Below are 112,326 nucleotides of genomic sequence, written 5' to 3' on the forward strand. Positions count from 1 at the left end.
TCGGCTTCCTTACTGTCGGGATGTACGCCTATGGTGCAATAGATGTGTTCGTGCGCTTCGGCGACGGCAAAGACTTCGGAGAAGCTTTCCCTACTGACGCTGATGGCGAGTGCCTGCCCCACGCCGTTTGCTTCCATGTTGGACAAAACTTCGGGCAGGCGTTCTTTCAAACCTTCAAAATTGAGGTGGCAGTGCGAATCGATGATATGCATGGCGTTACATGGTAAACGTAGGTCTGCTGCCGCTGATTGTGCTGCCCAGTTCGACTTCGATCTGGTCTTTGACTTTCAGGCAGTTTTCGTGTTTTGTGAATGCCAGCCCCACCCCTTTGGGTTTGGAGGAAGTACGCGCAGGATTAATCCAGGCGACCTTGGTCGGCAGGAACAGTTTGGGGAAGTTGAGGATTTCTACGGCAAGCAGAATATCGTCCCCGATGGAAAATACGTCGTCGGTCTGCACAAACAGACCGCCGTGTTCCAAAAACGGCATATAGGAGCTGTACAGCAGATTCATGTCTTTCAGCTGCAACGACATCATTTTTGCCGGAATATTTTGTCCGTCTGACATAATTCACCCATTCTCTTTCTTCAATTCCAAATAATTGATGAGCAGATGCTCGATCTGCATTTTGACATTTAAAGTATGAAACCCGTAAGGGGCGAGCTGTTTGAGCATATCCTCCGCCGCAAATACATTGCGCGGGCGGAAACCGGATGCCGTCTGAAGCAGCCTGTCTTCATAAACAGGATAATAGACGGGTTTCATGTGTTGCAGGCACAATCCCAAATCGACCAGCCACTTCTGCATCCACCCGACAAATACGGCGAGCGGAAGTTTTTCCTTATCGAAAAGCGCGGCGTAATCCAAAATCTTCAACAACCTCGGCTCTGCCAAAATGTCCAACAGTTTAATCCGCAACGCACGGACACCGTCCGCCTCATCAAACAGCGGCGCGCCCGAATGGAAAGCCAGACGTTCCTCAGGTTCCGCCACACCCCTTTCACGCAAATATGCCAATGCCTCCTCATAGGAAGGAGCGGGCAAAACCATCTTCCGGCAGCGACTTTTAATGGTCGGTAAAACCTTGTCCGCCGCATGGCTGACCAGCAAAAAGACCACTTGTGGCGGCGGTTCTTCCAACACTTTCAACAAACTGTTGGCGGCTTGGACATTCATACTTTCCGCAGGATGAATCAGAACCACGCGCAAACCGCCCCGTACCGAAGTCAGGTACACATTATCGATGATTTCCCTGACGGCATCGATTTTGATCTGCAACAGTTTGCGCCCGTTTTCGGGTTCGTCCGCCAGGGGCGTGATTTCGTAAAAATCGGGATGGCTTCCCTGTCCAAACAGATGGCAGGACATACATTCGCCACAGGGTTTGCAGCCCGGTGCAGGGGTTTCGCACAACAACGCCTTCGCCGCAAAACGGGCAAACGCGGTCTTCCCCGTCCCCTTTTTGCCGGCAAACAGCCAAGCATTGGGACGGCTCGTCCAATGCTCCGCAATCTGCCGCCATTGTTCATTATGCCACGGATAAATCATGTCAAACTGCCCGTCCGGAAATCCATACCGCCATCAGAGCAGTTCCAAATCGGGGCCGGAACTTTGCGCCCGGCGGCTGCGCAACTGTACCGCCAAACGCAAATCGTGTGCGGAGTCGGCATTTTTCAAGGCATCCTGCAAGGAAATCTCGCCTTTCTCATACAATTGGTAAAGGTGTTGGTCGAAGGTCTGCATACCCAAGGTGGTGGATTTCTTCATCACTTCTTTGATTTCATGGATGTTGCCGTTGTGAATCAACTCCGAAATCAGGGGCGAATTGAGCAGCACCTCGACTGCCGCCACCCTGCCCTTGCCGCCGTCTCGCGGAACGAGGCGTTGCGAAATAAACGCCTGAAGGTTGAGCGACAAATCCGTCAGCAATTGTTCGCGCCGCTCCTCGGGGAAAAAGTTGATGATGCGGTCGAGTGCCTGATTGGTGCTGTTGGCGTGCAGCGTCGCCATACACAAATGCCCCGTTTCGGCAAAGGCGATGGCGTAGTCCATTGTTTCGCGGTCGCGGATTTCACCGATCAGAATCACATCCGGCGCCTGACGCAGTGTGTTTTTCAACGCCGCCATCCAGTTTTCCGTATCCACGCCGACCTCGCGCTGGGTGATGATGCAGTTTTTGTGTTCGTGGACAAACTCGATCGGGTCTTCGATGGTGATAATGTGTCCGAACGAATTTTCATTGCGGTAATCGATAAGCGAGGCAAGCGAAGTCGATTTGCCCGAGCCGGTGCCGCCGACAAAAATCACCAGCCCGCGTTTTTTCAGCGCGACATCCTTCAAGACCGGCGGCAGGTTGAGGCTTTCAAACTTGGGAATCTTGCTGGTAATCGCGCGGAATACCAACGCCGTCGCGCCGCGCTGTATCATCGCATTGACGCGGAAACGGCTGGTGTCCGGCAGGCTGATGGCGAAGTTGCACTCGTTGGTCGATGAAAATTCTTCCGCCTGCTTCGCACTCATAATCGAAAAGGCGATTTCCATACATTTTTCCGCCGTCAGCGGCGTATCCGTGATGCGGGTGATTTTGCCGTCCAGCTTCATTGCGGGCGGGAAATGGGTCGTCACAAACAGGTCGGAACCTTTGTTTTTGTTCATATGGCGCAGCCAGGCGAACAGTTCTTCCTTTGCAGTCATATTTTCATCGGTAAACATCTTCATCCCCCAATCTTCAAACAATCTGTATCTTCCCATTCTACCAAAAACCCGCCGTGCCGTCTGAACCGGTTTCAGACGGCATTGACGTTCTGCCCCGCCCAACCCCGCCCCTTTAACGTGTATAATCCGGCACTTATCCGAAACTCACAACAGGCTGTCAATATGTCTTTGAAAACAGTAGCCGTTATCGGCGCAATGGAACAGGAAATCGAGCTTTTGCGCGAGATGATGGAAAATGTCAAAGCCGTCTCTTTCGGCAGATTTTCCGCCTATGAAGGCGAATTGGTGGGAAAACGCATGGTGCTTGCATTGAGCGGCATCGGCAAGGTCAACGCGGCGGTTGCAACGGCTTGGCTTATCCATCAATTCGCACCGGACTGCGTCATCAACACCGGCAGCGCGGGCGGCTTGGGCAAGGGTTTGAAAGTCGGCGACATAGTGGTCGGCACGGAAACCGCACACCACGATGTCGATGTAACCGCATTCGGCTATGCCTGGGGGCAAGTGCCGCAACTGCCGGCAAGGTTCGCTTCAGACGGCATATTGATTGAAACGGCAAAACGGGCGGCGCGGACGTTTGAAGGCGCGGCGGTAGAACAAGGCCTGATTGTCAGCGGCGACCGCTTCGTCCACAGCAGCGAAGGCGTGGCGGAAATCCGCAAGCACTTCCCTGAAGTTAAGGCGGTAGAAATGGAAGCGGCGGCAATCGCCCAAACCTGTCATCAGTTGGAAACGCCTTTCGTCATCATCCGCGCCGTTTCCGATTCGGCGGACGAAAAGGCAGACATCAGCTTTGACGAATTTTTGAAAACGGCAGCGGTAAGTTCTGCAAAAATGGTGGCGGAAATCGTCAAATCTTTATAAAACCTTTATCAAATCATGCCAAAACAGCGGTTTTCCGTTAGAATATCGGGCTATTTCCACGTTGCGCCCGATATTTGGACGTACCGCTGTTTGTTCAGACGGCATTTCTAAAACCTACCGTTCAGCATTAAAAACAACTCAATGAAAAATATCCGAAATTTCTCCATCATTGCCCACATCGACCACGGCAAATCGACGCTTGCCGACCGCTTCATCCAATATTGCGGCGGTTTGGATTTGCGCGAAATGAGTACGCAGGTACTCGATTCCATGGACATCGAAAAAGAGCGCGGCATTACCATCAAAGCGCAAACCGCCGCGCTCAACTATAAAGCACGCGACGGGCAGGTGTATCAACTCAACCTGATTGACACGCCGGGACACGTCGACTTCTCTTACGAAGTTTCCCGTTCGCTGTCCGCCTGCGAAGGCGCGCTTTTGGTCGTTGACGCGTCGCAGGGCGTGGAAGCGCAAACCGTGGCGAACTGTTACACCGCGATTGATTTAGGCGTTGAAGTCGTGCCTGTTTTGAACAAAATCGACCTGCCTGCCGCCGACCCCGAGCGCGTTGAACAGGAAATCGAAGACATCATCGGCATTGATGCCGTTGGTGCGGTGCAATGTTCCGCCAAAAGTGGCATTGGTGTGGAAGATGTTTTGGAAGAAATCGTTGCCAAAATCCCCGCACCGACCGGCGATGAAAACGCGCCGCTGCAAGCCGTTATCGTCGATTCGTGGTTTGACAATTACGTCGGCGTGGTCATGCTGATTCGTGTGAAAAACGGCACCATCAAGCTGAAAGACAAAGTGCGCTTTATGAGCACCAAGGCGGAAACGCAGGTCGAGCAGCTGGGCGTATTCACGCCAAAATCGGTTCAAAAACAAGAACTCAAAGCCGGCGAAGTGGGCTTTTTGATTACCGGCGTAAAAGAATTGGGTCAGGCGAAAGTCGGCGATACGGTTACACTGGTTGCCAACCCTGCCACTGAGCCGCTGCCCGGCTTCCAAGAAGTACAAAGTCAAGTATTTGCGGGTCTCTATCCTGTGGAAAGCCACGATTACGAAGCCTTGCGCGACGCTTTGGAAAAATTACAGCTTAACGACGCTTCGCTAAAATTCGAGCCTGAAGTTTCCCAGGCATTGGGCTTCGGCTTCCGTTGCGGCTTCTTGGGTCTGTTGCACTTGGAAATCGTACAGGAACGTTTGGAACGCGAGTTCGACATGGATTTGATTACCACCGCGCCGACGGTGGTTTATGAAGTCGTGTTGAAAAGCGGCGAAAAAATCGAAGTCGAAAACCCGTCCAAATTGCCCGACATCGGCAGCATCGAAACCATTCTCGAGCCGATTATTACCGCGACCATCCTTGTGCCGCAGGAATACGTCGGCAACGTCATGACTTTGTGTAACCAAAAGCGCGGCGTGCAGGTCAATATGCAGTACATGGGCCGCCAAGTCATGCTGACTTATGATTTGCCGATGAACGAAGTCGTCATGGACTTTTTCGACAAACTCAAATCCACTTCGCGCGGTTATGCTTCGTTGGACTACCATTTCAAAGAGTTCCAACCGTCTGATTTGATTAAGCTGGATATTATGGTCAACGGCGAAAAAGTCGATGCGCTGAGCCTGATTGTGCACCGTCAAAGCTCGGTTCACCGAGGCCGCGAACTGGCATCGAAAATGCGCGAACTGATTCCGCGCCAAATGTTCGACATTGCCGTCCAAGCCGCCATCGGCAGCCAGATTATCGCCCGCGAAAACGTTAAAGCACTGCGTAAAAACGTCTTGGCGAAATGTTACGGCGGCGATATTACGCGTAAGAAAAAACTGCTTGAAAAACAAAAGGCAGGCAAACGCCGTATGAAACAAGTGGGCAATGTGGAAATCCCGCAAAGCGCGTTCTTGGCGATTTTGCAGGTAAGCGACAAATAATATTTCGGCACACAGGGCGGCGCGTCGGGAACACCCCTCAAACCGTCCTGATTTCAGGGGCACGCGCCCGCAAACAAATTTTGCAATTTGCCGCCTTAAAACGGTTGCACGGACAGGCGGGTTTTTAAGCATTAAGGAACAACAATGAACACAATGCTAATGTCGGGCGCGGCTGCCGCGCTGCTTGCCGGCATCATCCTTTATTTCAAAAGCGACAAAAAGCGGCAGGAAAACGGTGAATGGAGTTCCAGCCTTGAATACGCCTATATCCTGACGGCGGTCGGCGTGTTTGCCGCTTTGTCCCTGTTTATGAGCTTTACCGCCGTTTTCCTGATTTTCGTTGTATTGTGCGGTACGGCTTGGGGGGTATACAAATACCGCCTGAAGACTCATCCCGAAATCTCGGAAAGCAGCCACTTCGGCGATTATTTCGGCAGTTTCTTCCCTACCGTTTTGGTATTGTTTCTCATCCGGTCGTTTATTGCCGAACCGTTCCAAATTCCATCCAGCTCCATGCGCCCAGGCCTAATCAAGGGCGATTTCATTTTGGTCAGCAAATTTTCCTACGGCCTGCGCGTACCCGTTTTAAACAATGTATTTATCCCCACAGGCAAAATCGAACGTGGCGATGTCGTCGTTTTTAATTATCCTTTGCAGCCGGACATGACCTACATCAAGCGTATTGTCGGCATTCCGGGCGATGTGGTCGAATATCGGGATAAGATTTTGACGGTAAACGGCAAACCCACTTCCGACATTCCTGACGGCACATACCGTTATCCCGACGACACCGACCCTTCCGAAATCCACAACACGGATATGTTCCGCAGCGGTTTGGACGGCAAATCCTTCAATATTCTGAAAAAAGAAGGACAGCCGGCTGTTTCCCTGCCCGTATTGGGCAAATATACCTCCGATATTATGTCTGAAAACGGATATTCCATAGAGCAAAGCGGTTTGGAACACTGCCAATATGCCGACGACGGCAGCGGTTTCGTGTGCAAAGTTCCCGAAGGACGCTATTTCGCTATGGGCGACAACCGCGACAACAGTGCCGATTCTCGCTACTGGGGCTTTGTAGATGACAAGCTGGTTGTCGGCAAGGCAATGTTCATTTTGATGAACTTCGGCGATTTCGGCAGGACCGGCACGGCAATCCGTTAATCAGGTAAGCCAAGAATGCCGTCTGAAAATAGTTTCAGACGGCATTTGCTATTCCTCGCTTTTGCAGGCGGATCTGGCGTTGTCAGATTTTCCTACCTATAGTGAATTAAATTTAAATCAGGACAAGGCGGCGAGCCGCAGACAGTACAAATAGTACGAAACCGATTCACTTGGTGCTTCAGCACCTTAGAGAATCGTTCTCTTTGAGCTAAGGCGAGCCAACGCTGTACCGGTTTAAATTTAATTCACTATATCAGTTCGGTAACGCAGGTTTTGCACGGCGAACTGCCAATATTGCCATGATGAAATCAATGTGAAGACTGCTGTTTCAACGAACCGAGGTAAATTGCCGAAAGCGTCAGCGCCACCCCTGCCCACTGCACACCGTCAATCGGTTTGCCCAATCCGAAATAATCGATGAACAGGGCGGCAACCGGTTCGGACAAAAGCAGCAGCCCCGTCAACGACAACGAAAGCAGCGGAATCGCATAGGCAACCATCGCCCACGCGAAGCACTGCATCACCACGCCGTACACAAGCACCAAACCGGCATCTTTCCAAGTCGTCGGATAAAGCACGCCGCCATCCATCAGCAATGCCGGAACAACCAGCGATACCGCACCGCCCAAACTCAAAATCATCATTGAAGGGAAAAGTGCCACCTGTTCGACTTCATGAGTCTTGCGGACGAACACCATCGACAGGGCGAGCATCAGCCCGGACACCAAACCGCTGACGAATCCCCAAACCGCATTACCGTTGTAGCCGAATTCCGCACCGGCAATCATCGCCACGCCAGCAACTGCCGATATTAAGCCCGCCTTTTTCAGCCCGCTCAAACGTTCGTTAAAAAAGAAAACACCGATTGCGGACAAGAAAAAGATTTGCAGGCTGTTGAGCAGGGTGGAAATACCGGGACCGACTGCATGTATGCTTTCATGCCACAGCGCCAAATCAAAAGCAAGAAACACGCCCGCCGTCAGGGCATAGCAGACGGTTTTCCTGTTTTTTGGGAATTTTTGCCCGAAAAACCGTGCCAAAAACCAAAATACGAACACCGAAATCAGCAACCGCCAAAATGCGATTGCATACGGGCCGACGGGGACGGATCTGACAATCAGGCTGCCCAGACCGAACACCACGCAACCCAGCACCAGCAATGGTGCGGCATATTTTTTTTCCGTCCACAATATCCTCTCCCTTCCCCATACGGCTGCCGCGCCGCCGGCAAAAATGCCGCCATTCTGAAAATATGCCGTCTGAAGCTCAAAGCCCCGGCTGTGCCCGGACAAACGGCTGACTTTACGGGCAGGCCGGCTATTTTCCGTTGGGGCAAAAAACCGTCCTGCCAGATAAAACCCAAATATAGTGGATTAACAAAAACCTGTACGGCGTTGCCTCGCCTTAGCTCAAAGAGAACGATTCTCTAAGGTGCTGAAGCACCAAGTGAATCGGTTCCGTACTATTTGTACTGTCTGCGGCTTCGCCGCCTTGTCCTGATTTTTGTTAATCCACTATAAAAAATATTTCCCTCAAGCAATGCGGCGGCACCAACACCTGATTAAAACACAACCGGCGTTTTCGGCATATATGCAAAAACGCATTTTCCGGCACGGCGTTACACCGATACCGAAAAATGCGTCTGAATGTTTCGACAATCCGATTAAAGCATTATGCCAAATCTGCAAAAAGTGGCGTAGAGAGATAGCGTTCGCCATAAGAAGGCAGCAGCACGACTATCAGCTTGCCTTCGTTTTCAGGCTGTTTGGCAAGCTGCAACGCGCTCCAAACCGCCGCACCGGAGGAAATACCCACCAAAATGCCTTCTTTTTCCGCCATTGCGCGGGCGGTTTCAAAAGCCGCTTCGTTCGGAACTTTGGCGATGCTGTCGTAGATTTTGGTATTCAAAACGGTCGGAATAAAGCCTGCGCCGATACCTTGAATCGGGTGCGGGCCTTTTTCGCCGCCGCTCAATACGGGGGAAGCCTCAGGCTCGACGGCAACCACTTTAACTTCGGGTTTGTATTTTTTCAACACTTCGCCCACGCCGGTAATCGTACCGCCTGTGCCGACACCGGCAACGAAGACATCGACTTTGCCGTCCGTATCCCGCCAAATTTCCTCGGCGGTTGTTTTGCGGTGGACTTCTGGGTTTGCCTCATTGTCGAACTGGCGCGGCATAAAATAAGTGTCGGGATGCGCGTCCACCAAGGATTGCGCTTTGGCAATCGCGCCCGCCATACCTTCGGCGGCAGGGGTCAGAATCAGCTCCGCACCAAACGCACGCAACAGCATTTTGCGCTCCTTACTCATGCTTTCCGGCATGGTAATCGCCAGTTTGTAGCCGCGTGCTGCACATACCATTGCCAAACCGATACCCGTATTACCGCTGGTTGCTTCGACAATGACGGTGTTTTTGTTGATTTTGCCCGCTTTTTCGGCGGCCTCAATCATTGCTTCGGCAATGCGGTCTTTGACGCTGCTGCCCGGATTGAAAAATTCCAGTTTCACGGCAACTTCTGCCTTCAGACCTTCGGTCAGACGGTTCAACTTGACCAATGGGGTGTTGCCGATCAATTCGGTGATGTTGTTTGCAATTTTCATCTTTTGCTCCTGAATAATAAGGTTTCGATAGTACGGCACGCAATCCCCTGTCAACATCCTGTCCAATTACAGAGTATTCACGCCGAACCATAAACAAATTTCAGATATGGCCGTATCCTAAACCTATGCCGTCTGAAAAACCAATACCCAAATTTTCTTTCTTTATAACTTTTTGTTCCAATACGGCCGCACCGTATTATCTTCCAATTTCTGAAAGCAGCAGCACCAGTACCGAGACCTGCATCAACGCCGCCGTCAACACGCCGAGGCGCAACTGCGAGCCGCCAAACGTTGACGGCGGCTGCCGGTCTATACCGCAGCGGTGGACATAGGCAACCGCCATCAGCACAAACTGCAACACGAACCAATAAACCGGCTTCAGTGCATAAAGTTTGAGCAGTGCCGCAAACACAAACACTTGAACCGTTCCCGAAAAGCAATAATGCACCAACGCACATATTCCGACAAAAGCAAGCGTCATCGATACATTACTGACGGCAAAAAGCCCGAGCAGCGGATGCCCGGCATCTGCCTGCCACCCCTCTCCGTCTGCCTTCCTCCGCCAATGCCCAATAAAGAAAAATATACTGCCCAGTGTCAGATAAAAGTGGGGAATGAACAAAGGTGCGGCATGGGTCAATCCCCACATCCCCGGCATCAGCTTCGCCCCCAAAACCGATATTCCCAGCCACAGCACGATACTCGCCCAAAACCATTGCAACATTCCCGCGCGGAATATCAGAAACAGAAAAACCGCCGCATACAGTAAGGCAGACAAAAAATCCAAATGCAGCAAAATCATGAATACGCCAACTCGCCTTCAAACACGGTTTCCGCAGGGCCGGTCATCATCACATCGCCGCCGCAGGCCCATTCGATATATAAAGTTCCGCCCGGCAAAATCACCTCTACCGTTTTCCCTTCATCCAACAGCCCCAGACGGATACCCGCCACCACAGCCGCACACGCGCCCGTACCGCAAGCTTGGGTTTCGCCCACGCCGCGCTCGAACACGCGCAAACGAATCGCAGTTCGGCTGACAATCTGCATAAAGCCGACGTTGACGCGTTCGGGAAACTGCCTGTGCGGTTCGATAAGCGAACCGGTTTCGCGCACCGGCGCGCATTCCACGTCATCGACCACAATCACAGCATGAGGATTGCCCATATTGACGCAGCTGACAGGCTGAATGCCGGATTCAAGATGCACCCCATAAATACAGGCATCATCCCCCTCGTCCGATACAGGAACAAACGGTATTTCAGACGGCATAAACTTCGGTTTGCCCATATTGACCGTAACCATACCGTTATCGGACAATTTCGGAAAAATAATGCCCTTGGCCGTTTCAACACAAATTTCTTTCTTATCGGTCAAACCCTTGTCTGCAACAAAACGGGCAAAACAACGCGCTCCGTTGCCGCATTGCTCGACCTCGCTGCCGTCGGCATTGAAAATACGGTAACGGAAATCCACACCTTCGGTTTCCGAACTCCCGACCACCAAAAGCTGGTCGAACCCGATGCCGCGGAAACGGTCAGCCCATGCCGCAATCGGTGCATGCTCAGGAATAAAATCCTGACTGACCGCGTCAATCACCATAAAATCGTTGCCCAAACCGTGCATTTTAGTAAATTTCAAAGTGTTCATATTATTCTGAAATCCCGTATTGTCTGTTGCTTCCGAATTCCGAAATCCCCGTGCCGAAGAGAAATGCTTCCATCTCCCGCCGTCGGGAGATTAAAATAAGTCATTATACTGTTTGTTACCCATTACAATAAACACCATGTTCCGTATATTACTGTTGCTTTTCCCTTGTGCAATCCTTGCTGCCTGCACCCGAAACATACCGGCAAGCCCCGCCGTTTCAGATTGCGCGCATCTTCACAACCGCACCATCCTGTATTTTGACGCACACGGCAAACCCGCCGACAGCGCAGTAAAGGGCGGATTTTACAGGACTGTCGAAATTCATGACACAAACCGCATTCTTATTCAAGACTTTAACAGCACGGGGCATGCCCTCGCCAAACCCTATTGGTCGGACTGCCGGAAATTATCCGTTTTCCCCGACAAACATCTGACGATGAGCCGTCCATGAACCACGACATCACTTTCCTAACCCTGTTCCTGCTCGGTTTCTTCGGAGGAACGCACTGCATCGGCATGTGCGGCGGATTAAGCAGCGCGTTTGCGCTCCAACTCCCCCCGCATATCAACCGCTTTTGGCTGATCCTGCTGCTTAACACAGGACGGATAAGCAGCTATATGGCAATCGGTCTGATGCTCGGATTAATCGGACAGGTCGGCGTTTCACTCGACCAAACCCGTGTCCTTCAGAATATTTTATACACAGCCGCCAACCTCCTGCTGCTCTTTTTAGGCTTATACTTGAGCGGTATTTCTTCCTTGGCGGCAAAAATCGAGAAAATCGGCAAACCGATATGGCGGAATCTGAACCCGATACTCAACCGGCTGTTACCCATAAAATCCATACCAGCCTGCCTTGTGGTCGGAATATTATGGGGTTGGCTGCCGTGCGGACTGGTTTACAGCGCGTCGCTTTACGCGCTGGGAAGCGGTAGTGCGGCAACGGGCGGGTTATATATGCTTGCCTTTGCACTGGGTACGCTGCCCAATCTTTTGGCAATCGGCATTTTTTCCCTGCAACTGAAAAAAATCATGCAAAACCGATATATCCGCCTGTGTACAGGATTATCCGTATCATTATGGGCATTATGGAAGCTTGCCGTCCTGTGGCTGTAACACTCATTCATTCCCGATACCCATAAAAAATGCCGTCTGAAACCTGTTCAGACGGCATTTTCACCTTAAGCGTTACTCGGCGGCATTTTCCTCACGGGCAGGCGTGTCCAGCAGGGCTTTGATGGACAGGCGCACACGGCCTCTGTCGTCCACTTCCAATGCTTTCACGTTTACAACCTGACCTACTTGCAGGTAGTCGCCGACATTGCGTACGCGCTCGTGGGCGATTTGGCTGATGTGTACCAAACCGTCTTTACCCGGCATCACGCTGACAATCGCGCCGACGTTGTTGTCAAGGATTTTCACCACAGTGCCTTCGTACACTTTGCCCACTTCCACTTCGGCAGTAATCTGCTCGATGCGTTTTTTCGCCGCATCACCGGCTTCTTGAGTGGTTGCGGCAATGGTAATCGTACCGTCTTCGGCAATATTGATTTCCGTACCGGTTTCAGCGGTAATCGAACGGATGGTTTCGCCGCCTTTACCGATAACTTCGCGGATTTTGTCTTGGTTGATTTTCATCGTGAACAAACGCGGCGCGTGTGCGGACAACTCTTGTGGGCCTGCAACGGCGGCTTTCATCTGATCCAAGATGTGCAGACGCGCTTCTTTGGCCTGCGCCAAAGCGATTTGCATAATCTCTTTGGTAATGCCTTGGATTTTGATGTCCATTTGCAGCGCGGTTACGCCTTCGGTTGTGCCGGCCACTTTAAAGTCCATATCGCCCAAGTGGTCTTCGTCGCCCAAGATGTCGGTCAAGACGGCAAATTTGTTGCCTTCCAGAATCAGACCCATCGCGATACCGGCAACGTGTGCTTTCAAAGGCACGCCGGCAGACAGCAGGCTCAGGCAGCCGCCGCAGACGGAAGCCATAGAGGAAGAGCCGTTGGATTCGGTAATTTCGGAAACCACGCGCATGGTGTAGCTGAAATCTTCAGGTTTCGGCAATACGGCCAACAACGCACGTTTAGCCAAACGGCCGTGGCCGATTTCACGGCGTTTCGGCGCACCTACGCGACCCACTTCGCCGGTAGAGTATGGCGGGAAGTTGTAGTGCAGCATGAAGCGGTCGGTGTATTCGCCGGACAGCGCATCAATGATTTGCTCGTCGCGTGAAGTACCCAAAGTTGCAACCGCCAAAGCCTGGGTTTCGCCACGGGTAAACAGTGCAGAACCGTGGGTGCGCGGCAATACGCCGGTTTGAATATTCAACGGACGAACGGTGCGGGTGTCGCGACCGTCAATACGCGGTTGGCCGTCCAAAATTTGGCTGCGGACGACATCGGCTTCCAAGTGTTTGAAAATGCCTTTGATTTCGTTGGCTGCCAAAGTGTCGGTTTCTTCGGTAATCAACGCTTCTTTCACGGCATTCCAAGCTTCGTCCAATTTGGCAGAACGCGCTTGTTTTTGACGGATTTTGAATGCTTCTTTAATGGTTTCGCCGGCAATCCCGCGTACTTTGGCAACCAGTTCCTCATTGGTTTCAGGTGCTTTCCAATCCCAAACTTCCGGGTTGACTTCGTCGGCAAACTCATTGATGGCGTTAATGGCAACCTGCATTTGATCATGACCGTAAACAACTGCGCCCAACATCACTTCTTCAGACAAGATGTCGGCTTCGGATTCCACCATCAACACGGCTTTAGACGTACCGGCGACCACCAAGTCTAATTGTGATTTCGCCAATTCGGCTTTAGTCGGGTTCAAAACGTACACACCGTTTACATAACCCACGCGTGCCGCGCCAATCGGTCCGGCAAACGGTACGCCGCTCAACACCAGCGCGGCGGACGCACCCAACATTGCAGGAATATCAGAATCGATTTCAGGATCGACGGACACCACCATCGCTACGATTTGGATGTCGTGGTAGAAACCTTCGGGGAACAGGGGACGGATCGGACGGTCGATCAGACGGCTGGTCAGGATTTCTTTTTCACTTTGTTTGCCTTCGCGTTTGAAGAAACCGCCGGGGATTTTACCTGCGGCGTAAGTGCGTTCCAAATAGTCGACGGTCAGGGGGAAGAAGTCTTGACCTTCTTTCACTTCTTTGTTGGTAGTAACGGCAACCAAAACCACGGTGTCGCCCATGGATACTTTAACGGCAGCTGCGGCTTGGCGGGCGATTTCGCCGGTTTCCAAAGTAACGGTTTGATTACCGTATTGGAAGGTCTTAACGTGTTTATTGAACATCATTGTTCCTTTCAAAACACCGCACTGCTAAAACACTAATAATGCACACTAAAATCCGAATGTGCATAGTTAGGGTTTCAGACCGTGCGGCAGGTTATAAACAAGCTTTCAGACGGCCTTTCAGTCGCTGAAAACAACTCTCGATTATAAAGGCAACCATCCTTAAAATCCAGTATTGATGCAATAAAAAGGCCATCTGAAACATATCCTTTTCAGACGGCCTTCAAACTTAAAAATCAATCCTGAGTCAGCAAAGTCAATGCTTCCTGATATTTTTCGACTGTTTTCTGAATCACATCGGCAGGCACTTTAGGCGCAGGTGCTTTTTTGTTCCAACCGCTTTGCTCCAACCAGTCGCGGACAAATTGTTTGTCAAAAGATGGCGGATTGGTGCCGACTTTGTATTGGCCTGCAGGCCAAAAACGGCTGGAGTCAGGCGTCAATACTTCGTCCATCAAAGTCAGCGTACCTTCTTCATCCAAACCAAATTCAAACTTGGTATCGCAAATAATAATACCGCGGGATTTCGCATATTCTGCTGCTTCTGTATAAAGCTGAATCGCTTTGGCGCGCACTTCCGCCGCCAATTCTTTTCCGATAATGCGTTCGCATTCTTCAAAGCTGATGTTTTCATCATGATCGCCAACTGCGGCTTTGGTCGATGGTGTAAAAATCACTTCAGGCAGTTGTTGCGCTTCCTGCATACCTTCAGGCAGTTGAATACCGCAAACAGAGCCGGTTTTTTGATAATCTTTCCAACCGCTGCCTGCCAGATAACCGCGTACAATAGCCTCTACTTTTACCGGAGTGAGTTTTTTAGCCACGACGGCGCGTTTCTCTAAAACTTTGGCTTCGTTTTCAGGCAAAACATCGTAAACCGTATGGCCGGTAAAGTGGTTAGGCATGATATGAGCCAGTTTTTTAAACCAAAAATTGGAAATCTGCGTCAGAATCTCCCCTTTACCCGGAATCGGGTCATCCAAAATCACATCGAATGCGGACAGACGGTCGGAAGCGACCATCAGCATACGTTTATCGTCGATTTCATATAAATCGCGCACTTTTCCAGAATAGATCTTTACCAAACCAATCTCACTCATTTCGCACCCCCCTGAAAATATCTTGAAAATACCGACCCGACACCCGACAGGTTTGAATCACAAACCGATATTCTAGCCGAAGTCGGCGCAAAACAATACCCATGGCACAAAAAGCCAACCCGTCAACCGTCGACAAAGTTTTGGCACTATAATACCGACAGCAAGTCCTACAATACACTTTCACCAAAGGAAATACCTCATGAGAATCCTATTGACAGGCTCGAAAAGCCAACTGGCACGCTGCCTGCGCGACCGTCTTCCGGAAGACTGGGAAACCATTGCGACGGATTCCGCATCCCTAGACATTACCGATGCCGATGCCGTCTGCAACATGGTCAAAAGTTTCCAACCCGACGCTATTGTCAACACGGCTGCCTATACTGCCGTCGACAAAGCGGAAGGCGATGCGGCAGCGGCATTTGCCGTCAATGCTTCCGCCGTTTACAACCTTGCCTTGGCAGCACATCGCGCCCATGCCCGATTCATCCACATCTCAACCGACTATATCTTTGACGGTAAAGGGAAAAGACCCTATCAGGAAAGCGACTTTACCAATCCTTCCAATGTATACGGACAATCCAAAACCGCAGGCGAGCTGCTCGCACTGTCTGCCAATCCCGACAGCCTTATCCTGCGGACTTCTTGGCTGTTTAGCGAATACGGGAACAACTTTGTCCGCACGATGCTGAACCTTGCGCGGGAACGTTCCCCGCTGTCCACCGTCCACAACCAAATCGGCTGCCCGACCTATGCCGGCGACTTGTCCGCCGCCATCATCCGCCTGTTGCAGCAGTCCAATCCCGTTCGCGGCATTTACCACTACGCCGGCGGCAAATCCGTATCCTGGTACGAATTTGCCCAACATATTTTCCAAGCGGCATCGCAACAGCAGACATCCTTCCCCATTCCCGAATTGACTGCCGTTTCAGACAAGGAATATCCGACCGCCGCCCCCAGGCCCGCATACAGCATTTTGGACTGCCGCAAAATCGAAAACGACTTCGGCATCAAACCGTCAGACTGGCAAAAAGCCCTTGCACAGGTCGTTTCCAAGCTGCTCTGATGCCGCCCGCCTCTCCGTTTCCGCCGCCAAGCACTGCCTTGGCGGTTTTATTATAAAATCCGATGATTACACAAACGCTTATCATCTTTACACAATCATGCCTACACTTTCTTTGAAACATGCTATGATTGCCAATCAATAACATCTCACAATTAATCTTACTTCTCTCATTGAGTAAACCAATAAATTAGATTCTCTCCCAACCGACAAATAAAATAAAGAAAGGGTTAATATGCAACATCGAAGAAGACTAGCAATTTACCAAGCATTCAAACGTACTGCCTTTAACGGCAAGTCCTCTGTTCCGCAAAAAAACGAGAACCGTTGATTTAATTTAAAAATGCCGTCTGAAGTCCTGCTTCAGACGGCATTTTTACGATTCGAGAACCTGCCTCAACTTTTTTTCATCCAAATACCAATGGCAAATCTCTTTATCACCTGCCAACAAAACAGGAACCAGCTCATTATATTTCTCTTCCAAAACGGGATCATCATCCACATCAAGCACATCCAGCCCGAAACCGTATTCATCCTGGAAAGGTTTAAGTTCGTCTCGCATCTTGTGGCATAAACTGCAATATTCGCGAAACATCAGGGTTAGTTTCATCAGCATTTCCTTACCGTTCTGCTTCCACAATCCCAAGCCTTCAGACCAGGGGCTCAGGGGTGGTGGGTTGACAAGTGGTCATTTTTTCATAAATTTCAATAAAATATTTCTTCAAATCATCTACTTCATCTCTTTCAACGCCATGGATTATTTCAAATTCCCTTGCATCTACGCATACACCTGCATATATCTCACTCAAGATAGCCCGTAAAACAAAAACTTCATCTTGAGTTAGTGATATCGTTGAGTTTTGATTGTTTATGGATAGTATGTCCATAGCCGGTTTCCTAGCTTTAAGATTAATTAATTTTTAATATTTTTAATATTAATGCAATTATCCCAAGTAAAATAGGAACTATTATTGGAATAATGGCGTCCTTAATTTTTTTAATGTAGTTATCTTCTTTTTGTTGCGTCTGCTCATAATCATCCTCATGTAGATATGCATTATTTATATCCTTGTAAGTCTCATTTTCATCACCAACAACTCTGGAACCATCCTTAAACGACCTTGCAATTTTTATCATTGATGATAGTAGATCATTGCTTGTGGTAATTGCAAGCAATTCTTCCCCATCATAAAAAAGAATGCTTTCCTCATCGTTTGGGTCATAAAAATATACTTCACCCATCTCGTTGCAACCTTCATGATAATTAAATTTTTCTCTTAAAAATATTGACAAGTTCTCCTTGTTTTTTAATATTTTATTTTCGTCTGAAATTTTTTTGCTGGTATTTATTATCCTAATATGGTAACCCATCATCTATCCTTTCTTGTTTGGTCATATAGTTCTTTTGCTTTATTATGTATTTCTCGCACCCCCTGAGCTGTGACTCCAACACCTGACTTTTAAGTCATGATATTCAACATCTTGATGTTTTACTATAAATCTATTCTTGTGCTTCCTTTGTTAGATAAATTTTAAAACAAAAGATACGTATGCATTCTCTAATTTTATTTGAGATAAATAATGCATTGCTTTGTCGATACTGTTAAATAAATTACTTCCCTCGTAATACCAATTATCATATGTTTGATAAAAATAATTATCTTTCTTGATATAAATATCTCCCCCCAATACAAGTATTCTCTCATTGATAAATAAATTTAATATATCTATTGCAGCGGGGACGGGTAATGCGGCTTCTCTAATTCCAATTCCTATCAAAGATTCCCCTTGTCTCGAATAAATTTCAAAAATCTCATTTAACATATTAATCTCTATCTGCTATTTTTCAGGAAATTGCTGCTTAGGGACAAATAATCTATGATTAATTTTTCCATCTGCTTCTCTGATATATTCAAAATTTCCATCTTTTCCTTTATAAAATCCAAGGATATAAAGTTTATGCCTTACAATATTATCTCCGCCAACTATTTGTATTACTGTATATTGTTCGCCTGATGTCGGTCTGAATGCCGCACCTCCATCATTAGAATTTTTATCTTGGATAACTATTATCCCTTTTATCGTCCCAATACATAGCGGAATCATCATTGAAGCAAATCGGCACTGTCTTAACACGCAGCCCAAAAACAGCAAAATGCCGTCTGAACTGTTCAGACGGCATTTTTAAAACCGTTTTACGCTTGAACGCTAATACCTGCCGTAACCGTCGGTTGCACGTTATGTGCCGTCAAAAACGAAGCAGCAAGCTCCCCGCAACAGCCGCAACAGGTTGCTACACCCAACTGCGATTGCAAATCACCCATTGTGGTCGCGCCTGCGGCAATAGTTTCTTTGATTTGATGGTCGGTAACGGCATTGCAGATACAGACAAACATTTTATACTCCGTGTGTTCTCAAACTATCATACTGATAGCGGCTTTTATTATCGTACGCAAATATAAATAAAAACAGTTCGTATTGCAAGGTTAAGATACTCGGTTATCTTGGTATTTTTTTATCGCATTTCTATTTTCGATTGGTTTTTTATTAATCTGAAGCCGATGAGGGAATAGAGCCTCAATTTCGGGAATGATGTTCCTTAACCACGCTATGCAGCCGCACATTGGCAACATGGGTATAAATCTGAGTCGTGTTCAAATCGGCATGTCCCAACATATCCTGAACCACGCGCAAATCCAATCCGTGCTGCACCAAGTGTGTGGCGAAAGCATGGCGCAGGCTGTGCGGGCTGATGTGTTCGATACCTGCCTGACTTGCATATTCTTTCACTATCATCCATGCCAGCTGTCGGGAAATGCCTGTTTTTTTCTGACTGACGAACAATGCATCGCAAGACCTTCCCTTTAACAGTAACGGGCGCGCCTCCTTGTAGTAACGTTCCACCCAATATACGGACTCCCGACCCATCGGCACTATCCTTTGCTTGTTACCCTTGCCCAAGGTAGTGATACACCCCCTGTCCAAATCCAGGTTGCCAAAACTCAGCCTGACCGCTTCGCTAACACGCAAGCCGGTTGCGTACATTAATTCAAGCAATGCCTTATCCCGTAAACCGTGCGGAGTATCCGTATCCGGTGCGGAAAGCAGTCGGGAAATCTGCTGTTCGGTAATCAGGGTCGGAATATTCTTGTCAATTTTGGGCGGTTTCAGCAAACGGGTGGGATTGTCCGTCCTCATGCCTTCACGCTCCATCCATATATACAGGCGTTTGCATGCCGATAATGCGCGCGCCTGCGAACTCCGTTGCTCTCCGTCAACATAAACCGCCGCCGCCAAATCCGCTTCGTCCGCATCCTTCAGCGTTCTGCCCGATTGGGACAGGCGGCGGGCGATTTTTTCCAAATCGCGCCGGTAACCGTTTAAAGTATTCTGACTGAGCCGCCTGTCCAACCACAGCGTTTCAAGCAGCCTGTCGATCAAACCTTCTTCCATACCGTTCCAAACAAATGCCGTCTGAATCTTCTTCAGACGGCATGGTTCACATTATCGGGAAAGCGTTTCCAATACTTCCTGCGCGTGACCCGCCACTTTGACTTTCCGCCATTCATGGGCGATTTCTCCATCCTTATTCAAGACGAACGTACTGCGCTCGATACCTAACGACTCTTTCCCGTACAGTTTCTTCAATTTGATGACATCAAACAGGCGGCACACTGTTTCATCCTTGTCGCTCAACAGCTCGAACCGGAAACCCTGCTTGGCGCAAAAATTCTGATGCGCCTTTACGCCGTCGCGGGAAATACCGACCACGGTATAACCCAATGCCTCAAACTGTTCCAAACGCGCATTGAAATCCAAGCCTTCCGTCGTACAGCCCGGCGTACTGTCTTTCGGATAAAAATACACGACCAAAGGCAGATGTTCTGCTGAATGAAAATCCGCACCGCTGCTCGAAGGCAGGGTAAATTCATATTTCACATCCATAGTCCTACTCCCGATATTCCCATTATTCAAAACGGCACGCAGACGCACCGCCGCAATTTCCAAACCAACCCCGATTCTACCGCCCCAAAGGACAAGGATTCAACTGCCGGAAACATCCAAACCGACACACGACGGCATGAAAAATATCCATGTCAAACCACAAAAATATAGTGGATTAAATTTAAATCAGGACAAGGCGACGAAGCCGCAGACAGTACAAATAATACGGCAAGGCGAGGCAACGACGTACTGGTTTAAATTTAATCCACTATATGTTCCGATTTAAAAACAGAATGTTATAAAACCCAACCCCCAAAACACAACAAGACCGCCCGCCTACGGGCAGTCTCCTGTCAGACAACATACTTTACAGATGGCTGTTTTTTCAACAAAATAACGCCAATACTCAAAAATATGGAATCAAAAATGTCCATCCGCCCACTGAAACACCTGCGCCTCGCCCTGCTGCTCGGTCTCTGCCTTTCCCTGCCGTCAGCCCACCTTTTTGCCGACAACGACATTTTAGGGCAATTTTTAGAACAGAACATGCTTACCTCCTCCGATCCGATAGAAATATTCGCCGAAAGCACGATACACCCCACCAACACCCAAGCCATCACAAGCAGTCTGATTCTCTCCTCACAGTCTGCCCTGGTCGTCAACAACAAAACCGGACAAATACTGTATCAGAAAAATGCCGACAGAATCATGCCCATCGCTTCCATTTCCAAACTGATGAGCGCGATGGTCGTTTTGGATGCAAACTTGGACATGAACGAAACCGTTACCATCACGCCCGACGAAATCGACCGCCTCAAAGGGACCAGCAGCCGTCTTGCCATCGGCACGTCCCTTACTCGGAAAGAGCTGCTTCACTTAAGCCTGATGAGCAGCGAAAACCGAGCCACCCATGCATTGGGCAGAACCTACCCCGGCGGCATGGGCGCATTTGTCGCCGCCATGAACCGTAAAGCCCAAAGCCTGGGCATGTACAGCAGCCGCTTTTACGAACCGACCGGACTCAACTTCCAAAACGTTTCTACCGCCAAAGACCTGAGCCTCATGGTCAACGCTGCCGCCCAATATCCGCAAATCCGCACTAACTCGACTTCCAACTACGCCTCAGTACAGACCAAAAACGGGCAGCAGAACTACAAAAACTCCAATGCCCTGGTCAGGGAAGGCATGTGGAACATCGAATTGCAGAAAACCGGCTACATACGCGAAGCAGGCAGGTCTATGGTTGTCAAAGCCAACATTCAAAACCAACCCGTTACCATCGTATTGCTGAACTCGCCCACATCCGCCACGCGGGTCAACGACGCCCGCAAAATCGAATCGTGGATGCTGCAGCAACGCTCCTAACATACAAATGCCCGGCGGAAAACCGCCCAAACACAAAAAAAATTGGTAATTTTTCCTATTCAAGGCTACAATTCGACACGCACAGGGCTTCTGCCCGATTTCACAATCATAATAACGGAGTTAAAAATATGACAGCTAAAGGACAAATGTTGCAAGATCCCTTCCTGAACGCCCTGCGTAAAGAGCATGTTCCGGTTTCGATTTACCTGGTCAACGGCATCAAACTGCAAGGTCAGGTCGAATCTTTCGACCAATACGTCGTTCTTCTAAGAAACACTTCCGTAACCCAAATGGTTTACAAACACGCCATTTCCACCATCGTACCGGCTCGCTCCGTCAACCTCCAACATGAAAACAAACCCCAAGCCGCACCGGCTTCGACCCTTGTCCAAGTGGAAACCGTCCAGCAGCCTGCCGAATAATCCGCACGAAGCATGACGTGTCATATCTTTCAATACCTTACCGGACAACGGTAAGGTATTTTTATTTTCAGACGGCATTTCAAAATGTTATTGAAAAACATCCTTCCATTCGCCCATTGCCTTTTGCGGCAGGCACTTCCCGAAGGCGGCAATGCTTTGGACGGCACCGCTGGCAACGGACACGACACCCTTTTCCTCGCACAAACCGTAGGCATCCGGGGAAAAGTGTGGGCATTCGATGTCCAGCCCCAAGCCCTGAACAACACCCGATGCCGTCTGCAGGAAGCAGGTTACAGCAATGTACGGCTCATCTTGGACGGACATGAAAACCTGAAGCAATATATTCCGGAGCCGCTGGATGCAGCCGTTTTCAATTTCGGCTGGCTGCCCGGAGGCGACAAGAATCTGACCACCGACAAGGAAACCAGCATTGCCGCCCTTTCTGCCACCTTATCCCTACTGAAAGAAAACGGTATGCTTATTGCCATCCTCTATCCGGGACACGAAAACGGAAAGCAGGAAGCAGAAGCCGTCGGACAATGGGCAAAAAACCTGCCTCAAGAACAGTTTGCCGTTTTGCGTTACGGCTTTACCAACCGGAAAAACAACCCACCCTATCTGTTGGCATTTGAAAAGTTACGTCAAAAATAAATGTTTGCGGTAAAATAAGCCGATTCCAACCCTTATTTTGATAAGAGCCGACCATGCAGTATCTGTTTGTCAAATACAGCCACCAAATCTTCGTTACCGTTACCATTTTGGTATTCAACATCCGCTTTTTCCTGCTTTGGAAAAATCCCGAAAAACCCTTGGCGGGCTTTTGGAAGGCACTGCCCCACCTCAACGACACCATGCTGCTGTTTACGGGATTGTGGCTGATGAAAATTACCCATTTCTCCCCGTTCAACGCACCATGGCTCGGTACAAAAATCCTGCTTCTGCTCGCCTATATCGCATTGGGTATGATGATGATGCGCGCCCGTCCTCGTTCGACCAAGTTCTACACTGTTTACCTGCTCGCCATGTGTTGCGTCGCCTGCATCGTTTACCTTGCCAAAACCAAAGTCCTGCCTTTCTGAAACACCGTTATGAACAACAGACATTTTGCCGTCATCGCCCTGGGCAGTAATCTTGAAAACCCTGCCCAACAGGTACGCGCCGCATTGGACACGCTGTCGTCCCATCCTGACATCCGTCTTAAACAGGCTTCCTCACTGTATATGACCGCGCCCGTCGGTTACGACAATCAGCCCGATTTCGTCAATGCCGTCTGCACCGTTTCCACCACTCTGGACGGCATTGCCCTGCTTGCCGAACTCAACCGTATCGAGGCTGATTTCGGACGCGAACGCAGCTTCCGCAACGCGCCGCGCACATTGGATTTGGACATTATCGACTTTGACGGCATCTCCAGCGACGACCCCCGCCTTACCCTGCCGCATCCGCGCGCGCACGAACGCAGTTTCGTCATACGCCCTTTGGCAGAAATCCTCCCTGATTTTATTTTGGGAAAACACGGAAGGGTTACCGAATTGTCAAAACAGCTCGGCAATCAAGGTATCCGCCTTTTGCCCGAAGAATAATCCGCCACACGGAAATGCCGTCCGAACACCGGTTTCAGACGGCATTTTTCCTTTGCCGCCAACACGCGTGCAAAAAAATCGCCCCTTGGGAAAGGGGCGCAAAAGGAACACAAACCACTACCAAAACTTTAAATCTACAACATTGCCTGCCGCATACTGTATCCGACAGGATATAAAGCCCTCACTAAATCGTTTCGAGAAATCCAAACTTCTTCATCGCCGACAGAAAATCTGCCTTTCTCCGGTACCAGCTCCAACAGAAACGGTTGAACCGCCGTATGCAGCTTGTCCTTACACCGCCCCAGCTTTCTGGACAACGCGGACAGGGCGCGTTTGTAGGCACTATCCTTGCGGTCAAGCTCCCGCGCACTGCCGACCCAGCTCAAACGAAGGTTGCGGCTTTCATCCTCAATCAGCAAAATGCCTGTTTTAACTTCCCCCACCTCGGGCTCGCATGAAAGCGAAATATAATATTTGCCGTCGATGTTGACATACGCCGCTTCATGCACCTGACAGTTGCAGCCGGAAGTGGCAAGCAGCGAATAAACAGAATCCCGATGCAGTTTCAAAATATCAAGGGAAATCTGTTTAAAAATACTTTCCGGCATTTTTCCCTCCTTTCGTCTGCTGCGTTGTTTACTGGATTGACTGCATTATACAGACATCTCCCAATCTTGCAAATGATAATTGTTCCTATTTTTTAAAAAGCTTATAAATTATTGATATATATGTAAATTAATTTTTAAGATTTAAAACCTTTGTCTCAAGAAACACAAAAATGCCGTCTGAAACGTGTTCAGACGGCATTGGTTTCACAGGCAGTCCGTTTAAAATTTCACGCCCTTATGCAGCGCGACGATGCCCGCACTCATATTGTGATAATCCACGCTGTCAAAGCCTGCATCCAGCATCATCTGTTTCAAAGTTTCCTGATCGGGGTGCATACGGATGGACTCGGCGAGATACTGGTAGCTGTCCGCATCTTTGGCAATCAGTTTGCCCATGACCGGCAGCAGCTTGAACGAATAGAAATCATACGCGCCTTCCAAAGGTTTGTAGATTTTGGAAAACTCCAACACCAGCAACGTGCCGCCCGGTTTCAAAACACGGTACATCTCTTTCAGCGCGGCATCTTTATGCGTCATGTTCCGCAAGCCGAACGCCACGGAAACCAAGTTGAAATAATTGTCGGGGAAAGGCAGTTTTTCCGCATCGGCAAGCGATACGGGAAGAATCATGCCTTCGTTCAACAGACGGTCGCGCCCGACGGTCAGCATGGAAGAATTAATATCGGTCAGCCAAACCTCGCCTTCCTTGCCGACCCGTTTCGCCCAACCGCGCGACAAATCGCCCGTACCGCCCGCAATGTCCAACACTTTATCACCTTTTTTCAGGTGCGCCGTGTTGATGGTGAAATGCTTCCACACCCTGTGCAGCCCTGCCGACATGACATCGTTCATAATGTCGTAGTTTTTGGCGACGGAGTGGAACACTTCCGCCACTTTTCCGGCTTTTTCGTCTTCGTTGACCGTACTGAACCCGAAATGCGTTTTCTGTCCGCCCATATTCTAACCACCTCTCTGATACCGTTGCCCGTCAGATTGCCATCCGACCGGTCTTATTTCTCTTCAAAACGCGACGCGCCCGCCGCCGCCAATTTGTCCAAATATTCCTGCCACATTGCATCGTATCCGTATGCCAGTCGGTGCAGATACGCCCAATCGTAAAGACCGCTGTCGTGCCCGTCCGAAAAACTGATTTTCAGCGCATACTGTCCGACAGGCTGCAAATCCGTGATTTGGACATCCGCCTTGCCGGTCTGCAAAACATCCTGTCCCACGCCGTGTCCGCGCACTTCCGCACTCGGCGAATAGACGCGTAAAAATTCGGCAGGCAGACTTTTAGGTTCGTCCCCATAAGTCAAAACCAACACGGTACGGTTTTTCAACAAACGGATTTCAACAGGAATATTATTCAAAAAACACCTCGGTTCGGCATACAATATCCGGCAGGCGCAGGCGTGCCTTCAAACGGCGCGTATTTTAACAGCTTTATCCCGATACCGATATTCAAACCCACATTTCAGACGGCATTGATATGGACAATCTCGTATGGGACGGCGTTCCCGACATCCGCACACTCGACCAAGCCATCCGCAAACCCACCCCCCCACTCAACCTGATTATCTGCCTCCCCGATAATCAGATTCCCGATTTTCAAACCGCACAAGATGCTTCAGACGCGGAATGCCGTCTGAAGCACCGTTTGGATCAGGCAACGCAGTGCCTCCAGTTCGACAGCATCAACCTCATCGAACACATCCTGCCCGATGTCCGCTTCTGGCTGGTTCCCCCTTCACGCACCCGCCGCCTGCACGAACACTTCCACCACATTTCCTGGCAGACCGAAGCCATCCCGCAAACCGAAAGCAAGTCCGACAAACCCTGGTTTGCACTTCCACAAACATCCGAACGGCAAAAACCGGAACACATTCTCGTTATCGGAGCGGGCATATCCGGCGCATCGACCGCCCACGCCTTAGCATCACACGGCATTTCCGTTACCGTATTGGAAGCCCGAAAAGCTGCCCAAGCCGCCAGCGGCAACCGCCAAGGGCTGCTCTACGCCAAAATCTCGCCGCACGACACCGAACAGACCGAACTGCTGATTGCCGGTTACGGCTACACCAAACGCCTGCTCGAACACATCTTGCCCGACTCCGACACATGGGGCGGAAACGGCATCATCCACCTCAATTACAGCCGCACCGAACAACAACGCAATCACGAATTGGGTTTGCAAAAACACCATAACCACCTCTACCGCAGCATCACGCAGGCAGAAGCCGAAAAAATCGCCGGTATCCCGCTGAACACCCCCTACGCCGAACCATTATGCGGACTGTTTTGGCAGCACGGCGTATGGCTCAATCCGCCCGCATTCGTCCGCGCCCTCCTCAGCCATCCGCTGATCGGACTGCACGAAGACACACCGTTAACCGACATTTCCCACGACGGGGAAAAGTGGATTGCAAGCACGCCAAACGGCATATTTTCCGCCACACACATCATCTACTGCACCGGCGCGCACAGCCCCTGCCTGCCCGAAACCAACCTCGCCGCCCTGCCCCTCAGGCAAATACGCGGACAAACCGGCCTCACACCGTCCACCCCGTTTTCCGAACAACTGCGTTGCGCCGTTTCAGGCGAAAGCTACATCAGCCCGTCGTGGCACGGACTGCACTGCTACGGCGCGAGTTTTATTCCCAACAGCAGCCATACCGGATGGAACGACGCCGAAGAAACCTCAAACCGCCAAGCATTGGCACACCTTAACCCCGCCCTTGCCGAATCATTGTTCGCCGCCAACCCAAACCCCCAAAAACACCAAGGGCACGCCGCCATGCGCTGCGACAGTCCCGACCATCTGCCCATCGTCGGCGCACTCAGCGACATTGCCGCCATGCAACAAACTTACGCCAAACTTGCGCTGGACAAAAACTACCGCATCGACGCCCCATGCCCATATCTGCCTAATGCCTACGCCAACACCGCGCACGGCACCCGCGGACTCGCCACCGCCCCCATATGCGCCGCCGCCATTGCAGCCGAAATCCTAGGTTTGCCCCACCCCCTCTCAAAACGCCTGCGCCACGCCCTCCACCCCAACCGTACCGTTATCCGCGCCATCGTCAGAAAGCAAAACCTGACTCCTTAAGCCTTTGCCGCATTCTCTTTGAAACTCTAGGCTAATATTCATATCTTAGATAAGGTCTTAATGCTGCGACACATACACAACCTAAAACTTTTATCACTTTCCCACACCGAAATTTCTATAACATGTAAAAAGATTTTAAAAAATCAGTGAGTATGCGAAAAAGCTGTCAATACAACATATGATATACCCACTAAATTATTCTCTACTCCATTCTGTCCGACCGACCCTCAGATTTGCACGTCTATCGGCGTGCCGCCCACGGCCGCTCCCGTCAGTGATGCAATCACCCCGCTCTTTGATTTGATTTCTTCTTTAATATGTTCCGGCAGCAGGTTGGCATTGAACTCGCCTGTTTGCGGATCGATTGCGGTTTTACCATCGTTATACTGTTGAACAAGATGTTCCGCTGCCTTTTCAGCTGCAACTGCTGCCAAGCCGCCGGCAGCAAAATTACCACCGTTGACGCGAGCGATAGTTGCACCTAAAAGGAAATGTCCGATTGCCTGGGCGGTTTCGTTTCTGTTTTCACCGTGGCCGAATGTCCTGCCTATTGCTTCTGAGGCATAAGGCGCAGCGGCATTGACTACGCTTTGTAACCCGCTGGCTCAATGACATCAAACTAAGACCGTCTGAAACGGGTTTTCTGTTTTCAGACGGTCTCTTAGCTCAAACCTTGAGAACCGCATACGTGCGTTCCGCACACATGCTACTTGTTGAGTTTAAGTTAGGGGCTGTCCTAGATAACCAGGGAAATTCAAATTAAGTTAGAATTATCCCTATGAGAAAAACTCGTCTAAGCCAGTATAAACAAAATAAACTCATTGAGCTATTTGTCGCAGGTGTAACTGCAAGAACAGCAGCAGAGTTAGTAGGCGTTAATAAAAATACCGCAGCCTATTATTTTCATCGTTTACGATTACTTATTTATCAAAACAGTCCACATTTGGAAATGTTTGATGGCGAAGTAGAAGCAGATGAAAGTTATTTTGGCGGGCAACGCAAAGGTAAACGCAGTCGCGGTGCTGCCAGTAAAGTCGCCGTATTCGGTCTTTTGAAGCGAAATGGTAAGGATGACGGTCAATGAGATTTTTCGGTATTGGTTTTTTGGTGCTGCTGTTTTTGGAGATTATGTCGATTGTGTGGGTTGCCGATTGGCTGGGCGGCGGCTGGACGTTGTTTCTGATGGCGGCAGACTTTGCCGCCGGCGTGCTGATGCTCAGGCATACGGGGCTGTCCGGTCTTTTATTGGCGGGCGCGGCAATGAGAAGCGGCGGGAGGGTATCCGTTTATCAGATGTTGTGGCCTATCCGTTATACGGTGGCGGCGGTGTGTCTGATGAGTCCGGGATTCGTATCCTCGGTGTTGGCGGTATTGCTGCTGCTGCCGTTTAAGGGAGGGGCAGTGTTGCAGGCAGGAGGTGCGGAAAATTTTTTCAACATGAACCAATCGGGCAGAAAAGAGGGCTTTTCCCGCGATGACGATATTATCGAGGGAGAATATACGGTTGAAGAGCCTTACGGCGGCAATCGTTCCCGAAACGCCATCGAACACAAAAAAGACGAATAAATATGAATGGAATGCCGTCTGAAGGTTCAGACGGCATTTTTCCGGTTTGAAAATAAAATAGGGCTGTAACCTTCAATCGGAATTTGTTGCCTGCGGAATATGCGGTATGAATGTTTGGGATATATGGGGCAGGATGGTGGAAATCTATCATAAGTATAAGAAGCCGTGCCTGGTTTTGGCGGTGGATTTTGTGATGGGTATGGTATTCATAGAGCCGAATGAGGAGATGTGCATCGGTAGATGCTATGCGCCTATGTCGGAGTCCCCTGATTTTGCCAACGTTGTTGCGATGGCTGTTGCTATGATCTGTATCGTATGGATTGCCGTTTTGTTTATGACTGATTGAAGCGTTGGGCGGAGGCTGTGTGAAACGGTATTGGGCGTTGGGCCGTCTGATTCCAATCAGGCTTGAGGAATGCGAAACGGTGTGCGCTTATGCTGCGGAATGATTTGTTTCGCGGTTTTGCGCCCGAAACGGATGGAGAGGTGTGGGAAGCGGTCTGTCGGAGTAGAATACGCGTTTTGCGTTTGAATACAGTAAGAAGAAAAGAGAGAAACTTATGCCGTCTGAACAGGAAAAACCGGTATCTTTGCGTGATTTCGACCGTACCCATCTGCTCCATCCCTATACTTCCATGACCGATCCGCTTCCCGTTTATCCTGTCAAACGTGCAGAAGGGGTGTTTATCGAATTGGCGGACGGTACGCGGCTGGTTGACGGGATGTCGTCTTGGTGGTGTGCGATACACGGCTACAATCATCCTGTTTTGAATCAGGCGGTTGAGGCGCAGATGAAACAAATGTCGCACGTGATGTTCGGCGGTTTGACGCACGGGTCGGCGGTGGAGCTGGGCAAATTGTTGGTCAGGATTTTGCCGCAGGGGCTGGACCGTATTTTTTATGCGGATTCGGGTTCGGTTTCGGTGGAAGTCGCGCTGAAAATGGCGGTGCAATATCAGCAGGCGCGGGGTTTGCGTGCAAAACAAAATATGGCGACGGTGCGGCGCGGCTATCACGGCGATACTTGGAACGCGATGTCCGTCTGCGATCCGGAAACGGGGATGCACCATATTTTCGGCAGCGCATTGCCGCAGCGTTATTTTGTCGGTAATCCGAAAAGCCGTTTCGACGATGAATGGGACGAGGCGGATTTGCAACCTGTCCGCGCCTTGTTTGAAGCGCATCATGCGGATATTGCCGCCTTTATTTTGGAGCCGGTCGTGCAGGGCGCGGGCGGCATGTATTTTTATCATCCGCAGTATCTTTGCGGATTGCGCGATTTGTGCGACGAATTTGACATCGTGTTGATTTTTGACGAAATCGCTACCGGATTCGGGCGCACGGGCAAGATGTTTGCCTGCGAACACGCGGAGGTCGTGCCGGATATTATGTGTATCGGCAAGGGCTTGAGCGGCGGTTATATGACGCTGGCGGCGGCGGTTACTTCGCAAAAAGTTACCGAAACGATTTCGCAGGGCGAAGCGGGCGTGTTTATGCACGGCCCGACATTTATGGCGAACCCGCTGGCGTGCGCCGTTGCCTGCGCTTCGGTCAAGCTGCTTTTGTCCCAAGATTGGCAGGCAAATATCCGCCGCATTGAAAGCATCTTAAAATGCCGTCTGAAAGCCGCGTGGGACATTCGCGGCGTGAAAGACGTACGCGTTTTGGGCGCCATCGGGGTGATTGAGTTGGAAAAAGGCGTGGATATGGCGCATTTTCAAGCGGATTGCGTGGCGCAGGGTATTTGGGTGCGCCCCTTCGGCAGGCTGGTGTACCTCATGCCGCCTTACATTATTTCAGACGGCCTCTTGACCGAACTTGCCGATAAAACCGTACACATTTTGAAGGAACACAACAAATGAAAGGCGTTTACTTCGTCAGCGGCATTGATACGGACATCGGCAAAACCGTCGCCACCGGCGTATTGGCAAAACAATTGTTGCAGCAAGGCAAAAGTGTGATCACGCAAAAGCTCGTGCAAACCGGTTGCCAAAATATCGCCGACGACATCGCCGTCCACCGCAAAATCATGGGCATACCCATGCAGGAAGCCGACAAACAAGGGTTGACCATGCCCGAAATCTTCAGCTATCCCGCCTCACCCCATCTCGCTGCCCGACTGGACGGCAGGGCTTTGGACTTGGAGAAAATCCGTACCGCCACGCAAGAATTGGCGACGCAATACGAAATCGTCTTGGTTGAGGGCGCGGGCGGGTTGATGGTTCCGCTGACGGAAGATTTGTTGACCATTGATTATATTCAGCAACAGGCTTATCCCGTCATCCTCGTCACCAGCGGACGGCTCGGCAGCATCAACCACACCTTACTCAGTTTCGCCGCGCTCAAACAATACGGCATTCGCCTGCACAGCCTCGTGTTTAACCACATCCACGACAGCCGCGACGTACACATCGCCCAAGACAGCCTGAGCTACTTGAAATGCCGTCTGAAAGCCGATTTTTCCGAAACGGAATGGATGGAGTTGGCAAAAACAGATGCGGTATAAAGATTGGGAAAAATATGGAACACCTATTTGGGAAATGGCTGCCCGACTTGCCCGCCACCGTTTCAGACGGCATCGACCTGCCGATGAGCCGGTTATTGAAAGCCCGGTCGCTGACCGCAGCATTGCGTGCCTTGCCGCATACATTTTCGGTGGAACTGCTGAAACTGGGCGAATTGGAGACGGAATGCGGAGGTAGGCTGGTGCGCGAAGTTTTGTTGAAGCTGGACGGTATCCCTGTTGTCGCGGCAAGGAGCGAGTGCCGGATAGGTTCGGCGTTTTGGCAAAACATTTTGGACTGCGGCACGCGCCCTTTGGGCGAACGTCTGTTTCAAGCCGATTTGGAAGGGGCGCGTTCGGCATTTGAGTTTGCCGTTTCCGACGAAGGATGCGGACGGTACTTTGCCGCGCGGCGTTCTCGGTTTTCCCATCAAGGCGAGGAAATGCTGCTGACCGAGTATTTTCTGCCCGAACTGAAACGCTTTATCGGATAAAATACCGTTTTTTTTTAAGCTATGCGGCAATATGAATCTTAAATCCCCTTTATTTTTACGACTGTCCGATCGTTTGGACGTTTATATCAGACTGATGAGGGTGGACAAGCCCATTGGGACGCTGCTTTTGCTGTGGCCGACCTACTGGGCATTGTGGTTGGCTTCAGACGGCATTCCGGATTGGACGGTATTGGAGGCGTTTACAATCGGTACGTTTTTAATGCGCAGTGCCGGTTGCGTCATCAATGATTTTGCCGACCGCGATTTTGACGGGGCTGTCGAGCGCACCAAAAACCGTCCGTTCGCACAGGGCAGGGTCAAGAAAAAAGAAGCCCTGCTGCTGACGGCATTTTTGTGCCTGCTTGCCGCATTGTGCCTGATTCCGCTGAATCATCTGACTTGGCTGATGAGCCTGCCCGCCCTGTTTCTTGCGCTGACTTACCCGTTTACCAAACGTTTTTTTCCGATTCCCCAACTCTATCTCGGGCTTGCCTTTTCCTTCGGTATCCCGATGGCGTTTGCCGCCGTTGCCGGAAACGTGTCGCCTCAAGCGTGGATACTCTTTGCCGCCAATGTGTTATGGACTCTGGCGTATGACACGGTTTATGCAATGGCGGATAAAGAAGACGATTTGAAAATCGGCATCAAAACCTCCGCCGTCACGTTCGGGCGTTACGATATCGCCGCCGTTATGCTGTGTCATGGCGGCTTTACCCTGCTGATGGCGGCATTGGGGGCGGTTATCGGTGCGGCATGGGCATATTGGACGGCAATCCCCATCGTCCTGCTGCTGCAATACCGCCAATATGCCGCCATCAAAAGCCGCCTCCGGCAAATCTGTTTTGAAACGTTTTTGGCAAACAACAGAATCGGTTGGGTGTGGTTTGCCGCCATTTTTGCCCATACGTTTTTCGCGAAATAAGGCAGGGCAATGCCGTCTGAAGAGCCGTAAACTGCTTTGGACGGCATTTCTATCTGTGCCGAAAAGCGTTAAAATATGTTTTTAAAACGCTGTGTTATGTCAGCCCGTACCGTATGCGGGATTGAGATTTGCCCCGGCAGTCGGTACAATCTTTCTGTTTTGCGATGTCTGAAAAGAGAAGCTTATGAGCCTTATCGGCGAAATTTTGCCTTTGTCCCATATTGTTTTGGATATGGAGGTGGGCAGTAAAAAAAGGCTGTTTGAGGAAGCGGGCCTGCTTTTGGAACGCGAATCCTCATTGTCCCATGCTGATGTTTTCGAATGTCTTTTTGCCCGTGAAAAACTCGGTTCGACCGGTTTGGGGCAGGGTGTCGCCATCCCTCACGGCCGTTATGCCGGCGTGAAGCAGGCAACGGGCGCGTTTATCCGTACGCGCGAACCCGTCGGATTTGACGCACCGGACGGCAAGCCGGTTTCCCTGATTTTTATCTTGCTGGTTCCGGAAAACGCAACCGGCGAGCATTTGGAAGTCTTATCCAAACTGGCCGGCAAGTTTTCCCAAAAAAGCATCAGAGAATCGCTGATGACGGTTTCTTCTGCGGAAGAAGCCCGCGCCATTCTGATTGAAGAATAAAATATGCCCAGTATCTCTGTCCGCCGACTGTTTGACGACAACCAATACAAACTGCAACTCGCCTGGGCCGCCGGCAATTCGGGTGCGGACAACCGTATCGGCGTAGAGGCGGACAAGCCCGTCCTCGCCTTGGTCGGACACCTGAATTTCATCCATCCCAACCAAATCCAAGTGGTCGGTTTGGCAGAGTCGGAATATCTGAACCGTCTCGAATCGGGGGAAACGGGTTATCAGTTCGGAGACCTGTTCGACATTTCTATGTCTTTGGTCATTGTGGCAAACGGCTTGCCGGTTTCCCCGGGACTGCGCGACTATTGCCATAAAAACGATATTCCACTGCTGACTTCCAAACTCGAAAGCCCCTATCTGATGGATGTGTTGCGGATTTACCTGCAACGCACCCTGGCGGCATCGTCCGTCAAACACGGCGTATTTCTCGATGTGTTTGAAATCGGCGTGCTGATTACCGGGCATTCCGGCCTGGGTAAGAGCGAATTGGCATTGGAACTGATTTCGCGCGGCCACAGCCTGATTGCCGACGATGCGGTCGAGCTGTTCCGCATCGGCCCGGAAACGCTGGAAGGGCGTTGTTCGCCTATGCTGCGCGATTTTTTGGAAGTGCGCGGCTTGGGGATACTCAATATCCGCCATATTTTCGGCGAAACTTCCATCCGCCCCAAAAAAATCCTGCAACTCATTATCAATTTGGTCGAGGCGGACGACGAGTACATGAAGCAGCTCGACCGGTTGAGTATCCGTACCGAAACCGAATCCATCCTCAACGTCAACGTCCGTTCGGTTACGCTGCCCGTCGCCGTCGGACGCAACCTCGCCGTTTTGGTTGAGGCGGCGGTACGCAATTACATTTTGCAGTTGCGCGGTAAGGACAGTACGCGCGAATTTTTGGAACGCCATCAGACGCAACTTAAAGAAAACGAACAGAATCATGAAAATCGTCCTGATTAGCGGGCTGTCCGGTTCGGGCAAATCCGTCGCACTGCGCCAAATGGAAGATTCGGGTTATTTCTGCGTGGACAACCTGCCCTTGGAAATGCTGCCGTCGCTGGTGTCGTACCATATCGAACGTGCGGACGAAACCGAATTGGCGGTCAGCGTCGATGTGCGTTCCGGCATTGACATCGGACAGGCGCGGGAACAGATTGCATATCTGCGCGGACTGGGGCACAGGGTTGAAGTTTTGTTTGTCGAGGCGGAAGAAAGCGTGTTGGTCCGCCGGTTTTCCGAAACCAGGCGAGGCCACCCTCTGAGTAATCAGGATATGACCTTGTTGGAAAGCTTAAAGAAAGAACGGGAATGGCTGTTTCCGCTTAAGGAAATCGCCTACTGTATCGACACTTCCAAGATGAATGCCCAACAGCTCCGCCATGCAGTCCGGCAGTGGCTGAAGGTCGAACGTACCGGGCTTTTGGTGATTTTGGAGTCCTTCGGATTCAAATACGGCGTGCCGAACAACGCCGATTTTATGTTCGATATGCGCAGCCTGCCCAACCCGTATTACGATCCCGAGTTGAGGCCTTACACCGGTATGGACAAGCCCGTTTGGGATTATTTGGACGGACAGCCGCTTGTGCAGGAAATGGCGGACGACATCGAAAAATTTCTGACGCATTGGCTGCCGCGTTTGGAGGATGAAAGCAGGAGCTACGTTACCGTCGCCATCGGCTGTACCGGCGGGCAGCATCGTTCGGTCTATATTGTCGAAAAACTCGCCCGAAGGTTGAAAGGGCGTTATGAATTGCTGATACGGCACAGACAGGCGCAAAACCTGTCAGACCGCTAATTCCGTCAAACCATTATGCCGTCTGAAACCCCGTCTTCCGTTTCAGACGGCATTTCAAATATTGAAAAGAAAGAACAGACATGGCAATCCAATGGTTTCCCGGTCATATGAACAAGGCGAAAAAAGCCATCGCCGAGCGCGCCAAAAGCGTTGATATGGTGATTGAAATGCTGGACGCGCGTATGCCCGCCTCCAGCGAAAATCCACTGTTGGCACAGTTTTCCAAAGGCAAACCCAAACTCAAAATTTTAAACAAACAAGACCTTGCCGACCCCGAACGCACAAAAGTCTGGCTTGACCACTACAACAGCCGCCCTGACACCCGTGCCATCGCCCTAGATTCCTCCGAAACCGGCGCGCACGGCAAAATCACCCAAGCCTGCCGCGCGATGATTCCCCACCGGCAAGGCATAGACAAACCCCTGCGTGTTTTGATTTGCGGCATTCCCAACGTCGGCAAATCCACCCTAATCAATGGAATGATAGGCAAAAAATCCGCCAAAACCGGCAACGAACCCGGCATCACCAAAGCCGAACAACGCCTTTTCCTTGCCGACGACTTCTGGCTGTACGACACCCCCGGAATGCTGTGGCCGAAAATCATCGTCGAAGAAAGCGGCTACAACCTCGCCGCCGGCGGCGCAGTCGGACGCAACGCATTGGACGAAGAAGAAGTCGCCCTCGAACTTTTAGACTACCTCCGCCGCCACTACCTCCCCATGCTGCAAGAACGCTACCAAGCCGACAAAGATCCCAGCAGCCACTGGGACGACAACTCGTGGCTCGAATGGATAGCCAAAAAACGCGGCGCAGTCCTCAGCGGCGGACGGATCAACTACCAAAAAGCCGCCGAAAACATCCTCACCGACTTCCGTGAAGGCAAAATCGGCAGAATCACCCTCGAAACGCCGAACCAATGGGAAACTTGGCTCAAAAAAGCCCGTCAGAAAGAAGCCGAACTCAAAGCCATACGCGAAGCCAGAAAAGCAGAGCGTAAAGGGCAGAAGCCTTCGGAAGCATAAAGAATGCCGTCTGAAAAATATTTTTCAGGCAGCTTCTCTCTACTCCAACCGATTTCAGACGGCATATCCAAACCTATGCCGTTTCAGCACGGATACCCGTATGACCGACAAAATTTCTCCCGACGCACTGATTGAAGCCGCACTGCTGACCCAAACCGAACCGCTGACCGAAAAATCTATGCGCGAATTGTGTGTGCCGCCACTGTCGCAGGACAAACTGATTGATGTGTTGGCGCAGTTGAAAACGCGTTGGCAGGATAGGGCGTTGCAACTGGTGCATACGCAAGAGGGCTGGCGTTTTCAGATTGTTCAGACGGCATTCGAGCGGCTGGGCAGCCTGCAAGAACAGCGTGCGCCGCGCTACTCCCGCGCCGTGATGGAAACACTGGCGATTATCGCCTACCAGCAGCCCATAACGCGCGGCGACATCGAGGGCATACGCGGCGTGGCGGTGTCGCAGAACGTGATGCAGACCTTGCAGGATCGGGGGTGGATTGAAGTTATCGGACATCGGGACACATTGGGAAAACCCGCATTGTGGGCGACAACGGCAACGTTCCTCAGCGATTTGCGCTTGGACGGTTTGGAAGAACTTCCTCCGCTGACCGAACTGGGCGAACTGGTTTTGCCCGATTTGATAGAAATGCCGCCTACGGATGAAGAAGAGCCGGAAACCGTACCGTCCGATACCTTGCCCAACTGAAATTCCAAATGCCGTCTGAAACGCACATTGCTTCAGACGGCATTGCAACAAATAAGCAGATAAAAACAAGTACTAAGCAAAATCAAGGAAAAACTTATTTTTAATTTAAAAAATCTTAGTTATAATTCGTATATCTAAAGTTGATATTGCTTTTGTCGGTAGAATTGCTAAGGAATCCTCACAATGCTTCTAACACTTTCTTTGCGTGATTTTGTCATTGTTGAAAATCTGAATCTGGATTTTCAAAGCGGCTTTACCGTATTGACCGGAGAAACCGGCGCGGGCAAGTCCATTACTTTGGATGCGATTGGTCTGCTGTTGGGTGATAAAGCCGATTACAGCCAAGTACGCCATGGTGCAAAAGAAGCGCAGTTGTCGGCGTTGTTTGATATTTCCCATTTGCCTGTTTTAAAAGCAGAATTGTATGAACAGGGGCTATTAAATGACGGAGAAGAAGAACTTAGCATCCGCCGTATTATCGATGCCAAAGGCAAAAGCCGAAGCTTTATCAACAATCAGGCAGCTACCTTGGCGCAACTCAAATCCGTCGGCAGTCAGCTTATCGATATCCATGGACAAAATGCCCATCATTCGCTTAATCAGGAAGCCGCCCAACGGAATCTTCTAGATGCATTTGCAGGCAGCAGGGCGCAGGCGGAAACCGTCAGACAGCTGTATCAAAACTGGGCCAATACGAAAAAAGCCCTCCAAGAGGCGCAGGAACACGCAGATGCCGTCATTATCGAGCGGGAGCGTCTGGAATGGCAGTTTAACGAACTGAATCAGTTGAACATTAAACAAGGCGAATGGGAAGCCCTCAGCCAAAGCCACGACAGCCTTGCCCATTCTGCCGAGCTGTTGCAGGCCGCCGAAGAAGTCGGAAGCAAGATTGACGGCGACAACGGCATCCAACGCCATATCTATCAATGTCAAAAACTATTGGCCAATCTGCAAAACATCGAGCCGCGCTTTGCCGAGAGCCTGAATATGTTGGCAAGCATCGAAGCCGAATTGAGCGAAATCAGTGCCAATATGCGCGATGTGGCAGGTCAGAGCGATATCAATCCCAACGAACTTGCCGCACAAGAGCAGCGCATGGGCGAGCTGATGGGGATGGCGCGGAAATACCGTATCGAGCCCGAAGAGTTGCCTGCCAAGTTGGCAGAAATCGAAGAACGCCTGCAAAGTCTTCAAGCTGCCGCCGATTTGGACGCGCTCGAGCATAATGTTGCCCACAATTTTGCCGAATATCAGGAAGCTGCCCACATCCTTTCTGCCATGCGCCATCAGGCTGCAGAGCGTTTGAGCGGCGAAACGACCGAGCATATGCAACACCTTGACATGAAAGGCGCGCGTTTCGATATTGTCCTGTTACCTTCGTCGCCGACGGCACACGGTTTGGAGCAGGTTCAATTTCAAGTTGCTGCCAACAAAGGCAGTCCGTCCAGACCGCTGAACAAAGTTGCTTCCGGCGGCGAATTGGCGCGTATCAGCCTTGCCTTACAGGTAGTTACCAGCCAATACACGCAAATCCCCACGCTGATTTTTGACGAAGTAGATACCGGCATCGGCGGCGGAGTAGCCGAAATGGTCGGCAAAGCCCTGCGTGCTTTGGGTAAAAAACATCAGGTGCTTGCCGTTACCCATCTTCCGCAAGTCGCATCCTGCGGCGAAAACCACTGGCGGGTGCGCAAGCACAGCGAGGGAGAGCAAACCATTAGCGAAATCAGTATATTGGATGAAATTCAACGGATCGAAGAGGTTGCCCGTATGTTGGGCGGGGAAATCATTACCGATACGACGCGGCAACATGCAGCAGAATTGCTGCAACTTGCGTCGAAAAATAGTTTATTTTAAAATCAATTAGTTATAAAAATAACTGAAAATAAAAGTCTAAAACAATAGACAGAGATCAGATAAATCCGTATTATCGCACTCTCTTAATCACTTGAACAAGTGATTGTGCTGCACCCGTAGCTCAGTTGGATAGAGTATCTGGCTACGAACCAGAGGGTCGGGCGTTCGAATCGCTCCGGGTGCGCCAACAAGAATGCACAATATGCGCCCATCGTCTAGCGGTTAGGACATCGCCCTTTCACGGCGGTAACCGGGGTTCGATTCCCCGTGGGCGTGCCAATTCAAAATGCCTCCGATTATATCGGAGGCATTTTCAATTTCCGTTCTTATATACGGATATATTCCTTCGAAGTATATATTCTATTTTATCAATTGATTACCTATTATCGTTGGGTTTTGGCATTATAGTATGTTAAATGTATTGGCATAGATACTGGAATGAAAGTAGGTCTATGGTTGGGCATTTAATATGCCTGTCAGTTGAGGAGCAGATATTACTGGTAAAGTCTGCAATTTAAAAAGGATTCTAGCAACAAAGAAAGTTAAAAACATGAACACAAACTTAAATGACAAAGACAAAGCCATGGATACCGCAATCAGGTTTCAGAAAAGGATGAGGATTCCGAAATTTTTCTTTTTAATTTTCGGAATCACAATAGTTTTGGCCTTTATCCAAGACGTGATAACGGGTTCTAACTTTCTGCAAACAACGATTATGCAAATAATATTTGCGATATATTTAGGCTTTGGAGGTATCATAACTTTAGGGGCCGTCCTAGATAACTAGGGAAATTCAAATTAAGTTAGAATTATCCCTATGAGAAAAACTCGTCTAAGCCAGTATAAACAAAATAAACTCATTGAGCTATTTGTCGCAGGTGTAACTGCAAGAACAGCAGCAGAGTTAGTAGGCGTTAATAAAAATACCGCAGCCTATTATTTTCATCGTTTACGATTACTTATTTATCAAAACAGTCCGCATTTAGAAGAGACCTTTGCAAAATTCCTTTTCCCCCGACAACCGAAACCTAAACAAAGATTTTCGGCTGTTTCTCTCCCCCAATACCTCCTGATTTTACCCAAATCTCCCCTTAATCCCCCTTGGATACCTGATAATCAGGCATCCGGCCGCCTTTTAGGCAGCAACAGGCACACTTAGCCTGTTGGCCGCTTTCAACAGGTTCAAACACATCGCCTTCAGATGGCTTTGCGCACTCACTTTGAGCAGACCAAAATAGGCTGCCCGGGCATAGCGGAATTTACGGTGCAGCGTCCCGAAGCTTTGTTCGACTACATAACGGGTTTTCGACAAATACCGGTTACGCTTCGTTTGATTTTCCGTCAGCGGACGGTTGCGGTGGGCTTTGCGCATAATGCCGTCCGGTAACCGATGCTCTTTCAGATGTTGCCGGTTTTCCGCACTGTCATAGCCTTTGTCGGCATAGACGGCCGTACCTTCGGGCAGTCCTTCCAACAAAGGCGACAGGTGGTTGCACTCATGGGTATTGGCGGGGGTAATGTGCAGTTTCCCGATATAGCCTTCCTCATCGGTGCGGGTATGTTGTTTGTAACCGATTTTGTAGAGGCCGTTTTTCTTTGTCCAGCGGGCATCGCTGTCTTTACTCGGAGTGGTTTGGCCGCTGACTTGTCCTTTGTTATCGACTTCTATAGCCTGACGCTGTTTGCTGCCGGCAGTCTGAATAATGGTGGCGTCAACGACGGCAGCGGATGCTTTCTCTATTTTTAAACCTTTTTCGGTCAGTTGGCAGTTAATCAGTTTGAGCAGTTCGGACAGGGTATTGTCTTGCGCCAGCCAGTTGCGGTAGCGGCATAAGGTGCTGTAATCGGGGATGCTCAGTTCGTCGAAACGGCAAAACAGGTTGAAATCGATGCGGGTGATGAGGCTGTGTTCAAGTTCGGGATCGGAGAGGCTGTGCCATTGTCCGGGCAGGACGGCTTTGAACATGGACAACAGGGGATAGGCGGGACGGCCGCGGTGGTCTCTAAGGTAACGGGTTCTTTGACGGTTCAGGTATTGTTCGATCGGCTGCCAATCAATCACCTGATTGAAACCTAATGAGATAAATATATAGGGGGTGATGAGAAAAATGGGACGAGAGAGGATGACGGGGGATTTTGTGGGATGAAAAAAATGCAAGGGAGTTGCAAATATTGCAATAAAAACGGACGGTATTTTTATCGTCCGTTTTTTGTTGTCAAAGTCCTTTTTTGAGTGCGGAGATGGCGATGTCGAGGATTCTGCGTTCGGCACAGGGTTGGAGTTGGTTGTTGCCGTTGATGGGGAGATAGGGGCGTGCCGGAAGGTTGGTTTTGTGACCTCGCCCTGCTCGTCCGCCGAGGTGGTGGATGGCGGCGTATTTTTTATTGCTGCCGATTCGGGCATAGTTGCTGCCAACCTGTGTAGTCAGGCTGGCGGCAAGTTGCCCGCTTTTTTGCAGGGTCTTGCCTCCCTCATCTGCGGCACGCCGACTTCGTTTCCACCGCTGCTCGCCCCAGCTTTCGGATTCGAAGTTTTCTTCGGTTATAGATAGCAACTCGGTGGCAATACCGCGCATCATGGGGCGGCTGTTTGCGGCGTTTTTAAGGAGCGTACCCAGACCGTGTTCGAGTTTGGCAGCATCGAGTTTGATTTCCAGCATAATCAGCCTTTTAATAGTTTAAGCACCCAGGTCAGCGAAGCGGTGGACAGGGCGTTTTTGAATCTGTCGTTGCCCATCATCGTTTTCAGGGCAATGCGGGCGATGTCCGGATGGGTTACCTGCGCCTTATCCACTGCGATTTTCGCCATACGGGACAGCATAGACTTGCCTTGGTTGGCGTTGAAGCCCGCATTGGGGGCGATAAATTTGTTGTTGATGCGAATGCCGGTGCGCTGTGCGTAACGCTCCTCTCCGGTATAGGGATTTGCGCCTATATCGACAGTGATGGACTCAAGAGTCGGTCGGGGCAGGACACGGTTTTCTCCCATACTGCGGGACAGCGGTTTGACACGGCAACGACAGCGGTAGTCCAAAGGAGGGTACAAAGTATTCCACACGGGGTCGTCTGCGGCATAGACGCGACCGTGTAACATACGGTGGGTATCACGAGTGCGGCTGTCGTTGATGGCGACGTACTGCCAATAAGGGTGCGTGTCGACGGAGTCCGTCATTTCGGCGTAGCGGCCCGCCATATAGGCCGACTGCATATTGGTCAGATAGATGGTTTTCAGGCGGTGGGGGCTACCGAGCTGTACGCTTTGGGTTTCTCCTTCGGGATTTTGAACTTCCTGCCTGCCCCACCAGCCTTTGCGCTGTAGAACGGGGGCGAGTTCTCGGCTGAACTCTTCCAGCGTCCGGCCTTGTTCGGCGGCATCGACGACGGCGGAATAGATATCGGAGAGCACATCCATTTTGGCGGTTTTGGCCACCGTAAAGGCAGTGGCGTGCGCGTCGTCCAACATATCCTGCCAGTCCCAAGATACGGCAATGCCTTTTTGCTTGAGATAGGCGACGGCGGCTTCGGGTTTCATGCCGAAGACGGCTTTAATATCTTCGGGGTTCATCGTGTTTCCTTTTCGGTTGAAACCCCGCCCTTTAGGGCGGTAGAATCAGAATTTATTTGGGAGGGGTGCAACCCCTTCCGAATCAGGACGGCACATAGGGCGACGCTTTATGTGTCGTCCTGTGTGTTGAAACAAACGCAATATGCCGGAGAGAATCATGGAATTTATCCAGCTGATCCAACTGCTTGCGAACAGATTGTCAGTGAACGGCAAATGGTATGCCTACCTGTCCTGCCTGCCGTTTACCGCCTATTGGGTATCGGTGGACAAAGAGATTGTCCGGACGCTCATTATGGGAGACAGGTTTTTTGTTTGGATATTTTGTACGGCATTATTCGTTATGTGGTTCTTCTGCCGTCGGCGGCGGTGGTTGTGGGTTCTCCCCTATCTCTGCATATTCAAGATTTTATTTTCCCTTATCTAGCCTGTACCGCCCCGCCTCGGGGCGGTTTTTTACTGCCTCCGGCAAACATCTGCCGAAATAAGTTTTAAACCCGATTAAAAGCCGTTTCAGACGGCATTTGCCACAATAACCTCATCCATCTGATGAGGCTTTTTTATGTCTTACGAAATTTTTCGCGCAGGGACGCGCACCGATGCAAACGGCAATACGGTAACGATTACCGAGGCCGACCTTGCCGCCGCTGCCCAAGCATATGACCCGAAGGTGCATGAGGCCCCTATTGTGGTCGGGCATCCCAAGGCAGATGCGCCCGCCTACGGCTGGGTCAAGTCGCTTGGTGTGCAAAACGGCGTGTTGACGGCGGACTTTGCCCAAGTCGATGAGGGCTTTGCGGATTTGGTTAAAGCCGGACGATATAAAAAAGTGTCGGCGAGTTTTTACCCGCCAACCAGTCCGAACAATCCGAAGCCGGGCGTGTGGACGCTGCGCCATGTCGGCTTTTTGGGCGCGCAACCGCCCGCAGTCAAGGGTTTGTCCTCCGTCAGTTTTGCCGAAGGCGAAGTTTATGTCGAGTTTGCCGAAGAACCGCAAGAAATCGGCTTATTGCGCCGATTACTGAGCATGGCGGGTTTGAAACCTGCCGAATTTACCGAATCACCCCCACCCCCAGAAAACCATGAAAACAAGGAGACCCCTATGTCGCTGGAACAAGAGCTTGCAGCCGAAAAGGCCGCCCGCGAAGCTGCCGAGAAGAAGGCCGCCGAATCGCAGGCGGAATTGAAAAAGCTGCAAGACGAGCAGCATACCGCCCTGCGCGATGGTGCGCATGAGCAGAATGCCGAATTTGCCGAAGGCTTGGTCAAGGCAGGCCGTCTGAAACCTGCCGACAAGGATTTGGTCGTCAAGGTTTTGGATTTTGCCGAATACCCTGACGACGTAACCGCCGACTTCGGCGAAGGCAGTAAGAAGCAGCCTTTGTCTGCCGCGCTGCGTGCGTTTTTTACCGCCGTGCTGCCCAAGCAGATTCAGGGCGGTGAGATGGCGAAAGGTGAAACGCCGTCGGGATTGGCGGCAGACTTTGCCGAAGCGGCGGACCCGGAAGCCTTGAGCCATCACCAACGTGCATCGGCATTGGCGGCAGCGGAAGGTATCCCTTACGAAGAGGCTGCCCGCCGTACTATTGCTTAATCATCAACCCGTCAAATGCGACGACGTTGTCGCATTTGTCCTAAAAAAGGATAAAACATGAGTGCATCTCATTTGCGCGGTCTGCGCGGCCAGCTTGATCCGGTTTTAACCAATCTCGCACTGGGCTACAAGCAGGCGGATTTTATTGCCGAGAAAATCTTCCCGGTAGTGTTTACTGAAAAAGAAGGCGTGCGTGTGCCGGTGTTCGGCAAGGGTTCGTTTGTCGAGTATCAGACCGAACGTGCGGTCGGTGCGACATCGAATGTGATTACGCTGGACTCCCCAAACTTTATGCCGGTTGTGTTGGAAGAACATGATTTGGCCGCCGGTGTGGATTACCGCGAACAAGCGGAATCGATGTACGACGAGCGCGCCAAGGCAACACGCCGCGCGGTCAAGGGCGTGCAGCTGCGTCAAGAAATCGAAACTGCCGCCCTCCTGCAAAACAAATCGGCTTATCAGTCAGGTTTCAGCAAAGATTTGGCCTCCACCCAAAAATGGAGCGATAAAAACTCTGATCCGTTGGCAGACATCGAGACCGCCCGCGAAACGGTTCGCGCAGGCTGCGGTGTACGCCCGTCGGTACTAGTGGTGGGCGCGAGCGTGCTGTCGGCACTGAAACGCCACGAAAAGCTCATCAGCGCACTGGGTGCAAATGAACGCAAGTCCCTGCTCACGGTCGAGCAGCTGAAAAATCTGCTGGAGCTGGACGACATCATCGTCGGAGAGGCGGTATCTACACCTGCCGCCAATAAGGCCACCCAAGATATTTGGGGCAAATTTGCCAGCCTGATTGTGCGTCCGCATACGGCTTCCGGTGGCAATGACGAGGGTGAGCCGAGCTTCGGTTATACCTTCCGCCGTCGCGGTATGCCGGTAGTTGACCGCTACGAAGAGGTTGGCGGCAAGGTGGAATACGCGCGCTATACCGACATCCGCAAAGCGGCAGTGGTCGGCGGTGCATGCGGTTTCTTGTTTGAAAACGCGGTTGCGTAGATGTTGAAAGGCCGTCTGAAAGGCTTCAGACGGCCTGCGGAGGAAAAAATGACGTTATCTGTGAAGTATGAAGATTTGAATGCCCGCATTACCGAGGTACGGTACCACCGCGTCGAAGGAACGACTTCAACCGTATGTACGGTGATCTTGCATTCCGGGTTTGTCGTCGTCGGCCATTCTGCCGCTCTCAATTCCGAGGCGTTCGTGGCGGAGAAGGGGCGCGAGCTGGCCTATCAGGACGCGTTGCAAAATCTGTTGGCCTTGGAAGCCTACCGTATCAAAGAAAATGCGCATGACGCGCAGCAAAAGGAGTCTTAAATGGCACAAACGAAACAAGTGGTCTTGGTAACCACGGTCAAAACATCAGGTAAGGTGGTCAAAAACCGCTTTGTGGATTTCGCAGGCAAACAGGCAGCCGCCGGTGTGAAAGTGCTGGGTACTGCTACTTTGGATGCGGATGCGGGCGAAATGTTGGCCGTCGATGTATTGGGCATTGCCTTGGTCGAAGCAGGCGGCACGATTGCCGTCGGCGATGAAGTAGCAGCCGATGCGCAAGGCGCGGCAGTCAAGGCGGCAGGTAATGCCAAGGTTGCCGGTACGGCGCGCTCTGCGGCGACAGCGGCGGGCGAAGTCATCCAAGTATTTTTGAAAGGCTGATCATGGCTAAAGTTTATATCGCAAACACTCCGTTGATTTTGGAAAACGAACAAGGCGGCCAATTTCGTGTCGAGGTCGGCGAAGCGGTCGAATTGACGGCGGAGCAGTACGAATCGGTCGCGGCACACGTTACCCCGACACTGACAACCGGCGAAGAGCCGGATGCGCAACAAAATGACACCCCGCCGTCCGAAGATACGCCGTCAGATGATACAGGCAATGCCCCTACGGGCGAAGTTGAAAAGCCGAAACGCGGTAAAAAACCGGCAGCAGCCGAAGGGGCGGAGTAAGCCAATGTATATCGGCGCGGATGATTTGACGGCTGCGATGGGCAAAACGGAATTGGTGCAACTGACCAACGACAATGCGCGCGGGACAGAACCCGACGCTCAGGTCATTGATGCGGCAGTGCGTTATGCCTGCGATTTGGCGGACGGATACCTGCGCGGCAGATATGTGCTGCCGCTGAAGGACACGCCGACGGTGTTGCAGCCTTTGTGCATCAACATCGCCCGCCATTTTTTGCACAGCCGCCGCATCAACCGCGCCGACTTTCCGAAACCGCTGGAAACTGCCTACAACGCAACCATTAAGACGCTGGAAGCCATCCGCGACGGCAAAATCCACATCGGCATCGCCGCATCGGACAAGCCGTCGCAACCCGAGCCGGGCGCGTATCACGTCCGAGCGCGCGACAAAATGGATTTGGGAGGCTACTGATTACTGATGAGCGCGACACGTCCGATTATTGATGCGGTAGTAGGGCATTTGCAGGCCGCTATCCCGTGGGTCGGCGTTGAGGCTTTTCCGGAGCGTCCGTCCGAATACCAATTTATCCATCCCGTCGGGGCAATCTTGGTCGGCTACGGCGGCAGTAAATTTGGCGATATTGAGCAGCTCGGACGCATTGCCCAGCAGCGCGATGTCAGGTTGGTGTTGACCGTTTTCGGCAGCAGCCTTAATGCGGATGACGGCACGCTGGCGATTTTAGATGAGGTACGTCTTGCTATGGTTGGTTTCGCGCCGCCGAACTGCCGGCACTGCCACCTTATCAGCGAGGAGTTTTTGGCCGAGGATGCTGGCGCATGGCAGTATCAGCTTGTCTTGCAGACCGAAACCCAGCAGGTTGAAGTCTGCCGCGAAGAAAAACGCCCGCCCTTCAATGCCGCCGCCTACCGCCGTCCCGAATAAAGCTTCAACCCGATTTAAAACCTAAAACATAGGAGTATCCATTATGGCAGCAGCCTACCATCACGGCACGGAGACCATCCGCATCGACGGCGGCTCCAATCCTGTCTATACCGTTGACGGCGCAATTACCGCCATCGTCGGCACTGCGCCGGTCGGCGCGGTCAATGAGCTGACGGTATGTCAAATTAAAAAAGATTTTGCCCGATTCGGCGGCGGGCTGACCGGCAAGGGCTTTACCCTGCCGGATGCCGCACACATCTGGACGCGCTACGGCAGCGGTGTCGCTTATGTTGTCAATGTTTGCGACCCTGCCAAACATAAGACAACCGTCAGCAACGAAGTATTGGCGGTTGATCCTGACACCTTGACAGCCAAAACCGCCAAGCCTGCCCTGCAAAGCGGCTACGCGGTTTCAGACGGCAACAGCCCCCTGACCGAAAACACGCACTACACCATCAACACGCTGACGGGCGAAATTGTGTTCAAAACCAAACCGTCCGCCCCGGAAATCAGCTACACCTATACCGACCCGACGAAAGTGACCGAAGCCGACATTATCGGCGCATATGTGGCGGCAACGGGAAAACGCACCGGTTTGGAACTCTTGACCGAAGGTTTCAACCGACAAGGCGCGGACGCGAAAATTATCATCGCCCCCGAGTATGACGGCAACGCCGGAGTCCGCGCAGCAATGGAAATCATTGCGGGCAAATTGAAAGCCATCGCCTATGCCGCCGCGCCGAAAGGCACAGGCTTGGGCAAGGCTTTGGAAGGACGCGGTCCTTTGGGCAGCATCAATTTCCAAACTTCGTCCGACCGCTGCCAGCTCTTTTACCCCTACGCCGTCGGGCTCTTGGGTTTGGAAAGCCTTGCCGCCCACGCCGCCGGCCTGCGTATGAAAACCGATGTGGAACAGGGCTACTGGTACAGCATCTCCAACCGCGAACTCTTGGGCGTAACCGGCGTGGAAATCGGACTGACCGCCCGCGCGGACGATCCTCAGTCCGAAACCAACCGTCTGAACGAAAAAGGCATTACGACTGTATTCAACAGCTATGGTACGGGCTATCGGATGTGGGGCAACCGCCTCGCCTGTTTCCCAACGGTTTCGCATATTAAAAACTTTGAAGTGGCACAACGCACCGGCGACATCATCGACGAATCCATCCGCCGCGCCGAACTGCAATACGTCGACCGCCCGATTGACGATGCCTTAATCGACAGCCTGATTGAAACGGTACGCACCTATTTGGGCACGCTGCGCTCCATCACGGGCTTCTCGGTCGGTTTGGACTATGACTACGACCTGCCGGATGCGTTCAGTAAAGGCCGAGTGCCGATTGTGTACGACTACACGCCCAAGCTGCCTGCCGAGCGTCTGACCAATACCAGCGTGATGACCCGTAAATACCTGGCCAATCTGGTTTCTGCGTCCTAATGCCGTCTGAAAAAAGAAAGGAAACAAGATGAGCGCAATCAATGCAATCTACAATGCCAACGTCTATATCGACGGTAACAGCCTGTTGGGTAACGCATCCGAGTTCAAACTGCCTGAGTTTGAGTTTGGGCAGGACGACTTTACCGGTTTGGGTATGGTCGGTACCATCAAGCTGCCCAACGGCGTGGAAGCCCTGGAAGGCGAAGTTACTTGGAACAGCTTTTATCCCGAAGCGGCAAAAAAGGCATCCAACCCGTTTAAAGCCGTACAACTGATGGTGCGCGGCAACCTGCAAACTTTCAATGCGTCGGGCTTGGCGGAAGAAGTCCCCATCGTAACCACGGTAACGGCGATGTTCAGCAAAAATGCTTTGGGCGGCTACAAGCCGAAGGAAAAGGCGGAATTCAGCTCAACCTACCAGGCAACAGAAGTCCGCCAAGTCGTCGGCGGGCGCGAAGTGCTGTACTACAACGCGTTCAAAAATATCTACCGCGTGGACGGTCAGGACGTTTTGAACCAAATGCGTAAAAACATTGGTGCTTAATCTTTAAATCGGATTAAAAGCCGTTTCAGACGGCATTTGACACAATCACCGTATCTTAGGGACTGATGACAATTTGGCAATGGTGGTTTTTGCCCCATAAAGCAGCATCTTCCGCGTTAAAAATACTCGCAAGGTGTTCAACCTTGCTGCGTTTTTCGCCTTGAATCCGCTGCTTTTTGAAGCAAAACCCTGCCCATGCCAAACTGCCGTCAGTCCCCATACGGTGATTTTTTATTTTTGGAGAACGAAATGAACGAAGCAAAACAGATGCAGGCGGATTTGGGTGTAAATACCGTTGTGAAACTGAAATATCCGGTACGGCTGGCGACGGGTCAGATGTTGGAACAGGTAACGCTCCGCCGTTTGCGCGTGGGCGATTTGCGCGCCGTGTCGCACCTGACGAATGAGGCGGAGCAAGAACTGGCCCTGTTTGCCCGCATGACGGGCATGATTCCTGAAGACTTGGATTGCTTGGATTTGGCGGATTGGAAGCAGATGCAGGAGACGTTTCGCCGCTTCACGGAATCCGAGCCGGACGGCAAATAGTCCGCCGCTTTCGAGGGCGGAAACGCAGCGGCAGCTGCTGTCTGCCGCCGCCGATTTGGCTTGGTGGTTCGGTTGGAGCGTGGATGAGGTTTACGCGCTGCCGCTGGACGAATTTGAAGACTGGCAGAAAGAAGCAACCCGCCAAATGAAGGCGGGTTATCGGAGGGGGATGTGATTCAGACTTGGCGGCGGCGTTCTGCTTCGATTTCGCGCTGCAAATCGCGACACCAACCATTGTCAGGCTCAGCTTTTTCAAAAAACGCCTGCCATAACCCGACTGCCGCCAGCCAAACAGCGGAAGCAGCAATAATGACGCAATAAAAAATGCCCGCCAAAACCACGATTGTACCGACGATGAACATATAAAACCCTCACTTTAATGGATGCATATTAGCATATGGCAAGCGATTTAGGTATATCAATCAGCGTTTCCGCCGTTGTCGGCGGAGCTTTGTCAGGGTTGATCCATATCGGCAAGGCGATGGATACGCTGAAAACGACGACCAATACCCTGTCCGAACGTCAGAAGGAACTGGGCAGGGTATTGGAGCGGAACAAAGACCGTTTGGGCGTATCGTCTGCCAAACAGCTATGGCAGGAATACGACAAAATCGGCAATTCCGTCGCCAAACTGACCCGCCAATATGAAAAGCTCAATGCCGTCCGCGCCCAAAGGGCAGCCGTCAGCAGCCAATGGACAGACATCAAAGGGCAATGGCAGGGTGCGCTTGCCGCCGCAGGTACATTAATTTTGCCTGTCAAAGCCTCGATTGAATTTGAATCGGCAATGGCTGATGTCAAAAAGGTGGTTAATTTCGATACGCCGCAGCAATTTAAGGAAATGGAACGGGACATTTTGAAAATGACCCGCAAGATTCCGATGGCGGGCAAGGACATTGCCGCCATCGTTGCCGCAGGCGGACAGTCAGGAGTCGCCCGCGAAAACCTGACGGGTTTTGCCGAAGATGCCGCCAAGATGGGCGTGGCATTCGATATGGCGGCGGGACAGGCGGGCGAATCTATGGCAACGTTGTCCAACGTATTGCAGATACCCATTCCCAAAATCGGCATATTGGGAGATGCCGTCAACCATCTTTCGGACAATGCGAACTCGAAGGCGGCGGATATTGTCAACGTCCTGACCCGCGTCGGCAGCGACATCAGGCAGTTGGGCATGACGGAAAACCAAGGTGCGGCATGGGGCAGCACCTTTTTGAGTATGGGCAAAGCCCCCGAACTGGCGGCGCAGGCGATGAAGGGCATGATTACTTCGATGTCGGTCATGAAGGCGGGCGGTGCGAAAAAAGAGCTGGCAGAGCTAGGATTGACGACCAAGGAATTTGCCGCCGCTATGGACAAAGATGCCAACGGTGCGATGCTCAACCTGTTGGCTCGGGTCAAGCAGTTGCCGAAGGCGGAACAGTTCCCCATGCTGCTGAAGATGTTCGGCAGGAACTATGCCGACGATGCCATGATGTTGGCAAACAATGTCGGCGAATACAACCGCCAACTGGCATTGCTGGAAGAACGCGATGCTTCAGGCAATTTGAAATATCTCGGGTCGATGCAGCGCGAGTTTGCCAATCGTTCGCAGACGTCTGCGAACCAAATCCAAATTTTCAAAAACGGGATTTCGGAACTCGGAATCCGTTTGGGCTCGATTGTTTTGCCTGCCGTAAATGATTTTTTAAGCAAATGCATCAAGCTGACAAACATGATTTCTGACTGGTCGGAAAAACATCCCATATTGACGAAAGGCATTATCGGTACGGCCGCTTCGCTGCTGGCTTTTAAAGTCGGGATGTTTGGCGCGATGGTCGTTGCCAACCGGTCGCGTGCTGCTTATTTGGGAATGAAGGGAGCGGTTTTATCGCTACGGTCTGCCATTGTACTGACCCATACTGTGATGCAAGGCGGAATGGGACTGCATGATGTGCCGGGCCGGTTAGGAAAACTCATACGTGCTTTGGCGGCAGCAAGAACCGCCATGCTCGGTTTCAGCCTGTCGTCGCTGACGGCGATGTGGCCGCTGGTTTTGGCCGTCGGCGCACTTGCCCTGGTCGGATGGACAATTTACAAGGCTTGGAACCCGATTAAGGCTTTTTTTGCCGGACTGTGGGATGGGCTGTTGAAAGGCTTGAAACCGTTAAAACCTGCTTTTGATGCTCTGGTTTCTGCACTGTCGGATGCTTGGGACGGCATTTATAACGCTATTTCCCCGGTTGTAGATGCCATTTCGTCTGTCTTGGGCGGATTGTGGGATACGGTCAAGCCTTTTATTCAGCCGCTATTGGATTTCTTTGGAGATTTTTTCAGCACCACGCAAATTGCCGAAGGCGGAGCGCGCAGCTTCGGCGAATCGCTAGGCTTGTGGATAGGCGAGAAAATCACAGCGGTCGCCGGTTGGGTCGGCGACAAAATCGCCGAAATGAAAACCGCCTTTGACGGCGGGTTGAAAGGCATACTTGGCCTGATTCTCAACTGGTCGCCCATTGGCGCGTTCTATTCGGCCTTTGCCGCCGTACTGTCTTGGTTCGGCGTGCAGTTGCCATCCAGCTTCACACAGTTCGGTGCAAACATCATCCAAGGGTTGTGGAACGGCCTGAAGTCCAAATTCGAGTCGGTCAAGGCATGGCTTGCCGAAAAGGCGGCATCGCTCAAACAGACTTTTGCCGGCGTGATGGGCATCCATTCGCCCAGCCGCGTGTTCCGCCGCTTTGGCGGATGGATGATGGATGGCCTGCAAATCGGTTTGGACGGGAGTGCGGCTCGTCCGATTGCCTCTATAGCCGATACGGCAGGCCGTCTGAAAAGCGGTTTTACCGACCATATGGGCGCGCTGGCGGCACGGTTGTCTGCGGGCGGCGAGGCATTTGCGTCTGCACGCAATACTCAGGCGGCGGGCGGGATGACCATCAATTACAACCCGACCATCAACGCGCCGGGCGGTAATCCTCAGCAGATTGAGGCTGCGCTGCAGATGGGCTTGCGTGAATTCGAAGCAATGTTCCGCCGCATGATGGACGACAAGGCACGGAGGGCTTATTGATGTATGCGATGTTGGGTGATGTGAGATTTGAGCTTTTAAACAGCTTCACATCGCTTGAGGCGGAACATTCGGCGAACTTTGCCAAGCATGAGGTCTTAAAAGGCCGTCCGCGCCTGCAGGCCTTGCAAAACGAACTGACGACGTTGCGTTTCTCTCTCAAGCTGCATTGGCGGCTGGGTAATCCCGACACGGCTTATAAGGGTCTGCTGTCGGCTTTGGAGGCGCAGCAGGCAGTGTCTTTGGTTTACGGCAGCGGCCGTTTTGCCGGATGGTTTGTGCTTGAGCGGCTGACGGAGCGCACGTTGATTCAGGACGCGCAAGGTCGGACGGCGGCGCGGGAATTGGATGTGGAGCTGACCCAGTTTGTCGGCGACCCGAATAATCCCCTGCCTACGCCCGCAGTCAAGTCGGGCAGGCAAAATCCGCTCCTGTCCTTATTGCCGGAGAGCGTTCGGGCGCAGGCATCGGATGTAGTGAGGGCGGTCGAAAAAGGTATCAAGGTCTACCGCGCTGCGGAATCGGGCATAGCCGATATGCAGAACCTGATACGCGCGGCTAAAGATTTGAAAAACGACCCGTCAGGGACATTAAACCTGTTGGGGGACGCACTCAATGTCGGTGGCAGCACTTTAGGAAGGCTCAATACCTTGCCGGAAGTAACGGCGGTTTTCGGCGACCTGAAAGGCGCGGCAGAATTTGCGGCACAGGCCGGACAAGCGGCCAACCGGCTGGGCGGAGCCGTCGGCGCATTGCGGGCAGGTTATGAGGGCGGTTCGGTAGGAAGTTGGTTGGATGCAGTGGAAAACGGCGTAGCCGAAGCATCGGATGCGCTGGCAAACGGCTCTGCCGCCGCCCAGGCTTTGACCGGCTATCTTGCGGCAAGAAAGGATAAATGATGAGTGCGGTCATACGCTACACCACCCAAGACGGCGACCGATGGGATTTGATTGCGCACAAGCATTACGGCAACGCACTGTTGATTGACGGTCTGATTGCGGCCAATCCGCACTTGCCTTTGGCGGAGGAGTTCGTGAGCGGGCTGACGGTATTTGTCCCCGTTTTGGAAACCAAACCGAAAAATAACCAAGAGGAGCTGCCGCCGTGGATGCGTTAAGTGCGTTTTTGAAGCTGAAGGGCTTGGACGGCGGCAATACCCATCCGGTTACCATGCCCGATTTCGTCCTGTCTTACGAAGACAAAGATATAACGGCAGATGTTGCGCCTTATCTGATTTCGTTCAGCTATACCGATTATCTTGAGGGGCAGTCGGACGAATTGCAGGTCGATTTTGAGGATACGGACGGCCGCTGGCTGAGTAACTGGTATCCCGAACAGGGCGATGCTTTGTCTTTGAGCCTGGGTAACCAATTTACCGGGCCGGTGTCTTTCGGCAAATTTGAGATTGCCGAAATCGAATACAACCGCCCGCCGTCGACGGTCAGCCTGAAGGCTTTATCGACGGGCATTACCAAGTCGAACCGCACCCTGCGCGGCAAGGCGTATGAAAACACGACTCTGGCCGCCATTGTCCGTCAGATTGCAGGCCGTCTGAAATTGGAAATCACAGTGACGGTTAAAGATATCCCCATCAAACGCGTTACCCAGTATCAGGAGCGCGATGTCGAGTTTTTGGCGCGGCTGGCGAAGGAATACGGACACAGCTTTAAAATCGTCGGCAAGAAACTGGTGTTTACCGACAACGACGCGCTCAAACAGCGTCCTGCCGTTGCCGTCCTGAAACCCGAGGACATCATCCGTGTCCGCCTGCGCGATTTGATTAAGGGCGTGCCGTCCAAAGTAGATGTCAAAGGCTACGACCCGAAAAACAAGAAAACGGTCTCGGTAAGCCGAAAAAGCAAGCCCAAGCGAGGCAAAGCCAAACACGGCAGCACGGGCGATACATTGCGTATCGTGCCGAATAAGGGTGAGAGTACCGCCCAATTAAATGCCAGGGCAGATGCCAAATTGGCAGATGCGCAGGACGACCAATGCGCGGGCACGGTTACACTGGTCGGCAATGCGCTGTTGGCGGCAGGCCAAACGGTACGGCTGAAAGGATTCGGCAAGTTTTCGGGCAAATATCTGGTCAAGCAGTCGCGGCATGACTTTTCGCGCAGCGGCGGCTATACGACGGAAATCGAAATCAAGATGACGGAATATGTTTCTGAAGAGGAGCAAGGCAGTGCAAACCCATGATTTTACGGCAACGATGCAATTTGGTACGGTATCGGCAGTCGATGAGGCATCCCACAGTTTGCGGGTAAAAATCCCCGTACTCGACGACATGGAAACCGATTGGCTGCCGATGGCAACACCGGCGGCGGGCGGCAACCGTTTTTACAGCCTGCCCGATGTGGGCGAACTGGTTGTCTGCCTGCTGGATGTGCGCGGCGAAAACGGCTGCATCATCGGCGCGATTTACAATGCCGCCGACAAGCCGCCGGTATCCGACCAAAACAAATGGGTCAAACGGTTTACCAACGGCACGGTCATCTCGCACGACCGGGGCAGCGGCGAAGTCGTTGTGGAAACGCCGGGCAAGGTTAAAATCAAAGCGGCGCAGAAAGTGGACATCCAATCGCCGGAAACAGAAATTACGGGCAATGCGACGGTAAACGGGCTGTTGACCTATACCGCGGGTTTGGCAGCAGGCAATGCCGGCGGCGGCGAGGCGGCGAAGATTACGGGTAACGTCATCATTGACGGCGAACTTATCGTCAACGGCATCAATATCGGCAAGCACATCCATGACGGCGATTCCGGAGGGCAAACCGGCGAACCGAAAAATCATTAAGCCGCATTAAAAGGCGTTTCAGACGGCCTTCTCTACAATCCCTGTATCTATCAGCGATACAGGGATTTTTTGATGTTCTACGCCGCACCTATCTCGAAACACTGGCAGCTCGCGCCCGAAGGCTCGGGCGTGGTTCAGGGCGAGAACGACATAGATCAGTGTATCCGCAATATTTTATCGACCCGCAAAGGTGCGGACGTTACCCGTCCTGATTTCGGCTCCAACCATTACAAATGGCTGGACACGCCGGAAGACGTGTTTGTCCCCAATATCGTGCGCGAAACCGTGCTGGCCATACAGACCTGGGAGAAGCGGGCAGTGGTTGAGGACATTATTTTCGACGGTGCTGTACCGCATCTGACTATGACGGTTTATTGGCGGATCGCCGATAAGGCGGCAGGCGAGGTTTATACGACAGACATCAGATTGGAGCAGGCGGCATGGATTTGAGCAAAATTAAGCGTGAAGAGCTTAAGGCAGTTTCAGACGACCTTACCGAGATTTTGGCACAGACCATTGCCGACTATGAGGCAAAAAGCGGCAAAACCCTGCAACCCGCCCACATCGAGCGTCTGATTATCAATACCTATGCTTACCGCGAAATGTTGACCCGTAAAGCCTTGAACGAAGCCTACCGCCAGCAGCACCCGCGTTTTGCAACGGGGTTGATGTTGGATTTGTGCGGCGATGATGTGAACACGCCGCGCCTTGAGGCATCGGCCGCCCGCTGCACCGTCCGCTTTACCCTTGCAGCTTCCCACAGCGAACCCGTCGTCATCTCGCAAAGTACGCAGATTGCCGCAGGTGCGACCGTGTTTCAGACGGCATCGGAAGGCACGCTCTCACCAGCCGGCCGAACTTTGGATTTAGAGGCTGTCTGCACGCAGACAGGTGTGTCCGGCAATGGTTTTGCCGCAGGACAAATCAATACCTTGGTCAGTCCTATTGACGGCGTATCTGCCGCCAATATCGAAGTATCGGCAGGCGGTGCGGACGAAGAGTCGGACGATGCTTATCGGCAACGCATCCTGCTCGCCCCGGAAAGTTTCAGCGTGGCGGGGCCTGTCGGCGCATACGAATACTTTGCACGACGTGTCAATCCTGTCATTTGCGACGTTCATGTCGGCAACCTGAAAACGGCAGGCGGCGAGCCGGTCGGCGGCCGGGTACGGGTAACGGTGCTGACTAAAAACGGACTACCGTCTCCCGAACTCATCGGCGAAGTGCAGAGGGCTTTGTCTGACGAACGTGTCCGCCCGCTTTGCGACACGGTAAGCGTTGCCGCCCCTTCTGTTATCGATTACACGCTGGATGCGGAACTCACGCTGTTCACGGGTACGAATCCTGCCGAAGTATCGGCGGCAGTAAAACTGGCTTGGACGAATTATGAAGCATCCCGCCGCGGAAAACTGGGCGCGGACATCGTGCCGCTGGACATTCAGACGGCATTGAAGGCGGCCGGCGTATACAACGTCGTTTTAAAGTCGCCCGCGCTGACCGTCGTCCAACCCGACCAATGGGCAAGATGCACTTCCGTCAATATCCGCATCTCGCCTGAAACGGCGGAGGGTTAGCAATGGCAAAACTCTCCTACGCATCCGTTATCGAACACGACCGACGTTACAAAATGTTGGCGGATTTAGGCTTGAGAATAAATGAGGTCGATGCGGTCAGACTACTGCCGAGGTTGGTAGATTTGGTTGCTCCGGAACACTTGGCGCTGCTGGCGGAGGGTCGCAGCATTTTAGGTGCGGACAGCTACTGGTTAGCTGAAAGCGACCAGACGCGCCGCAAGCTGATTAAGGGCGCGTACCAGCTGCACCGTATGAAAGGCACGCCGTGGGCAATACGCGAAATCGTACGGCGGCTCGGTTTCGGAGAAGTCGAAATCACCGAAGGCTTGGGCAATAAGGAACACAACGGCGAAATCAGGCGGGACGGAACCTACGCGCACGGACGGTCCGACCACTGGGCGCATTACCGTATCACCATGAACGGCGTGCTAACCAACGATCAGGCGGCTTTGCTGCGGCATACCCTGCAAGCCTTTGCGCCTGCCCGATGCGTATTGGCGGCATTGGATTACCGGCACGCCGCCGTCCGGCATAACGGACGGGCATCGAGAGACGGAACATTTAACCGAGGAACTGCATAATGGCAAATTTGAACGAAACAGCACAATGGGAAACAGGCATTTACCAATTAGAAACCTCCGACCCCGTGATGGGCGGGCCGGACGGCATCGACAACCGTCAGGCAAAACAATTGGCCAACCGCACCCTTTGGCTCAAAAACCAAACCGAAGCCCTTCAGACGGAATCGGAAGGCAAAGTCTCCCTCACCGGCGACCAAACCGTCAACGGCCAAAAAACCTTTACCGCCCAAACCCAATTCCAAAGCGGCATCCATTTGTCCGCCAACCAAACGCACTGGAACGGCGGCTACAAAGCCTACATCGGCGCGGATGCCGACAACGCCCACATCGTCTTCGGCGACGACACCCTGCGCCTGCACGGCGCAAACAACCGCATTTCCTACAACAACCACGACATCTTCCACAAAGCCAACAAACCGCGTTTTGCCGAAGACATCGAAGGCAAGCCGAACACACTGTCCGGATACGGCATCGGCAATTTCAAAGTAGAAACATTCCGGGGCGATTTGAACACCCTCAAAACAGACGGCATCTATTCCCTGCCGACGGCGGTCGGCAGCTCCAACCTGCCCGTTGAAAACACCGCCTGCCATATCCAAGTCATCGCCGGAACGCAACCCGGCTGGTGCAGGCAGTTGGGCTATCCCGCCTACACGTCCGACGTGTACGAACGCCACCAGGTCAGCAGCGAAAACGACGACTGGAGCGCGTGGAAAAAACTCAATTCAGACGGCATCCCCGTCGGCGCGATCGTATCCTTTCCCAAAGCCGTCCGAAACCCCGCAGGCTATTTGCGGGCAGACGGCACGACCTTTGCGCAAAACACCTTCCCCGACCTTTACCGCGCCTTGGGCAACAGCAACCGCCTGCCTGATTTAAGCCGTACCGACATCGGCATCACCGCGTGGTTTCCGTCCGACCAAATCCCGACCGGCTGGCTGGCGTTTGACGACATCCGCACGCGCGTAACCGAAACCGCTTATCCCGAACTCTACCGCCTGCTGGTTGCCAAATACGGAAGCATCCGAAACGTCCCGCAGGCGGAAGACCGCTTTATCCGCAACGCCGCCAACGGCTTGGCAGTCGGAACGAAGCAGGGGGACGCAATCCGCAACATTACCGGCAAAATCGACAGCGGCAACCGAAGCAACGAGCAACTCTTCGACACCGCCATCCCCGAGGGCGCGTTCGGCATCGACAAAGCCCGGAAAAATTGGACATACGACGGAGACGGCAGCGGCAACGACCGCCCGTCCGCCATCACATTCGACGCATCCCGCGTCGTCCCCACCGCCGACGAAAACCGCCCCAAAGCACTGGTTTTAAAACTGTGCATCAAAGCCGCCGACACCTTGGGCGAAGCCGTGTTCTGGATAAAGTCCCACGGCGAAACCGTTAATGCCGGCGCGCTGGACGCGGGCACGCTGGCGCAAGGTTTGCAAGACAAAGCCGACCGCGCCCACACCCACACCGCCGCCCAAATCCAAGGGCTGGACGAAAAAATCAGCGCGGCGGTGGGCGGCATCTTCGGCAACTCGGCTGCCGCGACAGGCTGGCAAAAACTGCCCGGCGGCATCCTCATCCAATGGGGCAAAAACAACATAAACGGCGTGCACAGAAGCAACACCGTCTACTTCCCCGTTTCCTTCGGCGAAGTATGGAGCATCAGCACCGCCACGCATACGCCGAACAGCAGTTTTTACGGCAATATGGCGGCGGGCGTAACCATCCGCAATTATTCGGAAAACAACCTCGTCATCGACTACCATTCCTGCTATGAAACCGCAGGCGGCAGCGGCGTGTCCGTCTCTTGGATCGCCATCGGCAAAGCCGGTACGGGAAACGCCGCCAGCCCCCCGACAGTCCCCGGAATCGATGAAGAAACGCTAAGGGGAATTAATGAAGACGCGCTAAATGAAATCAGAAGCCTCGCCGCCCGCGGCTTCCGATAACGCCGCCGCCGATCCCTTCAAACGGCATTGCCGACCCGCCGCCAATCCGTAACACCGACCCGAAAGGAAAACCAATGACCATTTACTACAAAGACCGCGCCTTTTACGACTGCGACACCCCCGACCAAGCCCCCGAGGGCGCGCGCCCCATTACGCCCGAACAACACGCCGGGCTGCTCGCCGCCCTCAATTCCGGCTGCATCGTGTCCGACGATTTGACCGTTTCCCCGCCGCGCCCGTCCGAATACCACAAATGGGACGGCGGCAGCTGGGTGCTGACACCTGCCGCCAAAAAGAAAATGCTGCAAGAAGCGAAGTCTGAAAAACTGGCCGAAGTCAACCGCGCCGCGCAATCCTATATCAACCGTGCGGCGGGCTTGGACAAAGTGCCCGAATTTGAGGTGGCGACTTGGACAACGCAGGCATTTGAGGCGAAGGTATGGCATGCCGACCAGAATGCTGCAACGCCGACGCTTGACGCCATTGCCGCTTCTCGAGGCGTGCCGATCGATGCTTTAAGGCAAAAAGCTTATGAAAAAACACTCAAATTTGAGCGGTTGACCGCTTATGTGGCAGGCTTGAGGCAGGTGGCGGAAGACAAAATCAACGCCGCGGCCAATCTTGATGAACTGACTGATATATCGCTCGTCATCGACCTGAAAGCCGAGGCTGAATGATGGCGGAGGTTTATCTGGCACTTTACAAAGGAAAGGCGTGCGGAATACGTGCGAGGTTTGAGGATTGGCTGATACGTACTGTAACTCGCAGTCAGTACAGTCACTGCGAAATCGCCGTGCGGCTCCCTACATACTGCGCCTCTTCTTATGCCTGTTATTCCGCCAGTGGGCGCGACGGCGGCGTACGTATGAAAGTGATGCCGCTGCCGTCTGACAAGTGGGATTTAATTCCGCTGCCGCCATCCGCGCACAGTTCGGTCGTCTGCCTATATGCTCAGACACGCGGTTGCCGTTACGACTGGATGGGGGCAGTTGGGACGGTATTCCGTCTGACTCAGAGTAAAAACCGTTGGTTCTGTAGCGAGTTTTGTGCGACGGTAATGGGAATAACCGAAGGTTGGCGGTTCTCGCCCGGGGATTTGGCAGCAATGTTCCGGAGGGAGGCTGTATGACACCCTTTCAATTTTGTCAGACCCAAATCGACGAATGGATGAGGGTCGGCAGATACGCATCGGAAACCGGCGATCTTGCCCTGTTTGAGCGGGCGGAAAAAGAAATTGCCAATTATCAAATGATCCAGAAACGCTATGCAACTGATGGAAATAACATCAATAAAGGAGGATAAAAAATATTAAAGTGGGACGGCGACGTACCGGTGCCGGAACACCGGTACGCCAGCCAAGCAGACTAGTTATCTGCAACTGGTAAAACAAAAGCGACGGTTATCGTCGCTTTTATAAAAGTGCAAGGGAGTTGCAAATAATGCAATAAATTGCCAAAGTTTTTTCTCAGAAAATGCCGAGATTTTTCTCGGTGCGCTTCACCTGATCCAACTTCAATAGCGGGAAACGGTCGATGTGTTTGGCAATCATGGCTTGGGCGGTTTGCCGGAAGAAGGTGCTCATGGAAAATCCCCTAAATGTCTTGGTGGGAATTTAGGGGATTTTGGGGAATTTTGCAAAGGTCTCTTCTTGGCAACGGCGTTTTTACGAACACACCGTGCGCGACGAAACGGATTTGCAGCATTGCGCGGACTACATCCATTCCAATCTTATCAAACAAAAAATGTCGCGTGCTAAAACAGAATCCTGCAAAAAATAATATCAGTCTTTTCAAATGCGATACTTATCCATTCCCGGACTTCAAACAAGGCGTGTGCAACCTGACTTACGGGTTTGCTCCTGTTTGACCGATAAATATTCTGACTACCTCAAAGGGCAAAAAATAATGTGGGTATGTTGAGGCTGCCTCTTTTTGAAATGACAAACAAAATGCCGTCTGAAACCTGATTTCCGGTTTCAGACGGCATTTGATGTTCAATCAGTTGTCAAACCTGATTATGCCAAACCTTTTGCTTTCAACACTTCCAGCATGGTAGTGCCCAACTCGGCAGGGCTGCGGGTGTAAGCGATACCGGCTTTTTCAAACGCGGCGAATTTTTCTTCGGCAGTACCTTTACCGCCGGAGATAATCGCACCGGCGTGACCCATGCGTTTGCCTTTAGGAGCGGTAACACCAGCGATATAACCTACAACAGGTTTGGTTACGTTGGATTGGATGTATTCGGCTGCTTCTTCTTCCGCAGTACCGCCGATTTCACCGATCATGATGATGGCGTCGGTATCTGGGTCTTCTTGGAAGAGTTTCAGTGCGTCGATTTGGTTCATACCAGGAATCGGGTCGCCGCCGATACCGATACAGGTTGATTGACCCAAGCCCAGTTTGGTGGTTTGTGCCACGGCTTCGTAAGTCAATGTACCGGAACGGGAAATAATACCGATGCGGCCCGGAGTGTGGATGTGGCCCGGCATAATGCCGATTTTGCACTCACCCGGAGTAATCACGCCTGGGCAGTTAGGGCCGACCAAGCGGGTACCGTTGCCGTTGGTTTCCAAGTAGCGTTTGGCTTTGAGCATGTCCAGAGTCGGAACGCCTTCGGTAATCACAACGACCAAGCCTACGCCTGAATCAACGGCTTCAACGATAGAATCCAAAACAAACGGAGCTGGAACGTAAATTACAGATGCGTCCGCGCCGGTTTCTTTAACGGCTTCTTTCATGGTGTTGAATACAGGCAGGTTCAGGTGGGTTTGACCGCCTTTGCCTGGGGTAACGCCGCCGACAACTTTAGTGCCGTAAGCCAGAGCTTGTTCGGAGTGGAAAGTACCGTTTTTACCGGTGAAACCTTGAACCAATACTTTGGTGTCTTTATTAATCAATACGCTCATTCTTTTCTCCTTAGGCGTTTACGGCTGCAACAATTTTTTCGGCTGCGTCATTCAGGCCGTCTGCAGAAGTCAGTTTCAGACCTGATTCGTTCAGGATTTTCGCGCCGAGTTCGGCGTTGTTACCTTCCAAACGAACAACAACAGGAACGTTGACGTTGATTTCTTTAACGGCTGCCACGATGGCTTCCGCAATCATGTCGCAACGTACGATACCGCCGAAGATGTTGATCAATACGCCTTTAACGGATTTGTCTTCCAGAATCAGTTTGAACGCTTCAACCACGCGGTCTTTGGTTGCGCCGCCACCAACGTCCAAGAAGTTGGCAGGTTGGCCGCCTTTGAGTTTGATGATGTCCATAGTGGCCATCGCCAAACCGGCACCGTTCACCATACAGCCGATGTTGCCTTCCAGGGCAACATAGTTCAGGTCGAATTCGGAAGCTTTCAGCTCACGTTCGTTTTCTTGAGATTTGTCGCGCAAAGCGGCAATTTTCGGCAGGCGGTAGAGCGCGTTACTGTCGATACCGATTTTGCCGTCCACACAGGCCAAGTCGCCGTTTTCGCGAACTGCCAATGGGTTTACTTCAAACAGGGCGAAGTCGTTTTCGACAAACGCTTTGTACGCGCCGGTCATCAGTTTGACGAACTCGTTGATTTGTTTGTCTTTCAAGCCCAGTTGGAAGGCAACTTCGCGAGCTTGGCAAGGTTGCAGGCCGACCAGCGGATCAACGGTTACTTTGAAGATTTTTTCTGGAGTTTCGGCAGCAACTTTTTCGATTTCCACGCCGCCTTCGGTAGAAGCCATGAATGTAACGCGGCGGGTAGAACGGTCAACCACTGCGCCCAAGTACAGCTCGGTTTGAACCGGATACATGTCTTCGCAAACCAAAACGCTGTTGACAGGTTGGCCGTTGGCATCGGTTTGGTAAGTTACCAAGTTGGTGCCAATCAGGCTTTCAGCCACTTCTTTAGCTTCTTCGCGGCTTTTAACGACTTTTACGCCGCCCGCTTTACCGCGGCCGCCGGCGTGTACTTGTGCTTTGACAACAGCGAATTTGCCGCCCAATTTGTCGTAAGCTGCAGCGGCTTCTTCGCCGTTGTGTGCCAAAATACCGCCTTGTACGGGCAAACCGTAGCTAGCCAGCAGTTCTTTAGCCTGATACTCGTGTAAATTCATGGATTTCTCCTTTAGATTAGTGGAATGCCCCGAGTTTGCCTCCAAATGGCAAGCCCGTGCGTTTCAGACTACCTTTCGGCGGTCGGAAAATCGTCGTTTCACTTGCTGAAAGGCAACCACATCCGCGCCAGCAGATACATGGTTGCGCCGCCTCCTCCGAGAATAAAAAAGACAATGCCTTTTTTACGCGAATTCGGGCAGAGCAGGTAAACGGCAAGGCTGAAACTGATAAACAACAATGCCACGCGCCAAACCAATTCTTTATCTTTGAAACGGTTGAGCGTATAAGTTTCGGTCATCATCACATACATCTGCCACAATGCGGCCATACACATGCTGATGATACCCATCGGTATAAAGAAAATACCGACTATTTCTTTATTCATAATGAATGTAAATGCTGTTTGTTTGCCTGACGGAATTATAAATCAGAAAACGAAGCTCTCGGAACATTCAATTGTCGGAGGCCTTAAGGCCGTCTGAAAAGTTTCAGACGTCCTTAATGTCTATCAACCGTGCAAAGCGCGTTTGTCGGCCGCCAATGCAGCTTCGTGAACCACTTCGGACAAGGTCGGGTGGGCATGGATAATGCGGGCGATGTCTTCGCTGCTGGCGAAGAATTCGAGCGCAGTCACGCCTTCGGTAACCAATTCGCTGACAACCGGGCCGATCATGTGTACGCCCAAGATGCGGTCGGTTTTGGCATCTGCCAATACTTTAACCGTACCTTTGGCTTTGCCCATGGCCAATGCGCGACCGTTGGCGCCGAAACCTGAAGTACCTTTTTTGTACTCCACGCCTTCGGCTTTGAGCTGCTCTTCGGTTTTACCCACCCAAGCGATTTCAGGGTCGGTGTAAATAACAAACGGTACGTTGTTGAAGTCGATATGCGGTTTTTGACCGGCAATGCGCTCGGCAACGGCAACGCCTTCATCGCTGGCTTTGTGTGCCAACATCGGGCCGCGAACCACGTCGCCGATTGCCCATACGTTAGGCAGGTTGGTACGGCATTCGCCATCTACTTTGATAAAGCCGCGCTCGTCTTTTTCCAAGCCTACGGCTTCGGCGTTCAGGCCTTTGGTGTTTGGAATACGGCCGATGGCAACGATCAGTTTGTCGAATACTTCGGTTTTGGCTTCGCCGGCAGCAGTTTCGTAAGCAACGGAAACGCCTTTGCCTTCAGATTTGATGTCGCCGATTTTCACGCCCAATTCAATGTTCAAGCCTTGCTCTTTGGTGAAGTATTTGAAGGCTTCTTTGGCGATTTGTTGGTCGGCGGCAGCCAGGAAGGTCGGCGCAGCTTCAAGAATGGTAACTTCTGCACCCACGCGGTTCCATACGGAACCCATTTCCAAACCAATCACGCCGGAACCGATCACGCCGAGTTTGGCAGGCACTTCGGTCAGGTTCAATGCGCCTTCGTTGTCCAATACGTTCACATTGTCGATAGCGACTTGTGGCAGCGGACGCGGTACGGAACCGGTGGCTACGATGACGTGTTTGGCTTCGATAACGGTTTTCTCGCCTTTGTTATCGACTTCGATTTGGTAAGCATCGCCGTTTTTACCGGCAAAGGAAGCAGTACCGAACAGGCTGGTTACTTTGTTTTTTTGGAACAGGAATTTCACGCCGCCGGTCAGTTTGGTCACGATGGCATCTTTGCGCTCAATCATTTTGGCCGCGTCGAATTTTACGTCGCCGACAGTGATACCGTGTTCGGTAAAATCGTGCTGCGCAGCGTGGAAATGTTCGCTGGATTGCAACAGGGCTTTGGAAGGGATACAGCCTACATTTAAGCAAGTACCGCCCAATGCAGGGGCATTGCCAGCTTTGTTAACGCCTGCGTCGACGCAAGCGGTTTTGAAACCCAGTTGCGCGGCACGGATGGCGGCAACGTATCCGCCCGGGCCTGCACCAATCACTACTACATCATATTGAGACATCGTGTCATCCTTTACTTTTGGCAGTATCTCAAAATAAAAACGATACTTTTTGTTTCTTTTTTATTTTGAATGACTGCGTTTTGATGGTTTTAAGAAAAGACCGTCTGAAAGTCCATATCTGCCGATTCATTCGAATCAAATGTTTCAGACGGCCTCAATCGTTTGTTGAGCCTATTGTAGCACGATACTACATTACGCTACATCTAAATAAAAATTCAGACGACCTTTTCATTAACAAATAAAAGGCCGTCTGAAACGATTACAGATCCAACAACAGGCGGGCCGGGTCTTCCAACGCGTCTTTAATGGCTACCAAGGTCAATACAGCTTCGCGTCCGTCGATGATACGGTGGTCGTAAGACAGAGCCAGATACATCATTGGACGGACAACAACTTGACCGTTTTCAACCACAGCGCGCTCTTTAGTGGCGTGCATACCCAAAATCGCAGATTGAGGCGGGTTGATGATCGGGGTAGACATCATAGAACCGAAAGTACCGCCGTTGGTAATACTGAATGTACCGCCGGTCAGATCTTCGATAGCGATTTTGCCGTCTTTGGCTTTTTTCGCGTAATCAACAATTGCTTGTTCGATGTCGGCAATGCTCATTTGGTCGGCATCGCGCAGAATTGGTACAACCAAACCGCGTGGGCTGCCAATTGCGATACCGATATCGAAGTAGCCGTGGTACACGATGTCTTTGCCGTCAACAGAAGCATTCACAACCGGGTATTTTTTCAGGGCGGCAACAGCGGCTTTAACGAAGAAGGACATAAAGCCCAGTTTCACGCCGTGTTCTTTCTCGAATTTTTCTTTGTACTTCGCACGCAAGTCCATGATTGGTTTCATGTTGACTTCGTTGAATGTAGTCAGAATGGCGTTTTCTTGTTGAGAAGCCAAGAGGCGTTCTGCAACACGGGCACGCAGGCGGCTCATCGGTACGCGTTCTTCAGGACGTGCGCCGGCAGGAAGTGCAACGGCAGGAGCAGCGGCTGCGGCAGGTTTGGCAGCGGCATTTTGTACGTCTTCTTTCAATACGCGACCGTCACGGCCGGAACCTTGCAATGCGTTCACGTCAACACCGGTCTCGGCAGCCAGTTTGGCGGCGGCAGGCATAGCGGCGTTGTTTTGTGCAGCTGCAGGAGCTGCAGCCGGGGCTGCTTCGGCAGGAGCGGCGGCAGGTGCTTCAGCAGCAGCGGTAGCAGCGGTATCGATACGAGCCAAAACTTGGTCGGCAACAACGGTTTCACCGTCTTGCGCTACGATTTCAACCAATACGCCGGCTTGTGGAGAAGGTACTTCCAAAACCACTTTGTCCGTTTCGATATCGATCAGGATTTCGTCACGGGCAACTGCTTCGCCAACTTTTTTCTTCCATTCCAAGAGCGTGCCTTCAGATACGCTTTCAGACAGCATAGGTACTTTTACATCAATAATCATTTTGTGTCTCCAATGGCCCTTTCAGACGGCCTGTTGTGTGTTTTTAATTCTGCATATGGGCATTCCGCCTGAGCAGCCTCAGACGGAATGCCGCTAGGCTTACAACGCCAAAGCGTCTTCAACCAATTGTTTCAATTGAGCAATGTGTTTGCTTGAGTAGCCCACTGCAGGCGATGCGCTGCTTGGACGACCGGCATAAGACAGTTTTTGCTCTTCGCTGATAACGCCTTCGATGCGGTGGCGGATTTGGTAGAACGCACCTTGGTTTTTCGGCTCTTCTTGCGCCCAAACCACAGATTTTGCGTTCGGATATTTCGCCAGTTCAGCTTTAACCTCTTCATATGGGAACGGATACAGCTGCTCAACGCGAACAATCGCAACATCATCTTCCAGTTTACGCTCGGCACGACCGGCTTCCAAGTCATAGTAAACCTGACCGGCACACAATACCACACGTTTCACGCTGTCGTTGCTTGCGCGTTCGGCGGTATCACCGATAACCGGACGGAAAGTCGAACCTTCTGTGAAGTTTTCCAGCGGGCTCATTGCACCTTTGAAGCGCAACAGGCGTTTGGACATGAAAATCACCAGCGGTTTGCGGTATGAACCCAAGACTTGACGTTGCAAGAGGTGGAACATTTGCGACGCTTCAGACGGCATGATGACTTGCATATTGTTCTCAGAACACAGTTGCAACCAACGTTCTACGCGCGCAGAAGAGTGCTCAGGGCCTTGACCGTCGTAGCCGTGCGGCAGGATGGTGGTCAGACCGCACAAGCGACCCCACTTGGTTTCGCCTGAAGACAGGAATTGGTCAATAGTCACTTGCGCGCCGTTGGCGAAGTCACCGAATTGAGCTTCCCAAATGGTCAGTTTGTCAGGTGCGGAGCAGGCAAAGCCGTACTCGAACGCCATCACGGCTTCTTCATTCAAAATGGAGTCGATAACCAGGAACTCGCCCATGCCTTCGCCCATATGGCGCAGAGGAACATAAGTACCGTCGTCCCATTTTTCACGTTTTTGATCGTGCAGAACGGCATGACGGTGTGAGAATGTACCGCGGCCGGAGTCCTCACCGGAGATACGCACGCCATGACCTTTGGTTACAAGGCTTGCGTATGCCAAGGTTTCGGCCATACCCCAGTCGATGGCTTGTTTGCCGGATGCCATGGCTTTGCGCGCTTCAATCACACGTTTCGCAGTCGGATGCAGGGCAAAGCCTTCCGGTACGGCGGTAAATTTCTCGGTAAGACGCTCAATATCTGCGGCAGGCAAACCGGTTTCGATGTGTTCGCGCCAATCTTTGCCTTGGTATTTGCTCCAGTCGATTTGTGTGCGTTGGAAATTGCTCAACGTTGTTTGCTCGACGTGTTCGCCTTTGTCCAAAGCATCACGATAGGCTTGAATGTAACCGTCAGCCTCAGCTTGGGTTACCACGCCTTCGGCAATCAGTTGCTCGGTGTACAAAGCACGCGCACCTGGGTGTTGCGATACTTTTTTGTACATCATCGGTTGGGTCAGGGTCGGATCATCGCCCTCGTTGTGGCCCCATTTACGGTAGCAGACAACGTCGATCACGATGTCTTTATGGAATTTTTTGCGGTAATCCAAAGCGGCTTGGATGGCAAAGCAAACGCGCTCAGGATCATCGCCGTTGACGTGGATAACCGGGGCGGAAACCATTTTCGCAATATCGGTACAGTGTACGGTTGAACGGGTATCGCGGATATCGGAAGTGGTAAAGCCGATTTGGTTGTTGATGACGATGTGAACCGTACCGCCGGTGGTATAACCGCGCGTTTTAGACAGGTTGAATGTCGCTTGGTTGACACCCAAACCGATAAATGCGGAGTCGCCGTGAATCAATACGGGCAAGACTTTATCGCGGCCGTTTTCGCCCAAACGTTTTTGCTTGGCGCGTGCAGAACCTTCCACTACCGGATTGACGATTTCCAAGTGTGACGGGTTGAACGCCAAAGAAACGTGCATCGGACCGTGCGGCGTGGCAATATCGGAGCTGAAGCCCATATGGTATTTCACATCGCCGCTGGGCAGTTTGATTTCGGCACGGCCTTCAAATTCGGCGAACAAATCGCCGGGTTTTTTGCCCAAAATGTTAACTAAAACATTCAGACGGCCTCGGTGCGCCATACCGATGATGACTTCTTCCACGCCGTCCTTACCGGCGTTTTGAATCAGGTAGTTCAAACCGGCAATCGCGCTTTCGCCGCCTTCTACGCCGAAACGTTTCTGACCGACGTATTTGGTATGCAGGTAGCGTTCCAAAGTTTCGGCAGCAGTCATTTCTTTCAAAATACGGCGTTTTTGATCGGCATTGTAGTTCGGTGTGGACAATACGCTTTCAAAATAATTGCGTACCCAACGACGCTCTTCGGTATTGGGAATATAGATATATTCCAATGCGATGTGGCCGCAGTAGGTTTGTTTGAGGTTGCTGATGATTTGGGATAAAGGCAGTTTGCCCCGATTGGCAAAATCGCCCTCGCCCATATTGAATTGGAGCGCCATATCGGCATCAGACAGGCCATGGAATTTCGGATCGAGGGCTTCAATGTCGCGCGGCGGGATACGTTTGAGCGGATCAAGTTTGGCTGCACCCACGCCTTGTATACGATAAGCAGAAATCAGCCGTAAAACGCTGACTTGCTTTTTCAGCATTGCCTCATCCGCACCGCCCGCAACGGCAGATGCGATTTTCTTTTTCGCCAAAGAAACAAATGATTCGCGAATCGGTGTGTGTGCGACATCGACAGCAACCGTCCCCGGCTGTTTGCTCAAATCGGTGAAATACTGCTTCCATTTTTCATCCACCGCATCGGGGTTTTCCAAAAAAGCCTCGTACAATTCCTCAATGTAAGGTGCGTTCGAACCGAACAGGTAAGAGAAATTGAGTTTTTCGTCCATCATGGCGTGCGCTCTTTTCTTTAAAATATAAACAAAGGGTAGAAGTCCGCGTCCTGACGGCTGAACTGATGCCGTCTGAAAAGACATTTTATTCTACCCTATTTTAAACCGGATTGCCTGTATTGATTTCATCCGACTACAATCAAATGTGTACAGAAAGCAATCCGATTCTCTAATATTGCCTGTTTGACAATATATTAATGTATGTTACCTCTCTCCTGCCGGCACATAATCGCGGCGTTCCGAACCGGTATAAAGCTGGCGCGGACGACCGATTTTCAGCGAAGGATCGCTGATCATCTCGTGCCAGTGCGAAATCCAACCTACGCTGCGCGACAGGGCGAAGATGACGGTAAACATTTCGGTCGGGATGCCCAGCGCGGACAGGACGATGCCGGAATAGAAATCGACGTTTGGATACAGCTTGCGTTCGATAAAGAACGGGTCTTTCAGTGCAATTTGTTCCAATTCCATCGCCAGTTTGAATTTCGGACTGTCTTCCAAACCCAATTCTTTCAAAACTTCATAGCAGGTTTCGCGCATAATGCTGGCACGCGGATCCATGTTGCGGTACACGCGGTGACCGAAGCCCATCAGACGGTATTTGCGCTGTTTCACACCTTCCATGTACGCGGCAACATTAGACACATCGCCGATTTCGTCCAACATTTTCAACACGGCTTCGTTCGCACCGCCGTGCGAAGCACCCCACAGGCAGGCGATACCGGCGGCAATACAGGCAAACGGATTCGCACCGGAAGACCCTGCCAAACGGACGGTTGAAGTTGAGGCGTTTTGCTCGTGATCGGCATGTAAAATAAAGATGCGGTCGAGCGCGCGTGCCAAAACAGGATTGGGTTTGTAGTCTTCACACGGTGTGGCGAACATCATGTGAAGGAAGTTTTCAGAGTAAGAGAGATTATTTTTCGGATAATTGAACGGCAAACCGTTAGAATAGCGGTAACACATTGCCGCGATTGTCGGAATTTTGGAAATCAGACGGTAAATTGCGATTTTTCGGTGTTCGGGATTGGTAATGTCCAAGCTGTCTTGGTAGAACGCAGACAGTGCGCCGACCACGCCGACCATCATCGCCATCGGATGCGCGTCACGTCGGAAACCACGGAAGAACCAAGTCAGCTGTTCATGTACCATCGTATGGCGGCTGACAGTGGTATCAAATTCTTTTTTCTGCTCAGCTGTAGGCAGTTCGCCGTAAATCAACAGATAGCAAACTTCCAAATAATCGGATTTTTTGGCCAGCTGCTCGATAGGATAACCACGGTAATACAACAGACCTTCATCACCATCAATATAAGTGATTTTGGATTCGCAACTTGCAGTTGACACGAATCCGGGGTCGAATGAAAACAGACCTGTATTTTTAGTCAACGTACGGATATCAACCACATCATGGCCGATACTTGCTTCCAATACCGGCAGCTCCAAAGCCTCTTGAGTTGAGGTAATAAGTTTGACAGATTTAGACATTCTTAAAACTCCTTTGTAAGTTGGGGCTTTCGTTGCCGCATAAGCGGCACGGTCTTTTTTCAGACGGCCTCCGTATGGAAAGGGCTTTTCGGATCGGTATCGCAAACAAGCCCTATAATACATTATGCCTGTCTGATTTTTTCAAGCATCGGGATAAGGTGCCCTTTGTCCGTTTCCGAATGCCCGTTAATCAAGGCAAGCAATTCTTGATCCTGAAATTCAAGGATTTCGGAAAACTCGGACAGCTCTTTATCGCTCAAATGCTCGAATTCTTTTTCCATAAACCTGCCGAAGATTAAATCTAATTCCAACAATCCCCGGCGGGTTTGAAAACGGATTTTCCGTTTGGCAATATCGTCAAAAACCATCATTTCTTAAACGGCTCGTTTCAACATAATCTCTTTAATCTTACCGATGGCTCGGGTCGGATTCAAGTGTTTGGGACATACGTCTACGCAGTTCATAATGGTGTGGCAACGGAACAAACGGTATGGGTCGTTCAGATTATCCAAACGCTCATTAGTGATGGTATCACGGCTATCCGCAATGAAACGGTAAGCATTCAGCAAACCAGACGGACCAACGAATTTATCAGGATTCCACCAGAATGACGGGCAGGCAGTCGAACAGCAGGCGCACAAAATACATTCGTACAAACCGTCTAACTCTTTACGCTCTTCCTGAGTTTGCAGGCGCTCTTTGTCGGCATCGATCGGATTGTCGTTGACGACGTAAGGTTTGATGGAGTGGTATTGTTTGAAGAACTGGGTCATGTCCACAATCAGGTCGCGGATAACAGGCAGGCCGGGCAGCGGGCGGATTTTCACAGGCTGTTTCAGGCTGCGTAAATCGGTCAGACACGCCAAACCGTTTTTGCCGTTGATGTTCATACCGTCCGAACCGCAAATACCTTCACGGCAGGAACGGCGGAAAGACAGGGTATCGTCTTGCGCTTTCAGACGCACCAGCGCGTCCAAAAGTTTCACGTCGGTAGGTTCTAGTTCCAACTCGTAACGTTGCATATATGGTTTGGCATCAACGTCCGGATTGTAACGGTAAATTTCAAAACTCATTTTTTCCATGAGAAGTGTTCCTTTCTCATAAACTGTTCAATAATTTTGTATTATGGATTCAGACAGTTCAATGTGGGTATAGTCAGGTTTCAGACGGCCTCTAAGATAAAGGCCGTCTGAAAACACATCAATAAACGCGTTTAGCCGGTTTGATGTATTCCACGCTCAAAGGCTTGGTATGTACCGGTTTATAAGACAAGGTATTAGTGTCCGAATGATACAGGGTATGTTTCATCCAGTTTTCGTCATCGCGCTCAGGATGGTCATCCGAAGCGTGCGCGCCGCGCGATTCTTTACGCGCCTCAGCGGACACCAAAGTCGCTTTCGCCACTTCAATCAGATTATCCAATTCCAAAGCTTCGATACGCGCGGTATTCCACACTTTGCTCTTGTCTTTGATTTCAGTACGTTTTACACGCTCGGCAATCGCCATAACCTGTTTCACACCCTCTGCTAAAATCGCATCGGTACGGAACACGCCGGCGTGCAGTTGTACGGAGCGTTGCAGTTCGCGACGCAATGCATCAACGTTTTCGCCACCGGTTTGGTTGTCCAAACGCTCGATACGTTGGCGGGTCAACTCACCGGCATTAGCAGGCAGAGGTTTCCAGTCGCTTTGCTCTTTGATGAATTTAATCATGCTGTCGCCGGCAGCTTTACCGAATACCACCAAGTCCAACAGGGAGTTGGTACCCAAGCGGTTCGCACCGTGTACAGAAGCACATGCGCACTCGCCCGCAGCATACAGGCCTTTTACAGGCACTTCGTATTCGTCGCCTTGAGGAACGACAACTTCGCCATGGTAGTTGGTCGGAATACCGCCCATCATGTAGTGGGTAGTCGGCACAACAGGAATCGGGTCTTTAATCGGGTCAATACCGGCAAACTGAATGGAAATCTCGCGGATGCCCGGCAGTTTTTCCATAATTTTTTCTGCGCCGATATGGTCGATTTTCAGCAATACGTGGTCTTTGTTTTTACCGCAACCGCGGCCTTCGTAAATTTCCATTGCCATCGCACGGGAAACCACGTCACGGGAAGCCAAGTCTTTTACGGTTGGAGCGTAACGTTCCATGAAGCGCTCACCATCGGCATTCAACAGAATACCGCCCTCACCGCGCACACCTTCGGTAATCAACACGCCCGCACCGGCCACACCGGTCGGGTGGAATTGCCAGAATTCCATGTCTTCCAACGGAATACCTGCACGGGCACAAATGCCCAAACCGTCGCCGGTATTCATATAGGCATTGGTAGAAGAAGCATAAATACGGCCGCCGCCACCGGTAGCAAACATCACGGCTTTAGCGTGGAAAATATAAACTTCGCCGGTTTCCATTTCCATGGCAGTTACACCGACGACGTCGCCGTTTTCATCACGAATCAAATCTTGCGCCGTCCATTCCACAAAGAATTGTGTATTGGCACGGACGTTTTGTTGGTACAAAGTATGCAACATCGCATGACCGGTACGGTCGGCAACCGCACATGCACGTTCTACCGCACGTTTACCGTGTTCGGCAGTATGGCCGCCGAAAGGACGTTGGTAAATTTTACCGCTTTCCACACGGTCAAAAGGCATACCCATGTGTTCCAACTCAATTACGGCTTCAGGCGCGGCACGACACATAAACTCAATCGCATCTTGATCGCCCAACCAGTCGGAACCTTTCACGGTATCGTACATGTGCCAGTCCCAACGGTCTTCCTGCACATTACCCAATGAAGCAGAAATACCGCCTTGAGCCGCTACAGTATGCGAACGGGTTGGGAACACTTTAGACAAAACAGCACAATTCAGGCCGGATTTAGACAATTGGAGGGCTGCGCGTAAACCTGCACCACCACCGCCAACAATCACGGCATCAAACTTGCGAACAGGAAAACTCATATTTACCCCCAAATTACTTTAACTGAATATACCAAGCAGCCGACCAACCAAACGATGGTGGCAACTTGTAAAAACAAACGCACGCCGAAAGGCTTAATGTAGTCCATCCACAAATCGCGGATACCTACCCATGCATGCAGGAATACGGCCAAAAAGCTCACTTGGGTAAACACTTTCACCCAAGTTTGATTGAAAAACGCCTGCCATGCCGAATATTCTTTAGGCAACGTAAACAGAACAACCAATAGAACTACGGTGTATATCAACATGATGACCGCAGTTGCACGCTGCATTGCCCAATCGCGCAAACCGTAATGCGCGCCTGTCAATTTACGTTCTACCATAATAAAGCTCCCAAAACGACAGTCAAAACCAATGCAGAAGCAAATACGGCTTTAGCGGTATTACGTGCAGTATTTAGCTCCAAGCCTTTATGCGCATCCAAAAACAGAAAACGGATACCGGCAAAGAAATGGTGCAAATACGCCCACAGCACACCGAGTAAGATTAATTTGACCAAGGGATGGGAAATAATGGAACGGTAAGTCTCAAATGCGGATTCTTGGCTTAAGGTACCTGACAGGAAATAAAGTAGGAAGGGCAGCATGATAAACAACCCGACACCACTGATACGGTGAAGAATGGAAACTATCCCGGGTATCGGCAGACGGATTTTCGGTAAATCCAGATAAACAGGACGTGATTTGACAGACATAGTCAATTCCTCTGTAGTTATGATATCAACTCAAAAACCGTAAACCCAGTGCTACACTGGGTTACATAAACGTTAATTTACCTGTTTTATCTCATTTTGAACAGCGTATTTTAAAAACAAACTGATAGATTTTGACAAACACGCGTGAAAACAGCAGATTAAAAAAACGGATTTCTGATACACCCACTTTCCTTGCCTGAAATATCAACATCGTTTCAATTACGGAAAGATAAAATGCCGTCTGAGCAATTTCAGACGGCATCCTTCATGTATCAATCAAATTTTTAATTTAGCGTCGGCATCACGCAACGCAGTACGCAGACCTTCCTCGATAACAGGATGGTAGAACGGCATATCCAGCATTTGCGGAACGGTCATCTTCATTTGATGCGCCCATGCCAACAGGTGCGCCAAATGTTCGGCGGCAGGGCCTACGATTTCCGCACCGATGAAGCGGCCGGTTGCTTTTTCGGCATACAGGCGCATATGGCCTTTGTTTACCAGCATCACGCGGCTGCGGCCTTGGTTTTTGAACGATACTTCGCCGATGACAAATTCGTCGGCTTGGTATTGCGCGGCAACCTGCGCGTATTTCAAACCGACAAAGCCGATTTGCGGACTGGTGAACACCACGCCGATGGTGCTGCGGCGCAAACCGCCGCCGATATTCGGGTAGTGGCCTGCGTTATCGCCGGCAATCTTGCCTTGGTCGGCGGCTTCGTGCAGCAGGGGCAGTTGATTGGACGCGTCGCCCGCGATGAAGATATGCGGAATACTGGTCTGCATGGTCAGTGGATCGGCAACGGGTACGCCGCGCGCATCTTTTTCGATATTGATATTTTCCAAACCGATATTGTCAACGTTCGGACGGCGGCCTACGGCTGCCAGCATATATTCGGCAACAAATACGCCTTTTTCGCCGTCCTGCTCCCAATGGACTTCTACATTGCCGTCTGCATCGAGTTTGACCTCGGTTTTAGCATCCAAATGCAGTTTCAATTCTTCACCGAACACGGCTTTCGCCTCGTCTGAAACGACGGGGTCGGAAATGCCGCCGATGATGCCGCCCAAACCGAAAATTTCAACTTTCACGCCCAAACGATGCAATGCCTGACCCAGTTCCAAACCGATAACACCCGGTCCGAACACGGCAACGCTCTTAGGCAGCGTATCCCATGAGAAAACGTCATCGTTGATAATCAAACGGTCGCCCAAAGACTGCCACTGCGGCAGGATAACGGGACGCGAACCGGTAGCAATCACGAAACTTTTTGCCGTGATTTGGGTATGGTCGTCGATTTGGACAGTATGCTCGTCGATAAATTTAGCCGAACCCATGATGCGTTTGTCGGCAGGCCATTCTTCCACATCGGCAACGACAAAGCCGACAAAACGATCGCGCTCGGATTTAACGCGCTGCATCACTTCTTCGCCATTGACGATGATACTGTCTTTGTCCAAATGCACGCCGAACGGGTCGGTATGCAATGCGTGATGACGCGCCTCTGCGGCGGCAATCAAGAGTTTGGAAGGCATACAGCCCACGCGCGCGCAGGTTGTGCCGAACACATTGTTTTCAATCAGGTAAACATTATCCGAATATAAACGGGCATTGCGAAACGCGCCCATGCCGGCAGTACCGCCGCCGATTACGACGACATCTGCTTGAATTTTTTTCATAATCTTTGTCCTTCCGTTTTCGTCTGAAACACTGCCGACACGGAATATATCGGCTTCAGACGGCATTGAAATATTTTCCCAATCAAAAACATTATCCAGATAAATAAAAACAAAATTTCGATTGAGTGCAACAATATCCAAATCCTCTTATAAATATAGAGTTATTCGGAGCGGTAGTGTAGAACCGCCCGAATAACTCTATCCGGTATATCAGACAGTTTAATCAAACCGCCTTAATCAAACAGCTATCAGTTTTTAGCCAAGTAAGCTTCCAAATCTTCGCTGCCGCCGATGTATTTACCGCCGATGAAGACTTGAGGAGCAGTCATCTTGCCGGTAATGGCGCGTACAGAAGTAACGGTTGCATCTTTGCCCAATACGATTTCTTCGTAAGACAAACCTTTGTCTTGCAAAGCTTGTTTGGCTTTGGCGCAGAATTGGCAACCTGGTTTAGTGAAAATTGCCACAGATTCTTGAGCCTTCCAATCAGGAGCAACGAATTTCAGCATAGTATCTGCATCGGATACTTTGAACGGATCGCCTGGTTCTTCAGGCTCGATGAACATTTTTTCAACCACGCCGTCGTTAACCAGCATGGAGTAACGCCAAGAGCGTTTGCCGAAGCCCAAGTCTTCTTTACCGACCAACATACCCATGCCTTCGGTAAACTCGCCGTTGCCATCAGGAATCATGTAGATGTTGTCGGATTCTTCTTCGGCCGCCCAAGCGTTCATTACGAAAGTATCGTTTACAGATACGCAGTAGATTGCATCAACGCCGTTTTCTTTGAACGCGCCGAACAATTCATTGTAACGTGGCAGGTGAGAAGAAGAGCAAGTTGGAGTAAATGCGCCGGGCAGGGAGAATACGACTACTTTTTTGCCTTTGAACAAATCATCGGTAGACACATCTTTCCAAGTGTCGCCGACGCGGGTGCGGAATACTACGGAAGGTACTTTTTGACCGGTACGATCTTGCAAAGCCATTTTGAGCTCCTTAATAGATAGGTTTAAGAAATGATTGTGAATCGCTGGGCATTCTACCCCGAATAAGTCGATTTGTATAATTTATAGTTCAAATAATATTAATTATTCAAAACTATTAATCACCAACCTCGACCAACTTTTACAGTATATAAAGCCATGCCTAAAAAAAACAAGTCTTATTTGAGAAAAATTCTTAGAAACCCCCTACGCTCATTTGAAAACAGAAATGCCGTCTGAAAAGTATTCAGACGGCATCCGATCGCGTTATCCCTGCTTATTTAGCCAGTTCGGCACGCAGTTTGTGGGTTACGTTCATCATCACTTGGAGTTGTTCCAGAGTTTCTTTCCAGCCGCGTGTTTTCAGACCGCAGTCCGGGTTAACCCACAGACGTTCAACCGGTACAACCTCGATGGCTTTGCGCAACAGGTGCTCCACTTCGGCTTCTGTCGGTACGCGCGGGCTGTGGATGTCGTAAACGCCCGGGCCGATGTCGTTCGGGTATTTGAATTCGCCGAACGCGGTCAAGAGTTCCATGTCGGAACGTGAAGTCTCGATGGTGATCACGTCCGCATCCATTGCAGCAATCGCAGGCAGGATATCGTTGAACTCGGAGTAGCACATATGAGTGTGGATTTGGGTGCTGTCTTCGCAACCGGCAGAGGAGAGGCGGAAAGATTCGCCCGCCCAGTTCAGGTAGGCATCCCAATCGGCACGTTTCAAAGGCAGACCTTCGCGGATGGCAGGTTCGTCAATTTGGATGACTTTAATGCCGGCTTTTTCCAGATCCAATACTTCGTCGTTCAGAGCCAGTGCGATTTGTTTGCACACGGTAGAGCGAGGAATATCGTTGCGGACAAAAGACCATTGCAGAATGGTTACAGGGCCGGTCAACATGCCTTTCATCGGGCGTTTGGTCAGGCTTTGCGCATAAGTGGACCAGGCCACGGTCATCGCTTCAGGACGGCTTACGTCACCAAAGATGATCGGTGGTTTAACGCAGCGAGAACCGTAGCTTTGTACCCAGCCGTATTGGGTGAATGCAAAACCGCTCAACAGTTCGCCGAAGTATTCGACCATGTCGTTACGCTCGGCTTCGCCGTGTACCAGTACGTCCAAGTCCAGTTTTTCTTGCTCTTCAACCACCAAGGCGATTTCTTTTTTCATCGCGGCTTCGTAATCGGCGGCAGACAGTTCGCCTTTTTTGAAGGCTGCGCGTGCTTGGCGGATTTCGGTAGTTTGCGGGAAAGAACCGATGTTGGTCGTCGGCAGCAGAGGCAGGTTCAACCATGCTTGTTGCGCTTTGATACGGTCGGCAAATGGAGATTTGCGTTGGTCCGCGTTGGCAGGCAAATCGGCCAGGCGTTTGGCAACGTCTGCACGGTGGATTTCACCGCTGTTGGCACGGGAGTCGGCGGCAGCTTGGCTGGCGGCCAGTTCTTCGGTAACAGAATCACGGCCTTCATTCAATGCGGCTTTCAGAACGCGCAATTCTTGGGTTTTTTGCAGTGTGAATGCCAACCAAGAGTACAGGTCGGGTTTGTTGGCTTTCAGTTTTTCTTCAACTGACAAGTCAAACGGAGTGTGCAGCAGCGAGCAAGAGCTGGAAATCCACAAACGCTCGCCCAGTTTGGCTTGCAGAGGCTCGACAGTTTCCAAAACTTTGTTCAGGTTGGCGCGCCAGATGTTTCGGCCGTCAATCACGCCGGCAGACAGGACTTTGTCGTAGTCGGCAAATGCATCCAGTTGCTCGGGCGCGCGTACCAAGTCGATGTGCAGGCCGTCAACAGGCAGGGCTTTCAGCAATGCGGCGTGTTCGGCAACAGAACCGAAGTAAGTGCCCAACAGGATTTTGGCGTTGACTTTGCTCAAAGTAGCGTAAACGTCTTTGTAGGCTTCTACCCATTCTTTAGGCAGATCGACAGTCAAAGCAGGCTCGTCGATTTGAATCCACTCGGCACCGGCTTCAACCAAAGCAGTCAGGATTTCAACGTAAACAGGCAACAGTTTAGGTAACAGGCTCAGACGGTCGAATTCAACGGCGCCTTTTTCTTTACCAACCCACAGGAAGGTCAGCGGACCAACAACGGTCGGTTTGGCTTTCAGACCCAAAGCTTGAGCTTCTTGCAGTTGTTGAACGTAGTGTTTGGCGTTGGCTTTGAATTCGGTATCGGCGTGGAATTCAGGCACCAAGTAGTGATAGTTGGTGTCGAACCATTTGGTCATCTCGATGGCGAATTGGTCTTTGTTGCCGCGCGCCAGTTGGAAGAATTGTTCCAAAGACAGGTTTTGGCTGTCGAAGCCGAAACGGGCGGGAATCGCGCCGGTAGCGACTTGCAGGTCGAGGATGTGGTCGTAAAAAGTGAAATCGCCTACGGCAACGTAATCAGCGTTAGCGGCAGCTTGGTGTTTCCAGTTTTTCTCGCGCAAGTCTTTAGCAACAGCCAGCAATTCTTGCTCGCTGATTTCTTTGCGCCAGTATTTTTCTTGTGCGAATTTCAATTCACGGAAGGCGCCGACACGCGGGAAGCCTGAGAAATGTAATGTTGTCATGTTGAACTCTCCAGTTGGATTTTGTAAGGACCGGTTCAATCCGAATCGGTCGGTATTGTAAATCAGAATGGCTCGGATGGGGCGGCGTTTTGCTTTTCAGACGGCCTCGGATGCCGTCTGAAGCCGTTTTCAGCTTTAAGGGCGCACGCCTAAAATATGGCAGATGGCGTAAGTCAGCTCGCTGCGGTTGAGCGTGTAGAAGTGGAAATCTTTCACGCCTTCGCGGGATAGGACTTTGACCATATCGATGGCGATACTGGCGGCGACGAGGTTGCGCGTGCCTTGGTCGTCGTCCAAACCTTCATACATTTGCGACAGCCAGCTTGGGATTTTGACGTTGGTAACCTGCGCCATTTTGCCGAGCTGCTTGAAATTGGTAACGGGCAGGATGCCGGGGACGATTTCCACATCGATGCCCAACATCACGCAGCGGTCGCGGAAGCGCAGGTAGCGTTCCACATCAAAGAAAAATTGGGTGATGACGTGGTTCGCGCCCGCATCGATTTTGCGTTTCAGATTAATCAGGTCGGCTTGTGCGGATTTCGCTTCGGGATGTACTTCGGGGTATGCTGCTACAGAGATGTCGAAGTCGGCAACGGAGCGTAATAGCTTAACCAAGTCTTCGGCATAAAACGGTTTTTTCTCGTAACCGGGCGGCTCGTCGCCACGCAGGGCGACAATGCGGCGGATGCCGCTGTCCCAATAGTCTTTGGCGATTTGGCGCAATTCGTCGGGAGAAGCGTCGATACCGGTCAGGTGAGGCGCGGCTTCCAAGCCGGTTTCCTGTTTGATGCGTTTGACGATGCCGTGCGTGCGGTCGCGTTCGCCGGAATTTGCGCCATAGGTTACGGATACGAACTTGGGATGCAGGGTTTGCAGACGGTGGATGGAATCCCACAGCATCGTTTCCATTTGTTCGTTTTTCGGCGGGAAAAATTCAAACGAAACGTTGATGTCGCCTTTCAAATCGGAAAGACTGTTGTTTAACGCATTGATTTCTTTTGCGTAATTCATATCTGCATACCTTCGTTATCTTTTATATGATGTTTTAGGCGGTATGATAAGGTTGCACCGAATATGAGTCAATTTCAAAATTTTCAGGTTTATGATGAAAATTTTTAATATTTAGCAAAAACTATACGCTTTCCTTGTACAAACCTTCTAAATTATGATAAAGTTTGTTATGTTATAACGCTTCAAGTAAGGCAATATATGAAACCGAATATTCATCCTGACAATTATCGAACCGTTCTTTTTTTCGACAGCAGCACCAATGACGGCTGGCTGATTCGTTCTTGCGCCGAAACACACGGAAAAACGATGGTTTGGACAGACGGCAAAGAATATCCGCTGTTTTCGCTGGATACTTCTTCCGCATCCCATCCCGTCTATACCGGCAAACAGCGCAACGTCAATACCGAAGGCCGTGCCAGCAAATTCAACCAACGTTTCCAATCCGTCATGTCATCGTTTAGAAAGGACAAATAATGCAGGTTCTGTCTTCACTCAAAACCGCCAAACAACGCCACCGCGACTGCCAAATCGTCAGGCGCAGGGGCAAAGTTTACGTCATCTGCAAAAGCAATCCGCGTTTTAAAGCGCGCCAACGCTGACCCCCTGCCCTTCCTGCTTCGGTTGTAAATCTCCTCCTGCCGCAAGCCCTTTTCAAAAAAATGCCGTCTGAAACAGAAAAATAGCGTTTCAGACGGCATTTTTTTCCGTCAATACTAATCCGGAATGTGTTTGAAATACAGCATAAACAGATACCAAAACAGCGTCGCGGCGGCCGCGCCGAGCAGCACCCACGCGCTGATTTCGGCAACTTCGCGCAGGGCGCGCTTCTGCCTGCGGCTGAAGAGGCGGTTGATAATCAGCGCGGCAAGTGCGAAAAAGAAAAAAATACGGAAAAGTCTGCCTATCATATCGGGAAGCGGGAAGCCGTCTAAAAAGTATGGTTCGTGTGCGGCGGATGAGGGTCAAACGCGTCAGGCTGCTTGTCCGACCGTGTCAAAAAGTCATGCCGTTTGCGATATAATAACGCTTTTCGCCTCATTTGTTGGAACAGGATATGAGTCAAAATGCCTCGGTGGGCATTGTAACGCCCCAAAAAATTCCGTTTGAGATGCCGCTGGTTTTGGAAAACGGTAAAACTTTGCCGCGTTTCGATCTGATGATTGAAACCTACGGCGAGCTGAATGCCGAAAAAAACAATGCGGTTTTAATCTGCCACGCGCTGTCGGGCAACCATCATGTTGCGGGCAGGCATTCCGCAGAGGATAAATATACGGGCTGGTGGGACAATATGGTCGGACCCGGCAAACCGATTGATACAGAACGATTTTTCGTGGTCGGGTTGAACAATCTGGGCGGCTGCGACGGCAGCAGCGGGCCTTTGTCGATTAATCCTGAGACAGGCAGGGAATACGGCGCGGATTTTCCGGTGGTTACGGTGAAGGACTGGGTAAAATCCCAAGCCGCGCTTGCCGATTATCTCGGCATCGAACAATGGGCAGCGATTGTCGGCGGCAGCTTGGGCGGCATGCAGGCTTTGCAGTGGACGATTTCCTATCCCGAGCGCGTGCGCCACGCCTTGGTGATTGCCTCCGCGCCGAAATTGTCCACGCAAAATATCGCGTTCAACGATGTGGCGCGTCAGGCGATTTTGACCGACCCCGATTTCAACGAAGGACATTACCGCAGCCATAATACCGTTCCTGCACGGGGCTTACGGATTGCCCGTATGATGGGACACATTACCTATCTTGCCGAAGACGGTTTGGGCAAAAAATTCGGACGCGATTTGCGCTCCAACGGCTATCAATACGGCTATGGCGTTGAATTTGAAGTAGAATCCTATCTGCGCTATCAGGGCGACAAATTCGTCGGGCGGTTTGATGCCAACACCTACCTGCTGATGACCAAAGCTTTGGACTATTTCGATCCGGCGGCGGATTTCGGCAACAGCCTGACCCGCGCCGTGCAGGATGTGCAGGCAAAATTCTTTGTCGCCAGCTTCAGCACCGATTGGCGTTTCGCGCCCGAACGTTCGCACGAACTGGTCAAGGCACTGATTGCCGCACAAAAATCCGTGCAGTATATCGAAGTCAAGTCCGCACACGGGCACGATGCCTTTTTGATGGAAGACGAAGCCTATATGCGCGCGGTCGCCGCCTATATGAACAACGTTTATAAGGAATGTCAGCAATGAACCTGCGCGATGATTTGCAACTGATTTACGACCGGATACCCGAAGGCAGCCGCGTCTTGGACTTGGGCTGCGGCGACGGAGAATTGCTGGCGGCCTTGGTCGAACACAAAAAATGCAGCGGCTACGGCATCGAAATCGACACCGACAGCGTGATTGCCGCAATGTCGCGCGGCGTAAATGTTATCCAAGCCGATTTGGAAGAAGGTTTAACCGCATTCAACGATCAAAGTTTTGATGTGATTGTGTTGAGCCAGACCATCCAAGCGATGCAGAATACCGAAAAAATCCTGCGCTGCCTGATGCGCGTTGCCAAACAGGCAATCGTCAGCTTCCCGAATTTCGGCTACTGGCGCAACCGCGTCCAAATCGCACTCGGCGGACATATGCCGGTTTCCGAACGTATGCCCTACCATTGGTACGACACGCCCAATATCCATTGGTGCACGCTCAAAGACTTTGATTTGTTGTGCGCCAAAAACAACATCCGCGTGCTTGAGCGCGCCGTGATGACGGGCAACAGACAGGTCAAACATTTCCCCAACCTTTTGGGCAGCCTTGCGTTTTACCGCGTCGGGTAAGACAGATTGAGAACCTTGTCGGCAATAACAGGTTCTTCGGTTCTATTAACAACAGGCCGTCTGAAAAATGAAACGGCAGGTTTTCAGACGGCCTCTTTAATATTGGAAACAATAGAATGAAAAACAAAACCTTATCACTTCTCTTATGGCTTGCCGCAATGATGCTGACCGCGTGTTCCCCGAGCAAAGAAGATAAAACGAAAGAAAACGGCGCATCCGCCGCCTCGTCCACGGCATCCGCCGCTTCGTCTTCCGCGCCCCAAACCGATTTGCAACCGGCCGCATCCGCCCCTGATAACGTCAAGCAGGCAGAAAACGTGCCGCCGTCAAATTGCACCGACCTGCACCCCGCCACCGGCATTGACGATCTCATGCAGCAAATCGCCGAACACATCGACTCGGACTGTCTGTTTGCCCTTTCCCATCACGAACTGGAAACCCGTTTCGGCTTACCCGACAGTGGCTATGACAACATACAGCGGCTGCTGTTTCCCGACATCCGCCCTGAAGATCCCGACTACCATCAGAAAATCATACTGGCAATTGAAGACTTGCGTTACGGAAAGCGCACCATCAGCCGGCAGGCACAAGATGCCTTGATGGAACAGGAACGCCGCCTCCGAGAAGCGACGCTGTTGCTGACACAGGGCAGCGAAGAAACCCGCGGGCAAGGCGAGGAGCCGAAACGCACGCGTTATTTTGAAGTTTCGGCAACCCCTGCCTATTCGAGCCGGCACAACAACGGACTTGGCGGCAATTTCCAATACATCGGCCAATTGCCCGGCTATCTGAAAATACACGGAGAAATGCTTGAAAACCAATCACTCTTCCGGCTGTCCAACCGTGAACGCAATCCCGACAAACCGTTTTTAGACATCCATTTTGACGAAAATGGCAAAATCACGCGTATTGTCGTTTACGAAAAAAACATCTACTTCAATCCAAACTTGGGGCGAAGATAAAAAAATGCCGTCTGAAAGCCTTTCAGACGGCATTTTTCAAGTAGGATATCAGGCGCGTTTGCGGAATTCGCCGGTGCGGGTATCGATTTCGACTTTGTCGCCGTTTTCGATGTAAGACATCACTTGGATTTCAGTGCCGCCGACCAGACGCGCGGTTTTCATCACTTTGCCGGAAGTGTCGCCTTTGACGGCAGGCTCGGTATACTCGACTTCGCGTACGATGATGGTAGGCAGTTCTACGGAGATAGGGTTGCCTTCGTAGAAGGTTACTTCGCATTGGTCTTCCATACCGTCAACGATGAATTTCAACGCGTCGCCGATGTTGTCGGCTTCGATTTCGTATTGGTTGAATTCTTCGTCCATAAAGACGTACATCGGGTCGGCAAAATAGCTGTACGTACAGTTTTTGCGGGACAGGATGACCACGTCGAATTTGTCGTCGGCTTTGTAAATGGTTTCGGAAGCCGCGCCGGTCAGCAGGTTTTTCAGTTTCATGCTGACTTTGGCGGAAGAGCGGCCGCCTTTGATGTATTCGGTTTTTTGAACGACCATAGGATCGTTGCCGACCATAAATACATTGCCGGCGCGCAGTTCTTGTGCTGTTTTCATTGTGATTTTCCAATCAAATCGGTTGTAAATAAACGCGCTATTTTAGCGTATTTTTTTATGCTTTGAAATAAAGGCGGCAAGTTTTTCAGGTGCGGACGGCTGCTCGAAAAGACAACGGCTCCACGCCCCCGCGCCTTGTTGCCAGTTATTTTGATGTTGTTGCAGGGTTTGCCAACATTCGAAGCGTTGGGTTGCGGATAAAGCCTCTCCGCCGTTGAGGTCGTCTGAAAGACGGCGGTGTGCCGATGCGGTTTCGGGCGTGTAGAAGCCGTGCGCCCTATCCCAAAAGGCGTGGAGTTTGTCGAGATGGACATTCTCGTCTTGCGGGTAGATGTGCCAAAAGAAGGGTTTGCCGGCAAGCTGGGCGCGCACGAAACTGTCTTCGCCGCGAATGACGGCGCAATCGGCGAGGTGCAGCAGTTGGTCGAAGTCCTGTTGCGGCACGAAAGGGATTTTGACGAGGCGGACGGATGCCGTCTGAAAAACATCGCCGTCGTTTTGCAGGGCGTTTTGCGGAATGATGCCGCTTTGTTTGAGGCTGCCGATGATTTGCGCCCCCGCCAGCAACAGTGTCAACGGACTGCCTGCCTGTTGCCACATTTCCAGCCACTTTGCCCAAACATCGCTCCGATAGCCGAAAAGCAGCCATTCGGAGGCGTTTTTCTCCGGCAGCATCAGCCGCCGACGCAGGGATCCGGTATCGAAACGGACGGCATCTCGGTAATCACGTTCGCGTATCAACCCGCCGCTTTTTTCGCTAAAACCCATAAACCAAAAATATTTTTGAACACCTTCCTGCGGCGAAGGCATCAGGTGCAGCCTTTCATTGCTTTCCTCCGCGCTCAAATATTCCCAATTCAGCCAAAGCGGCTTGTGTCGGCGGATAATGTGCAGCACATTTTCGGGCAGGTCGCAGGCAAAAGTTTCGATGACGACATCGGGAACAGGCGCGGTATCAATATCTGCCGCATCGGAATGCCAAGTGCGGACATGAATATCCTGATGAATACAGGGAACATCGGGCAAATCAGGGCAAAGCGCACGCAAGGCGGACACATCGTCCGTCCACAAATGCACCTGCCAACCGAGTTCACGATGCAAAACACGGGCAAGCCGCCACGAAACGCCGATGTCGCCGAAATTGTCGATGACCTTGCAAAAAATCCAACAGACAAAAGGAGGAGTATTCATAGAAATAACGGAAACGGGCTAAAACGCGCCGAAATAGTGGAACAAATACACAACCAGCAAAACGATTGGAATAAACAGAAACATAGTTTGACGTTTCAAATCAAACTCTTGTTTCAAATGATGCTTGATGGTGTCGAAAAGGACGAATTTGAACAAAAACGTCGCTTCGCAGGCAAGGATGATGCCGTTAATCAGATGCTGGGGTTTGTCTTCGGGCGGATTGGCGGCGAAAACGGCAAGCGTCGCCAAAGGGATGAGGCAGACGGCGAGCCAGCGGACAAGCAGGTTTCGGGACATTGCAAGGCTTTCAAACAAAAAAAGCAAAACGCCATTATCGCCCCAAGCACACGCCTTGTCTAACGGACGCGCCGGCGATGCCGTCTGAAGCCTTGCCGCCGGAAAACGCGGTGCTACCGCACCTTAAGGAAGATGGGGATTATGTAGAGCTGGTAATTGAATAGTGTATTAAAATAATTACGATATAATTTCACGGGTTCTGATAGTAAATAACAGATATTTGTTCAAAAAAAGATAGTTACAAATCGAAATTTTAGGAGGTACAGTATGTTAACGATAAGTGATATTCTCAATGACGATTTTGAATGGGACGAAGTCAAAATTGATGACGATGAATTTGAGAAATTAAGCACAGAGCTTATTATTGATTTTCTTAAGAAAAATACTCCGAAAGAAAGACAGCTATTAGCAATAAGTTGGAACTTTGATAATTCTAAAAAAGTAATCCAGTGGATAGTTGATCAGCCAGATACTGACAGAGGCACAATCCTTTATTTGTACTGGTACATGGCACCTGATTTTTATAAAGAGAACTGTGTGGACAGAAAAGAATGCGAAGAAAAATATTCATGGGGCTTAGAAGATTATGATATTTTAGATACCATTGAAACAAACTATCTTTCTGATTTTTATAATGATCAAATTTATGCATTTAATCCGGCTAACGATTTATATTCTGGAGGACATGATTGGACAAAAGGATATGACGATAGTAAAGCAAAATCAAAAATACCAGAAGTAATGTTTAAGGCGTTAGATGGTGAAATTCTTGAAAGTCCAGACTGGGATGAAGGAATTCCAGAAGCCCTTTCTGTAATTATGGACAAGCTTTACAACGCTTTGGATGAATAAAAAAGATAAATCCCAGTTTGGCGAGGTAATACCTTTTAACGATAACCTTAAGCTATCGTTAAAAAGTTCATGGATATGTTCCTACATACGAACGTAGCTACTTAACATACTTAGTGTTCACTCGTTAAATATACCTAGTGCGGACGTTCCCCGAAAAATCGGACGCTGCCGCTGATGCCTGCGGACAAGGCGGCATCGGGCACGGGCATATTGAAAACCCGGCGCGTCGGTTTGAAATTTTATAAAGGCATACGGTAAACACGCCCCCTTGCCGTCGGCGTGCTTCCGCAAAGCAAAATATAACGTCGGCACGCTTTCCGCTATAATCCGCATTTTCGCAACCCTGAAACATCATGCCGACCCCGAAAGCCTTTGCCCTGCTCGGGCCGACCGCCTGCGGCAAAACCGCGCTCGCCCTCAAAATTGCCGAAACCCTGCCTGTCGAAATCATCAGCCTCGATTCCGCGCTGGTTTACCGCGATATGGACATCGGCACGGCGAAACCCTCCCCCGCCGAACGCGCCTTTGTTCCGCACCACCTTATCGACATCATTACGCCTGCCGAATCATACAGTGCCGCCCGTTTTGTCGAAGACTGCACGCGTCTGATTGGCGAAATCACGGCGCGTGGGAAATGTCCGCTGATTGTCGGCGGCACAATGATGTATTTCCGCGCCCTGACCCAAGGTTTGAACGATTTGCCCGAGGCCGATGCCTGCCTGCGTGCCGACTTGGACGAACAAAAACAAATGTACGGCTTGGATTTCCTCTACCGCACCCTGCAAAAAGTCGACCCTGAAACAGCATGCCGTCTGAAACCGAACGACAGCCAGCGTATCGGACGCGCTTTGGAAGTTTATTATTTAACCGGCAAACCGATGAGTACGCATCTCGGCAGCCCAACCTCCCATACGCTCCCTTTTGATTTGCATACCACCGCCCTGATTCCCGAAAACCGCGCCCGCCTGCATGAAAACATCGCCCTGCGTTTCCACCTGATGCTTGAACAGGGCTTTATCGGCGAAGTAGAAAACCTGCGCCGTCTCTATCCCGGCCTGACCGCCGACTCCCCCGCCATACGCTGTGTCGGCTACCGTCAGGCGTGGGAATACCTTGACGGCGCAACCGACAGACAAACCTTCATCGAAAAAGGCATTGCCGCCACGCGCCAACTTGCCAAACGCCAACTGACTTGGTTACGCAAAACACCTTTAGACTGCGTTGCCGACCCATTTTCAGACGGCACTTCAGGCACGCGCCTGATTGAGGCGGCAAAACGGTTTTTCGGTGTATAAACTATGCTGACCACGCCGCCGCTCGCCCCCAAAACCGTCGCCGCCCTACACAGGCTCGGTATCCATACGCTCGAAGAACTGCGTCAGACCGGCGCGGTTCAAACCTTCTTGTTATTGAAGGCATCAGGTTTGACCCTCACGAAAAGCACGCTGTGGCAGCTTGAGTCGCTGCTGAACGGCACACTCCCGCAAGAAATCACGCAACACGACAAAACGCGCCTGCTTGCCGAGTTGAAAAAACATCCGCCCGTCGCCGCCTTTCCTCCGCAGGAAGAAATGGAACACTTCATGCGCGAAGCACTGCGCCAAGCAGAACAATCCGCCGCCGACGGCGAAATACCCGTCGGGGCAGTCATCGTTTCAGACGGCAAAATCATCGCATCGGCACACAACACCTGCATTGCCGACTGCAATGTCAGCTGCCACGCCGAAATCAACGCCTTGGCACAGGCAGGCAGCGAAATGCAAAACTACCGCCTTGACGGATGCGACATATATATCACCCTCGAACCCTGCGCCATGTGCGCGTCCGCACTGATACAGGCACGAATCAAGCGCGTGATATACGGTGCGGCAGAACCCAAAACCGGCGCGGCAGGCAGCATTGTCAACCTGTTTGCCGACAAACGCCTCAATACGCACACCGCCATACGGGGCGGAATCCTACAAGAAGAATGCCGCGCCGTATTAAGCCGTTTTTTTCAGAACAAAAGAAAAGGTTGAACCTATGACCGTACTGACCGTCATCCTCGCCCTCGCCCTGATAGCCGTCGGCACGGCAGGCATCGTTTACCCCGCCCTGCCCGGATTGGCATTGATGTTTGCCGGAACATGGCTGCTTGCCTATGTCGGCGGCTACCAAATTTACGGCGCGGGCGTTTTGTGGACGGTCGGACTCATCAGCCTTGCCGGCATACTGGCGGACTATGTGGCAGGCATATGGGGGACAAAATATACCGGAGCGGGCAAGCTCGCCGTTCGCGGCGCATTGGCCGGCAGCATCATCGGCATATTTTTCTCCCTTCCCGGACTAATACTCGGCCCCTTTATCGGCGCGGCGGCAGGCGAACTGATCGATCGGCGCAATATGCTTCAGGCAGGTAAAGCGGGCTTGGGTACACTGTTGGGACTTGTCGTCGGCACGGCGTTCAAAATCGGCTGCGCCGTATCCATCTTGTTTATCCTGTTGGTGAAATACATCGCCTACCTGTTTTAACCCCTTCAGACGGCATACCGGCAAATTGCTATAATGCCGTCTGAACCCTTTTCATAAAGCACCATATGGCAAACCAAAGACCCATCTACGGCTTCCACGCCGTCAATGCCCGATTGTGGCAAAACCCCAAATCCATCGTCGAACTCTACATCCAAGAAGGCAAATCAGACGCACGCACGCGCGAAGTGTTGGAAAAGGCGGCAAACGAAAACATCCGCGTATATTTTGCCGATGCCGACCGCCTCAACGCCATCAGCAAAGGCGCGCGCCATCAGGGCGTAGTCGGATTTATCGATGCCTCCAAAAACCACGTCCACCTCGAAGACGTATTGGAAAACTTAAGCGAACCGCCGCTGCTGCTGATACTCGACGGCATCACCGATCCGCACAACCTCGGCGCATGCCTGCGTACCGCCGACGCAATGGGCGTACATGCCGTCATCGCACCGAAAGACAAAAGCGCGGGACTGAACGCCACCGTCAGCAAAGTCGCCTGCGGTGCCGCGGAAACCGTCCCCTACATCACCGTAACCAATCTCGCCCGCACCCTGCGCGAGCTGAAAGAATACGGCATCTGGATTATCGGCACCGACATGGGCGGCGACGCCGACCTTTACCATTGCGATCTGCCCGACAGCGCGGCGTGGGTGATGGGCAACGAAGGCGACGGTATGCGCCGCCTGACACGCGAACATTGCGACATGCTGGTGTCCATACCCATGTTCGGCACGGTCGAAAGCATGAACGTCTCCGTGTCTGCCGGAATGGTATTAAGTGAAACACGCCGGCAACGCGTATTAAAAAACGAAAAAGCGTAAGCCTCAAAAACAATGCCGTCTGAAACAGGGATTCTGTTTCAGACGGCATTCATTTTCAAAATCAGTGTTCCAAGTGGTTGGTATCAAACTTGACCGCCGCCTCGGTTTTATCTTCGGGCAAGACCAAATTCAGCAAGACTGCCGTAATGCCGCCTGCAGAAATAGAGTTTTGGAACAAGACGGGCAGGTTTTTAAACACTTCCGGCTCAAACGCCACGCCCAAACCCAAGCCGACCGACGTTGCCGCAATTACCGCTTCGCGCCTGCGGATGCCGTGGCTGACCAAAATCCGCACGCCCGCAATCGCAATCAGACCGAACATCAAAACCATCGCGCCGCCCAACACCGGACTCGGAATCGTCGTAAACGCGCGACCGACAACGGGGAACAGACCCAACAGCACCAAAATCACGGCAATATATTTGCCCACATGGCGCGAAGCCACGCCGGTCATCTGAATCACGCCGTTGTTTTGCGCAAACGTCGTCAGCGGCAGCGAACCCAAAGCCGTCGCAATCACCGACACCAAGCCGTCCGCCAACACGCCGCCGCGCAAACGTTTGGTGTATTCCTCGCCTTCAATCGGCTGATCGGACACCATTGCCGTTGCGGTCAAATCGCCGACCGCCTCAAACACGCTCAACAGGAAAATCGCGCCCGCCACAACAAACGCGTGCCAGTCGAAAGCAAAACCGTATTTAAACGGTACGGGCAGCGTAACCAGCGGCAGGTTTTGCAGTGCGGAAAAATCCACCTTACCCAAAAACAGCGCGACAATGTAGCCGGCAATCAGCCCGACCGCAATGCCGCTCATCCGCAGCAGCGGATTTTTCATGCAGTTGAATATCAACACAATCAGCAACACCAGCGAAGCCAACCCCAAGTTTTCCATCGAGCCGAACGTGCCGTCCGCCTTCGCGCCGAAGCCGCCACCGAAATCAGTAATGCCGACGTGTACCAAACTCAAGCCAATCAGCATCACGACCACACCGCTAACCGTCGGCGTAATCACTTTTTTCAAATACGGCAGAAGCCACGCCGAGAAACACACCAAAAACGCGCCGACAAACGATACGCCCAAGAGCGTCGAAATCATCGCATCCTTAGTCAAACCGCCCTCTTTCATCCCTGCGCCCAGCGCAATCATCACGGTAACGAACGAAAAATTCACCGACTGGATGGACAGCATCCCCGAACCGACCGGCCCGAAGCGGTTGACCTGCAAATAAGTGCCGACACCCGACGCAACCATCGCCATCGACACGAGATACGCCGTCATTTCCACCGGCAGTTCCAGCGCGCCGCCCACAATCAGCGCGGGCGTAATCATCGGCACAAAAATCGCCAAAAGATGGGTAACGGCACTCAAGAGCGCATTACCGAACGGCGGCCTGTCTTCCAAACCGTACACCAAATCAGGCGAATCCGCCTGTTTTTTCATTGTTTCAGCCATTGGAGTCTTTCTATCCGTTGTCAAACGTTAAAAAATTTTAAGAACGAAATTGTAACGAATCAAAGATTCCTTATCAATTCAAATCCTCATGTGCAAAAACACCACCGGTTGTCCGAATTCAAATTTCTTTGAATTTCCGCACCGGACAGTCCTTCATTTTCAGAGAGCCTTCATGCGCTTAACACATTTTAATCCTCAACCGCGCATCCACTGCTTAAACCCAATAATTTCATGATTATAAAAAATATTATTTATTAAGATATGATAGAACTTAAGCCTCAGAACCAACCGTGCGACCGATATGTTTCACACAAACAACAAAGTAAGCTACAATCCGAAGCATAATCGACCTCACTCAATGAATAAAAGGTTTCCGTATGTTACAAGGTAGCTTGGTTGCCCTGATTACCCCGATGAATCAAGACGGCAGCATCCATTACGAACAACTCCGCGATTTGATCGACTGGCATATCGAAAGCGGTACCGACGGCATCGTCGCCGTCGGCACGACAGGCGAATCCGCCACCCTCTCCGTCGAAGAACATTTAAGCGTAATCGAAGAAACGGTCAAACACGTCAACAAGCGCGTCCCCGTCATCGCAGGTACCGGCGCCAACAACACCCTTGAAGCCATCGCACTTTCGCAAGCCGCTGAAAAAGCCGGTGCAGACTTCACTCTCTCCGTCGTCCCCTATTACAACAAGCCCTCCCAAGAAGGCATTTACCAACATTTCAAAACCATCGCCGAAGCCACTTCGATTCCGATGATTATCTACAACGTGCCCGGCCGTACCGTCGTCAGCATGACTAACGACACCATCCTGCGCCTTTCAGAAATCCCCAATATCGTGGGCGTGAAAGAAGCCAGCGGCAACATCGGCAGCAACATCGAACTCATCAACCGCGCCCCCGAAGGCTTCGCCGTCCTTTCCGGCGACGACCATACCGCCCTGCCGTTCATGCTGTGCGGCGGACACGGCGTTATTACCGTAGCCGCCAACGCCGCACCCAAGCTCTTTGCCGATATGTGCCGCGCCGCGCTTCAAGGCGATATCGCCCTCGCACGCGAACTCAACGACCGGCTGATTCCGATTTATGACACCATGTTCTGCGAACCCAGTCCCGCCGCACCGAAATGGGCGGTATCCGCCCTGGGCAAATGCGAACCGCACGTCCGTTTGCCGCTCGTTCCGCTGACGGAAAACGGACAAGCAAAAGTCCGCGCCGCCCTGAAAGCCTCAGGACAACTTTAAATATAGCCATGCCGTCTGAAGCGTTCAGACGGCATAACGCAACAAACACTTTAATATCCATCACACAGGATGACACGATGACCCATATCAAACCTGTAATCTCCGCACTACTCCTCATCGGACTGACTGCCTGCACCGGCAGCACGACCGAACAGCCCAAACTTGACTATCAAAGCCAGTCGAACCGTTCGGTGAAACTCGAAGTTCCCCCCGACTTAAACAACCCCGACCAAGGCAACCTCTACCGCCTTCCTGCCGGTTCGGGAGCCGTCCGCGCCAGCGATTTGGAAAAACGCCGCACACCCGCCGTCCAACAGCCTGCCGATGCCGAGGTATTGAAAAGCGTCAAAGGCGTCCGTCTCGAGCGCGACGGCAGCCAACGCTGGCTCGTTGTCGATGGCAAATCACCGGCGGAAATATGGCCGCTCCTGAAAGCCTTCTGGCAGGAAAACGGCTTCGACATCAAGTCCGAAGAACCTGCCATCGGACAAATGGAAACCGAGTGGGCGGAAAACCGTGCCAAAATCCCCCAAGACAGCTTGCGCCGCCTATTCGACAAAGTCGGTTTGGGCGGCATCTACTCCACCGGCGAGCGCGACAAATTCATCGTCCGTATCGAACAGGGCAAAAACGGCGTTTCCGACATCTTCTTCGCCCACAAAGCGATGAAAGAAGTGTATGGCGACAAAAACAAAGACACGACCATGTGGCAGCCTTCCGCTTCCGACCCCAACCTCGAAGCGGCATTCCTGACGCGCTTTATGCAATATTTGGGCGTTGACGGACAGCAGGCGGAAAACGCATTGGCAAAAAAACCGACCCTTCCCGCCGCCAACGAAATGGCGCGTATCGAAGGCAAAAGCCTGATTGTCTTTGGCGACTACGGCAGAAACTGGCGGCGCACCGCGCTCGCCCTTGACCGCATCGGACTGACCGTCGTCGGTCAAAACACCGAACGCCACGCCTTCCTGGTTCAAAAAGCCCCGAACGAAAGCAATGCAGTTACCGAACAAAAACCGGGGCTGTTCAAACGCCTGCTGGGCAAAGGCAAAGCGGAGAAACCTGCCGAACAGCCGGAACTGATTGTCTATGCAGAACCCGTTGCCGACGGCTCGCGCATTGTCCTGCTCAACAAAGACGGCAGCGCATATGCCGGCAAAGACGCATCCGCATTATTGGGCAAACTCCATTCCGAACTGCGTTAAACCGTTCAAAACAAAAGCAGCTTCCAAACAGAAGCTGCTTTTTTGTGCGGAACTTTTTACAACAACCGAGGAAAAATATCCTCAACCGCCTGAACCAACGCATCCGCCAAAGGCGGATCGAACGCACGATGCCCTGCCTGAACCACCCTCAATTCCGCTTCGAGAAAGGCTTTCGACAGCGCCCACGCACTCTGCATCGGCGTACACAAATCATACCGCCCCTGCACGATAATGGTCGGGATATGCCGTATTTTGCCGATATTGTTCAAAATCGCCCTATCGCCCTGCAACCAGCCGCCGTTGACAAAATAATGGTTTTCCAAACGCGCGATTGCCAGCGAGGCATAAGCATCTTCATCCACTTCCTCCGGCTCGAAACGGATCAGATAGCTTTCCCAATCCGCCCAAGCCTTCGCGGCAGACAGGCACACTTCTTCATCTTGATGAAACAGCAATCCGTGATACGCCTCAATCAGCCGGTTCCGCCGATTTTCAGCAATCGGCGCGACAAATTTTTGCCATTGTTCCGGATAAATCTGGCTCACACCGCCCGCCTCGTTCAGCCACGCCGTTTCAGACGGCCTGCACAAAAATATCCCGCGCAATACCAATCCCTTTACCCGTTCTGGATGGGTTTGGGCATAAGCCAGCGACAAAGTGCTGCCCCAAGATCCGCCGAACACCAGCCATTTTTCAATACCCAGCATTTCACGAACTCTTTCGATATCCGCCACCAAATCCCAAGTCGTATTATCTTCCGCACAGGCATACGGGCGCGAACGCCCGCAACCGCGCTGGTCGATGATGACGATGCGGAACACATCAGGATTAAAAAAACCCCGGCATTCGGGCAAAGCCCCCGCCCCCGGCCCGCCGTGTAAAAAAATCACCGGCACACCGTCGGGATTGCCCGACTCTTCCCAATAAATTTGATGAATTTCAGACACCTGCAAGTATCCGCTATGAAAAGGCTGTTTTATCTCATACATCATCTTCTCCCATATTGCTTCTGACAATCCGAACATCCCGACACGCGACATCACGCACAAAACACAAGCCGCCCCGAAAGGCAAATGCCGAAAAATCGCGATATAGTGGATTAACAAAAATCAGGACAAGGCGACGAAGCCGCAGACAGTACAAATAGTACGGAACCGATTCACTTGGTGCTTCAGCACCTTAGAGAATCGTTCTCTTTGAGCTAAGACGAGGCAGCGCCGTACTGGTTTTTGTTAATCCGCTATATTCCGCCATCTCTAAGATTTACAGCAATACACGGGTGATTTAAGGAATGCCCGAACCGTCATTCCCACCACTTTTCGTCATTCCCGCGCAGGCGGGAATCTAGAATCTCGGACTTTCAGATAATCTTTGAATATTGCTGTTGTTCTAAGGTCTGGATTCCCGCCTGCGCGGGAATGACGGCAGTGCTTCCTTGGCTTAGTTTTATTTTAACCAACTACATAGTGAATTAACAAAAATCAGGACAAGGCGACGAAGCCGCAGACAGTACAAATAGTACGGAACCGATTCACTTGGTGCTTCAGCACCTTAGAGAATCGTTCTCTTTGAGCTAAGGCGAGGTAACGCCGTACTGGTTTTTGTTAATCCACTATAAAAACCATCAATCGGAAAATATTGCATAAACAGGCGGAAATATATCATTGAAAAGAAAACCCATACAATGTCAGACAGAAACAAGCCTCTTTGCCATTATTTCCTAACAGTTAAGCCCCACCCTTCAAGGCGGCGGATCGGCCTTATTTCAAAATGGTGCAAGCCCTTGCCCTCAGGTTCAACACGCAAGATTAAACCATAATGGCGGCTTTCTTATTGTTTCTTATTGAAACATCGCCCCAAACCCGATACAATCTGCCCTTGAACCATCAGTGAAAATCGTTCTTTTTTAATCAGTTAAACCGAATACGGAGCCGAAAATGAATCCAGCCCCCAAAAAAACCCTTCTCTTCTCTTCTCTTCTCTTCTCTTCTCTTCTCTTCTCTTCTCTTCTCTTCTCTTCTCTTCTCTTCCGCAGCGCAGGCGGCAAGTGAAGACAATGGCCGCGGTCCGTATGTGCAGGCAGATTTAGCCTACGCCTACGAACACATTACCCACGATTATCCCGGCGACAACGCAAAAATCTTCGACGACTACCGCGACGTCAAAACCCATTCCACCCATCCACGCCTTTCCGTCGGCTACGATTTCGGCAACTGGCGCATCGCTCTCGATTACGCCCGTTACAATACCTGGAGGCATGGCAAGCATATTCACGCAGAAAATACTAAAACAATCACTCCTCCTCGAGGTAATCCTGTTGACACAAAAACAGAAATAGACCATACCGACAAAGGCACGTTCAAAGCCGAATCCAACTATGGCATCTCCGCCATCTACGATTTCGATACCGGCACCCGCTTCAAACCCTATGTTGGTGCACGGGTTGGTTTAGGCAAAATCAAACACAGCATTGCTGTAGAAGACCAAGTAACCGTTACCATCGCCAATATCGTGAGCGGACCGACCAACGCCCACCCGCCCTTACACCAAAGCCACAGCATCCGCCGCGTGGGCTTCGGCGCGGTGGCAGGCGTAGGCATCGACATCACACCCAACCTGACCTTGGACACCGGATACCGCTACCACTACTGGGGACACCTGGAAAACACCCGCTTCAAAACCCACGAAGCCTCATTGGGCGTGCGCTACCGCTTCTGATTCCCCGATACCGATGCCGTCTGAACCTTCAGACGGCATTTTTGATGCACTTGCCGTTTACAGGCGCGGGGCGGGCGCAGTGAAATACCCGAACCGTCATTCCCGACAACACCGTAATCTTGAAACCCGTCCGACAACACCGTAATCTCGAAATCCGTCCGACAACACCATAATCTTGAAACCCGTCATTCCCGCGCAGGCGGGAATCCGAACACGTCCGCACGGAAACCAAAATTCCGTCATTCCCACGAAAGTGGGAATCTAGGACGTAAAATCTAAAGAAACCGTTTTATCCGATAAGTTTCTGTGCGGACAGGTCTGGATTCCCGCCTGCGCGGGAATGACGGTATATCAGTGGGCTGTAGGGTGGGCTTCAGCCCACCAATCCCACCAACTCCGTCAATGTTATCCATCCCGCCCATTCCCACAAGAAACCGAAACCGCCGACCCCGCCGATTCCCCAAACCCCTTGATGCGGTGGGCTGAAGCCCACCCTACAACCCTCTCTATGCACCCTCTTTACGAACCCGACACCTACGCAGTACCTTGAGAATCCACCCTATCAGAAATACCCGAATCGTCAGGAATACCCGTACCGTCATCCCCGACAACACCGTAATCTTGAAACCCGTCATTCCCGCACAGGCGGGAATCCAGACCCCCGACGCGGCGGGAATCTATCGGAAATGACTGAAACCCCGCGTTCTAGATTCCCACTTTCGTGGGAATGACGGTTCAGTTGCGTAGGGCTGGGTTGTCGAAAGGGACGGATTCGATGGATTCAATGAAAACGGTAGAAATGTTGGATTGATGGAAATGGCGGGCTGAAGCCCACCCTCCGGCTCGCTGATTCCCCGATACCGATGCCGTCTGAACCTTCAGACGGTATTTTTGATGCACTTGCCGTTTACAGGCGCGGGGCGGGCGCAGTGAAATACCCGAACCGTCATTCCCGACAATACCGTAATCTTGAAATCCGTCATTCCCGACAACACCGCAATCTTGAAACTCGTCATCCCCGACAACACCGTAATCTTGAAACTCGTCATTTCCGTGCAGGCGGGAATCTAGACCTGTCCGCACAGAAACTTATCGGATAAAAACAGTTGCCCAAACCCCGCGTTCTAGATTCCCACTTTCGTGGGAATGACGGTTCAGTTGCGTAGGGCTGGGTCGTCGAAAGGGGCGGATTCGATGGATTCGATGAAAACGGTAGAAATGTTGGATTGATGGAAATGGCGGACTGAAGCCCACCCTACAGCCCCGCCCTACAATGCGCCTTGCGAATCTGTCCCTCGCCCGCCCTTGTATGTCTCAAATGGGTTAAACTACGCACTTCCCGACTTCCCGTTTCGGGCAGGGGTGCAGGTCCGATTTATATTTCAATAAAACAAGGAAACTTTATGCAGCACGAAGAAGGCAACCGCCAACGCCCTCAAGGCGAACTGCTCCTGCGTACCGTCGCTATGCCGCGCGATACCAATCCCAACCAAGACATTTTCGGCGGCTGGATTATGTCGCAAATGGATTTGGGCGGCGGCATATTGGCGGCGGAAATCGCGCGGGGACGCATCGTTACCGTCGCCGTTCAGGAAATGAACTTCATCCGCCCGGTCAAGGTCGGCAACGTCGTCTGCTGCTACGGGCATTGCGTCCGCGTGGGCAATACTTCCCTCCAGCTTAAAGTCGAAGTCTGGGTGAAAACTTTGATGAACGATTGCGTTACCGAAGACCGCCACCTCGTAACCGAAGCCGTGTTCACTTATGTCGCCATCGATGCGGAAGGCAATCCGCGCCCGATTCCGAAAGAAGGCAACCCCAAATTGGCGGGCTTATTGCCTACTCCGTAAAAATACCCGTAAAAATGCCGTCTGAAACTGTCTTCAGACGGCATTCCGTATCATTTGAACCAAGACCTGATGCGGGAAAACAGCGACATACTCTGTTTTTCAAAATCTTCCCGCACTTCCGGCACGGCTTTTTTTATCACTTTCATTCCTGCAAAAGTCTGCGCCACGGGCATAATTTCAATCGTGTTCACATTCATATGCGCCGGACGGCGGTACAGCCACAATGCGGTTTCCGCAATATCTTCGGGGCGGATAAATTCCACACCCTCATACACGCCCGCCGCCCTCTCGTCATCGCCTTTGAAACGCACGTTAGAAAACTCCGTATCGCCGCACAAACCCGGCTCGATATTGGTAACGCGGATGTTCTTATCCGCCAGCTCTGCGCGCAAATTCAGGCTGAACTGGCGCACAAACGCCTTGGTCGCCCCGTAAACGTTGCTGCCGGCATAAGCATAATTGCCTGCAATCGAACCCAAATTCATCACATAGCCGCCGCCGCGTTCCACCATTTGCGGCAAAATCTTGCGCGTCAGGAACGTCAAACCCAAAACATTGGTTTGAATCATTGTTTCCCAATCTTCAAAATCCGCCTTGTCCGCCGTGTCCAAACCCAAAGCCAGCCCGGCATTGTTGATAAGGCAGTCGATGTCGGAAAATTCATCGGGGATGCCGTTTAAGGCATTTTCCACCGACTCGCGTCGCGACACGTCCATTTCCAAAGGGTAAAACAAAGCACCCAATTCATCCGCCAAGGTCTGAAGCCTGTCCGCACGGCGCGCCGCACCGATAACGCGGTATCCCGCCCCGACAAACGCACGGCACATCGCTTCGCCGAATCCTGCCGAAGCACCGGTAATTAAAACAGCCATTGTTTTTCCTTTCTTTCTCGTTTCCCAAACCTGTTTCAGGTATCATAACGCCTTTCAGACGGCATCGCGCCGGCTGAAAATGACAACAACCATACCACCACGACAGGACACATTCAATATGTTTCAACACACAGGACGACACATAAAGCGTCGCCCTATGTGCCGTCCTGATTCGGAAGGGGTTACACCCTTCCCAAATAAAATCTGATTCTACCGCCCTAAAGGGCGGGGTTTCAACCGAAAAGGAAACACGATGAACATTCAAACCCGCCTTGCCGCAACCGCCCTCGCCCTATTCCTTTCCGCCTGCGGAAACGGCGGCGCGCCCGCACAGCCCAAAGGCGAAATTTCCGAAAACCGCACCGCCGCGTTCAAATCTATGATGCCCGACTTCTCGCGTATGGGCAAAATGGTCAAAGGCGAAGAGCCTTACGATGTCGAAAAATTCAAACAGGCTGCCGCGGCGTTTGCCGAAAGCAGCAAGAAACCGTTCACACTTTTTGAGTCCGATCCGCAAGGCAACGGCCGCGCCCTGCCCGCCGTTTGGTCGGATGGTGCAAAATTTGAAGCCGAAAAAACAAAATTCGCCGCCGCCGTCGAAAAACTCAACGCCGCTGCCCAAACCGGCAAACTGGACGAAATCAAAGCCGCCTACGGCGAAACCGGTGCAAGCTGCAAATCCTGCCACGACAGTTTCCGCGCGCCCGAATAACATCCGAAGCAGAACAATGCCGTCTGAAGCCTTCAGACGGCATTTTCTTTGCCATTTCAAGCACACGCAAAGCAATCAGAAATTATCGTCAATCCAAATGAAAAAACGCTATCCTTATTTTTACCCCACGCACTCCGCCATTTTCTATTTTGATTTACCATACGATTGATTTTTATCGTCAAATGTCAAAATCGGGATGCCGGATTGGGTAAACAGGGCATACACCGGCTTGAGCCAATAATCTTCCGGAAGGGAAGCCGGTTTCAATGCGTAAACGTGTACATTGGGAAAATCCTTCATCGTCAACGCCGCGCCGCTGAAAAAGGTATAAATTTCATACCTCGTATGCGGGTTTTTCTTAATCTCGCGCAAAATATAGTCTTCAATGACATAGGGCGAATTTAATGTGGTTACGCCGGAAAGCCCGTAGGTTTGGCGGGGATGCGGCGCGACATATTGTATTTTGAAGTTTTTTGCCGCCTTTTCCGAAATTTCCTTCATCTCTTTGTCGGGCGAACCCAAAAGTATCCGCACCGTGCCGCCCGTTTCATCCCCCGCCTTCAGTTCGGACGCATCGAACAGCGGCAGGTAAGTCATCTTGCGGCGGCCGTCGTCCATAATGTTTTTCAAACCCTTGAATATCGTGTAATGCTCGTCGGAAGCATTGCGGGTTTTGGCGATGCTCCAATCTCCGATCATCATCCGGGCAAAATTCCGCTTGATCGTCCCGTTTACAGAAAACTCATCGCCCAAATAGCTGCTGCTTTGAATTAAATTGCCTGTCCCGTCGTCAAAGGTTTTGATTTCCGCATCCGGGTAAGTGCTCAAAAAGGCGGCAATGCTGACTTTTTCCAAACTTGCCAAATAAATCCGCTTGACCTTCGGCAGCAGCATCGACTTTACCTTCAGCTCCGCCATCGTCGGAATGAAATCAAACGACTTGTTCAAACCGTAGGGCAGGTGGAAAAAATACGCCCGCTCCGCCTTATCCTTTATCTGATTGAAATAATAATCGTATTTTTCATTCCTGTTTTCAGACATCAGCACCACATAAAACCGCTCCCCCGGATGCTGCGCCATAATCCTTTCTGCCACCTTCATCTGCAATATGGTATAGCAGAAAATCAGATTGACCGGTTCCCCCTCTTCATTGAAGAGTTTGTCCTTCAGCAGGGAAACCGCATTCCTTTCCCCCTGATTTACCCGGTCAAATGTATAAAATATCCCGAAGCAAAAAACAATCAGGCACAACACGGTCAAACAAGCCTTTTTCAAGCCCATATCCCTAAAACTCCATTCCGACAAATTGAACATACGCCCCGAGTGTCCCGGGGCGGAAAAATGCGGAATTTTAGCAGATATTCCGACAGTTACCGAATATTATAGTGGTTTAAATTTAAATCAGGACAAGGCGACGAAGCCGCAGACAGTACAAGCAGTACGACAAGGCGAGGCAACGCTGTACTGGTTTAAATTTAAACCACTATAAAATCAATTTCACCGAAAATATGCCGCCGCACATCATGCACAGCACCTCCGACACCGCCGCCAAACGCGGGAAAACCATTTCCCCCTTCCTTTCACGTCGCCGCGTTCAAACACGCCAAGATCGAACAAAGCGCGAACAAAGCCGCCAAAATATGCCATAATAGCCACGCACATTCCCCGCGCAATGTGTTCCAAAAGAAAAAACCAACCTACAAGAGAATAATCCTATGACTCAAAAATCCACCATTGTTTATACCCATACCGACGAAGCCCCCGCGCTGGCGACCCAATCGCTGCTGCCGATTGTGCAGGCTTTTGCCCGCCATGCCGATATTGATGTCAAAACCAGCGACATTTCTCTCTCCGGCCGTATTTTGGCGGCGTTCCCCGAATACCTGACCGAAGCGCAGCGCGTACCCGATGCGCTTGCCGAATTGGGCGAACTGGTGAAACAACCCGATGCAAACGTGATCAAACTGCCGAACATCAGCGCATCCGTACCGCAACTGACGGCTGCGATTAAAGAATTGCAGTCTAAAGGCTTTGCCGTTCCCGACTATCCCGCCGACCCTCAAACCGATGAAGAAAAAGCCGTACGCGAACGCTACGACCGCATCAAAGGCAGCGCGGTAAACCCTATCCTGCGTGAAGGCAACTCCGACCGTCGCGCGCCTAAAGCAGTAAAAAACTTTGCGAAAAAACATCCGCACAGCATGGGCGCATGGACGAAAGACTCCAAAACCCACGTTGCCACCATGCAAAGTGGCGACTTTTTCCATAACGAACAATCCGTTACTGTACCTGAAGCGACTTCCGTATCCATCGTATTCACCGACAAACAAGGCAATAAAAAAGAGCTGCGCGAGCCTGTTGTCCTGAAAGCCGGCGAAATCATCGACGCAACCGTGATGAGCAAAAAAGCCCTGCTCGCCTTCCTTGCCGAACAAGTGAAAGACGCGAAAGCAAAAGGCGTTTTGTTCTCGCTGCACATGAAAGCCACCATGATGAAAGTGTCCGACCCGATTATCTTCGGACACGCCGTCAAAGTATTCTTCGCGCCTGTTTTTGAAAAATTCGGCGACAAACTGGCTGCCGCAGGCGTCAACGTCAACAACGGCTTCGGCAACCTGCTTGCCAATCTGGACAAACTGGATGCGGACACCCGCGCTGCAGTCGAAGCCGAAATCGCCGCCGTTTACGCCGCCAACCCCGATTTGGCGATGGTCGATTCCGACAAAGGCATCACCAACCTGCACGTTCCCAGCGACGTCATCGTTGATGCCTCTATGCCTGCGATGATTCGTAACTCCGGTCGCATGTGGGACAAAGACGGCAAAGCGCAAGATACCAAAGCCGTGATTCCCGACAGCAGCTATGCCGGTGTTTACCAAGCAACCATCGACTTCTGCCGCGAACACGGTGCGTTTGACCCGACAACCATGGGTACCGTGCCCAACGTCGGTCTGATGGCGCAAGCAGCCGAAGAATACGGTTCACACAACAAAACTTTCGAAATCGAAGCCGACGGTCAGGTTCAAGTCATTGATGCAGCAGGCAATGTCCTGATGCAACACGACGTTGAAGCCGGCGACATCTGGCGTATGTGCCAAACCAAAGACGCTCCGGTTAAAGACTGGGTACAACTCGCCGTCAACCGCGCCCGTCTGAGCAACACGCCAGCCGTATTCTGGCTCGACGAAAACCGTCCGCACGACAAGAGTCTGCTCGCTAAGGTTAAAACCTACCTTGCCGAACTGGATACCGACGGCCTCGACATCCGCGTCCTCGCGCCTGAAGAAGCTGCTAAATTCAGCTTGGGCCGTCTGAAAAACGGCGAAGACACCATCTCCGTAACCGGCAACGTCCTGCGCGACTACCTGACCGACTTGTTCCCGATTTTGGAACTGGGTACCAGTGCGAAAATGCTGTCTATTGTTCCATTGATGAACGGCGGCGGTATGTTTGAAACCGGCGCGGGCGGTTCTGCACCGAAACATGTTCAACAGTTCCTCGAAGAAAACCACCTGCGTTGGGACTCTTTGGGCGAATTTCTCGCGCTTGCCGTATCGTTTGAACATCTGGCGCAAAAAACCGGCAACGCCAAAGCCCAAGTTCTCGCCGACACTTTGGATGCAGCCACCGAAAAACTGCTGTTGAACGACAAATCGCCCAAACGCAAAGCGGGCGAACTCGACAACCGCGGCAGCCATTTCTACCTCACCCTCTACTGGGCGCAAGAATTGGCGGCGCAAGACAAAGATGCCGAACTGAAAGCCGCATTTGCGCCGTTAGCCAAATCGTTGGCGGAAAACGAAGCCGAAATCGTTGAAGAACTCTCTGCCGTACAAGGCAAAGCGGCCGACATCGGCGGCTACTACGCCGCCAATCCTGAAAAAGCCGCACAAGCGATGCGTCCGAGCGTAACCTTTAATCAGGCACTAAACGCCTTATAAGCACAAAGGCAAAAATGCCGTCTGAACATTTGCCGTTCAGACGGCATTAGTTATCCCTATCTGCCTGATTATGATTAAACGCCGCACCCATTGGATATAAATCATATAATCTTTAGTTTTTACCCTACGGAAAGACGATAATATGAAAACTGTTCCAACCATCCTGATTAGCATCCTTTTGGCAACCGCCCTTCCTGCATCCGCGCACGGTATGCATAAGAGCAAGCCCCTGACTATGGACGAGCTGCCGCCGATTTGCCAACAATATTTCAAACGCGCCGAAACCTGTTACAACAAAGCCGGAAACAAAGCAGATTTCGCACGCAACAACACCAAATTCCTATTCCAAGCCCTGCCTGCCGCCGATTTGGGACAGCGTAAGCAAATGTGCCAAATCGCTATGGATTCGTTTGCAGAAAAAACCCGCAATCTGAATTGCGAATAAAGCCGCATCAGCAATAGCAATGCCGTCTGAAACAATGATTTCAGACGGCATTCTCACATCAAAACGCGCGGCTTGATAAAACCCGCCTTCCCCGCATCCCTGACCCAAACAGGATTAAACGGAGTAACGGCTTTAACCATTATGGTAAGTTCCCATTCCAAAAAATGACCATACAAATTAATACCATAAAACATTAATAAAAAGCGTCTGCCGATTGCGGTTTGTTGCAGGGCGTTACGAAAAATCAGGGTAAATCGATGATTTTTATATAGTAATTGACACAACTTGAACAAAAAAGAACCGCCCTGAATCAGGGCGGTTATGTTTTCTGGCGGAAACGGTGGGATTCGAACCCACGGAGGATTTGCACCCTCAGCGGATTTCGAGTCCGCTGCATTCAGCCTCTCTGCCACGTTTCCGATAATGAAGTAAAACCAAATAAAAATGCCGATGCTTTATGCTACTTCATTTTTATTTGGTTTTTGACCTCAAGGATTGGCGGAAGCGGTGAGATTCGAACTCACGGAGGGCTATCAACCCTCGACGGTTTTCAAGACCGTTGCATTAAACCGCTCTGCCACGCTTCCGTTTCCTTAGAAAGACGAATAATAATAAAATTTACGAATTTTGCCAAGCATTTTCCTTAGAAAATATTTAGTTTGCTGTTTTTATTTAACTTGTTCCGAACGCATAAACACCCAATCGCTTTCATTTGAGGCCGCGTCATTGAATGTGTAACCTTCGTAATTAAAATTTTTCAGCATTTCAGGGTCGGTAATATTATGTTTTGCCGCATAGCGCACCATTAATCCGCGTGCACGCTTGGCATAGAAACTGATAATTTTATATTTGCCGTTTTTTTCGTCTTTAAATATCGGGGTAATCAGCCGTGCCCGAAGTTTTTTTACATTAACAGACTTGAAATATTCCTGTGAGGCAAGGTTGACAAGCGTATTGCTGCCTGCTTGGGCAAGCGTATCATTTAAAAGGTTGGTAATGATGTCGCCCCAAAACTCATACAAATTCTTACCGCGCAAATTGGCGAATGCCGTCCCCATTTCCAAACGGTAGGGCTGCATCAGATCCAGTGGGCGCAGAAGACCGTACAGACCGGACAGCAGGCGGACATGGTTTTGCAGATAGCGTATCTGTCCAATATCTAATGTGTTTGCATCCATACCTTCGTAAACATCGCCGTTGAACATAAAGACCGCCTGTTTGGCGTTTTCCGGTGTAAACGGCGTGTGCCACGCTGCATTTCGTTCGGCGTTTAAGAGTGCGATTTTGTCGGAAACGTGCATCAGTTCGGCGATCTGTTGCGGCGCAAGCTCGCGCAACTGCTGCATTAGAATTTCGGACTCTGCCAACAGGTCGGGTTGGGTAAACTCGCTGACAGGGGCAAGGTCTTTTTCGTTAAGGTTTTTCGCAGGGGAAAGGACAAAAAACATAATCTGCTCGGTATTGTGTCAAACACGGGAATTTTAAGTTTAAACGTGTTTGCGGGCAAGCTGATTAAAAGTGAAGTAAATACCGTTACAGCAAATTCAACCGTAAAATATTGAAAATGCCGTCTGAACAAAAGTTCAGACGGCATTTCCGATTCCTTACCGATATAGGGAAACAATGGTTTCCGCAGCTTTGACACAAGTTGCGACATCGGCAACCAAAGCGATACGGACATAACCTTCCCCGGGATTGCCCTGTTCGGTATCCCGCGCCAAAAAACGTCCGGGCAATACTTGGATAGCGGCTTTTTGCCATAAATTGCGTGCAAATGCCAAATCGTCGCCATCGGGGACTTTCAACCAGATGTAAAACGAGGCATCCGGTAATTTAACGTCAAATACCTGTTGCAAAATGGGAATAACGTGCTCAAATTTTTCCTGATACATACGGCGGTTGTCGATAACGTGCTGTTCGTCATCCCAAGCGGCAATGCTTGCGCGCTGCACGGGAATGCTCATTGCACTGCCGTGATAGGTTCTGTAAAGCAGAAAGTTTTTAAGCAGTTCGGCATCGCCGGCGACAAAACCGGAACGCAGGCCAGGAACATTGGACCGCTTGGACAAACTGGTGAACATAAGCAGTTTTTGTCTGCTTCGCCCCGACTGTGCAGCGGCCTGCAGGCAGCCCAAAGGTTTGTTGCCGTCGAAATAGATTTCGGAATAGCATTCATCCGAGGCAATAATGAAACCATATTTGTCTTGCAAATCAAAAACTTCTTTCCAGCCATCCAAATCCAGCACGCTGCCGCTGGGGTTGTTGGGCGAACAGACGAACACCAGTTTGGTGAGTTTCCAAACCTCTTCGGAAATACTGCGCCAATCGGGGTTGAAAGACGGTGCGGGGCAATTGGCAAAATGGATTTCACCGCCGCCCAAAACTGCCGCGCCTTCGTAAATTTGATAAAAAGGGTTCGGGCTGACGATGACGGGTTTGATGCCGTCTGAAACAGGGTTCAACACGGTTTGGACAAAAGAAAACAACGCCTCCCTACTGCCCAAAACCGGCAGAATTTCATTATCCGGATTGACCGTCAAGCCGTCATAACGGCGTTTTAACCAGTTCGCACACGCCTGACGCAGTTCAGGCAGACCCGCAGTCAGCGGATATTTTTCCAACTCGTGCAATGAAGCGGTCAGCGCATCCGTAATGACTTTCGGTGTCGGGTGTTTCGGTTCGCCGATATGCAGCGGGACGGCTTCCATGCCTTCAGGCGCGGAAATGCCCTGCATCGCTTCACGCAGTCGGGCAAAGGGATAGGGTTTGAGTTGGTTGAGTAAGGTATTCATGATTTTCTCCGGTTGTCGGTATATCAGAAGATATGCCGTCTGAACCTGACGTGCTCTTCAGATGGCATTTTATATTCAATGCAAACCCGTACTGCCGAAACCGCCTTCTCCCCGGCTGCTTCCGACAAATTCTTCGACACGTTTGAAACGCGCCTGCACGATTGGCACGACAACCATCTGCGCGATACGCTCAAACGGCTTGACGGCAAACGGTTCACTGCCCCTGTTCCATAACGACACCTTCAATTCTCCTTGATAATCAGAGTCAATCAAACCGACCAAGTTACCCAAGACAATACCGTGTTTATGCCCCAAGCCGGAACGGGGCAGCAAAATAGCGGCATATGCAGGATCGGCCAAATAAATTGCCAAACCTGTCGGCACAAGAAACGTTTCACCCGGCTGCAAAACGACTTCCTCATCCAAACAGGCGCGCAAATCCAAACCTGCGGAACCCTCCGTCGCATAGGCAGGGATAAAATCCGCCATCCTCTCGTCCAACACTTTCATTTCTACTTCAATATTCATCGTCTTGCTCCTGCATACGGCCGGTTTCAAAGATGGGAGATTATACACAAGCCGTGTTTACGCTGAAACACAACAAACTGCTTTTGTTTTGAAACCATCCTCGACTGTCAAAAACATTCTGCCTGTGTATAATACCACCCCGTCTTTTCATATATAAACATTAACATGACGCACACAGCCTCTCCACGTGATGAATTCATACGCGGCATCAAAGAAAGTTCGCCCATGCTGATTGGGCTTTTGCCTTGGGCATTGATACTCGGTATGCAGGGCGGGCAAAAAGGTATGACTTGGCTGGAAATGCTGCTGATGACCGGTATGAATTTTGCCGGAGGCTCTGAATTTGCAACGGTCAACCTGTGGGCGGAACCTCTGCCGATACTGCTTATCGCCACCGTAACCTTTATGATTAATTCGCGGCATATCCTGATGGGGGCGGCGCTTGCCCCGCACCTGAAAGGAATACCGCTGAAAAAAGCCGTGCCCGCACTGTTTTTTATGTGTGATGAAAGCTGGGCGATGGCATTCTCCGAAATCCAAAAACGGAAAGCAGCCGGTTTGCCCGCATTCAATATGCCTTTTTATATGGGCGTATGCTTTATCCTCTACATTACCTGGATAGGGTTTGCCGCCCTCGGCGCGGCAGTAGGGCCTGTGTTCGGCAATGTGTCCGCTTGGGGATTCGGTATGGCGTTTCCTGCCGTATTTCTGGTTTTATTGAGGGGGATGTGGAAAAGTTTTTCCGCATCAAGACCTTGGTTTGTCAGCCTGATTGTTGCATCCGCCGTTTACCTGACCGTTGACGGCGCGTGGTATGTTCCTGCCGGCGCACTGTCCGGTCTGTTATCGGCTTATCTCTGGGGAGAACAAAAATGAAAAGTTTATTGTCGCTCCAATCATTCCTGTTGTTTGCCTCTATGCTTGCCGTTACCTACTCTACCCGGTTGATCGGCTTTTTCGCACTGCGTAACCGAACCTTAAGCCGCCGTGCCCAAACCATTATGGAAGCCGCGCCGGGCTGCGTCCTGATTTCCGTCATTGCCCCCTATTTCGTATCCGACAAGCCGCACGAACTTATCGCCATCGCGTTAACCGCCTTGGCAGCCTGCCGCTTTTCTATGTTGCCTACCGTATTGATAGGGGTCGGCTCGTCAGGCATCTTGGGATGGTTGATGACATAATTCATTTCAAAATGTCCGTAAAAAATGCCGTCTGAAAATTAATCTTCAGACGGCATTGGCAAAACAGCCCTATTTTTTACGATTAGAGAAAGCTTCGCAGCCGGCATCTGCGGACAAGGTCTCCGAATAGGCTCGGGCAGAAGCGGCATCACGGCATTTGTATCCGTCGCCCACGCTGTTCACCCATACCGACAAGGTATAACCCGTCCCTGCCTTCGGAACGCCGACCAACCTGTATGCCCTTGATTTTGTCGCATCGACAAATTCCCCTGAAACACTATATTTTTCGGCAATTTTAGGATTCATCCGATAAGCCGGCACAAACTTCTTCAGTTCCGTTTCAAGGTTTTGATTACTTTCCCCGGGATTTTTCAAAATAATCTGTTTGAAAGCATTGTTGATACTGACCATCTCCGTATAAAGCTGGGACTGATAGCCTTTTTCAATATAACTCTGATAAGAAGGTATGGCAATGACGCTGATGATGCCGAGTATCGCGACGACTATCATTACCTCAACCAATGTAAACCCTTTTTGCTCCATTTTATTGCTCATCATTATTGCTTACATAAGATTGCAGGACGACCACGGTATTGGCATTCTTACCCCAAGCCTTGGCAGTAACCCTGTAAATATTTTGGTTATTCTTCACACCCAAATATTCGATAATATAACGCGGCATTTTGCTGACGCTTCCCGTACCTTTCCCATATACCATCCCTTTATTGTCAATACACAGGTTGGTAGAATTTGCAGGGCAAAAACGCTTCACCGCCTCAACGGTAGGCTTGCCTTGCACCACGATATTGTCAAAAGCCTCTTCATTATCATTATTTGTCCGCACATTCACTGCGGTACACAGGCCGTTTTCACAGTTTTCGCTAAATGTAACCTCACTATCCGTAGTATATTCCAAATCCAAAACCTGAAATTCGCCGTCCCGCAAAGCCGCCTCGGCTAAAGACAAAGCCAATTTCCTATCTGATTCGTTGGCACTGATCCTCTGCTCGGTATTGTAAGACTGCGCGGCAGTTACAACCAAAAAGGCCACGACGATCATAACCATCAGCACGATAAACAGTGCGAACCCCCTCTGTCCGTCAGAAGTCGGGATTCCCGTCAAAGTGTTCTGTTTGCGCATACATTTCCCCCGCGTATTGTCGCATCGATACGGTAAGCATAAATATTATTGTCTGAAGAAGCGGCAATCTTGGTATCAGTACCGCTATTCAATAAAACTTCCACCCCGGCAGGCGTAACAGCACCTTTGGAGCTGTCGAATTTATCCGTATATTTGAATTTTTCCTCTTTGCCGGCATCTTCATCTTCAGGACAGTCGGAAACATAGACATACCGCACATTCATATGGGTAATTTTTTTCACGAGCAACTGAGGATTACCCCACCCGCCACCGGCATTCAATTGGAAGCGGAACAAACCTTCCTCATCGGCAATCTTGCCGACCGCATAGGCATTGACCTCATGCCTTTGACGCGCAATATTGCCATTTTGCCTGTTATCCGTATCCGGAATATTCAATTCTTTTTTTACATTTTCTAAAGTAAGGATTTGCTTGCCCGGTTTCGATATTGCGGCACAGCTGCTGACGACGGTAGTCGCGGCGCTTGCATTAGCATCATCGATACCGTATTGGAAAATCAATGCCTTACCGGACTGGGTAAAACCTGGATATCCGATATTTGAAGATTCCGCTATGGGAATAAGTTTATCTATACCGTTCCTTTTTAAGGAAAAAGGAGAATTTTGTTGCGTCGTATCGGAAACAACATCAGTTGCAGGATGCTCGGACATATTGAAACAACCGAAGCCGCCCGCCATTCTCGCATCGCGGACAATCAATGTTGCCGCATTCCGCAAATCCTGTTGTGCGGCAAGACGCTCGTTTGCCGCATCATTTAATTTCCGGGACGTAAAGTAACTCGATCCGACCGCCATCAGGACAATCATACTGAGCAGGCCCGCAACCAGAAATTCAACAATGGTAAAACCCTTCATACCATCATAACCGCCTTTTGGTACGTTTAGCATTTTACGTTTCATTCCCGACCTCCGACCCTTGCCTGATAGGTATATACGATATTGTCGCCGTTCGCTTCAAGATTCGTATGTGCAATATCCGAATCCCCTGCCGAATCATT

124 protein-coding genes, 4 tRNA genes and 7 pseudogenes (2 of these 135 running past the window's edge) are annotated in these 112,326 nt (G+C 51.2%); 75 read left to right on the forward strand and 60 right to left on the reverse strand.

The genetic code is table 11. The features are described 5' to 3' along the window. The 4 genes in view from RDY34_RS01650 to RDY34_RS01665 are tightly spaced (at most 33 nt apart) and all read right to left on the reverse strand, a layout consistent with a single transcriptional unit that may run on beyond the window. A protein-coding gene (locus RDY34_RS01650; RefSeq protein ID WP_308072890.1) for a TatD family hydrolase crosses the window boundary here: on the reverse strand, positions 1-212 show its 5' end (the start). Its footprint begins 568 nt before the window's first position; only the first 212 of its 780 coding nucleotides appear in the window; it begins with the start codon at positions 210-212; its stop codon lies off the left edge, out of view. Between the two features lie 4 nt (positions 213-216). Further along, complete coding sequence (locus RDY34_RS01655; RefSeq protein ID WP_002239593.1) at positions 217-567, reverse strand: PilZ domain-containing protein; 351 nt, start codon at positions 565-567, stop codon at positions 217-219. A 3-nt stretch (positions 568-570) separates the two neighbouring features. Then, positions 571-1,548, reverse strand: coding sequence for a DNA polymerase III subunit delta' (locus RDY34_RS01660; RefSeq protein ID WP_308072892.1), 978 nt, complete (start codon positions 1,546-1,548; stop codon positions 571-573). Positions 1,549-1,581: 33 nt separating this feature from the next. Then, positions 1,582-2,712 (reverse strand): PilT/PilU family type 4a pilus ATPase, encoded by a 1,131-nt coding sequence (locus tag RDY34_RS01665; RefSeq protein ID WP_301002893.1) that lies wholly within the window; start codon positions 2,710-2,712, stop codon positions 1,582-1,584. 165 nt (positions 2,713-2,877) lie between these two features. On the opposite strand from RDY34_RS01665, the gene RDY34_RS01670 reads away from it, so the two are divergent. The 3 genes from RDY34_RS01670 (at position 2,878) to lepB (ending at position 6,678) form a co-directional block, all read left to right on the forward strand. Next, positions 2,878-3,579, forward strand: coding sequence for a 5'-methylthioadenosine/adenosylhomocysteine nucleosidase (locus RDY34_RS01670; protein ID WP_308072893.1), 702 nt, complete (start codon positions 2,878-2,880; stop codon positions 3,577-3,579). Between the two features lie 141 nt (positions 3,580-3,720). Further along, positions 3,721-5,514, forward strand: a complete 1,794-nt coding sequence (gene lepA, locus RDY34_RS01675) for a translation elongation factor 4 (protein WP_308072894.1) — start codon at positions 3,721-3,723, stop codon at positions 5,512-5,514. 144 nt (positions 5,515-5,658) lie between these two features. After that, positions 5,659-6,678 (forward strand): signal peptidase I, encoded by a 1,020-nt coding sequence (gene lepB / locus RDY34_RS01680; RefSeq protein WP_308072895.1) that lies wholly within the window; start codon positions 5,659-5,661, stop codon positions 6,676-6,678. Positions 6,679-6,986: 308 nt separating this feature from the next. Here the strand turns inward: lepB and RDY34_RS01685 are convergent, their stop codons facing one another. From RDY34_RS01685 to dapF, 4 genes are all read right to left on the reverse strand, one after another. Then, positions 6,987-7,871, reverse strand: a complete 885-nt coding sequence (locus RDY34_RS01685) for a DMT family transporter (protein WP_308072941.1) — start codon at positions 7,869-7,871, stop codon at positions 6,987-6,989. Between the two features lie 478 nt (positions 7,872-8,349). Continuing rightward, entirely contained in the window at positions 8,350-9,282 is a 933-nt protein-coding gene (gene cysK, locus RDY34_RS01690; protein WP_308072896.1) for a cysteine synthase A, read from the reverse strand. Positions 9,283-9,478: 196 nt separating this feature from the next. After that, entirely contained in the window at positions 9,479-10,084 is a 606-nt protein-coding gene (locus RDY34_RS01695) for a hypothetical protein (protein ID WP_308072897.1), read from the reverse strand. After that, positions 10,081-10,932, reverse strand: a complete 852-nt coding sequence (gene dapF / locus RDY34_RS01700; protein ID WP_308072898.1) for a diaminopimelate epimerase — start codon at positions 10,930-10,932, stop codon at positions 10,081-10,083. Before dapF ends, RDY34_RS01695 begins: the two co-directional genes overlap by 4 nt. Positions 10,933-11,068: 136 nt before the next feature. Between dapF and RDY34_RS01705 the strand changes: the two genes are divergently transcribed. Together RDY34_RS01705 and RDY34_RS01710 are read left to right on the forward strand one after the other, a co-directional pair. Next, complete coding sequence (locus RDY34_RS01705; RefSeq protein WP_308072899.1) at positions 11,069-11,383, forward strand: hypothetical protein; 315 nt, start codon at positions 11,069-11,071, stop codon at positions 11,381-11,383. Next, complete coding sequence (locus tag RDY34_RS01710; protein WP_308072900.1) at positions 11,380-12,048, forward strand: sulfite exporter TauE/SafE family protein; 669 nt, start codon at positions 11,380-11,382, stop codon at positions 12,046-12,048. The genes RDY34_RS01705 and RDY34_RS01710 overlap by 4 nt, the downstream gene beginning before the upstream one ends. 72 nt (positions 12,049-12,120) lie before the next feature. On the opposite strand, the gene pnp is transcribed toward RDY34_RS01710, so the two are convergent. Further along, positions 12,121-14,244, reverse strand: coding sequence for a polyribonucleotide nucleotidyltransferase (gene pnp / locus RDY34_RS01715; protein WP_308072901.1), 2,124 nt, complete (start codon positions 14,242-14,244; stop codon positions 12,121-12,123). Positions 14,245-14,477: 233 nt separating this feature from the next. Beyond that, positions 14,478-15,341, reverse strand: a complete 864-nt coding sequence (locus RDY34_RS01720; protein ID WP_003750753.1) for a phosphoribosylaminoimidazolesuccinocarboxamide synthase — start codon at positions 15,339-15,341, stop codon at positions 14,478-14,480. A gap of 199 nt (positions 15,342-15,540) precedes the next feature. Here RDY34_RS01720 and rfbD point away from each other — a divergent pair, with 199 nt between their 5' ends. Further along, positions 15,541-16,404, forward strand: coding sequence for a dTDP-4-dehydrorhamnose reductase (gene rfbD / locus RDY34_RS01725; protein ID WP_003750750.1), 864 nt, complete (start codon positions 15,541-15,543; stop codon positions 16,402-16,404). Positions 16,405-16,777: 373 nt separating this feature from the next. Here rfbD and RDY34_RS01730 read toward each other — a convergent pair whose 3' ends face one another. From RDY34_RS01730 to RDY34_RS01765, 8 genes and pseudogenes are all read right to left on the reverse strand, one after another. Continuing rightward, complete coding sequence (locus tag RDY34_RS01730; RefSeq protein ID WP_025456684.1) at positions 16,778-17,011, reverse strand: glutaredoxin family protein; 234 nt, start codon at positions 17,009-17,011, stop codon at positions 16,778-16,780. A gap of 40 nt (positions 17,012-17,051) precedes the next feature. Next, a complete protein-coding gene (locus RDY34_RS01735; RefSeq protein WP_003750743.1) occupies positions 17,052-17,288 on the reverse strand; it encodes a thioredoxin domain-containing protein in 237 nt (78 codons plus the stop codon). A gap of 22 nt (positions 17,289-17,310) precedes the next feature. After that, positions 17,311-17,775, reverse strand: coding sequence for a hypothetical protein (locus RDY34_RS01740; protein ID WP_003774468.1), 465 nt, complete (start codon positions 17,773-17,775; stop codon positions 17,311-17,313). Between the two features lie 147 nt (positions 17,776-17,922). Beyond that, on the reverse strand, positions 17,923-18,225 hold the full coding sequence (gene imm40 / locus RDY34_RS01745; RefSeq protein ID WP_003750739.1) for an Imm40 family immunity protein: 303 nt from the start codon (positions 18,223-18,225) through the stop codon (positions 17,923-17,925). A 15-nt stretch (positions 18,226-18,240) separates the two neighbouring features. Continuing rightward, a pseudogene (locus RDY34_RS01750) lies at positions 18,241-18,411 on the reverse strand (MafB); the annotation flags it as partial. Between the two features lie 185 nt (positions 18,412-18,596). Then, positions 18,597-18,797, reverse strand: coding sequence for a (2Fe-2S)-binding protein (locus RDY34_RS01755; protein ID WP_003750732.1), 201 nt, complete (start codon positions 18,795-18,797; stop codon positions 18,597-18,599). A 181-nt stretch (positions 18,798-18,978) separates the two neighbouring features. After that, entirely contained in the window at positions 18,979-19,854 is an 876-nt protein-coding gene (gene xerD, locus RDY34_RS01760; RefSeq protein ID WP_115437612.1) for a site-specific tyrosine recombinase XerD, read from the reverse strand. Between the two features lie 51 nt (positions 19,855-19,905). Continuing rightward, the gene (locus RDY34_RS01765; RefSeq protein WP_002214039.1) at positions 19,906-20,346 is read right to left on the reverse strand and encodes a peroxiredoxin; all 441 of its coding nucleotides are present in this window, start codon (positions 20,344-20,346) and stop codon (positions 19,906-19,908) included. A 163-nt stretch (positions 20,347-20,509) separates the two neighbouring features. Between RDY34_RS01765 and RDY34_RS01770 the strand changes: the two are divergent. From RDY34_RS01770 to folK, 6 genes and pseudogenes are all read left to right on the forward strand, one after another. Then, positions 20,510-20,623 (forward strand): annotated as a pseudogene (locus RDY34_RS01770) (IS5/IS1182 family transposase); the annotation flags it as partial. A 149-nt stretch (positions 20,624-20,772) separates the two neighbouring features. After that, the gene (locus RDY34_RS01775; RefSeq protein ID WP_308072902.1) at positions 20,773-21,711 is read left to right on the forward strand and encodes a serine hydrolase; all 939 of its coding nucleotides are present in this window, start codon (positions 20,773-20,775) and stop codon (positions 21,709-21,711) included. A gap of 128 nt (positions 21,712-21,839) precedes the next feature. Continuing rightward, positions 21,840-22,133 carry an RNA chaperone Hfq gene (hfq, locus tag RDY34_RS01780; protein WP_003687717.1) on the forward strand — a complete coding sequence of 98 codons (294 nt, stop codon included), beginning with the start codon at positions 21,840-21,842 and terminating at the stop codon, positions 22,131-22,133. 84 nt (positions 22,134-22,217) lie between these two features. Beyond that, positions 22,218-22,784, forward strand: coding sequence for a tRNA 5-(aminomethyl)-2-thiouridylate-methyltransferase MnmM (gene mnmM, locus RDY34_RS01785; protein ID WP_003750721.1), 567 nt, complete (start codon positions 22,218-22,220; stop codon positions 22,782-22,784). A gap of 53 nt (positions 22,785-22,837) precedes the next feature. After that, positions 22,838-23,212 carry a SirB2 family protein gene (locus RDY34_RS01790; protein ID WP_003750719.1) on the forward strand — a complete coding sequence of 125 codons (375 nt, stop codon included), beginning with the start codon at positions 22,838-22,840 and terminating at the stop codon, positions 23,210-23,212. 9 nt (positions 23,213-23,221) lie between these two features. After that, positions 23,222-23,716 (forward strand): 2-amino-4-hydroxy-6-hydroxymethyldihydropteridine diphosphokinase, encoded by a 495-nt coding sequence (gene folK / locus RDY34_RS01795; protein ID WP_003750717.1) that lies wholly within the window; start codon positions 23,222-23,224, stop codon positions 23,714-23,716. 134 nt (positions 23,717-23,850) lie between these two features. Here folK and RDY34_RS01800 read toward each other — a convergent pair whose 3' ends face one another. From RDY34_RS01800 to RDY34_RS01810, 3 genes are all read right to left on the reverse strand, one after another. Further along, on the reverse strand, positions 23,851-24,324 hold the full coding sequence (locus tag RDY34_RS01800; protein WP_003750716.1) for an NGO0322 family iron-responsive protein: 474 nt from the start codon (positions 24,322-24,324) through the stop codon (positions 23,851-23,853). Between the two features lie 219 nt (positions 24,325-24,543). Continuing rightward, positions 24,544-25,281: a bifunctional demethylmenaquinone methyltransferase/2-methoxy-6-polyprenyl-1,4-benzoquinol methylase UbiE gene (ubiE, locus tag RDY34_RS01805; protein ID WP_002214049.1), complete on the reverse strand. Its 738-nt coding sequence runs from the start codon at positions 25,279-25,281 to the stop codon at positions 24,544-24,546. 53 nt (positions 25,282-25,334) lie between these two features. Next, positions 25,335-25,694 carry a gamma-butyrobetaine hydroxylase family protein gene (locus tag RDY34_RS01810; protein ID WP_003750714.1) on the reverse strand — a complete coding sequence of 120 codons (360 nt, stop codon included), beginning with the start codon at positions 25,692-25,694 and terminating at the stop codon, positions 25,335-25,337. A 119-nt stretch (positions 25,695-25,813) separates the two neighbouring features. Between RDY34_RS01810 and mnmC1 the strand changes: the two genes are divergently transcribed. Further along, positions 25,814-27,433, forward strand: coding sequence for an FAD-dependent 5-carboxymethylaminomethyl-2-thiouridine(34) oxidoreductase MnmC1 (gene mnmC1 / locus RDY34_RS01815; protein ID WP_115437611.1), 1,620 nt, complete (start codon positions 25,814-25,816; stop codon positions 27,431-27,433). A gap of 227 nt (positions 27,434-27,660) precedes the next feature. Here the strand turns inward: mnmC1 and RDY34_RS01820 are convergent, their stop codons facing one another. Continuing rightward, a complete protein-coding gene (locus tag RDY34_RS01820) occupies positions 27,661-27,867 on the reverse strand; it encodes a hypothetical protein (RefSeq protein ID WP_003750709.1) in 207 nt (68 codons plus the stop codon). A 344-nt stretch (positions 27,868-28,211) separates the two neighbouring features. On the opposite strand from RDY34_RS01820, the pseudogene RDY34_RS01825 reads away from it, so the two are divergent. The 16 genes and pseudogenes from RDY34_RS01825 to RDY34_RS01900 form a co-directional block, all read left to right on the forward strand. Next, positions 28,212-28,502, forward strand: a pseudogene (locus RDY34_RS01825) (transposase); the annotation flags it as partial. An 11-nt stretch (positions 28,503-28,513) separates the two neighbouring features. Further along, positions 28,514-28,999 carry an FxsA family protein gene (locus RDY34_RS01830; RefSeq protein WP_002214076.1) on the forward strand — a complete coding sequence of 162 codons (486 nt, stop codon included), beginning with the start codon at positions 28,514-28,516 and terminating at the stop codon, positions 28,997-28,999. 106 nt (positions 29,000-29,105) lie between these two features. Continuing rightward, entirely contained in the window at positions 29,106-29,345 is a 240-nt protein-coding gene (locus RDY34_RS01835) for a hypothetical protein (RefSeq protein WP_003749555.1), read from the forward strand. Positions 29,346-29,559: 214 nt separating this feature from the next. Beyond that, complete coding sequence (bioA, locus tag RDY34_RS01840) at positions 29,560-30,861, forward strand: adenosylmethionine--8-amino-7-oxononanoate transaminase (RefSeq protein ID WP_025456569.1); 1,302 nt, start codon at positions 29,560-29,562, stop codon at positions 30,859-30,861. After that, positions 30,858-31,505: a dethiobiotin synthase gene (gene bioD, locus RDY34_RS01845; RefSeq protein ID WP_003749559.1), complete on the forward strand. Its 648-nt coding sequence runs from the start codon at positions 30,858-30,860 to the stop codon at positions 31,503-31,505. Before bioA ends, bioD begins: the two co-directional genes overlap by 4 nt. Before the next feature lie 14 nt (positions 31,506-31,519). Beyond that, positions 31,520-31,996, forward strand: a complete 477-nt coding sequence (locus RDY34_RS01850) for a chorismate--pyruvate lyase family protein (RefSeq protein WP_003749561.1) — start codon at positions 31,520-31,522, stop codon at positions 31,994-31,996. Between the two features lie 31 nt (positions 31,997-32,027). Continuing rightward, the gene (gene ubiA, locus RDY34_RS01855; protein WP_025456570.1) at positions 32,028-32,918 is read left to right on the forward strand and encodes a 4-hydroxybenzoate octaprenyltransferase; all 891 of its coding nucleotides are present in this window, start codon (positions 32,028-32,030) and stop codon (positions 32,916-32,918) included. A 184-nt stretch (positions 32,919-33,102) separates the two neighbouring features. Next, positions 33,103-33,552, forward strand: a complete 450-nt coding sequence (gene ptsN, locus RDY34_RS01860) for a PTS IIA-like nitrogen regulatory protein PtsN (RefSeq protein ID WP_003749565.1) — start codon at positions 33,103-33,105, stop codon at positions 33,550-33,552. A 3-nt stretch (positions 33,553-33,555) separates the two neighbouring features. Beyond that, positions 33,556-34,518, forward strand: a complete 963-nt coding sequence (gene hprK, locus RDY34_RS01865) for an HPr(Ser) kinase/phosphatase (RefSeq protein ID WP_002214066.1) — start codon at positions 33,556-33,558, stop codon at positions 34,516-34,518. Then, positions 34,499-35,353 carry an RNase adapter RapZ gene (gene rapZ / locus RDY34_RS01870; RefSeq protein WP_025456589.1) on the forward strand — a complete coding sequence of 285 codons (855 nt, stop codon included), beginning with the start codon at positions 34,499-34,501 and terminating at the stop codon, positions 35,351-35,353. The genes hprK and rapZ overlap by 20 nt, the downstream gene beginning before the upstream one ends. Before the next feature lie 80 nt (positions 35,354-35,433). After that, on the forward strand, positions 35,434-36,375 hold the full coding sequence (gene ylqF, locus RDY34_RS01875) for a ribosome biogenesis GTPase YlqF (protein ID WP_003749780.1): 942 nt from the start codon (positions 35,434-35,436) through the stop codon (positions 36,373-36,375). A 100-nt stretch (positions 36,376-36,475) separates the two neighbouring features. After that, the gene (gene scpB / locus RDY34_RS01880) at positions 36,476-37,078 is read left to right on the forward strand and encodes an SMC-Scp complex subunit ScpB (RefSeq protein WP_003749777.1); all 603 of its coding nucleotides are present in this window, start codon (positions 36,476-36,478) and stop codon (positions 37,076-37,078) included. A 183-nt stretch (positions 37,079-37,261) separates the two neighbouring features. Then, on the forward strand, positions 37,262-38,935 hold the full coding sequence (gene recN / locus RDY34_RS01885; protein ID WP_308074357.1) for a DNA repair protein RecN: 1,674 nt from the start codon (positions 37,262-37,264) through the stop codon (positions 38,933-38,935). Between the two features lie 110 nt (positions 38,936-39,045). Continuing rightward, positions 39,046-39,122 (forward strand) — tRNA-Arg (locus tag RDY34_RS01890). A 17-nt stretch (positions 39,123-39,139) separates the two neighbouring features. Then, positions 39,140-39,214 (forward strand) — tRNA-Glu (locus RDY34_RS01895). A gap of 538 nt (positions 39,215-39,752) precedes the next feature. Next, a pseudogene (locus RDY34_RS01900) lies at positions 39,753-39,923 on the forward strand (IS1595 family transposase); the annotation flags it as partial. Positions 39,924-40,070: 147 nt separating this feature from the next. On the opposite strand, the pseudogene RDY34_RS01905 reads toward RDY34_RS01900, so the two are convergent. The 3 genes and pseudogenes from RDY34_RS01905 to RDY34_RS01915 all read right to left on the reverse strand — a co-directional run. Next, positions 40,071-41,006 (reverse strand): annotated as a pseudogene (locus tag RDY34_RS01905) (IS5 family transposase); the annotation flags it as partial. A gap of 145 nt (positions 41,007-41,151) precedes the next feature. Then, positions 41,152-41,595, reverse strand: coding sequence for a phage virion morphogenesis protein (locus tag RDY34_RS01910; RefSeq protein WP_308072907.1), 444 nt, complete (start codon positions 41,593-41,595; stop codon positions 41,152-41,154). A gap of 2 nt (positions 41,596-41,597) precedes the next feature. Then, entirely contained in the window at positions 41,598-42,500 is a 903-nt protein-coding gene (locus tag RDY34_RS01915) for a phage head morphogenesis protein (protein ID WP_308072908.1), read from the reverse strand. Positions 42,501-42,657: 157 nt separating this feature from the next. Between RDY34_RS01915 and RDY34_RS01920 the strand changes: the two genes are divergently transcribed. From RDY34_RS01920 to RDY34_RS01975, 12 genes and pseudogenes are all read left to right on the forward strand, one after another. Next, the gene (locus RDY34_RS01920; protein ID WP_228777355.1) at positions 42,658-42,924 is read left to right on the forward strand and encodes a hypothetical protein; all 267 of its coding nucleotides are present in this window, start codon (positions 42,658-42,660) and stop codon (positions 42,922-42,924) included. Between the two features lie 135 nt (positions 42,925-43,059). Then, positions 43,060-44,091 (forward strand): 2-oxoacid:acceptor oxidoreductase, encoded by a 1,032-nt coding sequence (locus tag RDY34_RS01925; RefSeq protein WP_308074295.1) that lies wholly within the window; start codon positions 43,060-43,062, stop codon positions 44,089-44,091. Between the two features lie 57 nt (positions 44,092-44,148). After that, positions 44,149-45,087, forward strand: a complete 939-nt coding sequence (locus tag RDY34_RS01930; protein ID WP_003753470.1) for a major capsid protein — start codon at positions 44,149-44,151, stop codon at positions 45,085-45,087. Further along, on the forward strand, positions 45,088-45,405 hold the full coding sequence (locus RDY34_RS01935; protein WP_003753468.1) for a Gp49 family protein: 318 nt from the start codon (positions 45,088-45,090) through the stop codon (positions 45,403-45,405). Then, positions 45,406-45,744, forward strand: coding sequence for a capsid cement protein (locus tag RDY34_RS01940; protein ID WP_003753466.1), 339 nt, complete (start codon positions 45,406-45,408; stop codon positions 45,742-45,744). A 2-nt stretch (positions 45,745-45,746) separates the two neighbouring features. Continuing rightward, entirely contained in the window at positions 45,747-46,034 is a 288-nt protein-coding gene (locus RDY34_RS01945) for a hypothetical protein (RefSeq protein ID WP_308074296.1), read from the forward strand. A 4-nt stretch (positions 46,035-46,038) separates the two neighbouring features. Continuing rightward, positions 46,039-46,464 (forward strand): gp436 family protein, encoded by a 426-nt coding sequence (locus RDY34_RS01950; RefSeq protein ID WP_308074297.1) that lies wholly within the window; start codon positions 46,039-46,041, stop codon positions 46,462-46,464. 6 nt (positions 46,465-46,470) lie between these two features. Then, a pseudogene (locus RDY34_RS01955) lies at positions 46,471-46,967 on the forward strand (Gp37 family protein). 11 nt (positions 46,968-46,978) lie between these two features. Then, positions 46,979-48,373: a phage tail sheath family protein gene (locus RDY34_RS01960; RefSeq protein WP_308074299.1), complete on the forward strand. Its 1,395-nt coding sequence runs from the start codon at positions 46,979-46,981 to the stop codon at positions 48,371-48,373. 28 nt (positions 48,374-48,401) lie between these two features. Next, entirely contained in the window at positions 48,402-48,917 is a 516-nt protein-coding gene (locus RDY34_RS01965; protein WP_308074300.1) for a phage major tail tube protein, read from the forward strand. Positions 48,918-49,166: 249 nt separating this feature from the next. Continuing rightward, entirely contained in the window at positions 49,167-49,463 is a 297-nt protein-coding gene (locus RDY34_RS01970) for a phage tail assembly protein (protein ID WP_101121481.1), read from the forward strand. 55 nt (positions 49,464-49,518) lie between these two features. Beyond that, the gene (locus tag RDY34_RS01975; RefSeq protein WP_228777354.1) at positions 49,519-49,638 is read left to right on the forward strand and encodes a GpE family phage tail protein; all 120 of its coding nucleotides are present in this window, start codon (positions 49,519-49,521) and stop codon (positions 49,636-49,638) included. A gap of 1 nt (position 49,639) precedes the next feature. On the opposite strand, the gene RDY34_RS01980 is transcribed toward RDY34_RS01975, so the two are convergent. After that, positions 49,640-49,825: a hypothetical protein gene (locus tag RDY34_RS01980; RefSeq protein WP_308074301.1), complete on the reverse strand. Its 186-nt coding sequence runs from the start codon at positions 49,823-49,825 to the stop codon at positions 49,640-49,642. 35 nt (positions 49,826-49,860) lie between these two features. Between RDY34_RS01980 and RDY34_RS01985 the strand changes: the two genes are divergently transcribed. The 13 genes and pseudogenes from RDY34_RS01985 to RDY34_RS02050 all read left to right on the forward strand — a co-directional run. Then, entirely contained in the window at positions 49,861-52,512 is a 2,652-nt protein-coding gene (locus RDY34_RS01985; protein ID WP_308074302.1) for a phage tail tape measure protein, read from the forward strand. Beyond that, positions 52,512-53,408 (forward strand): phage tail protein, encoded by an 897-nt coding sequence (locus tag RDY34_RS01990; protein WP_308074303.1) that lies wholly within the window; start codon positions 52,512-52,514, stop codon positions 53,406-53,408. Before RDY34_RS01985 ends, RDY34_RS01990 begins: the two co-directional genes overlap by 1 nt. Beyond that, the gene (locus RDY34_RS01995) at positions 53,405-53,626 is read left to right on the forward strand and encodes a tail protein X (RefSeq protein WP_048816091.1); all 222 of its coding nucleotides are present in this window, start codon (positions 53,405-53,407) and stop codon (positions 53,624-53,626) included. The genes RDY34_RS01990 and RDY34_RS01995 overlap by 4 nt, the downstream gene beginning before the upstream one ends. Beyond that, positions 53,614-54,708 carry a phage late control D family protein gene (locus RDY34_RS02000; protein WP_308074304.1) on the forward strand — a complete coding sequence of 365 codons (1,095 nt, stop codon included), beginning with the start codon at positions 53,614-53,616 and terminating at the stop codon, positions 54,706-54,708. The genes RDY34_RS01995 and RDY34_RS02000 overlap by 13 nt, the downstream gene beginning before the upstream one ends. Continuing rightward, positions 54,671-55,306, forward strand: a complete 636-nt coding sequence (locus RDY34_RS02005) for a phage baseplate assembly protein V (protein WP_061704844.1) — start codon at positions 54,671-54,673, stop codon at positions 55,304-55,306. Before RDY34_RS02000 ends, RDY34_RS02005 begins: the two co-directional genes overlap by 38 nt. 72 nt (positions 55,307-55,378) lie before the next feature. Further along, positions 55,379-55,756: a GPW/gp25 family protein gene (locus RDY34_RS02010; protein ID WP_308074305.1), complete on the forward strand. Its 378-nt coding sequence runs from the start codon at positions 55,379-55,381 to the stop codon at positions 55,754-55,756. Then, positions 55,747-56,880 (forward strand): baseplate assembly protein, encoded by a 1,134-nt coding sequence (locus RDY34_RS02015; RefSeq protein ID WP_308074306.1) that lies wholly within the window; start codon positions 55,747-55,749, stop codon positions 56,878-56,880. The genes RDY34_RS02010 and RDY34_RS02015 overlap by 10 nt, the downstream gene beginning before the upstream one ends. 2 nt (positions 56,881-56,882) lie before the next feature. After that, the gene (locus RDY34_RS02020) at positions 56,883-57,461 is read left to right on the forward strand and encodes a phage tail protein (RefSeq protein WP_003753438.1); all 579 of its coding nucleotides are present in this window, start codon (positions 56,883-56,885) and stop codon (positions 57,459-57,461) included. Continuing rightward, positions 57,461-59,413, forward strand: a complete 1,953-nt coding sequence (locus tag RDY34_RS02025; RefSeq protein WP_308072913.1) for a pyocin knob domain-containing protein — start codon at positions 57,461-57,463, stop codon at positions 59,411-59,413. Before RDY34_RS02020 ends, RDY34_RS02025 begins: the two co-directional genes overlap by 1 nt. A 74-nt stretch (positions 59,414-59,487) precedes the next feature. Beyond that, on the forward strand, positions 59,488-60,090 hold the full coding sequence (locus tag RDY34_RS02030; RefSeq protein WP_003753436.1) for a hypothetical protein: 603 nt from the start codon (positions 59,488-59,490) through the stop codon (positions 60,088-60,090). Continuing rightward, positions 60,090-60,542, forward strand: a complete 453-nt coding sequence (locus RDY34_RS02035; protein WP_025456866.1) for a hypothetical protein — start codon at positions 60,090-60,092, stop codon at positions 60,540-60,542. The genes RDY34_RS02030 and RDY34_RS02035 overlap by 1 nt, the downstream gene beginning before the upstream one ends. Beyond that, positions 60,539-60,715: a hypothetical protein gene (locus RDY34_RS02040; protein ID WP_003753432.1), complete on the forward strand. Its 177-nt coding sequence runs from the start codon at positions 60,539-60,541 to the stop codon at positions 60,713-60,715. The genes RDY34_RS02035 and RDY34_RS02040 overlap by 4 nt, the downstream gene beginning before the upstream one ends. A gap of 347 nt (positions 60,716-61,062) precedes the next feature. Further along, a pseudogene (locus RDY34_RS02050) lies at positions 61,063-61,191 on the forward strand (REP-associated tyrosine transposase); the annotation flags it as partial. Between the two features lie 236 nt (positions 61,192-61,427). Here the strand turns inward: RDY34_RS02050 and sucD are convergent. The 16 genes from sucD to metF form a co-directional block, all read right to left on the reverse strand. Continuing rightward, positions 61,428-62,318, reverse strand: coding sequence for a succinate--CoA ligase subunit alpha (gene sucD, locus RDY34_RS02055; protein ID WP_002221113.1), 891 nt, complete (start codon positions 62,316-62,318; stop codon positions 61,428-61,430). A 10-nt stretch (positions 62,319-62,328) separates the two neighbouring features. Further along, the gene (sucC, locus tag RDY34_RS02060; protein ID WP_049352726.1) at positions 62,329-63,495 is read right to left on the reverse strand and encodes an ADP-forming succinate--CoA ligase subunit beta; all 1,167 of its coding nucleotides are present in this window, start codon (positions 63,493-63,495) and stop codon (positions 62,329-62,331) included. Between the two features lie 98 nt (positions 63,496-63,593). Continuing rightward, complete coding sequence (locus RDY34_RS02065) at positions 63,594-63,881, reverse strand: hypothetical protein (RefSeq protein WP_004519272.1); 288 nt, start codon at positions 63,879-63,881, stop codon at positions 63,594-63,596. 123 nt (positions 63,882-64,004) lie between these two features. Continuing rightward, positions 64,005-65,438: a dihydrolipoyl dehydrogenase gene (gene lpdA / locus RDY34_RS02070; RefSeq protein ID WP_308074307.1), complete on the reverse strand. Its 1,434-nt coding sequence runs from the start codon at positions 65,436-65,438 to the stop codon at positions 64,005-64,007. A 259-nt stretch (positions 65,439-65,697) separates the two neighbouring features. After that, positions 65,698-66,879 (reverse strand): 2-oxoglutarate dehydrogenase complex dihydrolipoyllysine-residue succinyltransferase, encoded by a 1,182-nt coding sequence (odhB, locus tag RDY34_RS02075; protein WP_002217383.1) that lies wholly within the window; start codon positions 66,877-66,879, stop codon positions 65,698-65,700. 99 nt (positions 66,880-66,978) lie between these two features. Further along, positions 66,979-69,807 carry a 2-oxoglutarate dehydrogenase E1 component gene (locus tag RDY34_RS02080; RefSeq protein ID WP_308074308.1) on the reverse strand — a complete coding sequence of 943 codons (2,829 nt, stop codon included), beginning with the start codon at positions 69,805-69,807 and terminating at the stop codon, positions 66,979-66,981. Positions 69,808-70,011: 204 nt separating this feature from the next. Then, positions 70,012-71,295, reverse strand: a complete 1,284-nt coding sequence (gene gltA, locus RDY34_RS02085) for a citrate synthase (RefSeq protein ID WP_308184447.1) — start codon at positions 71,293-71,295, stop codon at positions 70,012-70,014. A 122-nt stretch (positions 71,296-71,417) separates the two neighbouring features. After that, positions 71,418-71,666, reverse strand: coding sequence for an FAD assembly factor SdhE (locus RDY34_RS02090; protein ID WP_250314032.1), 249 nt, complete (start codon positions 71,664-71,666; stop codon positions 71,418-71,420). A 3-nt stretch (positions 71,667-71,669) separates the two neighbouring features. Continuing rightward, on the reverse strand, positions 71,670-72,377 hold the full coding sequence (locus tag RDY34_RS02095; RefSeq protein ID WP_003678833.1) for a succinate dehydrogenase iron-sulfur subunit: 708 nt from the start codon (positions 72,375-72,377) through the stop codon (positions 71,670-71,672). A gap of 118 nt (positions 72,378-72,495) precedes the next feature. Next, on the reverse strand, positions 72,496-74,259 hold the full coding sequence (gene sdhA / locus RDY34_RS02100; RefSeq protein WP_308184448.1) for a succinate dehydrogenase flavoprotein subunit: 1,764 nt from the start codon (positions 74,257-74,259) through the stop codon (positions 72,496-72,498). 2 nt (positions 74,260-74,261) lie between these two features. Next, positions 74,262-74,603 carry a succinate dehydrogenase, hydrophobic membrane anchor protein gene (gene sdhD, locus RDY34_RS02105; protein ID WP_003675078.1) on the reverse strand — a complete coding sequence of 114 codons (342 nt, stop codon included), beginning with the start codon at positions 74,601-74,603 and terminating at the stop codon, positions 74,262-74,264. Then, entirely contained in the window at positions 74,597-74,974 is a 378-nt protein-coding gene (gene sdhC, locus RDY34_RS02110; protein WP_003675077.1) for a succinate dehydrogenase, cytochrome b556 subunit, read from the reverse strand. Before sdhC ends, sdhD begins: the two co-directional genes overlap by 7 nt. 276 nt (positions 74,975-75,250) lie before the next feature. Then, positions 75,251-76,654, reverse strand: a complete 1,404-nt coding sequence (locus RDY34_RS02115; protein ID WP_308184452.1) for a dihydrolipoyl dehydrogenase — start codon at positions 76,652-76,654, stop codon at positions 75,251-75,253. Between the two features lie 248 nt (positions 76,655-76,902). Beyond that, complete coding sequence (locus RDY34_RS02120; protein ID WP_002221128.1) at positions 76,903-77,640, reverse strand: redoxin family protein; 738 nt, start codon at positions 77,638-77,640, stop codon at positions 76,903-76,905. A gap of 274 nt (positions 77,641-77,914) precedes the next feature. Then, positions 77,915-80,191: a 5-methyltetrahydropteroyltriglutamate--homocysteine S-methyltransferase gene (metE, locus tag RDY34_RS02125; RefSeq protein WP_003753397.1), complete on the reverse strand. Its 2,277-nt coding sequence runs from the start codon at positions 80,189-80,191 to the stop codon at positions 77,915-77,917. A 135-nt stretch (positions 80,192-80,326) separates the two neighbouring features. Then, positions 80,327-81,205 carry a methylenetetrahydrofolate reductase gene (gene metF / locus RDY34_RS02130; RefSeq protein ID WP_002217399.1) on the reverse strand — a complete coding sequence of 293 codons (879 nt, stop codon included), beginning with the start codon at positions 81,203-81,205 and terminating at the stop codon, positions 80,327-80,329. Positions 81,206-81,403: 198 nt separating this feature from the next. Here metF and RDY34_RS02135 point away from each other — a divergent pair, with 198 nt between their 5' ends. Both RDY34_RS02135 and ykgO read left to right on the forward strand, forming a co-directional pair. Then, complete coding sequence (locus RDY34_RS02135) at positions 81,404-81,679, forward strand: type B 50S ribosomal protein L31 (RefSeq protein ID WP_304670139.1); 276 nt, start codon at positions 81,404-81,406, stop codon at positions 81,677-81,679. Beyond that, the gene (ykgO, locus tag RDY34_RS02140; RefSeq protein WP_002213788.1) at positions 81,679-81,804 is read left to right on the forward strand and encodes a type B 50S ribosomal protein L36; all 126 of its coding nucleotides are present in this window, start codon (positions 81,679-81,681) and stop codon (positions 81,802-81,804) included. The genes RDY34_RS02135 and ykgO overlap by 1 nt, the downstream gene beginning before the upstream one ends. 114 nt (positions 81,805-81,918) lie before the next feature. Here ykgO and RDY34_RS02145 read toward each other — a convergent pair whose 3' ends face one another. After that, on the reverse strand, positions 81,919-82,113 hold the full coding sequence (locus tag RDY34_RS02145) for a protein MIGRI (protein WP_308072924.1): 195 nt from the start codon (positions 82,111-82,113) through the stop codon (positions 81,919-81,921). A 146-nt stretch (positions 82,114-82,259) separates the two neighbouring features. On the opposite strand from RDY34_RS02145, the gene metX reads away from it, so the two are divergent. The 3 genes from metX (at position 82,260) to RDY34_RS02160 (ending at position 84,939) form a co-directional block, all read left to right on the forward strand. Continuing rightward, positions 82,260-83,399, forward strand: a complete 1,140-nt coding sequence (gene metX, locus RDY34_RS02150) for a homoserine O-succinyltransferase MetX (protein WP_003753391.1) — start codon at positions 82,260-82,262, stop codon at positions 83,397-83,399. Next, complete coding sequence (gene metW / locus RDY34_RS02155) at positions 83,396-83,977, forward strand: methionine biosynthesis protein MetW (RefSeq protein ID WP_002219404.1); 582 nt, start codon at positions 83,396-83,398, stop codon at positions 83,975-83,977. Before metX ends, metW begins: the two co-directional genes overlap by 4 nt. A 116-nt stretch (positions 83,978-84,093) precedes the next feature. Continuing rightward, a complete protein-coding gene (locus RDY34_RS02160; RefSeq protein ID WP_003753390.1) occupies positions 84,094-84,939 on the forward strand; it encodes an NMB0938 family lipoprotein in 846 nt (281 codons plus the stop codon). A gap of 48 nt (positions 84,940-84,987) precedes the next feature. Here RDY34_RS02160 and efp read toward each other — a convergent pair whose 3' ends face one another. From efp to RDY34_RS02175, 3 genes are read right to left on the reverse strand one after another with little or no spacing between them, the layout of a single operon-like run. Continuing rightward, on the reverse strand, positions 84,988-85,548 hold the full coding sequence (gene efp / locus RDY34_RS02165; protein ID WP_002219406.1) for an elongation factor P: 561 nt from the start codon (positions 85,546-85,548) through the stop codon (positions 84,988-84,990). Between the two features lie 42 nt (positions 85,549-85,590). Beyond that, on the reverse strand, positions 85,591-86,739 hold the full coding sequence (gene earP, locus RDY34_RS02170) for an elongation factor P maturation arginine rhamnosyltransferase EarP (protein ID WP_025456861.1): 1,149 nt from the start codon (positions 86,737-86,739) through the stop codon (positions 85,591-85,593). Between the two features lie 18 nt (positions 86,740-86,757). Beyond that, entirely contained in the window at positions 86,758-87,036 is a 279-nt protein-coding gene (locus RDY34_RS02175) for a hypothetical protein (RefSeq protein ID WP_003753384.1), read from the reverse strand. A 267-nt stretch (positions 87,037-87,303) separates the two neighbouring features. On the opposite strand from RDY34_RS02175, the gene RDY34_RS02180 reads away from it, so the two are divergent. From RDY34_RS02180 to rlmB, 5 genes are all read left to right on the forward strand, one after another. After that, complete coding sequence (locus RDY34_RS02180) at positions 87,304-87,888, forward strand: DUF4274 domain-containing protein (RefSeq protein WP_003709781.1); 585 nt, start codon at positions 87,304-87,306, stop codon at positions 87,886-87,888. 353 nt (positions 87,889-88,241) lie between these two features. After that, positions 88,242-89,183, forward strand: a complete 942-nt coding sequence (miaA, locus tag RDY34_RS02185) for a tRNA (adenosine(37)-N6)-dimethylallyltransferase MiaA (RefSeq protein WP_003753378.1) — start codon at positions 88,242-88,244, stop codon at positions 89,181-89,183. Between the two features lie 3 nt (positions 89,184-89,186). Further along, positions 89,187-89,906, forward strand: coding sequence for a tRNA adenosine(34) deaminase TadA (gene tadA / locus RDY34_RS02190; RefSeq protein ID WP_003753376.1), 720 nt, complete (start codon positions 89,187-89,189; stop codon positions 89,904-89,906). Positions 89,907-89,910: 4 nt separating this feature from the next. Beyond that, complete coding sequence (locus tag RDY34_RS02195; protein ID WP_003753375.1) at positions 89,911-90,399, forward strand: DUF456 domain-containing protein; 489 nt, start codon at positions 89,911-89,913, stop codon at positions 90,397-90,399. Positions 90,400-90,464: 65 nt separating this feature from the next. Next, entirely contained in the window at positions 90,465-91,217 is a 753-nt protein-coding gene (gene rlmB / locus RDY34_RS02200; RefSeq protein WP_003675027.1) for a 23S rRNA (guanosine(2251)-2'-O)-methyltransferase RlmB, read from the forward strand. 61 nt (positions 91,218-91,278) lie between these two features. Here the strand turns inward: rlmB and RDY34_RS02205 are convergent, their stop codons facing one another. Beyond that, complete coding sequence (locus RDY34_RS02205) at positions 91,279-92,670, reverse strand: nucleobase:cation symporter-2 family protein (RefSeq protein ID WP_308074311.1); 1,392 nt, start codon at positions 92,668-92,670, stop codon at positions 91,279-91,281. Positions 92,671-93,047: 377 nt separating this feature from the next. On the opposite strand from RDY34_RS02205, the gene dapA reads away from it, so the two are divergent. Then, positions 93,048-93,923, forward strand: a complete 876-nt coding sequence (dapA, locus tag RDY34_RS02210) for a 4-hydroxy-tetrahydrodipicolinate synthase (RefSeq protein ID WP_147280652.1) — start codon at positions 93,048-93,050, stop codon at positions 93,921-93,923. Positions 93,924-93,931: 8 nt separating this feature from the next. After that, positions 93,932-95,128: an NlpB/DapX family lipoprotein gene (locus RDY34_RS02215; protein ID WP_196427928.1), complete on the forward strand. Its 1,197-nt coding sequence runs from the start codon at positions 93,932-93,934 to the stop codon at positions 95,126-95,128. A 56-nt stretch (positions 95,129-95,184) separates the two neighbouring features. On the opposite strand, the gene pip is transcribed toward RDY34_RS02215, so the two are convergent. Continuing rightward, positions 95,185-96,117, reverse strand: a complete 933-nt coding sequence (gene pip, locus RDY34_RS02220) for a prolyl aminopeptidase (protein ID WP_308075173.1) — start codon at positions 96,115-96,117, stop codon at positions 95,185-95,187. A 1,084-nt stretch (positions 96,118-97,201) separates the two neighbouring features. Between pip and RDY34_RS02225 the strand changes: the two genes are divergently transcribed. After that, entirely contained in the window at positions 97,202-97,846 is a 645-nt protein-coding gene (locus RDY34_RS02225; RefSeq protein WP_308184449.1) for an opacity family porin, read from the forward strand. A gap of 13 nt (positions 97,847-97,859) precedes the next feature. Then, positions 97,860-97,991 carry a hypothetical protein gene (locus tag RDY34_RS02230; RefSeq protein WP_304672534.1) on the forward strand — a complete coding sequence of 44 codons (132 nt, stop codon included), beginning with the start codon at positions 97,860-97,862 and terminating at the stop codon, positions 97,989-97,991. A 590-nt stretch (positions 97,992-98,581) separates the two neighbouring features. Here RDY34_RS02230 and RDY34_RS02235 read toward each other — a convergent pair. Further along, entirely contained in the window at positions 98,582-98,929 is a 348-nt protein-coding gene (locus RDY34_RS02235; protein ID WP_308072812.1) for a hypothetical protein, read from the reverse strand. Between the two features lie 320 nt (positions 98,930-99,249). On the opposite strand from RDY34_RS02235, the gene yciA reads away from it, so the two are divergent. Further along, the gene (gene yciA / locus RDY34_RS02240; RefSeq protein WP_002213811.1) at positions 99,250-99,696 is read left to right on the forward strand and encodes an acyl-CoA thioester hydrolase YciA; all 447 of its coding nucleotides are present in this window, start codon (positions 99,250-99,252) and stop codon (positions 99,694-99,696) included. Positions 99,697-99,746: 50 nt separating this feature from the next. On the opposite strand, the gene RDY34_RS02245 is transcribed toward yciA, so the two are convergent. Continuing rightward, positions 99,747-100,568, reverse strand: coding sequence for an SDR family oxidoreductase (locus tag RDY34_RS02245; protein WP_308074314.1), 822 nt, complete (start codon positions 100,566-100,568; stop codon positions 99,747-99,749). 253 nt (positions 100,569-100,821) lie between these two features. On the opposite strand from RDY34_RS02245, the gene RDY34_RS02250 reads away from it, so the two are divergent. Further along, positions 100,822-101,280: a c-type cytochrome gene (locus RDY34_RS02250; protein ID WP_002213814.1), complete on the forward strand. Its 459-nt coding sequence runs from the start codon at positions 100,822-100,824 to the stop codon at positions 101,278-101,280. A gap of 144 nt (positions 101,281-101,424) precedes the next feature. On the opposite strand, the gene lst is transcribed toward RDY34_RS02250, so the two are convergent. Continuing rightward, positions 101,425-102,561 carry an N-acetyllactosaminide alpha-2,3-sialyltransferase gene (lst, locus tag RDY34_RS02255; RefSeq protein WP_308074315.1) on the reverse strand — a complete coding sequence of 379 codons (1,137 nt, stop codon included), beginning with the start codon at positions 102,559-102,561 and terminating at the stop codon, positions 101,425-101,427. 227 nt (positions 102,562-102,788) lie between these two features. On the opposite strand from lst, the gene RDY34_RS02265 reads away from it, so the two are divergent. The 3 genes from RDY34_RS02265 (at position 102,789) to RDY34_RS02275 (ending at position 105,666) form a co-directional block, all read left to right on the forward strand. Next, complete coding sequence (locus RDY34_RS02265; RefSeq protein ID WP_061375308.1) at positions 102,789-102,929, forward strand: hypothetical protein; 141 nt, start codon at positions 102,789-102,791, stop codon at positions 102,927-102,929. Positions 102,930-102,995: 66 nt separating this feature from the next. Further along, the gene (locus RDY34_RS02270) at positions 102,996-105,221 is read left to right on the forward strand and encodes an NADP-dependent isocitrate dehydrogenase (protein WP_308074316.1); all 2,226 of its coding nucleotides are present in this window, start codon (positions 102,996-102,998) and stop codon (positions 105,219-105,221) included. Between the two features lie 142 nt (positions 105,222-105,363). Next, the gene (locus tag RDY34_RS02275) at positions 105,364-105,666 is read left to right on the forward strand and encodes a hypothetical protein (RefSeq protein ID WP_025457165.1); all 303 of its coding nucleotides are present in this window, start codon (positions 105,364-105,366) and stop codon (positions 105,664-105,666) included. A 329-nt stretch (positions 105,667-105,995) separates the two neighbouring features. On the opposite strand, the gene RDY34_RS02280 is transcribed toward RDY34_RS02275, so the two are convergent. The 5 genes from RDY34_RS02280 to dut form a co-directional block, all read right to left on the reverse strand. Then, a tRNA-Ser gene (locus RDY34_RS02280) sits at positions 105,996-106,085 on the reverse strand. Between the two features lie 77 nt (positions 106,086-106,162). Further along, positions 106,163-106,253: transfer RNA gene (locus tag RDY34_RS02285), tRNA-Ser, on the reverse strand. Positions 106,254-106,334: 81 nt separating this feature from the next. Continuing rightward, on the reverse strand, positions 106,335-107,114 hold the full coding sequence (yaaA, locus tag RDY34_RS02290) for a peroxide stress protein YaaA (RefSeq protein ID WP_308074317.1): 780 nt from the start codon (positions 107,112-107,114) through the stop codon (positions 106,335-106,337). Between the two features lie 156 nt (positions 107,115-107,270). Further along, positions 107,271-108,458 (reverse strand): succinyldiaminopimelate transaminase, encoded by a 1,188-nt coding sequence (dapC, locus tag RDY34_RS02295; protein ID WP_308072816.1) that lies wholly within the window; start codon positions 108,456-108,458, stop codon positions 107,271-107,273. 75 nt (positions 108,459-108,533) lie between these two features. Next, entirely contained in the window at positions 108,534-108,986 is a 453-nt protein-coding gene (gene dut, locus RDY34_RS02300; RefSeq protein WP_308072817.1) for a dUTP diphosphatase, read from the reverse strand. A 165-nt stretch (positions 108,987-109,151) separates the two neighbouring features. Between dut and RDY34_RS02305 the strand changes: the two genes are divergently transcribed. Beyond that, positions 109,152-109,862: an AzlC family ABC transporter permease gene (locus tag RDY34_RS02305; RefSeq protein ID WP_308072818.1), complete on the forward strand. Its 711-nt coding sequence runs from the start codon at positions 109,152-109,154 to the stop codon at positions 109,860-109,862. After that, positions 109,859-110,167 (forward strand): AzlD family protein, encoded by a 309-nt coding sequence (locus RDY34_RS02310; protein ID WP_308072819.1) that lies wholly within the window; start codon positions 109,859-109,861, stop codon positions 110,165-110,167. The genes RDY34_RS02305 and RDY34_RS02310 overlap by 4 nt, the downstream gene beginning before the upstream one ends. A gap of 69 nt (positions 110,168-110,236) precedes the next feature. On the opposite strand, the gene RDY34_RS02315 is transcribed toward RDY34_RS02310, so the two are convergent. The 4 genes in view from RDY34_RS02315 to pilV are tightly spaced (at most 1 nt apart) and all read right to left on the reverse strand, a layout consistent with a single transcriptional unit that may run on beyond the window. Next, positions 110,237-110,710 carry a PilX family type IV pilin gene (locus RDY34_RS02315; protein WP_308072933.1) on the reverse strand — a complete coding sequence of 158 codons (474 nt, stop codon included), beginning with the start codon at positions 110,708-110,710 and terminating at the stop codon, positions 110,237-110,239. 1 nt (position 110,711) lies between these two features. Then, positions 110,712-111,308, reverse strand: a complete 597-nt coding sequence (locus RDY34_RS02320; RefSeq protein WP_308072821.1) for a pilus assembly PilX family protein — start codon at positions 111,306-111,308, stop codon at positions 110,712-110,714. After that, entirely contained in the window at positions 111,287-112,228 is a 942-nt protein-coding gene (locus RDY34_RS02325; RefSeq protein WP_308072822.1) for a PilW family protein, read from the reverse strand. Before RDY34_RS02325 ends, RDY34_RS02320 begins: the two co-directional genes overlap by 22 nt. Beyond that, on the reverse strand, positions 112,225-112,326 hold the 3' end of the coding sequence (gene pilV, locus RDY34_RS02330) for a type IV pilus modification protein PilV (RefSeq protein ID WP_308072823.1). It continues 510 nt past the right edge of the window; only the last 102 of its 612 coding nucleotides appear in the window; the start codon falls outside the window, past its right edge; the stop codon is at positions 112,225-112,227. Before pilV ends, RDY34_RS02325 begins: the two co-directional genes overlap by 4 nt.

Source organism: Neisseria polysaccharea (assembly GCF_963392925.1).
GTDB classification, from domain to species: Bacteria; Pseudomonadota; Gammaproteobacteria; order Burkholderiales; family Neisseriaceae; genus Neisseria; species Neisseria polysaccharea.

Bases quoted from the DNA above. Each gene is read 5' to 3' on its own strand.
- RDY34_RS01655 (WP_002239593.1), bottom strand. From the start codon at position 567: ATGTCAGACGGACAAAATATTCCGGCAAAAATGATGTCGTTGCAGCTG.
- RDY34_RS01660 (WP_308072892.1), bottom strand. From the start codon at position 1,548: ATGATTTATCCGTGGCATAATGAACAATGGCGGCAGATTGCGGAGCAT.
- RDY34_RS01665 (WP_301002893.1), bottom strand. From the start codon at position 2,712: ATGTTTACCGATGAAAATATGACTGCAAAGGAAGAACTGTTCGCCTGG.
- RDY34_RS01670 (WP_308072893.1), top strand. From the start codon at position 2,878: ATGTCTTTGAAAACAGTAGCCGTTATCGGCGCAATGGAACAGGAAATC.
- lepA (WP_308072894.1), top strand. From the start codon at position 3,721: ATGAAAAATATCCGAAATTTCTCCATCATTGCCCACATCGACCACGGC.
- lepB (WP_308072895.1), top strand. From the start codon at position 5,659: ATGAACACAATGCTAATGTCGGGCGCGGCTGCCGCGCTGCTTGCCGGC.
- cysK (WP_308072896.1), bottom strand. From the start codon at position 9,282: ATGAAAATTGCAAACAACATCACCGAATTGATCGGCAACACCCCATTG.
- RDY34_RS01695 (WP_308072897.1), bottom strand. From the start codon at position 10,084: ATGATTTTGCTGCATTTGGATTTTTTGTCTGCCTTACTGTATGCGGCG.
- dapF (WP_308072898.1), bottom strand. From the start codon at position 10,932: ATGAACACTTTGAAATTTACTAAAATGCACGGTTTGGGCAACGATTTT.
- RDY34_RS01705 (WP_308072899.1), top strand. From the start codon at position 11,069: ATGTTCCGTATATTACTGTTGCTTTTCCCTTGTGCAATCCTTGCTGCC.
- RDY34_RS01710 (WP_308072900.1), top strand. From the start codon at position 11,380: ATGAACCACGACATCACTTTCCTAACCCTGTTCCTGCTCGGTTTCTTC.
- pnp (WP_308072901.1), bottom strand. From the start codon at position 14,244: ATGATGTTCAATAAACACGTTAAGACCTTCCAATACGGTAATCAAACC.
- RDY34_RS01720 (WP_003750753.1), bottom strand. From the start codon at position 15,341: ATGAGTGAGATTGGTTTGGTAAAGATCTATTCTGGAAAAGTGCGCGAT.
- rfbD (WP_003750750.1), top strand. From the start codon at position 15,541: ATGAGAATCCTATTGACAGGCTCGAAAAGCCAACTGGCACGCTGCCTG.
- RDY34_RS01730 (WP_025456684.1), bottom strand. From the start codon at position 17,011: ATGAAACTAACCCTGATGTTTCGCGAATATTGCAGTTTATGCCACAAG.
- RDY34_RS01735 (WP_003750743.1), bottom strand. From the start codon at position 17,288: ATGGACATACTATCCATAAACAATCAAAACTCAACGATATCACTAACT.
- RDY34_RS01740 (WP_003774468.1), bottom strand. From the start codon at position 17,775: ATGATGGGTTACCATATTAGGATAATAAATACCAGCAAAAAAATTTCA.
- imm40 (WP_003750739.1), bottom strand. From the start codon at position 18,225: ATGTTAAATGAGATTTTTGAAATTTATTCGAGACAAGGGGAATCTTTG.
- RDY34_RS01755 (WP_003750732.1), bottom strand. From the start codon at position 18,797: ATGTTTGTCTGTATCTGCAATGCCGTTACCGACCATCAAATCAAAGAA.
- xerD (WP_115437612.1), bottom strand. From the start codon at position 19,854: ATGGAAGAAGGTTTGATCGACAGGCTGCTTGAAACGCTGTGGTTGGAC.
- RDY34_RS01765 (WP_002214039.1), bottom strand. From the start codon at position 20,346: ATGGATGTGAAATATGAATTTACCCTGCCTTCGAGCAGCGGTGCGGAT.
- RDY34_RS01775 (WP_308072902.1), top strand. From the start codon at position 20,773: ATGTCCATCCGCCCACTGAAACACCTGCGCCTCGCCCTGCTGCTCGGT.
- hfq (WP_003687717.1), top strand. From the start codon at position 21,840: ATGACAGCTAAAGGACAAATGTTGCAAGATCCCTTCCTGAACGCCCTG.
- mnmM (WP_003750721.1), top strand. From the start codon at position 22,218: ATGTTATTGAAAAACATCCTTCCATTCGCCCATTGCCTTTTGCGGCAG.
- RDY34_RS01790 (WP_003750719.1), top strand. From the start codon at position 22,838: ATGCAGTATCTGTTTGTCAAATACAGCCACCAAATCTTCGTTACCGTT.
- folK (WP_003750717.1), top strand. From the start codon at position 23,222: ATGAACAACAGACATTTTGCCGTCATCGCCCTGGGCAGTAATCTTGAA.
- RDY34_RS01800 (WP_003750716.1), bottom strand. From the start codon at position 24,324: ATGCCGGAAAGTATTTTTAAACAGATTTCCCTTGATATTTTGAAACTG.
- ubiE (WP_002214049.1), bottom strand. From the start codon at position 25,281: ATGGGCGGACAGAAAACGCATTTCGGGTTCAGTACGGTCAACGAAGAC.
- mnmC1 (WP_115437611.1), top strand. From the start codon at position 25,814: ATGGACAATCTCGTATGGGACGGCGTTCCCGACATCCGCACACTCGAC.
- RDY34_RS01830 (WP_002214076.1), top strand. From the start codon at position 28,514: ATGAGATTTTTCGGTATTGGTTTTTTGGTGCTGCTGTTTTTGGAGATT.
- RDY34_RS01835 (WP_003749555.1), top strand. From the start codon at position 29,106: ATGAATGTTTGGGATATATGGGGCAGGATGGTGGAAATCTATCATAAG.
- bioA (WP_025456569.1), top strand. From the start codon at position 29,560: ATGCCGTCTGAACAGGAAAAACCGGTATCTTTGCGTGATTTCGACCGT.
- bioD (WP_003749559.1), top strand. From the start codon at position 30,858: ATGAAAGGCGTTTACTTCGTCAGCGGCATTGATACGGACATCGGCAAA.
- RDY34_RS01850 (WP_003749561.1), top strand. From the start codon at position 31,520: ATGGAACACCTATTTGGGAAATGGCTGCCCGACTTGCCCGCCACCGTT.
- ubiA (WP_025456570.1), top strand. From the start codon at position 32,028: ATGAATCTTAAATCCCCTTTATTTTTACGACTGTCCGATCGTTTGGAC.
- ptsN (WP_003749565.1), top strand. From the start codon at position 33,103: ATGAGCCTTATCGGCGAAATTTTGCCTTTGTCCCATATTGTTTTGGAT.
- hprK (WP_002214066.1), top strand. From the start codon at position 33,556: ATGCCCAGTATCTCTGTCCGCCGACTGTTTGACGACAACCAATACAAA.
- rapZ (WP_025456589.1), top strand. From the start codon at position 34,499: ATGAAAATCGTCCTGATTAGCGGGCTGTCCGGTTCGGGCAAATCCGTC.
- ylqF (WP_003749780.1), top strand. From the start codon at position 35,434: ATGGCAATCCAATGGTTTCCCGGTCATATGAACAAGGCGAAAAAAGCC.
- scpB (WP_003749777.1), top strand. From the start codon at position 36,476: ATGACCGACAAAATTTCTCCCGACGCACTGATTGAAGCCGCACTGCTG.
- recN (WP_308074357.1), top strand. From the start codon at position 37,262: ATGCTTCTAACACTTTCTTTGCGTGATTTTGTCATTGTTGAAAATCTG.
- RDY34_RS01910 (WP_308072907.1), bottom strand. From the start codon at position 41,595: ATGCTGGAAATCAAACTCGATGCTGCCAAACTCGAACACGGTCTGGGT.
- RDY34_RS01915 (WP_308072908.1), bottom strand. From the start codon at position 42,500: ATGAACCCCGAAGATATTAAAGCCGTCTTCGGCATGAAACCCGAAGCC.
- RDY34_RS01920 (WP_228777355.1), top strand. From the start codon at position 42,658: ATGGAATTTATCCAGCTGATCCAACTGCTTGCGAACAGATTGTCAGTG.
- RDY34_RS01925 (WP_308074295.1), top strand. From the start codon at position 43,060: ATGTCTTACGAAATTTTTCGCGCAGGGACGCGCACCGATGCAAACGGC.
- RDY34_RS01930 (WP_003753470.1), top strand. From the start codon at position 44,149: ATGAGTGCATCTCATTTGCGCGGTCTGCGCGGCCAGCTTGATCCGGTT.
- RDY34_RS01935 (WP_003753468.1), top strand. From the start codon at position 45,088: ATGTTGAAAGGCCGTCTGAAAGGCTTCAGACGGCCTGCGGAGGAAAAA.
- RDY34_RS01940 (WP_003753466.1), top strand. From the start codon at position 45,406: ATGGCACAAACGAAACAAGTGGTCTTGGTAACCACGGTCAAAACATCA.
- RDY34_RS01945 (WP_308074296.1), top strand. From the start codon at position 45,747: ATGGCTAAAGTTTATATCGCAAACACTCCGTTGATTTTGGAAAACGAA.
- RDY34_RS01950 (WP_308074297.1), top strand. From the start codon at position 46,039: ATGTATATCGGCGCGGATGATTTGACGGCTGCGATGGGCAAAACGGAA.
- RDY34_RS01960 (WP_308074299.1), top strand. From the start codon at position 46,979: ATGGCAGCAGCCTACCATCACGGCACGGAGACCATCCGCATCGACGGC.
- RDY34_RS01965 (WP_308074300.1), top strand. From the start codon at position 48,402: ATGAGCGCAATCAATGCAATCTACAATGCCAACGTCTATATCGACGGT.
- RDY34_RS01970 (WP_101121481.1), top strand. From the start codon at position 49,167: ATGAACGAAGCAAAACAGATGCAGGCGGATTTGGGTGTAAATACCGTT.
- RDY34_RS01980 (WP_308074301.1), bottom strand. From the start codon at position 49,825: ATGTTCATCGTCGGTACAATCGTGGTTTTGGCGGGCATTTTTTATTGC.
- RDY34_RS01985 (WP_308074302.1), top strand. From the start codon at position 49,861: ATGGCAAGCGATTTAGGTATATCAATCAGCGTTTCCGCCGTTGTCGGC.
- RDY34_RS01990 (WP_308074303.1), top strand. From the start codon at position 52,512: ATGTATGCGATGTTGGGTGATGTGAGATTTGAGCTTTTAAACAGCTTC.
- RDY34_RS01995 (WP_048816091.1), top strand. From the start codon at position 53,405: ATGATGAGTGCGGTCATACGCTACACCACCCAAGACGGCGACCGATGG.
- RDY34_RS02005 (WP_061704844.1), top strand. From the start codon at position 54,671: ATGTTTCTGAAGAGGAGCAAGGCAGTGCAAACCCATGATTTTACGGCA.
- RDY34_RS02010 (WP_308074305.1), top strand. From the start codon at position 55,379: ATGTTCTACGCCGCACCTATCTCGAAACACTGGCAGCTCGCGCCCGAA.
- RDY34_RS02015 (WP_308074306.1), top strand. From the start codon at position 55,747: ATGGATTTGAGCAAAATTAAGCGTGAAGAGCTTAAGGCAGTTTCAGAC.
- RDY34_RS02020 (WP_003753438.1), top strand. From the start codon at position 56,883: ATGGCAAAACTCTCCTACGCATCCGTTATCGAACACGACCGACGTTAC.
- RDY34_RS02025 (WP_308072913.1), top strand. From the start codon at position 57,461: ATGGCAAATTTGAACGAAACAGCACAATGGGAAACAGGCATTTACCAA.
- RDY34_RS02030 (WP_003753436.1), top strand. From the start codon at position 59,488: ATGACCATTTACTACAAAGACCGCGCCTTTTACGACTGCGACACCCCC.
- RDY34_RS02035 (WP_025456866.1), top strand. From the start codon at position 60,090: ATGGCGGAGGTTTATCTGGCACTTTACAAAGGAAAGGCGTGCGGAATA.
- RDY34_RS02040 (WP_003753432.1), top strand. From the start codon at position 60,539: ATGACACCCTTTCAATTTTGTCAGACCCAAATCGACGAATGGATGAGG.
- sucD (WP_002221113.1), bottom strand. From the start codon at position 62,318: ATGAGCGTATTGATTAATAAAGACACCAAAGTATTGGTTCAAGGTTTC.
- sucC (WP_049352726.1), bottom strand. From the start codon at position 63,495: ATGAATTTACACGAGTATCAGGCTAAAGAACTGCTGGCTAGCTACGGT.
- RDY34_RS02065 (WP_004519272.1), bottom strand. From the start codon at position 63,881: ATGAATAAAGAAATAGTCGGTATTTTCTTTATACCGATGGGTATCATC.
- lpdA (WP_308074307.1), bottom strand. From the start codon at position 65,438: ATGTCTCAATATGATGTAGTAGTGATTGGTGCAGGCCCGGGCGGATAC.
- odhB (WP_002217383.1), bottom strand. From the start codon at position 66,879: ATGATTATTGATGTAAAAGTACCTATGCTGTCTGAAAGCGTATCTGAA.
- RDY34_RS02080 (WP_308074308.1), bottom strand. From the start codon at position 69,807: ATGATGGACGAAAAACTCAATTTCTCTTACCTGTTCGGTTCGAACGCA.
- gltA (WP_308184447.1), bottom strand. From the start codon at position 71,295: ATGTCTAAATCTGTCAAACTTATTACCTCAACTCAAGAGGCTTTGGAG.
- RDY34_RS02090 (WP_250314032.1), bottom strand. From the start codon at position 71,666: ATGATGGTTTTTGACGATATTGCCAAACGGAAAATCCGTTTTCAAACC.
- RDY34_RS02095 (WP_003678833.1), bottom strand. From the start codon at position 72,377: ATGGAAAAAATGAGTTTTGAAATTTACCGTTACAATCCGGACGTTGAT.
- sdhA (WP_308184448.1), bottom strand. From the start codon at position 74,259: ATGAGTTTTCCTGTTCGCAAGTTTGATGCCGTGATTGTTGGCGGTGGT.
- sdhD (WP_003675078.1), bottom strand. From the start codon at position 74,603: ATGGTAGAACGTAAATTGACAGGCGCGCATTACGGTTTGCGCGATTGG.
- sdhC (WP_003675077.1), bottom strand. From the start codon at position 74,974: ATGTCTGTCAAATCACGTCCTGTTTATCTGGATTTACCGAAAATCCGT.
- RDY34_RS02115 (WP_308184452.1), bottom strand. From the start codon at position 76,654: ATGAAAAAAATTCAAGCAGATGTCGTCGTAATCGGCGGCGGTACTGCC.
- RDY34_RS02120 (WP_002221128.1), bottom strand. From the start codon at position 77,640: ATGGCTTTGCAAGATCGTACCGGTCAAAAAGTACCTTCCGTAGTATTC.
- metE (WP_003753397.1), bottom strand. From the start codon at position 80,191: ATGACAACATTACATTTCTCAGGCTTCCCGCGTGTCGGCGCCTTCCGT.
- metF (WP_002217399.1), bottom strand. From the start codon at position 81,205: ATGAATTACGCAAAAGAAATCAATGCGTTAAACAACAGTCTTTCCGAT.
- RDY34_RS02135 (WP_304670139.1), top strand. From the start codon at position 81,404: ATGAAACCGAATATTCATCCTGACAATTATCGAACCGTTCTTTTTTTC.
- ykgO (WP_002213788.1), top strand. From the start codon at position 81,679: ATGCAGGTTCTGTCTTCACTCAAAACCGCCAAACAACGCCACCGCGAC.
- RDY34_RS02145 (WP_308072924.1), bottom strand. From the start codon at position 82,113: ATGATAGGCAGACTTTTCCGTATTTTTTTCTTTTTCGCACTTGCCGCG.
- metX (WP_003753391.1), top strand. From the start codon at position 82,260: ATGAGTCAAAATGCCTCGGTGGGCATTGTAACGCCCCAAAAAATTCCG.
- metW (WP_002219404.1), top strand. From the start codon at position 83,396: ATGAACCTGCGCGATGATTTGCAACTGATTTACGACCGGATACCCGAA.
- RDY34_RS02160 (WP_003753390.1), top strand. From the start codon at position 84,094: ATGAAAAACAAAACCTTATCACTTCTCTTATGGCTTGCCGCAATGATG.
- efp (WP_002219406.1), bottom strand. From the start codon at position 85,548: ATGAAAACAGCACAAGAACTGCGCGCCGGCAATGTATTTATGGTCGGC.
- earP (WP_025456861.1), bottom strand. From the start codon at position 86,739: ATGAATACTCCTCCTTTTGTCTGTTGGATTTTTTGCAAGGTCATCGAC.
- RDY34_RS02175 (WP_003753384.1), bottom strand. From the start codon at position 87,036: ATGTCCCGAAACCTGCTTGTCCGCTGGCTCGCCGTCTGCCTCATCCCT.
- RDY34_RS02180 (WP_003709781.1), top strand. From the start codon at position 87,304: ATGTTAACGATAAGTGATATTCTCAATGACGATTTTGAATGGGACGAA.
- miaA (WP_003753378.1), top strand. From the start codon at position 88,242: ATGCCGACCCCGAAAGCCTTTGCCCTGCTCGGGCCGACCGCCTGCGGC.
- tadA (WP_003753376.1), top strand. From the start codon at position 89,187: ATGCTGACCACGCCGCCGCTCGCCCCCAAAACCGTCGCCGCCCTACAC.
- RDY34_RS02195 (WP_003753375.1), top strand. From the start codon at position 89,911: ATGACCGTACTGACCGTCATCCTCGCCCTCGCCCTGATAGCCGTCGGC.
- rlmB (WP_003675027.1), top strand. From the start codon at position 90,465: ATGGCAAACCAAAGACCCATCTACGGCTTCCACGCCGTCAATGCCCGA.
- RDY34_RS02205 (WP_308074311.1), bottom strand. From the start codon at position 92,670: ATGGCTGAAACAATGAAAAAACAGGCGGATTCGCCTGATTTGGTGTAC.
- dapA (WP_147280652.1), top strand. From the start codon at position 93,048: ATGTTACAAGGTAGCTTGGTTGCCCTGATTACCCCGATGAATCAAGAC.
- RDY34_RS02215 (WP_196427928.1), top strand. From the start codon at position 93,932: ATGCCGTCTGAAGCGTTCAGACGGCATAACGCAACAAACACTTTAATA.
- pip (WP_308075173.1), bottom strand. From the start codon at position 96,117: ATGTATGAGATAAAACAGCCTTTTCATAGCGGATACTTGCAGGTGTCT.
- RDY34_RS02230 (WP_304672534.1), top strand. From the start codon at position 97,860: ATGCCGTCTGAACCTTCAGACGGCATTTTTGATGCACTTGCCGTTTAC.
- yciA (WP_002213811.1), top strand. From the start codon at position 99,250: ATGCAGCACGAAGAAGGCAACCGCCAACGCCCTCAAGGCGAACTGCTC.
- RDY34_RS02245 (WP_308074314.1), bottom strand. From the start codon at position 100,568: ATGGCTGTTTTAATTACCGGTGCTTCGGCAGGATTCGGCGAAGCGATG.
- RDY34_RS02250 (WP_002213814.1), top strand. From the start codon at position 100,822: ATGAACATTCAAACCCGCCTTGCCGCAACCGCCCTCGCCCTATTCCTT.
- lst (WP_308074315.1), bottom strand. From the start codon at position 102,561: ATGGGCTTGAAAAAGGCTTGTTTGACCGTGTTGTGCCTGATTGTTTTT.
- RDY34_RS02265 (WP_061375308.1), top strand. From the start codon at position 102,789: ATGCCGCCGCACATCATGCACAGCACCTCCGACACCGCCGCCAAACGC.
- RDY34_RS02270 (WP_308074316.1), top strand. From the start codon at position 102,996: ATGACTCAAAAATCCACCATTGTTTATACCCATACCGACGAAGCCCCC.
- RDY34_RS02275 (WP_025457165.1), top strand. From the start codon at position 105,364: ATGAAAACTGTTCCAACCATCCTGATTAGCATCCTTTTGGCAACCGCC.
- yaaA (WP_308074317.1), bottom strand. From the start codon at position 107,114: ATGTTTTTTGTCCTTTCCCCTGCGAAAAACCTTAACGAAAAAGACCTT.
- dapC (WP_308072816.1), bottom strand. From the start codon at position 108,458: ATGAATACCTTACTCAACCAACTCAAACCCTATCCCTTTGCCCGACTG.
- dut (WP_308072817.1), bottom strand. From the start codon at position 108,986: ATGAATATTGAAGTAGAAATGAAAGTGTTGGACGAGAGGATGGCGGAT.
- RDY34_RS02305 (WP_308072818.1), top strand. From the start codon at position 109,152: ATGACGCACACAGCCTCTCCACGTGATGAATTCATACGCGGCATCAAA.
- RDY34_RS02310 (WP_308072819.1), top strand. From the start codon at position 109,859: ATGAAAAGTTTATTGTCGCTCCAATCATTCCTGTTGTTTGCCTCTATG.
- RDY34_RS02315 (WP_308072933.1), bottom strand. From the start codon at position 110,710: ATGGAGCAAAAAGGGTTTACATTGGTTGAGGTAATGATAGTCGTCGCG.
- RDY34_RS02320 (WP_308072821.1), bottom strand. From the start codon at position 111,308: ATGCGCAAACAGAACACTTTGACGGGAATCCCGACTTCTGACGGACAG.
- RDY34_RS02325 (WP_308072822.1), bottom strand. From the start codon at position 112,228: ATGAAACGTAAAATGCTAAACGTACCAAAAGGCGGTTATGATGGTATG.